Genomic DNA, 115343 nt, shown 5'->3' with positions numbered 1-115343 from the left:
TTCACGGCCATCGGGTGAGCGGTCCCGTCCTCCAGGCGCTTGGTCACCACGCGGATCTCGTCGTCCGTCCACTCGGTGAGGAGCTGGAGGTACGGCTCGGTCAGGTGGTCGGGGATGGACATCAGCCGACCGTAGACATCATCGGGCGTTGCTGTCAGGCCCACGTAGTTGCCCTTGCTCTTGCTCATCTTGGAGCCCGTGCCGTCGGTCCCTTCGATGAGCGGAGTGGTGATGACGACCTCGGGCGTCTGCTCCGAGATCTCCATGACCTTGCGGCACATCTGAAGATTCAGCAGCTGGTCGACTCCACCCAGTTCAACGTCGGCAGTGATGGCGACCGAGTCCATCGCCATAACGACGGAGTAGACGAACTCGGCGATGGACAGGCCCTGTCCCTCTGCGAGCCGCGTGCGGAAGTCCTCACGCTGCAACGACATGGAGACGGGTACTCGGGCGAGGATCTCGACGAGCTGCGGGAGACTTACCTTGTTGAGCCACTCACCGTTGAAGCGCAGGTCGGCACGCTCAAAGTCGATGAACGGTGTGACCTGCTGCTGGTACGTGCTCAGGTTGCGGGCGATGTCCTCGTCGGTGAGAGCCGGTCGTTCCGAGGAGCGTCCCGAGGGGTCACCGATCTTCGCCGTCACGTCGCCGATGATGAAGACGACGTGGTGACCCATGCGCTGCAGCCGGCTGGCGATGATGATCGGCACCGCATGGCCGAGGTGGACGTCGGGCGAGGTCGGGTCGATGCCGTACTTGATGACGAACTGGCGCCCCTCAGACCGTGCGGCTTCGATCTTCTCGGCGAGTACCGCAGCCGAGGGGATCAGGTTGATGGCGCGCCCCTCTACCAGCGCGGCTTGCTCCTGGGGGGAGAGGTCGGAGAGGTCCAGAGAGCGCCGGGCTGTTGTCTCGTCGAGCAGCTGCGAGACCGTATAGTCCGCGCCCAGGTCCGCTCCATCGAGGATGTGCATGACACTGGTGACGGACTCACTCAAACGGCTCATGGCGCGTATACGCTCCTGCGTCGGACAACTGGCCTGGCCAGTAGGGATGGGAAGCGGCGATTTTATCACCGCCGCTCTGGGCCTGCGGCTGAAATGATCAAGAATGTGTCGACTGCCCTTGGCCCGTCGTGAGCCGAACGTGCGGCCGCCCCGCGATGGCACTGCAAAGCGACCGGAACCACGGGATTATCGGGTCCCGCGCCCAGATCGTTTCATTGAGCATCCCTGGGATAATAAGCAGGGCGGAAAGCCGTTCCCCTCGCTGCAGGGAGGATTCCACTCTGTGCCCTGAAGCGAGGGCCCGAAAATGCTGCGAGATCCTTGCGAGCCGACGGGTGGTGGTCCATGGGGGAGGATTTCCACACATCGCTTGGAGCCGGTCGGCAAGCGCGATGCACACCTCAGCCCGATAGTCCTGCGATACCCCTGGCGTGCTCCGGTCAGTCATGCTGCGTGGGTGGACCCTGTAGAAGGTCACTGGATCCTGGAGAGCGAGACCTTGGCCTGCCTCGCGAAGCGCGTGGAAGAAGATCTCGTTGCTCACCGGCAGGAGGCTGAGGGCCGCCTCGCGGTGAACAAGGAGAGTGCTCGTGTTGCCGCCCGGGTGCGGCTCGTTCAGCTTCGGGCGACCGAGGGCGTCGACGACGTTCTCCCAGTGCTCGATGAACAGGGTTTCCCTTGTCATCGCCTCCGCGCACGTGCGCAGCTTCGCCGGGTGAAACCAGTCGTCGGCGTCGAGCAGAGCCACCCAGTCACCGCTGCCGAGGAGAATGGCGTCGGTTAGGGTCCGCCCGAATCCCTGGCGATTTCTCCGGATTATTCTGATTTCGCTTTTGCGGCGACAGCAGACTTCCTCGGTTTCATCGGTGGATCCATCGTCGATGACCACTACTTCGTGAAGAACGTATGGCCCGGGTTCCTGTTCCAGGCAGCTAGTTATGGCCTGGTCGAGATACCTGCCGTAGTTGTGGCACAAGATCACGCACGAAATCCGCGGCAGCGAATTCACTGGCCGCTCCCATACACATGCGCGTAGTCATCCAGGATCGTCGCGTGCTCGTGAGCGCGGTACTCCAGGAAGCCACGGTCGAGAGGGCGCTTGCCGGAACCAAGGCGAGCTGTCGCGTGCTCCAGAGCCGCCAGGAACTTCTCGCCGAAGAGGTTCGGGTGCCCGTGCGACCAGTCGAACCATTCGGGTTCCTCAACCATGCCCTTGTGCTGCTGATACTGCTCGGGCAAGTGTCCGGTGAGGGAGCAGACCGGAAGCAGGTTCAGGTCGAAGGCCAGCTCCAGTTGCCCGGAATGACTCCCCCAGAGGTAGGGGAGGAGGAGGGCGTCCGCTGCCAGCCCGGCTTTGGTCACCTCCTCGTCCGTTGGATAGGGGCGCATGGTCAGCCGGATTCGAGGATCGCGTCGGGCAGTCTCCAGGAGTAGCGGAGCGCGGCCTCCCTCAGCAAAGTCGGCGGGGCTGAAGGCGCGGAGCAAGAGGTGGAGAGTTCCGCGCGGGTCCGTTGTCCCGAGGCTCCAGTTCGCCATGGTGGACAGCTGGTCGCGGCTGGCTCGCGAGGCTCCGAACATGAGGTATCGGCCTGCCGAGCTGGAAGGCTCCCGCTCCAGGTCAACCAGCGACTCCGGGGCCGCAACATACCCATGGGGGATAACGGCGGCGTCCACACGCTCGCCAATCAGTTCCGACAGCTTCTTGACAGATCCCTCTGTCAGGCACACCCAACCGATATCGGCCGAGTGAAGCATCCGCAGTCGCGCGTTGAACCCGTTGGCGCCGCCGACCATGGGGTGCGTGTCGTGGGCCGTGAATACCACTCTGACCCCCTCCTCCAGGCACGCATCGAGTAGGCGTTCCAAAGTTGGGAGGTCCTCGAAATCGATGTGGTGCAGGTGCAGGACATCGAGCCATGTGAGCGGGCGGTGTTCGAGGAGCCACGCGGCACCGACTGCCGCCGGCACCCTCTCACCTCCTGGTATCTCCGTCTCATTCAATATGTGGAAGTCCTGGCCCTGCAGCTTCCACGCATACGGGGTCCGGGCCGGTAGGTGCACGACTCGCATGCCCCTGAGGCGGGTAGGTACCGTCACGGTCGTCCCCCCTCTTCTCCTTCCGCGCCGACGAGAAGCAGCTGGGTGGACAGCCCGTTGGAGAAGTCGTCGCTTCGGGTGAGGCCAGCGTGGTGGATCTTGAACCCGGACGTATGAAGCAGCGCCTGGAACTCGTCGCTCGCCCACTCACGCACATGGCTGCGGTTACGGGGCGGGCCGGGAGTGTCGTAACCGCTACGGCACTCGCGAGCCGGCGTGGACAGTACGGCTTCGGCGCTGCCTTCGTGGAGCAGGCCACGGATCAAAGACAGAACGGGCATCGGATTCACCAGATGCTCGACCACGTCGGAGCAGACCACTAGGGATCGTCGTACGAGTGAGGGGGCGATGGGCAGCCCCTCGGTCGACTCGAGGTCCGCCTCGACCCACTGCCCGAAGGAGTGGTTGTCGCGGCACCAGAGGAGGTTGTCTCCGAAGTCCACTCCGATGAAGGTCCATGCCGGGTACTCACTGGCTAACGACGCCAGCTTGCCCGCCCTCCCGCAACCGATGTCGATCAGAACGTCGCGGCCGAGTTCCTTCGCCCGGGCGGCGGCGTAGGGGTAGACGTCGGGCTGCCAGGTAATAGCGTCGTCCGCCTCGTCCAGGAAGTACTCCACCTGGTTCCGACTGCGGTAGCCACTCCGGATGAAGAAGGAATCAGCGCCCCCGAGGGGCTGGCGGGAGATCGCGGTGTCAGCGTGCATGGGAAGGCTCCTTGCTTACTTGGGCCAGTGGGAGAACAGGTGGAACATCCGCTCGACGAGCTGCTCACGTACGGAGTGCCACTGGGTGCCTCCGGAGCGGCGCGCGGTTGAGGCCCTGTCGTACGCCCGTCCGTCGACCTCGGGCAGGCAGGCGTACATCTGGAGCAGCGCCGAGCCGTCGTCGGTGGGCGCGCCGTCGGTGTCCGCCTCAAGCAGTGCCCGGATGTCCTCGACATACATAGAGGCGTCGATTCCGGATCCGGGGATGCTTTTGCTCATCTTCGGGAGGCCGCCGAGGCCGGGGATCATCTTGGTGTAGATGCCGGACAGCCGTTCTGCGGGAAGACCCCAGCGCTCCGCCCCACGCCGGGCGAGGGCCACGTACTTGTGCTCGTCGACGCCGAGGGAGACCAGGACGTGGCGCCCGTCGCGGAGGAGCTGCACGAAGTCCGCGGCCATGAGCAGCGTGGCCTGCTTCATGCCGTAGTTGAGGTGGTCGAAGACACCGTGGTTGCGGTAGAGCCCTGCGAGGTCCTCCTCCGCCCAGTGGAAGTCGTCGTCCTCCAGATAGCGCGCCAGCAGGAAGGCGGTCGCCAGGACGTCGGTCTCGCCCTCCTGCCTGCGGAGAACACCGCGCCCGGCGTCGAACCCGAGGCGCAGGACGAACTCCTCGTACTGGTCGGCGAGTCGCCGCACGGAGTCCAGGGGTTTGCGTCGCGCGTTGAAGGAGTCGAGATCCCCCAGCACGATCTGTACGTCGAGTCCGCACTGCTGCAGTTTCACCGCGCGCAGCAGCTGGAAGAGGGTGCCGGCGTGGGGCGGTCCCCCAAGTCCGATCCCGGTGGTGACGATGGCGGGTTGGCCGGCCGCGACCGCCTCAGCGAACTGGCGCGCTCCGGTGTGGCACACCCATTTCGTCTGCAGGTCGTCAGGGCTCATCCCTGCGAGAGGGAAGTCGATGGCTCCGAGGCCCAGCCGTTCGTAGTGGTGCTGGTCGATGACGTTCTCGTAGTACGCGGCATCGAACTTCATGCGATTCCTTCCAACTGTGACTGCTCCCGGAGGTCGAAGGCCCGACGGACCAAGGGTTCGAAGCCGTCGACCAGAAGGTTCCCGAGCGCCGCGTTGCGCGGCGCGGACACGCTGCCGAGGTCCGCTGTGACCGTTCCGTCCGCGAGGACCCAGACCCTGAATGGGTAGGGGTCCAGCGGAGCTCGCGTCGGCTGGGCGTAGATCGCCACGCCTTCGACGACGTCACGCACGCCCTCCACAGCCCGAACGAAGTCGTCTCGCTCGTAGCCATAGACCTCCGCCTTGCGTGTGCTGGCGCGGCCGATGGGGCGGTACTGGGAGATGAGCCAGTACTCGACCTCGGTCCGGTGGGCCACTCCAGCGATTAGCTGCGCGAGGCGGGGCAGTTCCTGGATCGAGCCGGCCGTGGTGAAGGTGTTGAACGCGAGCCGGCGCTGGTCGGCGGTGAGGAACTCGACATTGGACTGGAACCGCTCGAAGTAGCCCTTCCCGCGGAACCAGTCGGCCGTCTCCGGGTCCGGACCGTCGACCGCCAGGGAGTAGACGGTCACGTGGTCACGAACACCGGCGTAGCGGTCGCCCAGGAGCAGCCCATTGGTGTGGAGGTTCGTCTCGAAGCCGACCTCCCGGGCCTGCTGGAGGGCGACCTCCAGGTGGTTGTCGTACGGCATCACGGGATCGCCGCCGGTGAATACGCATCGATGGGCCTCGGACTCGGAACGGACTCGCTCGATAACGCGGCGGACGGTGTCCTCGTCGGTCCTGACCCGGTTGCGCTCGCGGTAACAGAATCTGCACACGCCCGGCGAGGCACTCGTCGGTTCAAGGTCCCAGGCGTTGCAGTCGGTGTTGAGAACCAGGTGGATGATCGCGAGCTCGCCGTGCGTCAGCATGGCGCCTTCTCCCTCTTCCCGGGGCTGACCAGAACGGCGGCCGGAGCGGCCGAGTGCATGAGTGCACGCAGCCTGTGCGGGGCGCCGCCCGTGAGGCGTACGAACTGCCGAAGCGTGTCCAGTCCCGCGCCGGCGTCGATGAGGTCGAGGGCCTTGTCGATGCCGGACTGGATGGTGGGAGACGCCTCGGACATCACCAGGAGCAGTGCCGCGTTGAGGGCGACCGCGTTGCGCGCCTGGCTTCTGTCCTGCCCAGCCAGGACGCGTATGGCAGCGGCGACGTTCTCCCGCGGGTCCTCGTGCTGGGCGACGGACGTCAGGTCCTGCGGCATCGAGGCAGCGCCTCTGCGCACGTCATCGTTGAGCATCAGGTCCTCTTGGCCGGAGTTGATCCGACAGGCCCGCACCTGGCTCCCAGGGAGCAGTTCGTCGACCTGGGCCGCCTTACCGAGGCTGGAGTTCATGACCGTCACGTCGGGCAATCCGAGCTTGGAGAGCAACCGGGCGGAGGCACCGACCGCAGGGTACGAGAGGCCGTACACGTAGGCGGGACAGGTGACCGGGCTGAGGAGCGCGGGAAACGCCAGACTCAGGGCGTGTACCGCCTGGAACCTGCCTCCGTAGCAGCGGTCGAACTCGGGTACACGGTTCTCGATGGAGAAGAACCCGAAGCCGATCTCCGCAGTGATGTCGACCATCTCCCGGTGCGACACCGTGTCACTCGTCGCGCCGATCTGGTCGATGAAGTCACGCGACCCGGTCTTCGACGACGCGCTGCGAGATCCGAGTTTCGCGATGTGTGCTCCCCCGGCAGCCGCCACCAGTGCGGCGGCGGTACTGAGGTTGATCGTCTTGAAGGTCTTCTTTCCGCTGCCGGTGTAGCCGACGAACCGCACGCCAGACGGCGGATGGTGGAAGTCCCACCCCTTCCGGTCCAGGTCTGTCGCGGCCTGGACCGCGGCCTCCACCTCCTCCAGCCGCGGCCCCCGCAGGAGCAGCCCAGTCAGGACGCTTCCCAGCATCACATCGCGCGTCGGGCCTCCCGGTAACGCGAGGATGCGGGTGATCCCCTCGTGGACGTCCTGGGGTGCGATATCGGCCGGTGAGTTGATCTGGTGGGCCAGCAAGGGCGCTGTGACCGCCACGGCGTGGGCTCCTTTCATCAGATACCGGATGTGAACAGGACCTTGAACGGGCGATGGCGCGATCCATCTCGCAGGGCCGCAAGCCCCTGGGGCAGTTCACCGAGGGGGTACCGGTCCCGGGTCAGTAGGGCCGCCCAGTCGCCGCCCTTGGCGATGACGTCGATGGCGTCCCTGAAGTCGTCGCGGCCGTCCGCGCGGCAGTACGAGAAGGAGCCGCGCAGGGTGATCGAGCGACGGAAGACGTCCCGAAGTGGGACGGAGAGAACGACGCGCGGGGCGTACGCGTTCTGTACGAGGATCGTCCCGCCGTCACGGACGGTGTTCAGTGCCTGACGTATTGGGGAGTCGCTGTGACCGGACGCGGCGTCCACGACGGCGTCGCACTGCGGGAGGCCGGCGGTGTGGAGGGTTATGCGCGGGTCGAGAGTGTGCCGCAGGTGATATGCCCGCGAGGGCTCCCTGACCATCATGTGGACGTCCCACCCCGCCTCGGCCGCACAGATGGCCGTGCACACGCCCACGACGCCGCCCCCGATGACGCCAAGCCGCCCCACGGGCGTACGAAGCCCGCAACGGACTCCGTGCAGGGCCACCGCCATCGGGTCAGCAAGGACTCCGTGTGCGGGATCGCGCAGATCGGGAAGCGGGACAACACTGTCGCGCGGCACTCTCACGGTATCCGCGAGGCCACCCGGAAGATCCCATCCGATACGTCGAAGCCTCGGGCAGAGGTGGGCATGGCCGCGGTCGCAGTAGTGGCATGAGAGACAGGGCACCAGCGGGTCGACCGCGGCCCAGTTCCCGGTCTCCGTATCGACCCCGACGATCTCGTGCCCGGGGTACCAGGGTTCGGGTAACGGTCCCGGCCAAGGGTGATTGAGCTTTGCGACGTCGCTCCCGCACAGCCCGGCATAACGGGTCTCGATGATCGTCGTGCCGCAGGCGTGAGACCTGACATCGGGGGTGGGTAACTGTCGGAGGGAGCCCTTCTCAACGCCCCACGCGTACGTGTCACTCATCGCTCTACCCACCAGTCGAGTAGGGAGGGGAGGACTTCCACAGCGGGAATCGTCCTGCCGGACCAGGGAGCCTCGCCGAACGCCAGACCGGCCGGTCCGCCCCGGCGCGCCACACGTAACACACGCATCCCGGCTCGTTCCGCGCCGGCCAGCTCGTCACCGCCGCCGTCTCCGCAGTACAGAACCTGACCGGCTTCGACACCGAGCTTCCCGAGCACCCCCTGGAAAAGCCGACGATCAGGCTTCACCGCGCCGGCGCGGCAGCTGAACACGACCGCGTCGAAGTGCGGCGCGAGCTCACTGCGGTCCCACGCCTCGGCGATGTCAGGAGAGGCATCGCTGAGGACGGCCAGTCTGATTCCTCCCGGGCGGAGCTCCTTAAGGGCCTGTAGGAGAGTCCTGTCGGCCAGCAACCTCTGGTTTGCCAGCCGAGCCAGGACCGCTTCGACTTCATTCGTGCAGGCTGCGGAAGCGCCACAGCGTTCAATGAGGTGCGTTGCAACGGCGGTACTGGATCGCAGCTGCCCGTCGTGTCGCGGTTGCCAGCTACCGCGCAAAGCGGCCTCCGCGATCGCCATTGGCAAGCGCATAGCCCAGGCCAACTGGGCTGCGGCAGCGCTCCGTTCTGACGAGTCAGGGGCCGAGACGAGCGTGCCGAAGAGATCAAGAATCACGGCAGTCGGACGCGATTCCACCGCTGCCGGGGCCCAGGGCGGGCAAGCGTCGGGCACGGCGTCGCATGCTGCTCCGGTGCCGGGCGTGAGCACACTCGTCGCCAGGTCAGTGCTCGTCGGCGGACAGCGCATGTCAGAGCTCCATCAGTAGGACGGCGATCCTGTGGATCCGAACTTTCTGGCCGAGCGGGCATCCACCCCCGGACGACCTCCTGGTCGTCGCGCAAACAGGGAGCAGGGTGGCTCTTTGCGGAACTGGGCCCCGAGTGGGGTGCGTTGTGTACGAACAATCGCAGCGAGGGGGACCGGGGAGCGGACAGACTGTCCTGGCTTTCTCACGCATAAGCCTTGACCAGTCGCATGGGTATAGGTAATGAGCAGACCCCGTACGCAGCTCTGCCAAGCAGGTGCATAAGTGCTCTTCATGGTGGTCTCTCCACTTTTGGCGACTCAGGCACCTTGATGTCCGACCCCTCACCTGCTGGCGGCGAGGCCGTTAACAGTTGGCGAGCGCATCCGCGAGGCTGGACATTGTCCGTACGCTGAACTGAGTGCTCCGTCGCGAAGGGATCGATCCACCGATGAGTGAAAACCTGACGCTGGGAGACCGCCTCCGTATCGCCCGCCGGACACGGAAGCTGTCTGCCGCCCAACTGGCACAAAAAGTCGCGATATCGCCCAGCTACGTCCAGAAGCTCGAGTCCGGCGCCCGCAAGGCTTCTCCATCGCTGGCTCTGGCGCTCGCCAAAGCGCTCCATTTCGGTCCCGAGGTTCTGACCGGCCAGCCGTACTACGGTGAGCCGGAGGCCGAGGACGGAGTGCACGCCGTCGTGCCCGAACTCCGCAGGATCATGCTGTGCTACGACCTCCCGGACGAACTTGAGATCACCCCGCGAGCACTGCCCGTACTTGCCTCCGAGGTCGACCAGATCGCAGCTCTACGCCGAGATGCGCGCTACGCACCCATGGGACCGCTCCTTCCGTCGATCATCACGGAACTGACGCATCTCGCCCTCGGTGGCCGCAATGGTGATCAGGCCCAGGCGTTCTGGCATCTCGCGCGTGCCTACCGAGCTGTTAACTCACTGGCCCACAAGATGGGGCACCACGATCTGTCCAACACCGCTTTGGAACGCGTGCGATGGGCCGCAGAGCGGTCGGGCGATCCGCTGATGAACTTCACCGCGGGATACCTGGTCGCCGGCGCAATGCTCCGCCAGGGCGCCTACGCCTCGTCACGCCGCAAGCTCCACGGCCTGCGCCAGGAACTGGAACGACTCCAGCCTGAGCGCTCTTTCACCAACGACGCCCTCGCGGTCGATGGCGCGCTACTACTCAAGCTCGCCGTCCTGGAAGCCCGGGAGAACAACCCGGGCCGGGCAGACGACTATCTGCGCGAGGCTGAGGCCGTGGCCGCGATGGCCGGCAACCGTGACTCCCTCGCCTACGAGATGTCCTTCGGGCCTACGAACATTCGTATCCACGAAGTGCACGCCATGATCGACACGGGAGACACGGAGCAGGCACTGGCGCGCCTCACGGAGTGGTCCGACGTGCCGGGCCAGGAGTGGATGCCCCCGGCGGCAACTGTGGGCGAGAGGTCGAGCCACCACTTCATCGATGTCGCATCCGCGAAGCTGGCGATGGCGGACAGGACAGGTGCGTTCGCGGACCTTCGCCGCGCCCGGAAGGTCGCTCCGAACCACACGAGGTTCCACCCGTCCGCCCGCGAGACGACGGCCGCGCTCCTGCGTGCGGGCACCCACCCTTCCAATGAGCTCTCCGCTTTTGGCAGTTGGGCTGGAGTTATCACAAGCTGAGACTCCGTCAAGGGTGTTCACGAGAGAATTCCACGGACAATCTGTCCGCTCGCGGCGTCAACTGAATGGAATGGTCTCCTCACTGATGGTTGCGAGGAGGCCCTTCTCATGTCCGATGCCAGCCCACGTTTTCCTGCCCTGCCGCCTCGATGGATGCCCATAGGCGAGGGGCCCGAGCTGTGCTCGGCGGGCCAGTGGTGGGACGCAGTACGCGCCACTGAGGTCATCGGCCGACGCGCGATCGAGCTCCTCCACGACGGCGGTGTACCGGTCGGCCCGGTCGTCCTTGATCCTGGAGGCCCAGAGCCCCGCTTGTACTTCCTAGTGCCGCCCGGCACGGCCGACGACTGGGAGGAACCGGGAACGGTACCGCTGGGGCAGAAGTGCCACGTCGTCGTTCCGCCATCCAGGGCCACGAAGCCACCTGGGTTGCACTGGCATGTGTTCCCACGAGGGCCGAGATCGCTGACACAACCCGATCCGCTGCGTAAGGCACTCGCCCAAGCGCGCCAAGAGCTGCACGGACCCGAACAAGCCTCGGATTCCGGATGTCTCTAAGAATGTCCCTCGTTCTGCTTCTCGGGATCGTCCTGCTCCGAGGTGCCTCCCTGAAGGGCGGCCCCGCAGCTGTATGCGTGCTCTTCGGGTTCTTCCTGGCCAGCACCTTCGTGGCGCCGGACATCACCGGTTCGTCATCGGCGTCGCGGACATGATCGGCCAGATTCGGTTCTAGCGGGCTGGCCGGCTTGCGCCGGCACCCTCAGCCCGAGGCGAACCAATTGCCCAGCGCTCATCGCGCCACGAAGTCTCACAACCCCTTTTCGTGCCCCACCCACGAACGGATCGTGCACTAGCGCAGCCCTGCCACCGCATCGCCCGCCGACCCAGCACAAGGCCCGCTGCCAGAGGACACGGACGCCCCACACGGACACACCCCTCCTCGAGTCCGGAGGCCGTCACCCACGACCCAGCAGCCGCAGGTGGAAGTCAACTCAGCAGCCCACCAATGGCATTGGCGAGCGACTCGCCTCCTTGCTGTACCGCAGTGCCCAGCACCAACGCGGGCAATGCCGTCGCGATCCCGCGCAGTGTGCCGATCTCCGGCGCGTCGGGGGACACGAGCGAGGCGTCAACGGTGTCCGCCATCGCGCGCAGCACTGTGACGTTCTGCAGATCCGCCGCGTTGTGGTCCACGTCCTCACGGAAGGCGGCGAGGAGGCCGCGCACAGCGTCGATGCCGACCGCACTGTGCACCGAGGCGGACTGGTGGATGTGGGAGATGTCCTGCCCCACGACGTTCTGCAGGGGTGCGCTGTTGTTACCACCGATGCTGATGCCCGAGCCATGGCCCGGGTCAGGTTCGGGGCGACGCCGTCCCACAACCATTACTTGCCTCCCTGATTCTTGTTGTCCTGGCCGACGCCACTGATGCCGTTGCCGACGACGTTCTGGATGGGGGCGTTGTTGTCCCCATAGATGAGGATGTTGTTGGTCACGGTCGCGACCTGCCGTTCGTACGCTGCCAGGTCGATTCCCTGCTCATCGAGGAACTCGGCGACGGTGCGGAAGACGCAGGACTGGATCAGGACCACGTGGCGCTTGGCGTCGTCGCTCTGGTGCATGTCGGTGACTTCCTGGGTGGAGTACCGGTCGCGCAGGCTCACTGGCTCTTCTTCCTCCCCGCGCCCCTCGGTCTTCTCGCCGAGGCGTGTGACCAGGCGCCACACAGCCAACGGGCCCATGAGTGTGTCCAGGAGCGACTGCGAGCCAAGCCACCCGAGCAGGTGTGCTCCGCGCATCCGGGCGGGTGTGGCGGTGGCCCGCAGTTCGTTGTGGAGCGGTGTCATCACGTGCGGGCGAATAGTCAGCCGCAGCTCGCCGGCCTCCAGCGCGGCATGCACGAACACGCTCACCACGATCTGTCCGTCCCAGCTGATGCACTGGGCTCGCAGGTACAGCCGGTCTGGCACCCCGGAAGGGGATCTACGTCCCAGGCCGCTCAGGTCGGCCAGTTCCACCTTCGTCTCACGGGTGCGCTGCAGCCATCGGGCAGCCGGAAGGCCGAGTATGCGCTCCATCGAGAACCCAGGAAGCGGATCTGTGATCTCCCGCGCGCCGCGGCCCAGTTCGTTGAGGGCGGTACCTACCCGTCGGAGCAGTTCCGCCTCCCCGAACGGTCTGACCGACTCCTCAGTGCCCTTGGGCTTGAGAGGGATGCTAATGCGAGCGGGACCCCAGACATCGCGCCCGGCACCAACGAACTGCTCCGAGGCGTCGTAGGGCAGCGCCAACTGCGACTGGTCCTTGCTGATGTCCGAAATCCTGCGCGCAGCCTTGGCAGCCACCCACGGCAGATCATCGGACGACACCTCCTCCCGCACTAAAGCACCCAGCGCAGCCCGTGCCACAAGCCGGTCGCCCACGTACGCCAATGCGACAACAGCCGCCAGCCCGAGGGGAAGTAGGGCCAGTTCAAGGCGCAGTTCGACCAAGTCGCCGCCAACGGGCCTGTACGGCAGTAGCGCGAGCAGCCACGGCGTGGGCAGCACGGCATACGCCAGACGCCGCGAAGGCGCCCACCGCGTCCGGCCGGACCTGCGGATCGCGCGGAAAGCAGCCCACCGTAGGAGCAAAGCGGCGACCACGGCAACCGCCCAGATTGCGAAAGCCCACGGCACCGCGTAGGCGACCAGCCCACACAGGACCAGGATGCATGCGCGCCGAATCCACCGGCGCCGTCGGGCACGAAGGCCGTGTGCCATCACCGGAACAAGATCGAAGCCGTACGACGGCACAGGCAGCGGCGGGCCGTTCAGCACATGGTCTGCAATCCATTGCGCAGTCGCTTCGCCCAGGGGCGGGCAGTCATCGCTGCCTTCCAGGTAGATCGGCCGCCTAGTGCTGCGCCTGGGCTTCTTGGCCTTTCCCGTCTTGCCCCGGATTCTGCGCCACCACGCCTTGACGGCCTTCACTCGATCAGGCCGCGCGTAGACCGCCTGACACAGCAACCGCGTCACTTCGGACGACGTGGGGTCCACCTCCGCCGGGCGGCTGGCCCCGGAAGCGACAGGGTTCGTCTGAATCGGGACAGCGGGCCACTCAACCGCTTCCGTGCCCGCTCTCCCCCGAGCACGCACGCCCCTGACCGCCATCCCGCTCCCCCGATCATCTGCAGGCGGGAATCTTTACGGCGGATACCGATAGCCGCCAGACCACAAACGCGACAATGCGCACAACCTTGCTGGGCGGCCAGGGATTGGCCGAAACTGGCACCGTTTTGCCCGGCATTCAGGCCGCCCCGGCGCTACCCGGAGATCTGGGACCTGAGCGTCTCGCCGCACCCCCTAGTGACGACGTGCAGCCTTCGGGCCTTCGGAGTAGCCGACTGCGTGAATCGGTTCCCCAGCAGCGACTACTGCCCTGACCGGTGGTAATGGCGGCCTCGGCATAGCAGCTTGCGCGCCGCCTTCACACGATGTCAGTTGGGCCTGGCCGATGCTGCCTGGCGTACGACCTTCTCAATTCGAGCGCAGGCAACCACGGGATCCTCGTGCTCCCAGACGCGGACGACGGTCCACCCCGCCTCGCCAAGCAACCGATCGGTCTCGGCGTCCCGAGCGCGGTTGCCCTCGATCTTGCTGTGCCAGAACTCGGCGTTCTTACGTGACTCCCGAAGGTGCTCCGGGCATCCGTGCCAGTAACAGCCATCAACGAAGACCGCGACCTTCGGCTTGGGGAAGAGTACGTCGGCGGTTCGCCGTAGTTCGGGCAGCGGCCGCGCGGCGACGCGATAGCGGAGGCCCTGCTTGTGCAGCAAAGACCGGAGCCGTAGCTCGGGTTGAGTGTCTTTATTCCGGTTGCCCCGCATCACGGCGCGTACCGCTGGCGAGGAAGCCCACGAGCCTTCCGCCGGCGGTTCCTCAGCGAGGAGGCCCTTCCCCCATGCCACTTTCCAGCCCTCAGCGAGGTTCGCGGTTCGAGTGTCGTGCTCGACCTGTCCAAGGTACCGGGCGGGAGACTTCCCCCTGTCGGACCAACGCAGGTACGCGCGAATGCGTCGTGTGTCGGGAAGTACTTTCAATTCCACTGAGGCCCGGGCGAATCGACCCTCACCGAGGTCCACGGAGCGTCGGTGACGACCTCCGGCGGCCCGGTCCTGTTCGGCCGCGACAGCAGTCCGGGTCCTGCCGGGTCGCCCCTTCCACGCCCGGTCTGGCGGCGAACCGTGCTTCCAGCCACTCTGCGCCCCGCTGGTGGGCCCGGTCACTTCTGACGCTCCTCCGCCTCGTCCAGGACGGCAGCGACAGCCTTCGCGAAGACCTCGCCGAGGGCGACGGGTACGGCGTTGCCCAGCTGACGCATCTTCTCGCCTCGCGGGCCCCTGAGTTCCCAGTCATCGGGGAACGTCATGACACGGGCGGTTTCGCGAACCGTCATGTATCGGTGCTTGTACTTGAAGCCGCTCGGAGCGGTCTTGTCGGCCACCAACTCATCGAGGAGCATGACGGACTCGCCGCCGGGGACACCGTGAACGCCCGCCTTGACGGTCTTCGCCGGGCGGTCGAGCTCGTTGGGGGTATGCCCGTCATAGATCCGGGCCCCAGGCCAACCGATGTGCTCCGTAAACCCGCCAAGGAAGTGTTCGTCGCGGTCCAGCCACTCGTCCGGGACATCCGGCAGCGGCTTGTTATCGCCGATCCCGGCGAGCGCGTCGCGCAGGGTGCGCCAAGGCAGTAGCCCGTCATCCATCGGCATAGTCTTCGGGAGACGAGCCAAGACCAGTTCCTTGACATGGGCAGGCACGTCGGGGTGCCGCTCCCAGTACTCGCCGCCCTCCTCCAAGGATCGGAAGAGGGCAGTCTCGGAGTGCGTCTGCTTCACGAGGTCCTTGAACAGATCGAAGTCGACGTCCAAGTCGCGGCGGAACGCAACGATGATCACGCGGTTGCGGATCTGGGGCACCCCGTAGTCGGCGGCGTTTACCGGCACCATGACGACGTCGTACCGCTTCTTCGGATCGTCCGGCTCCTTCTCGCGCCGCTCCAGCAAGTACTCGTAGTGCTGCTGCCAGTCGGCGCCTTCGGCTCGTTCCTCGAAGGGAAGCTCCAGCTCGCGCTGGATGTACTCGAAGTAGGGCTTGAAAGAGGGCCTGAGCAAGCCTCGTACGTTCTCGCAGATCACGGCCTTCGGCTGAATCTGACGCACCGCCTTGAACATCTGCGGAAACATATTCCGCTTGTCCTCGTCACCCTTGGCGACACCGCCAAGACTGAAGGGCTGGCAGGGGGGACCGCCAGCGAGCACGTCCACCTTGCCCGCCAAGTAGTCCATGTCGAGCTCTTGGACATCGCCCGCAACGAGGGGGACCTTGTCGTTGGCCTTGGGGGCTCGGATCGGCTTCTGGCCATCGGGCAGTCGCTGAGCCCCGTTCGCCGCCAGGGTCTCGCAGGCTCGCTTGGCGAACTCGTTGAAGAGGAGGGGGCGGAACCCGGCACGGTGGACAGCCATGGCCAGGCCGCCAGCGCCAGCGAAGAGCTCAACACCCGTGCGGTCCTTCTTTGATCCTTCTTGCAGTTCAGCCATTCCAAAAGCATACCGCGGAGTTGGAGATCTTCAAGTCATTCTGGAGTGAACGTTCGTCCGCGTGTACAGGTCGCCGATAGGGTTCCTCCGGGAGTATGGCGAGCGAGGGAGTGGAACGGATGGCGCCGGTGGTGGGCTCCGACGACGGGACGCGGTATCACAGGGACTTCACCCTGAGCATCACGAAAGCGCTCGGTGACCAGCTGGCGGCCGCACTCGATGGACTGGACAGGGCCCCGCTGGCCGAGGAGAGCATCGCGCGGCTCAAGGAGAAGTCCGGGGTCTACCAGCTGTATCTGAACGGCGAGTTCGTCTACGTTGGCAAGGCTGAAAAGTCCTTGCCGGCCCGTCTGCGCAATCACCTCCGAAAGATCTCGGGGCGCCGCGAGATCGCGCTGGACGAAATGACCTTCTCGTGTCTTTACGTAGCGGAAGACTTCTCCGCTCTCGCCCCCGAACAACTGCTCATCAGCCATCACAAGGGGATGGGCAACATCCCTTGGAACAACAATGGCTTCGGCAACAAGGACCCCGGTCGCCAGCGCGACCATACGATTCCGAACCGCTTCGATGTGAAGTTCCCCATCGACCTCGATCGACCGGTCGAAGCCCTCGAATCCGGAGATTCCACCCTGCTTGACCTGCTGGAGAAGGTGAAGGCTGGCCTTCCGTACAACTTCAGGTACGGACGGCCTACCTCATTCCAGGACCACGTCGTCAGGGTGCCCGAGGGCCAGGTGACCGCTGACGAGATCTTCCAACTGATCTCGGCGGAAATACCCGACAAGTGGCAGATCACCGCCCTCGTGGGTTACGTGATCATGTACGACGACAGCCCCAGTAGCTACAAGAGCGCGTGGCGGTACTACCGCGGCGGTCAAAGCATCGACGTCGTGGCCGAAGCGGAGCCAGCGGAGGACGCCGATGCCGATCCGGCCGAGGCAGATGCCTGAACAGACCAACACCTGGTCGCCGAAGGCCGCAGCCCGCTAGCCAGACAATAGGTAACGGCGATCGGAACCTGCTCACTCCCGTGCTCTGAGCGGGCCTCGCGTGCTCGAAGCGCGAGTCTTGGTCACAACCGATGACCTACGAATCCATGTAGAAGCGGAGAGCCCACCCGTGGCCGCACAAGTCCCGCCGGACGACATCGCAGACGAGCCGTCGAAGTTTGGTGCGGAGAAGATCTACGACCCGCTGAGGCGGGAGAACCTAGGGCGCAGTGTGCTCTGGGCGCTCACCTCTGGTGATCCCGTTCGAATGGACCAGGTCCAGTCCTTTAAAGGCTGCGGGATCTATGCGATGTATTACACGGGTGATCATGAGCTGTACGCGCCGATCTCAGGATCGTTCGAGGTTCCCATCTATGTCGGCAAGTCTGACCCACCCGGTGGCCGCAAAGGCGTCACGGTCGCGGAAGCATGGGAAGGGACACCGCTCTGGGAACGGGTTTCCGTCCATAGGCGAAAGCTCACCAAGGCGGCTGACCTCAGGCTTGAGGACTTCCACATCCGTTACCTCACCGCCGATGACCTCTTCACGCCCATGGCCGAGCGTCTGATGATCAGAGATCTCCGCCCCGTTTGGAACGTGATACTCGAGGGTTTCGGCGTAAACCAGCAGGGCGGCCCACGCGAGGCCGAGCAGATGCGGCCGAAGTGGCACGAGGTCCACGTCGGTGTGCCGTGGGCGGATAAGATGCGACCCCAACCGCATGGGCCCGAGCCCTTGAGGGAGGCCGTTCAAGCGCATCTGGCTCTGCATGCGAAGCCTCCGACGAGCGCGGCAGGGCGTCCGCCGGGAGTGATCTGAGCTCAGGCCCTCTCATTGGATCCCGCCGATAGTGAGAGCGCCATCAGGTGGTGTCACACTGACGGAATGATCAGGGACCCAGCCGAGACGATCGTGACCGCAGCCGGCACTGTCGAGATCCCCTTGGGGCTGCTCGCGGAGGCCGGGCTGTCTCCAGGAGCCGCAGTCGTCGTGTACAGCGACGGGGACGGGCGGATCGTTGTGCGTCGGCAGGATGACGCGATCCGCGACCTGCTGGAGAACGGCAACCTGTGACCCAGCTGTACGCCTGAGCGGCGAGCAGCCTGGCCATGTTCTATCAGGACGCCTTCGCGACAGCCGTGAAACGGCCCGCACATCTTGACCCAGTTTCTACCAGTTCTCTCAGCCTGCTCCGTATCCAAGCCTGTGCGCCTCAGGCCCGTTCGGGCTCCAACCATTCAGGTAGGGCTTCAGTTCCTCCAGCTTAGGTTCGCGAGCTGCGGGCATCACGGGAAGCTGGGTCAGCGGGTCGCGGCTTCGAACGTAGCGGCGCGCCCAAGTCAGCCATTGCTGCGCTGAGGCAACTTCGGCCTCGTCCCTGTCCGTCGCAGCCTTCAGTCGGCGATCCAGAGCATCGCAATACGCGTTCAGTGCCGTCGCTTCCTGCCAATCGCGAGTCTCCGCGCGGAGAATCTCAGCGAACCTGGCCTGACCGGCCTGCTCTTTCGCCTGCTCCATCGCAGTTCGCCAGCGGATCTCGCGGTCGACCTTCGCCCGCTCCTCGTCCGCCTTCCGTTGAGCGTCCTCCATAGCTCGGACTTCGAGCTCTTGAAGAACGGCCCCAAGGATGCCCTCCAGCCTCCAGCGTTTGCGGTCGGCCCAGCGGAACTGCCGGTTGAGGCGGCTGTAGCCGAGTTCGACTACGAGCCTTCCGGCGCGCTCTGGATCGGTGGACTGCGGCGCCTCTTGCTGGATTGTGACGGTGTAGTCGAAGCCACTGACGCACACCGTCAGTTCGCCCTCGCGGCGCGAGTACCGCGAGGGATGATGTCGGCCCTCGTGTGTGTAAGCGTGGCTTCGATAGCGGTCGGCGACACGATGTCCCTTCACCTCGTGACCGCGACTCAGCGCCTCGGCGGTCAGACCTTGGAGCAACAGCAGTGATCGACGGCGGAGTGCGGCAGGCATGACGAGCCGGCCTTCGTCGTCTCGCAGTGCAGCCACGACTGGATGGGGAGAGCGCAATTGAGTGGGGACACGGACGGGTGGCACATCATGCGGTGACGGTCTGAGGGAGTTGAGGTGGGGCCCATCAACAAGGGAAATCTGTAGGTCGCGATTCCACATGCGGAGCCTCTCGATGCGTTTACCCTTCGGGACGAGGGCGTGTCGCTTCGCGTAGTCGATCGCGCGCCGCCATTCCGTCACCGCAGGCTCATCGGGCTGAGTGATGGTGACACGCTTCTCGGCAATGAGCCGCTGGACGAGCTCGGTCGCCTTCGTGCGACGGGCGCGGGCAACTGGCCTGTCGCCGTAGGTCGCGGATGGCCTGCCGCCCCTGCTCTCTTCCTTGGTGATCTTCCTTCCCTCGGCATGTGCAGGGTCGTCGGGATGGTGTCCGTTTTGCGTGTAGAAGGTGCCCGCCTCGGTGACCTGCGCATGCACCTCACCACCGCTTCGCTTGATCGTGATCAGTCCGCGGTCGCGCAGGGCATAGGCCGAGCGCCACTCACCGGGGTCCCAAGCGGCGTTGGGTTCTTCGCTGCCGGCCAGCTGGCCGAGCAGGGTGAGCTGTCGTTCGTTCAAGGGAGACCAGCGATGCATGGCAACAGCTCACTCCGAGACCGGGCCAGGAGCAATAACTCGTACGGGTGGTCGTCCCCGGAGGGTCAGGAAGGACGCGGTGCCTTGTGTGCAGCGGGCGGGGCGACACAGCGTGAATCTGATGCACCACTCCGATCAAGACAGCACGCCTGTGATCAGGAAAAAGTGGGATTGGGTGGCACCCCCCAACACCTCCTGGGAAAACGTTGGGGGCCCTTTTGTCGATTGGTCGTGGGATCGAGGGCTCGTGCGCCACGAAGGAGCGACGCCGCCTGCCTGGCTGGGAGCCATATGGGAGCCGACTCGTTCCCCAAGCCCCTGCGACGCCGCCCCAGACCAACGCATACCAATGGCTTGACCTGCACAAACGTAATACGACCAGGTGTCGATCGCGCCCGACCCTCATTCGGGACGAAGAGGTCGTGGGTTCAAATCCCGCCACCCCGACAGCCGTAAGACCAGGTCAGGGGCCTGATCCACTAAGTGGATCAGGCCCCTGAGTGGTTTCCGGGGGCGTCTTGGGAGCGGCGTGGATGAAGATCTTGGTCGGCTTCTCCAGGCCGCCTGCGGATCCTGACCGGCTCCGTCTTGACCGCCCTTCCCGTCACCCTGCGCAGACGTACGGCGAAGGCCGGGCAAGCGTTTTGAGAATGCCGAGCTCGATGTCGATCGCGGCCTGTTCCGTCACCGCCCAGTCGGGCCGTGGTTCCGACGCGGCGGAGGTTGTCCCGCTTTCGGCGCCGGGCCGCCAGGGCGAGTGATGCGACACGTCCGTGAGACTGCCGAATCGCGGCAGGTCGGAGTGGAGCCTTACGTCATGGATCGCTAGGCCCTGCACATATGAAACGCCGACGCCGGGAAGACCGGGCGGCCGCGCCGGGAACAGCCGGTCGGGCCCGCACGGTTGCATCGACCGAGGGGTCGGCACCGCACGGCGGGGAAAACGGAGATCACAAGGTCATCCGCCCTGCCAGGATCCGGCCCCCGGTGTCGCGGTACGCCCGCCGCGCACTCGGACCAAGACGCATTTTCTGCAGGAGGACTGCTTCATGACTGACCGGCCCTTGACGCTCATGGCAGTACACGCCCACCCCGACGACGAGGCCACGGGAACCGGAGGGGTCCTCGCGCGGTACGCGGCGGAAGGCATCCGCACGGTTCTGGTGACATGTACCGACGGCGGTTGCGGTGACGGGCCGGGGGGCGTCAAACCGGGCGAGCCCGGGCACGATCCGGCGGCTGTCGCCGTGATACGCCGCCAGGAACTCGAAGCGAGCTGTGACGTCCTCAAGGTCAGCGATCTGGAGATGCTGGACTACGCCGACTCCGGGATGGTGGGCTGGCCGAGCAACGACGCCCCCGACTCCTTCTGGCAGACCCCCGTCGAGGAGAGCGCGGCCCGGCTTGCGGAGCTCATGCGGCACTACCGGCCCGATGTCGTCGTCACCTACGACGAGAACGGCTTCTACGGCCACCCCGACCACATCCAGGCCCACCGCATCACGATGGCGGCGCTGGAGATGACCGCGCTGACACCGAAGGTGTACTGGACGACGATGCCCCGGTCGATGATGCAGCGGTTCGGGGAGACCATGCGCGAGTTCCAGGAGGACATGCCGGAGCCTGATCCCGCCGAGGCCGCCGCGATGGCCGAGATCGGCCTCCCCGACGACGAGATCACCACGTGGGTGGACACCACCGCGTTCAGCGGTCAGAAGTTCGATGCGCTGGCCGCGCACGCCAGTCAGGGCGAGAACATCTTCTTCCTCAAGATGGGCAAGGAGAGGTTCGGCGAGCTGATGGGCGTGGAGACCTTCGTACGCGTCAAGGACGCCACCGCCGTGGCCGTACCCGAGAACGATCTCTTCGCCGGACTGCGCTGACCGATCATCCCGGACGCCGGAAGGCACTGCGTCGGCCGGATCATTCGGGTGCCGGAAGGCGCTGAGCGGTCGGCCTCTCCGCCCGGTCTGCGAGCTCACCGCCACCGAGCGCGCCGGCCTGAACCGGCGCTCCACACCATCCTTCGTGCCGGGGAGAACCTGCCCGGCCGACCGGCTCCCGGCCCGGCCTGCCTCCGATGCGGACAGCCCGCCCGGTCCTCATGCGTGAGGCGGGCTCCGCCGGGCCGAGTCCGCGAGCCGTTCCGCGAGGGCTTCGACGAGGCCTCGGAGTTCATCCGGGCGTTCGATGACGAAGGGCCGGTCCAGCGAGGCGAGCACGGCGGGCAGCCAGTCGAGCCGCTCCACGCGCAGGTCGACGCGGGACCAGCGCCCGGTCTCCGGTCCTGCGTCGTCCGAGGGCGACAGCTCCTCCACGATCGCGATGCCGGCGGGAAGCCGGGTGTGGATCTCCTCGGCCGTCCCCTGCACCCGCAGGGTCACCTCATGCCGGTACGGAGCCGTGGCGAGCCCGGTCAGTACGCGCTTCGCCGGGTCCAGCCCTGCGCGCGGCTCGAACGAGCCGGGCAGGGTCCTCACGCCGCTGATGCGGTCCAGCCGGAACGTCCGGTCCTCGCCGGCCGCGGGGTCCGCAGCCGTGACGTACCACCTCCCCGAGTGGGCGACGATCCCGTACGGGTGCAGGATGCGTTCACTGCGCCGGCCGTCGACGGCGGTGTACCGGACCGATACCGGCCGGTGGCGGGTCACCGCGTCGGCGAGCGGGAGCAGCACCGCGGAGTCCGGGGGGTCAGCCTCGCCGGGCGGAGCCGTGAACGCGAGGGCCCCGAGCACGGCGTCGAGTGCGAGCCGCAGCCGTTCGGGCAGCACGCGCCGGATCTTGGCCGCCGCCGTCTCTCCCGCCGTGCCCATCGCCGTCGTCAGGCCGGAGCGGCGGCCCGCGACCAGGCCGAGCATCACGGCGAGCGCTTCGTCGTCGTTCAGCATGAGCGGGGGCATGCGGTAGCCGGGGGTGAGCCGGTAGCCACCGTAGCGGCCTCGTACCGACTCGACGGGCACGTCGAGGTCGATGAGGTGCCCCGCGTAGCGCCGCACGGTGCGTTCGTCGACGTCGAGCCGGTCGGCGAGTTCGGCCACGGTGCGGAGGCCACCCGACTGAAGGAGTTCCAGCAGGGTGAGGACACGGGCGATGGGGCGGGGCATGCGCAGAAGTCTCCTCCTCATACCGGGCGGGTTCCGCCCGGTATTGCTATTAGCGTGCGTTCAGAAGCACCGGCCGACCAGGAGAGAACCATGGATTTCGTCTCTGTCCGCATCATCACGGGCGACGTCGCCCGCCTCGTCACCTTCTACGAGCGCGCCACCGGCGTATCCGCCCACTGGTCCACCGAGGACTTCGCCGAGCTCAGGACCTCCTCGGCCACCCTCGCGATCGGCAGCACCCGCACGGTTCCGCTCTTCGCGCCCGGCTCGGCCCGTCCGGCCGACAACCACAGCGTCATCCTCGAGTTCCTCGTCGACGACGTGGACGGCGTGTACGAGAACCTGAACGGCTTCGTGGAGGACTTCATCAACGAACCCACCACGATGCCCTGGGGAAACCGCGCGCTCCTGTTCCGCGACCCCGACGGCAATCTCGTCAACTTCTTCACCCCCGTCACGCAGTCCGCCGTCGAAAAATTCTCCCGATGAGGAGTTCACCCGACGAGGAGTTCCCCCGATGATGCGCGCCCCTCGTCGGCCGGACGACGCGGCGACATTACTAAACCTTGACCTGAACTAAACCGTTTACTAGACAACGTTGTCACCACCCGTCAGAGTGTGCTCCGGAGCGAAGGGAACCCGCTTCCTTCACGAAAGGTGTGGTGACGTGACGGTGTACGGAGCACTGGACATCGGCGGCACGAAGATCGCCGGAGCGCTCGTGGACGACGCGGGCGCTCTGCTCGTACGCGCACAGAGGCCCACTCCCGCGCAGAAGTCCGCCGTCGAGCTCATGGCGGCGGTGACATCGGTGCTCGACGAGCTGGCCGTACACCCGATGTGGGACGAGCTGGCCTGCCTCGGTATCGCCAGCGCGGGTCCGGTCGACACCGCCGCGGGCACGGTCAGCCCGGTCAACATTCCCGCGTGGCGGCGCTTCCCGCTGACCGAGCAGGTGGCGGCGCACCCCCGGCTGCCCGCAGGGCTGCGGCCCGTGCTGGTCGGGGACGCGGTGGCCATGACGGCCGCGGAGCACTGGCGGGGCGCGGCGCGGGGGTTCGAGAACGCGCTGTGCATGGTGGTGTCCACGGGAGTGGGTGGCGGCCTGGTCCTCGACGGCCGGCTCCACACCGGCAGGACGGGGAACGCGGGTCACATCGGGCACATCACCGTCGACCTGGACGGTTCGGTGTGCCCGTGCGGGGCTCCCGGCTGCGTCGAGGGGTTCGCCAGCGGGACCGCAATCGCAGCGCAGGCGCAGGCGGCCGGGTGGTCCGCACCGGCCGGGACGACTCCGACGGCGGCGGCGGTCGCGGAAGCGGCGCGGGCCGGGGATCCGAGGGCGCTGGGGGCCTACGAGCGGGCCGCCCAGGCGCTCGCGGCAGCCATCTCCGCGACGGCTGCTCTCGTCGAGCTCGACCTCGTGGTCATCGGCGGCGGCGTGGCGCAGGCCGGCGAGACGCTCTTCGCTCCCCTGCGACGGCACATGGCCGACTACGCCGTGCTCGATTTCACCCGTGGCCTGCCCGTCGTGCCGGCTCTTCTCGCCCTGGACGCCGGCCTCATCGGTGCAGCCGCCGTCGCCTCCTCGAAACTCGGCGCCCCCTCGAAGCCCGGCGCCCCCTCCAAGCTCGGCGCCCCCGCGCTGGCGGCCGGGCAGCGCCCGTAACCCGTCCCCGCATTCCGTAATGCGTGGCCCACAGATCCGAGGGGCCGCGCCACGACCGCGGGGTTCGGCCGGTGGTGGCCCTGAAAGGGGACCACCGCGTGCACCGCCTGAACAACACCATCCGTCACTACAACCCTCCCGTCGAGGCGCTCTCGCCTATTAAACCGGAACTAAACTTAACCGGTTTGGTTCCAACGGTTGTTTCGCCGTTCGCGTGCCCCTAATCTCTCTTCCAGTCGCCTGAGCACAAGGTGAACTGCCCACGCTCACCACCCATTTGAGCAAGCGCCAACTGGGCGTTCCACGGCGATCAATACCCTCGTCGGTCGGGCGAGAGCCGCAATGATTACCCGGCCGGCGAGGAACTCACTCGCCCCGACAGCACTCCTTTCGCATGCAATACATCTCGGAAGACGCACGTTCGCCGCGCTTTCCGGGGCACGGATCGGGGCGGAAACCGCCACTCACCGCAGAGCGTGACGCGCCGGACGGGAATGCGTCCCGGTCCGGCGGGCACGCCACCACATCGGGAGCGACATATGAGAAGGATGCTGGCCACCGCCGCGGGAGCGCTGCTAGCCGTCACCGCCGCCGTGCTCACCGCACCCCACGCGGCCCAGGCCGCGGAGGCGTCCACGGGGTTCCACGTAAGCGACGGCCGACTGCTCGACGCCAACGGGGAAGACTTCGTCCTGCGCGGGGTCAACCACGCGCACGCCTGGTACACGGCCAAGACGCCGCAAGCACTCAAGGACATCAAGGCCCTCGGCGCCAACTCGGCCCGCGTGGTGCTGAGCACCGGCGACCAGTGGACCAGGAACGACACCGCCGACGTCGCGGCCATCGTCGAACAGTGCAAGGCCAGCCGCCTGGTCTGCGTCCTCGAGGCCCATGACACCACGGGTTACGGCGAGGCCGGCGCAGCCGTCCCGCTCTCCCGCGCGGTGGACTACTGGAAGGGCATCAAGAGCGCGGTCGAAGGGCAGGAGAAGTACATCATCCTGAACCTCGGCAACGAGCCGTACGGAAACACCGGTTACGAGAACTGGACGTCCGGCACCACGGACGCCATCAAGAGCATGCGCGCCGCGGGATTCAAGCACACCATCATGGTGGACGCCCCGAACTGGGGACAGGACTGGTCCTTCACCATGCGGGACAATGCGGCAGGGGTATTCGCCGCCGACCCCGACAAGAACACCGTCTTCTCGATCCACATGTACGGCGTCTACGACACAGCAGCCGAAGTTCAGGATTACCTGAACCGGTTTGTGTCACAGAAACTGCCGATCGTCGTCGGTGAGTTCGGGGACGCACATTCGGACGGCAACCCGGACGAGGACGCGATCATGGCGACGGCCCAGCAGCTGGGCCTCGGTTACATGGGATGGTCCTGGAGCGGCAACGGCGGCGGGGTCGAGTACCTCGACATGGCCACCGGCTTCGATGCCGGTCAGCTGACCACATGGGGTCAGCGCATCTTCAACGGCACGAACGGGATCAAGGCGACCGCGCACGAGGCCGGCGTGTACGGAAGCGGAGGCACCGGCGGCGGTGACGGCGGCACCAGCACCGGTGCCTGCCAGGTGACCTACAAGCTCAGCGACTGGGGCAGCACCTTCAACGCGGACGTCACCATCCGCAACACGGGCACCACCGCGGTCAAGGGCTGGAAGCTCCAGTTCCCCTTCCCAGGTGACCAGCGGGTCAACTCCGCCTGGAACGCCAAGGTGAGCCAGCAGGGGGCGGCGGTCACCGCCACTCACGAGTCCTGGACCGAGACCATTCCGGCAGGCGGTTCGGTGAGCTTCGGCCTCAACGGTTCCTCCGCCTCGGCCAACAGCATCCCCAGCACCTTCGCGCTCAACAGCGCGTCCTGCACCAAGGTCTGACGCGCTCGGCATGCTCCGGTTCCGTAAACGCTGTGGCCTCTCCGTCCAGTTGGGCGGAGAGGCCACAGCGCCGATCTCAACTCCGGGCGGGCGCCTGCGCGGTGGAGCCGCGCGGGGTGAGGGACGGGGTCGGCACCTGCACCGAACCGCTGTGCTGACCCTCTATGACGGCGAACAGCGTGCGGGCCACCTGGGCCCCGAAACTGTGTACGTCGTGGCTCATCGCCGACAGCGTGGGATGAGTGATCCGGCACAGCTGCGAGTCGTCCCAGGCGAGCAGCGACACGTCGTCGGGGACCACGAAGCCCATCTCGGCGGCGACCCCCGCTCCCGCCACGGCCATGATGTCGTTGTCGTACACGATGGCCGTCGGACGGTCGGCCGACATCAGGAGAGAGCGGGTGGCCCTCGCCCCCTCGCTCCCGTCGAAGCCGGTCGCTATCTGACGGCCCTCGTCCAGCCCCAGTTCCCGCATCGTGGCCGCGAAGGCGGCGGCCCGGATGGCGCTGTGCCCGAGCCCGACCGGACCGCCGACACGGGCGATGCGCCGGTGCCCGAGCGCCGCCAGATAGCGGACGGCCTCGGCGGCCGCGGTGGCGTCATCGGTCCACACCGCGGGAAACGAACCGGTGAGGGAGGGATGCCCGACGGCCACCGCCGGCAGCCCGATGGACTGCAGCGACGGGACCCTCGGATCGTCCTCGTGGAAGTCGACCAGGATGGCACCGGCGATCGTCTGGCTGCGCCACCAGGACCTGTACTGCTCGATCTCCTCGTCGAGATCCCGCACCAGCCTCAGGAGCAAGGAGTACGACCGTTCGGCCAGGACGCTCTCGATGCCGGAGATGAAGTCCATGTAGAACGGTTCGAGCCCGAGCAGCCTGGCGGGACGGCACAGGGCCAGGCCGATGATGTCGACCTTCTGGCTGGAGAGGCTGCGTGCGGTGAGGTTCGGCGCCCAGCCCAGCTCCTTCGCGGCCTCGAAGATCCTCTGCCGGGTGGCGTCCGAGACGCCCGGCTTCTGGTTGAACGCCAGCGAGACGGCCCCCTTGGACACGCCTGCGCGGGCGGCGACGTCCTTGATCGTGATACGTGCGGGACTGTTCACCTCGCGCCCGCGCAGAAGAGGGCCGCCCGCGCCCTCTTCGCGTCCACGGAACCGCAGCCCGTCACACGGAACCGGGCCTGCTCACCGGGCAGCAGCGTCCGCAGCCCCTGATCGGCCGCGGCGTGCGGGTCGAGGCGGTCGGCTTGAAGGAGGAGGTCTCTCAGCAGAGTGTGCGCACTTACCACGACGTCGACTGTATCGTCCCTGCCCCCCACTGGTTCCACGCTGACGTCGTACTCCGGCCGCGGAGAGGCGAAGTCCTTGTCCGGTACGGGGAAGTGGAGGGCCCGCAGGCCGTCGGCGTCGGCGACGAGGAACTCCTTCGCGGACTCCTCCCCGGGCACCAGCTCCCCGGGGACCGGAAACCGGAGGACCGAGCGGGCACCGGCCGTCACCTCGTGGACGCCTCGGTGCACGGTGCTGCCGTCGGCCTCCAGGCGTCGCAGGGTCACCGAGGTGCGCCACTCGGTGGCGGACTGGTTGATCACCGCCAGCACGAGGCCCCCGTCAGCGGGCTGGAGGGTCAGCAGCCGGTCCGCGTACACGCGGCGCAGCTCGTGGTGGAGCGGCTTGAGCCGGCCGTCGCCGTCGATGGCCGACCAGGAACTGACCGGCCAGCAGTCGTTCAGCTGCCAGACGACCGTGCCGGCGCAGACGGGCCAGTGCGAGCGCCAGTGCTCGATGCCTGCGGCGACGGCGCGGGCCTGGACGACCTGGGTGAGGTAGTGCCAGCGGTCGAAGTCGTTCTCGGGAAGGTCGAAGTGCCGTGCGACACCCCGGTTCAGCTTGCCATTGCCGTCCTCCGCCTTCTGGTGGTGCAGCATCCCCGGAGAGTCGGGGGCCAGTTCCTCGCCGGGCAGCGCCCGCCGGAGCGTCGCCATGGCGGGCGGCGCCTGCCAGCCGAACTCCGCGACGAACCGCGGCACGTTGGAGCGGTACTCGGCGTAGTCCTGGCGGTTCCAGACCTCCCAGGAGTGGTGGGTGCCGTGCGCGGGGTCGTTGGGGTGGTGGTCCCAGGACCCGGACCACGGGCTGCCCGCGGCGTAGGGGCGGGTGGGGTCGAGCTCCGCGACCAGCCGGGGCAGCAGGCCGAGGTAGTAGCCCTCGCCCCAGGAGTCGCCGGCCAGCTCGGGCTCCCACTTCCAGTCACGGAAGCCCCACAGGTTCTCGTTGTTGCCGTTCCAGAGCACGAGGCTGGGGTGCGGCATCAATCGGACAACGTTGTCACGCGCCTCGGCCTCGACCTCGCCGCGCAGCGGCTGCTCCTCGGGATAGGCGGAGCAAGCGAAGAGGAAGTCCTGCCAGACCATCAGGCCGAGTTCGTCGCAGGCCCCGTAGAAGGCGTCGTCCTCGTAGATCCCGCCGCCCCAGACCCTGACGAGGTCGACGTTCGCGTCGGCGGCCTGCTGGAGCCGGGTGCGGTAGCGCTCGGGAGTGATCCGCGAGGGGAAGGCGTCGTCGGGGATCCAGTTGACGCCGCGGGCGAAGATCCGCACACCGTTCACCACCAGTGTGAACCCGGAGCCGTGCTCGTCGGCCGAGCGGTCGAGCTCCACGGTTCGGAAGCCGACCCTGCGCTCCCACGTGTCGAGTACCCCGTGCTCGTCGCGCAGTTCGACGTCCAGCCGGTAGAGGGGCTGCTCACCGTAGCCGCGCGGCCACCACAGACGGGGGGCCTCGACGTCCAGCCGCAGGACCGCCTCGTCGCCCTCGAAGGCGACTTCGGTGCGCACGCCGTCCACTGTCGCGACGGCCACCAGACCGCGCTCCCGGCCGCCCGCGGTCCGCTCCACCAGGAGACGCGCCTCGACCCGGCCGGTGCCGCCTTCGACGGTCACGAGGGGGCGCACGGAGGCGATGCGCGCTGTGGACCAGTGCTCCAGCCGGACCGGCCGCCAGATGCCGGCGGTCACCAGCGTGGGACCCCAGTCCCAGCCGAAGTTGCACGCCATCTTGCGGATGTACTGGGAGGGCTCCGGGTAGACGTTGGGCCGGCTCCCGGTCAGTGCGCGGACCGACTCGGCCTCGTCGTAGGCGGAGGCGAAGTCGACCTCCAGCACACCGTTCACGCCGGTGACGTCGAACCGATGACCGCGGTGCATGTTGCGCGTACTGCCCAGCGTCCGGCCGCCCAGGGTGATCGTCGCCGCGGTGTCCAGGCCCTCGAAGACCAGATCCGTGCGCTCGTGGCCGCTGTCGGACGCCAGATCCCTGACGTAACTCCAGGAGCGCCGGCCCACCCAGGCCACCTCGGTCTCGTTGAGGCCGAGGTAGGGGTCCGGGATGATCCCGGCGGCGTGCAGGTCGGTGTGCACACAGCCGGGAACCGACGCGGGGATCCGTGCCTCGTCATGGCGCAGGGTCCAGCCGTCGGTGAGCTGGGTGACGTCCTTCATGGGTGCGGCTCCAATCGCCTGACTCAGGCCGGTAGATGTACGACGCCGATAACCTAACCCGCCCATCACCCCCTGTCTATAAACCGGTCTAGTACCACTTTCATAACCCTGCGCACACAGTGCGCAGACCAAAGGGGGCAAAATCGGCCTCGTGGTAACGATTGAGCATCACGATCGAAATTGATGCTTTACCGGTTCACCACCTGGCTGTCATAGTGCCGCTATCCCACCGCAGACCTTGAGCCGCCATCTTGAAGGAGTTGGGCACATGGGGAAGACCAAGACCCTCGCCGGTGCGTTGCTGGCCGTTGCGACGCTGACCGTGACGGGCTGCAGCGGCGGAGGGGCGGGCTCCACGGAGACGGCTTCGGCGCCCACGGACGCGAAGAAGGTGAGCGGGACCATCACCGTCCTGACCCAGCGCACCGACCTCGTCAAGAGCGGCGCGATGGACACCTACGCGGAGCAGTTCCGGAAGATCTACCCCAACGTCAAGGTGAAGTTCGAAGGCCTCACGGACTACGAGGGCGAGGCCCGGATCCGTATGAACACCAAGCACTACGGCGACGTCCTCATGATCCCCGGCGCCGTGGCGAAGAACGACTACCCGCGGTTCTTCGCTCCGCTGGGCTCCACCGACGAGCTGAGCAAGAAGTACCGCTTCAGCGACAAGGCGGCGGTCGGCGGCAAGGTCTACGGCGTCGCACAGTTCGGCACGGCCAACGGTTTCGTCTACAACAAGGCCGTGTGGAAGAAGGCCGGCATCACCGCCTGGCCGAAGACGACCCAGGAGTTCCTCGCGGCGCTCGGCGCCATCAAGGACAGGACGGGCGCCGTCCCGTACTACACCAACTTCGGCGACGGCTGGCCGCTGGTGCAGTGGACCAGCAACGTCGGCTCGGTCACCTGCGACAAGGACGCCAGCAACAAGCTCGCCGGGGCGGTCTCACCCTGGAAGGCCGGCAGCGAGCTCAACGTGAGCGACACCCTGCTCCACGACATCGTCAAGGGCGGGCTGTCCGAGAAGGACCCCAACACCACCAACTGGGAGGAGTCCAAGACCCTCGTCGCCAAGGGCAGGATCGGCGCGATGATGCTCGGCTCCTGGTCGATCACGCAGATGCAGCAGGCCGCCGAGGCGGCGGGCGGCAGCAAGGCCGACATCGGCTTCATGCCCTTCCCCGCCCAGAAGGACGGGAAGTTCTGCGCCACGCTGGTCTCCGACTACCAGCAGGCGGTCAACATCCACTCCGAGCACAAGGACGCGGCCCGGGCATGGATCGACTGGTTCACCGAGAAGTCCGGCTACTCCGCCAAGGAGGGAGCCGTCCCCACGGTGAAGTCGGCGGACATGCCCAGCACCCTGAAGGACTTCGTTGACAACGATGTCACCTTCTCTGAGCGCTCCGAGAAGGACACCGCGAAGGTCAACGAGATCGACAAGGCGTCCGAGATCGGGCTCAACACCCCCGACTACCGGCAGAAGCTGATCGACATCGCCCGCGGCGCGGAGGACGGCACCCTCAAGGACTTCTTCGCTGACCTCGACAAGAGGTGGGACGAGGCAGCGAAGACCGCCGGTTCCTGACAACGGCGGAGGCAGGCCCCGGCCGCGCGGCAGCGGCCGGGGCCGGGGCCGACAGCCTGACGCGCAAGCGGATGAGAGAAGACCCCTGACATGACCGAAACCACCGACCTGGCCCCGGTGAAACCGCCGCGCGCCACGGCCCGCCGCACCACCGCCGGCAGCCGCCGGCGCCCGCCGGGACGGGCCGCACGCGGACGGCTGCTGCGCCGCCTGACCCCCTGGATGTTCCTCGTCGCACCGCTCGCCCTGCTGATCACGTTCACCTACGTGCCCGTGGCCAACATGGTCTATTACAGCTTCACCGACTGGGACGGCATCAGCCCGGAACGCAATTTCACGGGGACGGACAACTACGTCCAGATCTTCACCCGGCCCGAGCTCTTCCGGGTGTTCTTCGTCAGCTTCTACTACCTGGCCGCATCCGTGGTGCAGATCTCGATCGCGCTGTTCTTCGCGACCGTGCTCAGCTTCGACCTCAGGTTCCGCAACCTGTTCAAGGGGATCCTCTTCTTCCCCTACCTGGTCAACGGCGTGGCCATCGGCTTCATCTTCCTCTACTTCTTCAAGGACGGCGGAACCCTCGACTCGGTACTGTCCTGGGCCGGCATGGCTTCCGATCGCGCCTGGCTCGGCGATCCCTCCTCCGCGAACACCTCGCTGGCCGGTGTCTCGATCTGGCGCTACACGGGCCTGAACTTCGTTCTCTTCCTCGGCGCGATCCAGTCCATTCCGGGCGAGCTGTACGAGGCCGCCCAGCTCGACGGTGCGACACGGTGGCAGCAGTTCCGGCACATCATCGCCCCGAGCATCCGGCCCGTACTGAGCCTGAGCATCATCCTGGCGATCTCCGGGTCGCTCTCGGTCTTCGAGATTCCGTGGATCATGACCGGCGGCTCGACCGGTACCTCGACGTTCGTCATCCAGACCGTCAAGCTCGCGTTCCAGTTCAACAAGACCGGGCTGGCCTCGGCCGCCGCGGTGGTGCTGTTGCTGATCATTCTGCTGATCACCTGGATCCAGCGCCGTCTCGTGCCCGATGAGAAGGTGGATCTCGTATGACCACGGCCCGACAGACCGCAGAAGCAGCCCGGACACGCGGCCTCATCGGCCGGACGATCGTCTACCTGACCCTGGTGCTCGCCTCCCTGGCCATCCTCGTACCGCTGGCCGTGGTCTTCCTGACCTCGCTGAAAACCTCGGACGAGATGGCCGGCAGCGGACCGCTGTCCCTCCCCGCGAACTGGTTCAACTTCGCCAACTACGCGACCGCGTTCACCGACGGCAAGATGGTCACCGCCTTCGGCAACACCGCTTTCATCCTGCTGTTCTCCATCACCGGCACCGTGATCATCGGCTCCATGACGGCGTATGCCATCGACCGCTTCCACTTCCCGGCCAGGAAGCTCGTCATGGGGCTGTTCCTGGTCGCCACCCTGGTCCCGGCGGTGACCACTCAGGTGGCCACCTTCCAAGTGGTCAACAGCTTCGGCCTGTTCGACACCCGGTGGGCCCCGATCCTGCTGTACATGGGGACCGACATCGTCTCCATCTACATCTTCCTGCAGTTCATCCGGGGCATCCCGGTCTCGCTGGACGAAGCGGCCCGCCTGGACGGTGCCAACTCGTTCACCGTCTACCGGAAGGTCATCTTCCCGCTGCTCAAGCCGGCCATCGCCACGGTGGTCATCATCAAGGGGATCACCGTCTACAACGACTTCTACATCCCCTTCCTCTACATGCCGTCGGAGGACCTGGGCACCGTCTCCACCGCCCTCTTCCGGTTCAAGGGCCCGTTCGGCGCCCACTGGGAGAACATCTCGGCGGGAGCTATCCTCGTCATCCTCCCGACGCTGGTCATCTTTCTGTTCCTCCAGCGCTACATCTACAACGGCTTCGCCCAGGGCGCGACCAAGTAGCGGCGGCGCAACGGAAGACGTTGGCCTCGGGTGCCTGTCCGGGAAAGCGGATCAGGCACCCGGCCCCTGCTCAGGAGTCAGTCCGTCATGGCCGCGAACGCGCCCGGCTCGTACGAACCCCCCGAGTTGTGCACGATCACGTTCATCCGGGTGGCCGCGTTGATCAGGGCGACCAGGCAGACCAGCGCACCGACCTGGTCGTCGTCGTAATGCTTGCGCACCCCGGCCCAGGTCTCGTCGGACACGCCGTGGTCGCCGAGCCGGGTGCCCTCCTCGGCGAGCGCCAGCGCGGCCCGCTCGGCCTCGGTGAACACGGTGCTGTGGCGCCAGACCGCGACCAGGTTGAGCCGGAGCGCGGTCTCACCGGCGGCCGCCGCCTCCTTGGCGTGCGCGTCGACGCAGAGACCGCAGCCGTTGAGCTGACCGACTCGCAACTGCACCAGTTCCCTTACGGACTTCGGCAGCGTCGACTGCTCCAGGACCAGCGAAGTGCTGTAGAACCGCTTGGCGACCTTCGTGGAGGTCGGGCTCTCGAAGAGGTTGAAACGAGATTCCATGGCTGCGTCCTCACTCGTGTGGTTGCGTGCCGCGGCACTGAACGAACACAAGATGCCGAGAGCCCGGTTCCTGTGACGGTGTGGACTTGTGACGTGTCCCACCGGCCGGGGGTGTCACAGAGCGGTGGCCGCCGGCGTCTCGGCCGAGGCGCGTCGACGGGGGCTCATCACCGGGCGGTGCGCCGGATCGGTGCGACGCGGGGGTAGTGGCCGGCGGCATCACCCGGAGGCGGCTGCCGCGGGCGAAGCCCTCGCCCTGTCGGTGGCTTCCGCCAACACGGCCTCGCGGCGCTTACGTTGCGCCAGATACGCAGCGTGTACTCCTCGCCAAGCCCTCCCGCCGTCACCTGTGAAGTGATGAGCGGTTGGTCGTAAAACCCTTGCTTCAGGGCGAGTTGCAGGTTTATCTACGCGCGGAGCTACGGCTACCGAACGATCATTCGGGCAAATCCGGCACGTTCCCGCCTGGCTATTACCGGCGGGTACCGGAAGCTGCTACAACAGGGGACGCCTCACCAACCCCCCACCCACCCCCCACACTTCGGAGGGCTGACAGCTATGTCAGTACGGAGATTCTGGGCTTCCGCATCCACTCTGCTCCTCGCCGCCGCGGCTGCTCTCGGCATGGCTCAGCCGGCCTCGGCCGCAGCCGGCGGGTACGTCGCCCTGGGCGACTCGTACTCGTCCGGCGTCGGCGCCGGGAGTTATCTGTCCGACAGCGGTGACTGCCGCCGCAGCACCAATTCCTACCCCTACCTCTGGGCGGCGGCGAACTCCCCTTCGTCGTTCGCCTTCGTCGCCTGTTCGGGCGCCACCACAAGCTCGGTGGCGAGTGGCCAGCTCGGCTCACTGAGCTCGTCCACCTCGCTGGTCAGCGTCACGGCGGGTGGCAATGACGTCGGGTTCGCCGACGTCATGCAGGACTGCGTGCTGTCCAGCGAGGCCACCTGCGTCGCCAGCGTCAACGCCGCTGTCGGTCAGATGAACAGCGTGCTGCCGTCCCGGCTGGGTTCGCTCTACACATCGATCCACTCCAGGGCCCCGCAGGCACACGTCGTGGTGCTGGGCTACCCGCGCTTCTACAAGATCGGCGGCAGCTGCATCGCCGGCCTCACGGAGACGGAACGCACCGCCATCAACAACGCGTCCAACGTGCTGAACGGCGTCATCGCCAAGCAGGCGGCGAATGCCGGATTCACCTTCTCCAGCGTCGTCGACGAGTTCACCGGACACGAGCTGTGCTCGGGAGACGCATGGCTCCACAGCGTCTCGATCCCGATCTACAACTCGTACCACCCGAAGGCCGTGGGGCAGTCGAACGGCTATCTGCCCGCCTTCCGTTCGGTCGCGTAGGGCATGGAAGCAGGCGCCTGAAAGCAGGCTGCGGCGCGGCATCGCCTCGGAGTTACCGTCTCCGGAGCGGTGCCGCGCCGCTGTCACGCTCAAGTAGGGCCGTCGGCTGCGCGCCGGTGCAGCGCGAGGGCGGTCGCTGCCGCCAGTACGGCGGTGGCGGCAGCCACCCACCAGCCGCGGCGGAACGCCTCCAGGGCGAGTGCCGGGGTGCTCGGGGCGCCCAGCAGGGTGACCATCAGGGCGACGCCCAGGACGGAACCGGTCTGGCGGGCCATCGTGGTGACCGCCGAGCCGGTGGCGAACCGCGTCGGCGGGAGAGCCGCCGCGGCCGCACCGACGAGGGTGGGGAGCGCCAGGCCGACACCGAGGCCGGTGATCATCATTCCGGGCAGCAGGCCCACCGCGTAGTGCGGAGCCGGATCGAGCGCGACGGCCCACCAGGCCAGGCCCGCCGCGAACAGCAGGCAGCCCAGGGCGGCGGTGCGGCCCGCGCCGAGACGGCGGACGACCGGGCCGGAGGACACCGCCAGCAGCGGGACGACCAACGGCCCCGGGGCGATGGCCAGTCCGGTCCGGATCGCCGAATACCCCCACACCTGCTGGCACCAGAGCACCGAGGTCAGCAGCATCGACGCGAACGCCACGGTGAAGAGCAGCGCGGCGAGCGTCGCGGCGACGAAGGACGGCGCACGCAGCAGGGACGGTTCGACGACCGGGGCGGGATGCCGGGCCGACCGGAGCCAGAAGGCGCCGGTGAGCAGCACCGCGGCAGCCAGCGAAGCGAGTACCCGCGCCGAGCCCCAGCCCCAGGCGTCGGCCTTGACCAGGCCGAGCGCCAGGGCCCCGATGGCAAGGGTGAGCAGGGCGGCTCCGGCCAGATCGGGGAAGGGGCCTTCACGGTGCGGGCGGACGTCAGGCAGCAGCCGAACACCCGCGATCAAGCCGATCACGCCGACCGGAACGTTGACGAGGAACACCCAGCGCCAGTCCGCCTCCACGAGCGCTCCGCCGACCACGGGCCCGAGTCCGGCGGCTATCCCGCCGATCGCGGCCCAGCTGCGGATGGCCCGGGGGCGGCGATCGGGTGGGGTGTTGACGAGCAGCAGGGCGAGCGAGGTCGGCATGAGCGCGGCGGCCCCGACGGCCTGGAGGGCGCGGGCGGCGACCAGCCAGCCGACGCCGGGGGCGAGCGCGCAGAGCGCGGAGGCGACGGTGAAGAGCCCGAGACCGAGCAGGAAGCCCCGCCGGTGACCGTAGCGGTCGGCGAGCCGGCCCGCGACGACGAGCAGGGCGGCGAAGACGATCGCGTACGCGTTGAGGACCCAGGACAGCGAGGCGAGGGAGCTGCCGTCGAAGGCGTCGCCGAGTGCGGGGACCGCGACGTTGACGATGAACAGGTCGAGATTCACGACGAAGACGCCGGCCGAGATGATCCACACGGTGGCGCGCGAGGTGGTGGGAGTGCCGGGGACCGCAGCCGCTCCGGGGGCCCCCGGCAGGAGTGAGTTTGATTTCCCAACTGTCATGGCGGCAAGGTAGCGCCAGTGAGTTTGAGATGGCAACCTTGTAGAGATGAGTGCCGCACGTGATTCCGACGCCCCCGCAGACCCGACCGCCGTCCTTGCCGCCCCGCTGCCGGGCCGGCCCTGCTCCGCAGCGGCCGCCCTGCATGTCGTGGGCGAGAAGTGGGCGCTGCTGGCGGTGCGGGAGATCTTCTTCGGCAACCACCGGTTCGAGGCGATCGCACGCAACACGGGCGCACCGCGCGACCGGCTGGCCGCGCGGCTGCGCTCACTGGAACAGGCGGGCGTGGTCGAACGCCGGCCGTACAACGAGCGGCCGCCGCGCTACGAGTACCACCTCACCGAGTCGGGGCGCGATCTCGCTCCGGTGATCCGGGCACTGCTGGACTGGGGTGACCGGTGGGTGCTGGAGGAGCGGCCGGTGGTGATGGTGCATGAACCGGACGCCGGCGACGACCGTACGGACGCGGGCCACGGAGAACGGCACGCGCACGAGCTCGACGCGTCGTGGGTGTGCCGGACGTGCGGCGAGGAGATCGCGATGAACACGCTCAGCGTGGACGTGCGCGCCCCGGGGTGGGACAGGGCGGGACCGGTGCCGCCCGCCTGAGCATCGGGCCAGGACACGACCGCCTCTCGGCACCGCCCGGCTCAGCACGCCCTCCCCGCTCAGCACCCCGTCCCCACTCGGTACCGCTCGGCTCAGCGCCTGCCCCTACCGGCTCCGTTCGGCTCAGTACCGCTCGACGAGGTGCTCCCGACCTGCCGGGGGCTCGTACGGTTCGGGCCAGAAGTCGGTGATCTCGCTGATCCGCCCCTGCGCGTCGAACGTGAAGAAGTGGACGGCGTGCGACTCGTGCCCGCCGTCCGTGAACAGCGTCCGCACGGCGACCTGCCGCCCGCCCGGGTCGGCCACGATCCGCTCGACGCGCACCCGCCAGTCCCCCGGGTACTCCCGGTTGAACGCCATGTACCGCTCCTTGCCGCGAATGCGCTCGCGGGTCTGCGGCAGGTCGTACAGCACCTCGTCGGCGAGCGTCGCCGCGAAGGTGTCCCATTCACGGAGATCGGCCGCGGTCCAGTAGCGCTCGACCGTGGCACGCAGATCAGCAGTCGAATCAGCAGTCTTGCTCATGTTCCGAGTCTGGACCCCACCACTGACAATCGGTCCCGACCTGGGCGAACACCCGCGCCCGGCGGCCCCGTTGCGCTACCGGCCGCTGTCCGGACCGCCCGGCCGGGACGCCTTGACCGAGTACATCAGCGGAATCCGCGGCCGCTCCGCCGGGAAGCGGTAGAAACCGTCCGACTCGCGCTCCAGCACCGGGAAGCGGGCGAAGAGCGAGGCGTCGTGCTCGTGCAGGAACTCGATCCGCAGACCGGCCGCGGCAAGAGCGGAGACCACACTCCCCACCGGGTGCTGCCATTCGACGCTGCGGTTGTGGACAGTCGGCGCGTCGAAGTCCGCGTAGGTGCCCGGCGTCTCGTCCACCCACGCATCGCGGCTGAAGTAGTCGTGGACGATTCTTGAACCGGTCGCGTCGTCGAGGCAGTCGGTGAGCGGGTGGAACTCGGCCAGGTAGAGGAACCCGCCGGGCGCGACGAGCGACGCCGCCGTCTCGGCCCAGCGGTCGATGTCAGGCAGCCAGTTCAGCGCGCCGATGCCCGTGTAGACGATGTCGTACGAGGAGTCCGGCACGGCCTCGGCCGCGTCGTGGACGTCCGCGGCGACGAACGCCGCCCGGTCCGGACCCAGGCCCAGCTCCTGGGCGAGCCCGCGGGCGGTCTCGACGGCCGCTTCGGAGAAGTCGAGGCCGACGACCTGCGCCGCACCGTGCCGGGCCCAGGAAAGGGTGTCGACCCCGATGTGGCACTGCAGGTGCAGCAGCGTCCGGCCGGTCACGTCCCCGACCTCCGCCAGCTCGAAGTCCCGCAGGGCGTCCTTGCCCGCGCGGAAGGAGTCGAGGTCGTAGAAGTCGCTCTCGGCGTGTATGGGCACACGCTCATCCCACATCGCGCGGTTGGCCTCGCGCCAGTCGGCAGGTATCGGAAGAGGCATGCCGGCGAGGTTATCCACAGGCTGCGGACGACGCGAACGGTTTGTCGGCCGTCCGGCGCAGAATGGGGGGCATGACTGAGACCACTGGTTCGACGAACGATTCCGTCCCGGCGTGGGAACAGCGCTTCCGGGCCCCCCGGGTGTCGCTGCCCGACTGGGCGGAGGATGCTCCGGACCGCGCCCTGTTCGTTTCCAATGCGACGGGGACGTACGAGCTCTACGCATGGGACCGGTCGACGGGCGAGCAGCGCCAGGTGACGGACCGGCCGAACGGGACGACGGACGGCGTACTGACACCGGACGGCGAGGCCGTGTGGTGGTTCAGCGACACCGACGGGGACGAGTTCGGGGTGTGGATGCGCCAGCCGTTCCGTGCCGACAGTGAGGGCGCGGAGGACAAGCCGGCCGCCCCCGGTCTTGAGCCGTCCTATCCGGCCGGGCTCGCGATCGGCCGCGACGGGACCGCGGTGATCGGCCGTTCGACGGACGAGGACGGCACGACGGTCCACGTCGTACGGTCCGGGGCGGCGCCCGTGGAGATCTACCGCCACCGCGAATCGGCGGGGGTCGGCGACCTGTCGCACGACGGCTCGCTGATCGCGCTGGAGCACACGGAGCACGGCGACGCGATGCACTCCGCCCTGCGTGTGGTGCGCCCCGACGGCAGCACGGTCGCGGAGCTGGACGACACCGAGGGGGGCACGAAGGAGCTCGGCCTCGCGGTCCTCGGCTTCGCACCGGTCGCCGGGGACACCCGGCTGCTGGTCGGGCACCAGCGGCGCGGCCGCTGGGAGCCGATGATCTGGGACCCGGTGGCGGGCACGGAGACGGACCTCGCCATCGACCTGCCCGGCGATGTGGGTGCCGAGTGGTATCCGGACGGCTCCGCGCTGCTGGTCGAGCACGGCTTCGAGGCCCGCAGCGAGCTCTGGCGGTACGAGCCGGCCGCGGCCGGCGGGGCCCTGGTGCGGGTGGAGACGCCCGCCGGTTCGGTCTCGGGTGCCACGGCCCGGCCGGACGGCACGGTGGAATACCTGTGGTCGTCGGCGGCGGAGCCGCCCGTCGTCCGCTCCACGACCGGTGCGGTGGTGCTCGATCCGCCCGGCGCGAAGGCGCCGGTGTCCGTCCCGGTCGAGGACGTGTGGGTGGACGGGCCCGGGGGCCGCATCCATGCGCTCGTCCAGCGGCCGGCCGGCCCGGCCCAGGGACCGTTCCCGACCGTGTTCGAGATCCACGGCGGACCGACCTGGCACGACAGCGACGCCTTCGCGGCGGGTCCCGCCGCCTGGGTGGACCATGGCTATGCGGTCGTCCGGGTCAACTACCGCGGCTCGACGGGCTACGGGCGGGCGTGGACGGACGCGCTCAAGCACCGGGTCGGCCTGATCGAGCTGGAGGACATCGCGGCGGTGCGGGAGTGGGCGGTGAAGTCCGGCCTCGCGGATCCGGCGAAGCTGGTCCTGGCCGGCGGCTCCTGGGGCGGCTATCTGACCCTGCTCGGCCTCGGCACGCAGCCGGACGACTGGTCCGTGGGCCTGGCCGCGGTTCCGGTCGCGGACTACGTCACGGCGTACCACGACGAGATGGAGGCTCTGAAGGCGATGGACCGCACCCTGCTGGGCGGGACGCCGGAGGAGGTGCCCGAGCGGTTCGAGGCCTCGTCACCCCTCACCTACGTCGACACCGTGCGGGCGCCCGTCTACATCTCGGCGGGCGTCAACGACCCGCGCTGCCCGATCCGCCAGGTGGAGAACTACGTCGACCGGCTGAAGGACCGCGACGCCGTGCACGAGGTCTACCGGTACGACGCGGGCCACGGCTCACTCGTCGTGGAGGAGCGGATCAAGCAGGTGCGGCTGGAACTCGACTTCGCCCGCCGCCACCTGGGAGATGCGGAGGACGGCGCGTAGAGCCGGGCCGGGGCTGCGCCGGACCGCTGCGCGCGCGACGGCCGGCGGGCCGGGACGGCTGCCGGGCACTGCGTAGAGCTGCGTAGAGCTGCGTAGAGCTGCGTAGAGCTGCGTAGAGCTGCGTAGAGCTGCGCAAGTCTGCTCAGGGCTGCGTAAATCGGCGTCAGTCTGCGTCAGTCGGCGTCAGTCGGCGTAGGGGCCGGATAAAAGGTGGCTTCTCGGGTGCCCCCGCTCCGGCGGGCAGGAGCGGGGACCGTACCGTGGAGGGGTGTACCGGTTCCTGCTGACCCCGCGATGGTGGGGGATCAACCTCTTCGTCGTGCTGGCCATCCCGTTCTGCGTGTTCATGGGCACCTGGCAGCTCGGCCGCTTCGAGGACCGCGTGCAGACGCACGAGGCCGCCGAGAAGCAGCCCGCTCCGGGCACGATGGCCGCCGAACCGCTGGACGAGCTGCTGCCCGTCGACACGGTGACCTCCGGCCGTCCCGCCACCGCGAGCGGCCGGTACGCCGATCAGTTCCTGGTGCCCGGCCGGAAGCTGGAGGACCGCAGCGGCTTCTACGTCCTGGACATGCTGCGCACCGACAGCGGCAAGGCCCTGCCGGTGGTGCGCGGCTGGCTGCCCGGGAAGGCCGGACACACCCCGGTACCGGCCGCGCCGACCGGCCGGGTCACCGTGACCGGCGACCTCCAGGCATCGGAGAACACGGGCACGGACGGGGTCGACGCGAAGGGCGGCCTCCCCGACGGGCAGGTCGGCATGATCAGCGCCGCGTCCCTGGTCAACCTCGTGCCGTACGACGTCTACGACGCCTGGGTGACGCTCCAGGAGACCGACGCCCGCACCGGTGCCTCCGGGACCGGCGTGTCCGGGACCACCGACACCGTCCTCACCGACACCCCGGGCAAGGGCGGCGGTGGCCTGCGTCCTGTACCGGCTGCCGCGCCCCAAGGCAGCGGGCTCGACCTGAAGGCGTTCCAGAACCTCGGCTACACGGGTGAGTGGTTCGTCTTCGCCGCGTTCGTGGTCTTCATGTGGTTCCGCCTGCTGAGGCGCGAGGCCGAAGCAGCCCGGGATCTGAAGCTCGGTCTGATCGCCGACGAGGACACCCCCACAAGCTGACCGTCCGCGGTCCCGGAAGTGCGCGGCGGCCGGGAACGGGCCCGTCGGCGTTCCCCGCACCGGGCCCTGTCCCGCCTCGCCCCGCCCGCCCTCACGACGTGGCTTCGAGCACGCCCGTCCGGTAGATCGTGCCCGCGCAGGCGTTGGCGATCGTCGTCTCGGCGACCGGCGCCCCTGGTTCCGGCGTGTGCTGCACGGACACGGTGCCCGGTGCCGTGCCGTCGCCGTCCTCGCTGCCGAACTGCGTCTCCGTACCCGCTTCGCTGTCCGTGGTTCCGCTGCCCGTCGTGGACCCGGCCGCGACTCCTGTACTGCCGGCCGCGCCGTCCGTGGGACTCGGGGAGGGTGAACTGCCGGTGGTCGGACAGGTCTCCTGGGGCACCCAGGCGAACATCACCTCGTAGGCCATGTCCGGCTTCAGAAGCACCGTCGCCTCCTCCTGCGCAGGATCGGGCAGCCCGGACGCCGGGTCCCCCTGGATGTGCCGGACGACCACGATCTTGGCCGGGTCGGCCGCACCCGTCGCCGCGAAGCCCACCGTGCCGCTGCTGCTCACCGAGCAGTTCTTACCGGACACGTTGGCGATGCGGAAGCTTCCGTACACCGTGCCGTCGGCACCGGCCGTGCTGGTGCTCGCCGAGGCGACTCCGAGCTGGTCGGGGGCGCAGGCCGGCATGTCCGCCTGCGCACTGGCGGCCGGGTCGTCCGAGGGACCGCCGGCCACCTTCTCGTCCGTACCCTGGCCGCTGCTGTCGGACGGGGAGACCGTGCTGTCCGGGAGGCCCTGAGCGCCGCTCTGCTGCCCGTCGCCGCCGGTGCCGCCCCCGTTGCCGGATTCCGCGCCGGGTTCCTCGCCGTTGCCGCCCTGCGCCTGCTCGCCGTGCCCGGCGATGGCGGGACTGGCGGTGCTGGAACTCTCGGAGTTGGCGACATGGACGAAGGCTGGGACCGCGGTGCCGATGAGCAGCGCGGCCGCAGCCACCCCGACAAGGGCCTGCCGACGACGCGCACGCCGGGCGGGCACCGCGCGGAACAGATGGTCGAGGGTGCCGTCGCTCGGTTCGAGACTCTGCACGGCACCGTGCATCATCCGGCGCAGCGCGGCCTCGTCGAGGGAATCACCGCCGAGGGGACCGGAACCCTGACCCCAGAGACCGGACGGACCTCCGAATCCCCGAGTGTCCGCGTCCACACCGGACCGGACGGACCCACTGGACTCCCTGGACCGGCCGGACCCACTGGCCCCACTGGAAGAGGCGGCGCCGACGGTGCCGGGGTGCGCGCCCTCACCCGCGTCGCGGTCCGTGTGCGAGGTGTTCTCCGGCCCGTGGTTCACAATTCCGTTTCCAGTCCGGTCATTCCGATGTCCGCGAGCAGGCCTGCGCCGGATTCCGTTCCCGTCCTCGCGCCCGTGATCGTCGTCGTGGCGCCGGCTCATGCCTGCGCCTCCATCACCACGCGCAGCGCCGCGATACCGCGGGAGCCGTACGCCTTCACCGAGCCCAGAGATATCCCCAGCGTCTCGGCGACCTGCGCCTCGGTCATGTCCGCGAAGTAGCGCAGCACCAGCACCTCCCGCTGGCGCCGTTGCAGCCCCCGCATCGCCTTGATCAGCGCGTCCCGCTCCAGCTGGTCGTACGCCCCCTCTTCCGCGCTCGCCATGTCCGGCATGGGCTTGGAGAGCAGCTTCAGCCCGAGGATGCGGCGGCGCAGCGCTGAGCGGGAGAGGTTGACGACGGTCTGACGCAGGTACGCGAGTGTCTTCTCCGGCTCGCGTACCCGGTTGCGCGCCGAATGAACGCGGATGAACGCCTCCTGCACGACGTCCTCACAGGAGGCCGTGTCGTCCAGCAGCAGGGCGGCGAGGCCGAGCAGCGAACGGTAGTGGGCGCGGTAGGTCTCGGTGAGATGGTCGACGGTGGTTCCGGCTGCCACGCTCTCCTCAGCGCCCTCGCGCTGCGACGGCAGCCCCGCAGGCCGCGCTGCGGGCATGGGCGCGATCACCGGCATACCACCGGACGCGCGGGGCCGTCTGAGCGGTCGCACCGAAGCGCCGCGCAGGGGGCCCACCACTGTGATATCGAGAACCTCTGCCACGCCAGTTGGACACGTTTCCCCCCGTCAGGGTTGTACGCATACGGCACCGCGTTTGACTCCGTGCGATATGCCTTCATACGACCCGTTCTTCCCCGAATGCCCCGAATATGCGCCCCGCCGCGCAGGAAGTGACCACTGAGACGCCTGCCACCCGGCCGGCGGTTGCGACGGGCCGAAAGGTCATCGTCGGCCACCGCGATACCCCAGCTCAAGAGGTTCAGACCAGCAACTTGCTCACAGGGCGTTCACAGAGCGTACAAAACAGGTTCGATCAGGACCGGGGAAATTCGGCAGCCACCGCTTCGGCGATCTGCGCGACGTTCAGTGCCGCCCCCTTGCGGAGGTTGTCGCCGCAGAGGAAGAGCTCGAGCGCGCGGGGGTCGTCCAGCGAACGGCGGACCCGGCCGACCCACGTCGGGTCGGTGCCCACCACATCGGACGGGGTGGGGAAATCTCCGGCTCCCGGGTTGTCGTACAGCACGACACCCGGTGCGGTTGCCAGGATCTCGTGGGCCCGGTCGACCGCGACCTCGTTCTCGAAGCGGGCGTGGACGGACATCGAGTGCGTGGCGATCACGGGTACGTACACACAGGTCGCCGAGACCTTCAGGGCGGGCAGATCAAGGATCTTGCGGCACTCGTCGCGGATCGCCAGCTCCTCGGACGACCAGCCGTCGCCCGCGTCCGTGCCGGCCCACGGCACGACGTTGAGGGCGACGGGTGCGGCGAACGGGCCGTCGTCCGTGTCGCCCACCACACGGCGTACGTCGCCGGGCTTCGTACCGAGTTCGGTGCCGGCCACGATCGACAGCTGTTCGCGCAGTACGGCGACGCCGTCGCGCCCGGCCCCGCTCACCGCCTGGTACGAGGAGACGACGAGCTCCCGCAGCCCGAACTCGGCGTGCAGGGCGCCGACCGCTACGATCAGCGAAAGCGTCGTGCAGGTCGGGCTGGCGACGATGCCGCGCGGCCTGATCCGTACGGCATGGGGATTGATCTCGGGGACGACGAGCGGCACGTCCCCGTCCTTCCGGAAGGCGGCGGAGTCGTCGATGACGACGGCGCCCTTGGACGCGGCGAGCGGCGCCCAGCGCGCGGAGACCTCGTCGGGCACCAGGAAGAGCGCCACGTCGACGTCGTCGAAGACGTCCTCGGTGAGCCCGAGGACCTCGGCCTCCTCACCGCGCACGACCAGCTTGCGGCCGACGAGACGCGGTGAGGCGATCAGTTTCACCTCGCCCCAGACATCCGCGTGTTCCGTGAGGATCTGGAGCATGACGCCGCCGATCGCGCCGGTCGCGCCGACGACCGCGAGCGAAGGGCGGCGTGCGGTCATCGGCCGGTGCCCCCGTACACGACTGCCTCGTCGGAGTCGCTGTCGAGACCGAAGGCGGTGTGCACGGCGCGCACCGCCTCGTTGACGTCGTCGGCGCGGGTGACCACCGAGATGCGGATCTCGGAGGTCGAGATCAGCTCGATGTTCACACCGACGTCGGACAGCGCCTCGAAGAAGCCCGCGGTGACGCCCGGGTTGGTCTTCATACCCGCGCCGACCAGGGAGATCTTCGCGATCTGGTCGTCGTAACGCAGCGACTCGAAGCCGATGCCGGCCCGGCTGCGCTCCAGGGCGTCGATGGCCTTGCGGCCCTCCGCCTTGGGGAGCGTGAACGTGATGTCCGTCAGACCCGTCGACGCGGCGGAGACGTTCTGCACCACCATGTCCATGTTGATCTCGGCGTCCGCGATGGCACGGAAGATCGCGGCTGCCTCGCCCGGCTTGTCGGGCACGCCGACGACCGTGACCTTGGCCTCGGAGACGTCGTGGGCGACTCCGGAGATGATGGCGTGCTCCACCTGCTGGTCCCCTTGCGGCTCGTTGCTGACCCAGGTTCCGCGCAGTCCCGAGAAGGACGAGCGGACGTGGATCGGAATGTTGTAGCGGCGTGCGTACTCCACACAGCGGTGCAGCAGCACCTTGGAACCGGACGCTGCCAGCTCCAGCATGTCCTCGAAGGAGATCCAGTCGATCTTCTGGGCCTTCTTCACGACCCGCGGGTCGGCGGTGAAGACACCGTCCACATCGGTGTAGATCTCACAGACCTCGGCGTCCAGCGCCGCCGCGAGCGCCACCGCGGTGGTGTCGGACCCGCCGCGGCCGAGGGTCGTGATGTTCTTGCCCTCCTGGCTGACGCCCTGGAACCCGGCGACGATGGCGATGTTGCCCTCGTCGATCGAGGTCCGGATGCGGCCCGGCGTGACATCGATGATGCGCGCTTTGTTGTGGACCGAGTCGGTGATGACACCGGCCTGGCTGCCCGTGAACGACTGGGCCTCGTGGCCCAGGTTTTTGATCGCCATCGCCAAAAGGGCCATGGAGATCCGCTCTCCGGCGGTCAGCAGCATGTCGAACTCACGCCCGGCCGGCATCGGAGATACCTGCTCGGCGAGATCGATCAACTCGTCCGTCGTGTCGCCCATCGCTGACACCACGACAACCACCTGGTTGCCATTCTTCTTGGCGTCGACGACTCGCTTGGCGACCCGCTTGATGCCTTCGGCATCGGCTACGGAGGAGCCTCCGTACTTCTGCACGACAAGGCCCACGTGCGCTCCTCGCTCAATCCATTATCGCGGTCGGCTCAGTTTAACGAGCAGTCCGGAAACGCCCCGCCGATATCGCATGCTGAGATGTCCCGCTCACCACGTGATCATCGGCGTGTCGCACCGAACTGCTCGTACGGGGCTGCTGCCCGCCGATCGCCCGCCCACTCCCCTATGTGGCCCAGCCCACACGGGGAGCGCTGGGCCGCATAGGGGCTGTGATCAGCAGTTGAGGCAGGACTCCGCGCCGTGCCCGAGGTGGTGGACGGCGGTATCGGAGAACGCCTGCACCTCGTCGACCGATCCGTGCAGGTACTCGCCCCAGCCGTCAGCCGTGTGGCCATGCCCTACCTCGAGGCCGCCGGTGCTTGTCCATGCGGAACGGAAGGCGGCGTCGGCGGTCGCCAGGCCGTCCGCTACCGGGCGACTCCCCGCACCTCTCGCGGGCCCGAACCCTGAGCGGCCGAGCCCGGCCACTCCGCGCGCAGCATCGCGAACAGCACGGTGTCGTACCGCTTGCCCGCCACCAGCACGGTCTCCCGGCGCCGGCCCTCCTCCCGGAAGCCCGCCTTGGTGAAGGCGCGGACGGCCCGCTCGTTGCCGCTCCAGGTGTCGAGCTCGATCCGGTGCAGGCCGAAGGCCCCGAACAGGTGCCCCACCAGAAGACTCAACGCCTCCGAGCCGTACCCGCCGCCCCAGTGGTCCCGGCTGCCGATGGTGACGCCCACCGTGACCAGCCCGGCGAAGGGGTCCAGGTCCCGGTAGTCCACCATCCCGATCACCGCGCCGTCGGTCAGATCCTCGACCGTGAAGACGGCTGAGTCCCTCGGGCTCAACCGGAGCATCGTCTCGAAGGCGTTCCCGATGGCCTCCGCCGTGACCGGCCCGAATAGCGGGTCACCACCCGCGGCCCAGTGGACCACCTCCGGGTCGTTGCGCCACCGGACGTGATGTTCCGCGTCCTCCGCGCGCAGCGCGCGGAGCCTTACCGTCGTACCTTCGATCATCCGGTGATCGTAGATCTTGAGAGGTCCTGCGGCGATCTTGTTTCGAACCACCCGGACCGAGGTCCTGCGGGGACCTACTTCACCGGCCGCAGCCCCAGCGGGCCCGCGATCTCCTCGACCATGACGCGGCCGGCCTCCTCGGCCAGGTCCTCGTCGCCGGCGTCCTGGTCGGTGTCCAGGCCGTCGAGCTCCTGGAGGGGCTGGTTCAGCCGGATGTGGGCGATGAGGGACTGGAGCGCGCGCAGGGCGGCGGAGGCGGTGGAGCCCCAGTTGGAGAAGTAGGAGAACTGCCACCACCACAGGGCCTCCGTGGTGCGGTCCTCCTCGTAGTGGGCCAGGCCGTGGCGCAGGTCCGTGACCAGGTCGGCCAGGTCGTCGGAGATGCGTGCCGGGACCGGGGCCTTGCGGGGCTCGTACGGGTCGAAGACCTCGGAGTAGACGTCGATCGGCTCCAGCAGGGCCGCGAAACGCTCGCGCAGGCCGTCCGCGTCCGGCTCGGCACCCAGGTCGGGCTCGTAGCGCTCGTCGGGAAGGATGTCCTCGTACGCGCCCAGCCGGCCTCCGGCCAGCAGGAGCTGGGAGACCTGGAGGAGCAGGACCGGGACGGCCTCCTCGGGCTCCTCGACCATGGACACCTCGGTGACCGCGACGATGAACGTCTTGATCTGGTCGGCGATCTGGACCGCGAAGTCGTCGGGGTCCTGCGTGACAGTGTTCAGCGTGGCGTCAGACATCGAGGAGACCTCCCGTGGGCACGGTCGCAGACGGTGAGTAGAAGATAGCTGCGCTGAACGTAAAGCCGCCGTGAGACCGCCGATCGACGGCCGGAAGACAATCAGACATCGAGCAGGCGCCTCCCCTCGAAGGCGCGGCCGAGAGTGACCTCGTCCGCGTACTCCAGGTCGCCGCCCACCGGCAGGCCGCTGGCCAGCCGGGTGACGCGCAGACCCATCGGCTTGACCATCCGCGCCAGGTACGTCGCGGTGGCCTCGCCCTCCAGGTTGGGGTCGGTCGCCAGGATCAGTTCGGTGATGGAGCCGTCGGCGAGACGGGCCAGCAGCTCACGGATGCGCAGATCGTCCGGGCCGACGCCCTCGATGGGGCTGATCGCCCCGCCCAGGACGTGGTAGCGGCCGCGGAACTCACGGGTCCGCTCGATCGCCACGACGTCCTTCGGCTCCTCGACCACGCAGATGACCGTCCGGTCGCGGCGCGGGTCCCGGCAGATCCCGCACTCCTCCTGCTGGGCCACGTTGCCGCACACGGCGCAGAAGCGGACCTTGTCCTTGACCTCCAGCAGCGCATGGGCGAGACGGCGCACATCCGTGGGCTCGGCCTGCAGGATGTGGAAGGCGATCCGCTGCGCGCTCTTGGGACCGACGCCGGGCAGCCTGCCCAACTCGTCGATGAGGTCCTGAACCACGCCTTCGTACAACGGAACGCCTTTCGGGCCGGGTCGGCTGCGTCGTGGTACGTACCGTAGGGGGTACGTACGGTCTTGGGTACGCCCGCGGACGTATGCGGTACGTCTGCGGTCAGAAGGGGAGGCCGGGCATGCCGCCCAGGCCCTGGGTCAGCGGACCCAGCTTCTGCTGCTGGATCTGCTGGGCGTTCTCGTTCGCCGCCTGGACCGCCGCCACGACGAGGTCCGCGAGCGTCTCGGTGTCCTCAGGGTCCACCGCCTTCGGGTCGATCACGAGGCCGCGCAGCTCGCCGGAGCCGGTGACCGTCGCCTTCACGAGGCCACCGCCCGCCTGACCCTCGACCTCGGTCCTGGCCAGTTCCTCCTGCGCCTCGGAAAGGTCCTGCTGCATCTTCTGAGCCTGCTGCAGCAGCTGCTGCATGTTGGGCTGACCACCACCGGGAATCACGGTCACTCCAGGCATTTCGACGACAAATGTTTCGGTAAGCCGAGCCTACGTGGTCCCTGGGCGGCGCGCCCCACCCACTGGCGAGCAACTCTTTCGAGTGAGTTCGGGCAGACCGTGGCAGGACTCCTATACCTGACCAGAGGCCCTGTGCACCCGGGAATACCGCGATTTCGACCCCACGGCCCACCATTCGGCGGTAGGAAGGGGTGCGTCCCGGCACACGCACGCACATCTCTCGTCACGCAAGGTTACGCACGAGGAACTGCGGGTCGCACCGGGCCAGTGAGCAGCGAGTGCACAGAGGGCAGAGATCCGCCCATCGTCGAGTACGCGGTCGAGAACACGCGTCGTTATCCAGCATGCAGAGGAGTACCCCGGTGAGTCAGCCGGAGATGCAGCCCGAAGGGCCGCCCCGCAACGAACCCGGTGTGCCCGGTCCGGCCGATTCCTCCGGTGCTGGCTCCGGCACTCGGAGCCGTGAAGCACAGGGCAGGGATCTGACCGGGACGCCCTTCCCACTCGGTGACTGGGGCGAACCCGCCCAGCGGCTGGACGAGCTGTACCGCTGGGTCGAGGCCGATGCGCTGCGCACCGCCGGCTGGTATCTGGGCGACCGGGTGTGGAAGCGGCGCGGTGCCAGGGCGCTGCGGCTGGGGACCGCGGCCGGGGCGGTGGCGGGCGCCGCGCTGCCGCTGCTCGACCTGACGGGCGCGCTGCACGGCGCGGCCGGCTGGGGGTACCTGTCGCTGCTGCTGGGCGCCGCGTCCATGGCGTGCGACCGGTACTTCGGGCTGACCTCGGGCTGGATAAGGAATCTCGCCACGGCGCAAGCTGTGCAGCGGCGGCTCCAGGTGCTCCAGTTCGACTGGGCGTCGGAGTGCGTGCGCGAGGTGCTCGGCCCGACCGAGGGGACGGCGAGCGAGGCGGCCGAGCGGTGCCTGGGGGTGCTGCGGCGCTTCTCGGAGGACATCACGGAGCTCGTACGGTCGGAGACCGCGGACTGGATGGTGGAGTTCCGGGCCGGTCCCGCGCCGATGGGGATGCAGGCGCTGGTCTCCGGCGGCGCGGGCGGTGGGCGCACGGAGCCGGGGGCTCAGCAGGGAAGGTTCCCGCTGCAGTCGATGAGCCGGCCGAACATGCCGCGGCAGCGGCCGCCGGAGTCCCCGCGGTGACCGGTCACCGGTGAGCACCGCGGGGAGCGGCGGGTTCCGCGCCCGACAGCCCCTCAGCTGAAAATGATCATCGAGCCCTGGGCGAGGCTGCGGGTGACCGCCGCATGGAGGCCGAGCCAGACATGGCGTTCCCGGGCGAACGGGTTGTCGTCGTACGGGATCGGCAACGCCGGTTCCTCAAGCGCGGTGGGCGCGGCGGGCGGCAGCGGGGCGGGTGGCGGGTTGGCCGGATCGATACCGATGGACGGGGCGACGAACTGGAGCTCCCGCAGCAGCCCGTGCCCCGAACCGAGCGGACCGCCGCCCTCCAGCAGGGCATCGGTGGACAGCGGCCCGGCAAAGTCCACGGGGACGTAAGCGCCCGCGTGGTCGTAGTGCCACACCAGGTGCGACTGCTGGGCGGCCGGCTCGAACATCTCCAGCAACTGCTCGTAGTCCCCGCCCAGTTCGTCGACGGGGGTGACGGCAAGGCCGCTGAGGTGGAGGAGATAGGCGCGGCGCAGGAAGTGCAACGCGTCGTAGTCGAAGCCCGCGACCGGGGCCACGTCACCGGTCAGTCCGGGCATGTACGCGTAGACGGGCACGGGCGGCAGCCCTGCGTCGACGAGCGCTTTGTCGTAGACGGCTATCTCTTCGGCGAAGGGGTTGTCGGGGCTGTGGCACAGCACATCGACGAGGGGGACCAGCCACAGGTCACAGGCCACGAAGTCTCGCTCTCATGCGGGGATGCGTGCGGTGGTGCGATGGTCGGGACAGCGTAATGCGGCCGGGACGTCGCGGACAGTGGTCCCTCACGACCGACTCCGCCGGCCCACCCGGCTGTCGGTCTGCCCGGCCGTCTGTCGGTCAGCCCGGCCGCCTGTCTGTCTGCCCGGCGTCTGTCCGTCTGCCCGGCCGTCTGTCCGTCCGGACCGGTCAGGTGCTCGGACGCCGCTTGGCGGCGGGCCCGTCCTTGTCGTCCGGCCGCGGTGCGTGTCCCGGATGAGCCGGGTCTCCGGCCGCCAGCCGGTCCGCCCAGCTCAGGGCGTGGCTGTTGTAGTCCTCGACGGCCCTGCGCAGAGCGTCGCGGTCGCGGTGCGAGATCGCGGCGACGAGTTCGGGGTGCCCGTTCCACAGCCAGTCCCGCACATCGGCGTCGCCGCGCAGGTACGGCACGGCGAAGACCCAGGCCTGGACGCGCAGCCGGTGGAGGAAGTCGGTGATGTAGCTGTTGCCGACGAGCGCGCCCACCTCGCGCCAGAAGCGCAGGTCGTAGCCGATGAGGATGTCCAGGTCACCGCCGCGCGCCGCGCGGGAGGCCTCCTCGGCCCGACGGCGTACGGAGACGAGCGCGTCCCGGTAGGCGGCCTGCTCAGGCGGCGAGGGGAGCGCCCCCGTGAAGACGTCCCGGATGACCCCGTCCATGACCAGGGCGCGGGCCTCCACCATCGCGCGGTAGTCCGCGACGGTGAACTCGTGGACCCGGAATCCGCGGTGCTGGTCGGATTCGAGCAGGCCCTGCGCGGAGAGATCGAAGAGTGCCTCGCGGACGGGCGTCGCGGAGACGCCGTACTGCTCGGCGATCTGCTTGACGGTGAACTCCCGTCCCGGCTGCAAACGCCCGGCCAGCACCTCGTCACGCAGCGCGTCCGCGATCTGCTGGCGCAGCGTACTGCGGGTGACCGCTCCGCTCGCGCGCATGGCGCCCCTCCCCATTTCGGCCTCGGGTCACCTTAGACGAGGGAAAGGGGAGGGGCGCGGGTCGCCGGCGCCCAGGGGCGGCGTTACGCGGTGTGCTCGTCGGCCACCGACAGCGCGGCGTCGAGAGCGGCCAAGCCCTCCTTGGCCTCGGCCTCGGTGACGTTGCACGCAGGAACGGCGTGGGTGCGGTTCATGTTGATGAAGGGCCACAGGCCGTTCTTCTTCGCCGCAGCGCCGAAGGCCGCCATCGGCGCGTTGGCCTCGCCCGTCGCGTTGTACGGGACCAGCGGCTCGCGGGTCTCCTTGTTACGGACCAGCTCCAGCGCCCAGAACGCGCCGAGGCCGCGGACCTCGCCGACCGACGGGTGGTTCTCGGCGAGCTCGCGCAGACCCGGGCCCAGGACCGTCTCACCGATGTGGGCGGCGTTCTCGATGACCTTCTCCTCCTCCATCACATGGATGGTGGCGACGGCGGCCGCGCAGGCCAGCGGGTGGCCGGAGTAGGTGAGGCCGCCCGGGTAGGGGCGGGTCTCGAAGGTGGCGGCGATCTCGGCGGAGATGGCGACGCCGCCGAGCGGTACGTAACCGGAGTTGACGCCCTTGGCGAAGGTCATCAGGTCGGGGGTGACGTCGAAGTGGTCGGCGGCGAACCACTTGCCGGTGCGCCCGAAGCCGGCCATGACCTCGTCGAGGACGAAGACGATGCCGTACCGGTCGCAGATCTCGCGGACACCGGCGAGATAGCCGGGCGGCGGCGTCATGATGCCGGCCGTGCCCGGGATGGTCTCCAGGATGATCGCGGCGATGGTCGAAGGACCCTCGTAGGCGAGGGTGTCCTCCAGATGCTGGAGCGCGCGGGCGCACTCCTCCGCCTCGGTCTCGGCGTAGAACGGCGAACGGTAGAGGAACGGGGCCCAGAACCGTACGACGCCCGCGGAGCCGTTGTCGGACGCCCAGCGGCGCGGGTCGCCGGTCAGGTTGATCGCGGTGGAGGTGGCGCCGTGGTAGGAGCGGTAGGCGGACAGCACCTTCGTGCGGCCGGTGTGCAGCCGGGCCATCCGGACGGCGTTCTCGACGGCCTCGGCGCCGCCGTTGGTGAAGAAGATCTTGTCCAGGTCGCCGGGGGTGCGCTCGGCGATGAGGCGTGCGGCCTCGGAGCGCGGCTCGATCGCGAAGGCGGGCGCGAAGGTCGTCATCTTCGCCGCCTGCTCCTGGATCGCGGCGACGACGGTGGGGTGCTGGTAACCGATGTTGGTGTAGACGAGGCCGCTGGTGAAGTCGAGGTAGCGGTTGCCGTCGTAGTCCCAGAAGTACGACCCCTCGGCGCCGGCGACGGCGAGCGGGTCGATCAGGCCCTGGGCGGACCAGGAGTGGAACACGTGCGCGCGGTCGGCGGCCTTGACGGCCGCGCCGGCGGCGGAGTCGACAGGGGGATGAGGGGTCATGCGAGGAGCGTAGGCGGCGGCGGGCGGCGGCGGCATGGCCACCTTGTATGGCGTGGGCCGCCTGGTTCGGCAGGGTGTCGGGTCCGTCGCAAACCCCGAAGTCATTGACAACATATTGTCGATGCGACAGCATGTTGTCATAAGTGTTCTTCCCGCCGAGGAGGCCGTCATGACCCGCAGGACGAGGACCGCACACCTGGCCGTGTACGACACCTACGCCGACTGGGAGACCGGGCACACGACCGCCCACCTCGCCCAGAACGGCTTCACCGTCCGGACCGTCGGCCCCACCACCGCTCCCGTCACCAGCATGGGCGGGCTGAGCGTGCGCCCCGATCTCGCGCTCGCGGAGCTGCGCCCCGAGGACAGCGCACTGCTGATCCTGCCGGGCGCCTCGCTGTGGGACTCCGGCGACGCGCTCGCCCCCTTCGCCCGTACCGCACGCGCCTTCCTGGACGCGGGCGTGCCGGTCGCCGCGATCTGCGGGGCGACGGCGGGGCTGGCCCGCGAGGGGCTGCTCGACGAGCGGGCGCACACGAGCGCGGTCTCCTTCTATCTGGCGGCCACCGGTTACGCGGGCGGCGCGCACTACACCGACGCCGATGCCGTCACCGACGGCGACCTGATCACGGCAGGACCCACCGAACCGGTCGCGTTCGCCCGCGAGGTCTTCGCCCGCCTCGGGGTGTACGACGAGAAGAAGCTCGACGCCTGGTTCCGGCTCTTCCACGATTCGGACTCCAGCGCGTACGAGGTGCTGCAGGGATGAGCGACGCGGACCAGGACCGGCTGAGCGACGCGGACCGGAACCGGCCGAGCGACGCGGACCAGGACCGGCTGAGCCGGACCGCACTCGGCGTCTTCCACCTCAACGGCCGGTTCCTCTCCGTGGCGGAGAAGCTGGCCGCTCCGGCCGGACTGACCGCCGCGTGGTGGCAGGTGCTCGGCGCGGTGATCACCGAGCCGCTGCCGGTCTCCGGAATCGCCCGGTCGATGGGCATCACCCGGCAGGCCGTGCAGCGCATCGCCGACCTGCTGGTGGGCAAGGGTCTCGCGGAGTACCTCCCCAACCCGGCCCACCGCCGCGCGAAGCTGCTCCGCCCGACGCAGGAGGGCCGCACCGCGATGTCCCGGATCAACCCGGGCCACGCGGAGTTCGCGGCGCGCCTCGCGCAGGAGCTGGGGGACGAGGGCTTCACGGAGACGGTACGGGTCCTGGAGCGCCTGACCCGGGTCATGCGGACGCTGGCCGGTCCCGACACCCCCGGCCCGTCCGACTCCCCCGGCCCTTCCGGCGGTTGAGGGAACGGCCCGAGCACGGACCGGCACCGCGACCCCGCCACCGCACACCCGCGCCGCTATTCTCGACCCGTCCGGTGTGTCGCCGTACGGGGGAGGACTGCACACCATGGAGAAGCTCGGGGCCACCGATCCGCAACGCATCGGCGCCTACCGCCTGCTGGGCCGGCTCGGCGCAGGCGGCATGGGCCAGGTGTACCTGGCCCGCTCGGACCGCGGACGCGTGGTCGCGCTCAAGCTGGTCCGCGAGGAACTCGCCGAACAGCAGGAGTTCCGCGACCGGTTCCGGAAGGAGGTGCAGGCCGCCCGCCGGGTCGGCTCCACCTGGACCGCCCCCGTACTGGACGCCGACACCGAGGCCGCCGTTCCGTGGGTCGCCACCGGATACGTCGCCGGCCCCTCCCTCCAGGCCACCGTCTCGGGGCGCGCGAGCACCTCGGCGGGCCCGGCCCCGGGGGCGTACGGCCCGCTGCCCGACCGCTCCGTTCACATCCTGGGCACCGGCCTCGCCCACGCCCTCCGGGCCATCCACTCCGCGGGGCTCATCCACCGCGACCTCAAGCCGTCCAACATCCTGCTGACGATCGACGGCCCGCGCGTCATCGACTTCGGCATAGCCCGGGCCCTCGACACCCTCACCGACGGCGGCCTCACCCGCACCGGCGCCCTGGTCGGCTCGCCCGGCTTCATGTCGCCCGAGCAGGTGCGCGGCGAGCGCGTGACCATGGCGTGCGACGTGTTCTGCCTGGGGTCGGTGCTGGCGTACGCATCGACCGGGCGGCTTCCGTTCGGTGCGGCGGCCAGCGGGGTGCACGCACTGCTGTTCCGGATCGCGCAGGAGGACCCGGACCTGACCGGGGTGCCGGTCGACCTCGTGGAACTGGTCCAGGACTGCCTCCGCAAGGACCCCGAAGCCCGTCCGTCCACGGACGAGATCCTGGAGCGGCTGGACGAGGGCGACACCGCGGAACCCTGGCTGCCGGGCGCGCTCATCGCCCAACTCGGCCGTCATGCGGTGGGGTTGCTGGACTCGGAAGACCCGACGGGCACGGTCCCGGCGAACGCGGTACCGGCGGATACCTCCCCTGCGAACGCGGTACCGACGAACGCGGCCCCGGCGGACGCCGCCCCCACTGACACCTCGCTGCCCGGGAACACACCCCAGCCCCCCGTCGGCCCGGCACCGGCGGAAGCCACGACACCGGCACCACCGACACCACCCGCGCCCGGCAGCGTCCAGGGGCTCCCCACCATGATCGGAAGTCCCACGCCCGCCGCACCGCCCACCACACCGCCACCGTCCGGGACGCCCTCGCCCCCGTACGGCTACCCGCAGCTGCCCGCCCAGCCGCACCCGGGCCAGGGGTACGGATATCCGCACCAGCAGAACCCCAACCAGGGCTACGCGTACGGCTATCCGCAGCAGCCGCGCTTCGGCCCCACGCCCCCGTACGGCCCGCCCCACCCGACCGGCATCCAGCCGCCCGTACCCGCGCCCGCACGCCGGAGCGCAGGCTCGACTGTCGCCCTCGTCGCCATCGCCGTGCTCGTCGCCATCGGGGCTGGCGGGTCCGTCTACGCGTTCATGAGCGACCGCGACGCGACCACCACCGCCTCCCCCACCGACCCATCTCCGTCAGGCGGTTCCTCCGACTCGCCCTCCCCCGACGACCCGCAGAACCCGTCGGCCGGCGACGACGGGCAGAACGGCGACGACGGGCAGGGCGACGACGACGAGGGAGACGTACCGGAGGGATATCTGGGCACCTGGGCCGGCAGCATCGACAACGTCACCGGCCACTCCACCCGCGAACTGGTCATCCAGCAGGGGGCGGTGGGCGAGGCCGTCCTGACCCTCACCGCGGAGGGACCGCTGGACAACGGAGGCACCTACACCTGCGTCTTCGAGGCGGACCTGGCAGCCCGACCGTCCGACGGCGGACCGGTCAGCGTCGGCCCGTCCACGGTGACGCAGGGCGAACCGATGACGTCCTGCACCCCGGGCAGCCCCACCACCCTCACCCTGCTCCCGGACGGCACCCTGAGCCGGGTGAACACGGACTCCGGCGAGAAGCTCACGTACACGAAGTCCGGCTGAGCCGGACAACCCGGATACATGTGTGCCGCCGGCACCGAATATGTGCACGCGCTGTGAAGGTCATGCCATACCCTTCGACCCTGGGCCGTACCCCGTTCACATCTCCGGGTGCCACGCGGCCCACATTCACCGTGGGGGTTGACGTCATCATCATGCGCACTCGAAGAATCTCCACCGCGACCTCGCTCGCGGTCCTCTTCAGCTCAGTAGTGCTGGTCGGGGGTGCGGCGAACCCGGCCGCCGCCGACTCCAGCAAGATTCTTCCTGCCGCGTCCGTCGGCGACATCGTCACCGACGGCGTGCACAAGCGCGTCTTCATCAGCGACCCGACCGGCGGCAAGGTCCTCGTCACCGACTACAACGGTGCGCTCGTCGCGACGATCCCGTCGCTTCCCGGGGTGACCGGCCTCGACCTGTCCGCCGACTCCGGCACGCTCTTCGCCGCCGTGGCGGGCGCCGACGCCATCGTCACGATCGACACGGCGGCGCTCACGGAATCCGCCCGGTACGACACCGGCAGCGGCACGTTCCCGAAGTACCCGGCGCTCGCGGGCGGCAAGCTCTGGTTCGGGTACGGCCCGACCGGCGCCGGCCACATCGGTTCGCTCGACCTGACCGGCGCCGAGCCGGTCGTGAACCTGGACCAGGAGACGGCCGGCACCTGGTACCTGGCGCCGACCCTGGCCTCCACCCCCGGCGCACCCGGCGTGCTGGCGGCCGGTGTCGAGAGCCAGAGCCCGACGGAGCTGGCCACGTACGACGTGGCGTCCGGTACGGCCACGCGCACCGCGTACACGTCCACCGGGGCCAATCTGCGCGATCTCGCGCTGAGCCCGGACGGCACGCAGGTCGTGGTGGCCAGCGGCTCTCCGTACAACCACCAGGCCTACCGGACCTCGGACCTCACGCCCGACATCTCGTACCCCTCCGACGCGTACCCCAACGCCGTCGACATCGCCCCGGACGGGACGGTCGCCGCCGGCATCGACGGCTGGTACGAGCCGGATGTCTACGTGTACAAGCAGGGCGTCACCGCCAAGCCGGTCCGGACGTACGACTTCCCCAACACCGGGAACTCCAGCGGTTCGGACACCCTGGATCCGGCCGGACTGGCCTGGGCACCGGACACCAGCCGGCTGTTCGCCGTCACCGTGAACAGCCTCGGTGTCCGCTCGCTGCGGGTGCTCACCGACCCCTCCAGGTCCGTGACCACGGTCACGGTCACCGCCCCGGCGAAGGCGACGCGCGCCAAGAAGCTCACGGTCACCGGCAAGGCGACGTCGAACGCGGCGTTCACCGCTGGCGCCAAGGCCACGGTGACGCGTACCGACATCGAGTCGCCCAAGGGCAAGGCCCTGCCCGCGGTGGTCCTGAAGTCGAACGGCACGTTCTCCTTCACCGACACCCCGCCCGCCGGCGGCACGGTCACGTACAAGGTGTCGTACGCGGGTGACGCCACCCACTCCCCGGGGTCGGGCAGCGACAAGGTCGCCGTCTCCCGCGCGGCCACCTCGCTGACCCTGAACCGCAACAAGGCGCTGTACGCGTACGGCACCGATGTGTCGTTCACCGCGCACCTCGGCACGACGTACAAGAACCGCACCGTCGAGCTGTGGGTGGACCCGTTCGGCACGGACAAGCCCAAGAAGCTGGTGAAGACCGGCAAGGTCAACTCCAAGGGCAATCTGTCCACCACGGTCGACATGACCCGGGACACCACCGTCACCGCCGTCTTCAAGGGCGACGCCCGCTACGCGCCCAAGACGGTCACGTCCACGGCGTACGCCAAGGTGGCGGTCTCGACCACCGTCTCCAAGCAGTACAAGACGGTCAAGATCGGCTCCGCTTCGTACGCGTACTTCCACAAGAAGACCAACCCGGTCTTCACCACGAAGATGACGTACTTCAAGAACCGCAAGCTCCTGCTCTCGCTGGAGCTCTACTACGGGGGCAAGTGGTACGCGGCGGGCTCGCAGTACTTCCAGCTCGGCCCCAAGGGCACGGCCGTGACGCTGACCGGTACGCATGAGACGGGCTACCGCATGCGTGTCCGCGCCTCGTACGTGAACAACACGTCGGGCGACAACGTGAACTCGACCACCCACGGCGCCTGGAAGTACTTCTACTTCACCAAGTGACCGGGCAGATATGCCGGACGGCTGCGGGGCCGGGCGCAAGCAGCCCGGCCCCGCAGCCGTGTCCGTTCGCCGGACGGAAGCCGGGCGGAAGCCGGGCGGAACTCCGAACGGAACTCCGAACGGAACCCAAGCGGGCCCCGAACGGAACCCACGCGGAACCTCGACGGAAGCGCCCTACATCAGCGGCTTGACCGACATGAGCAGGTGCTGGTGGGACGGCTCCGCCGTGCCCGCCGCCTCCTCCCGGTCCGCATGCCCGGTGACCATGGCGCGCTGACCGGGGCCCATCAGCTGGAACCGGACGACCGGGGTGTCGAACGAGGACAGCGCGTCCATCAGGTACGAGGGGTTGAACGCGACCGCCAGCTCATGGGTCCCCGCCAGCTCGGCAGGCAGCCGCTGGGATGCCACGTCGTCCTCGTATCCGGCCTGGAGAAGCACCGAGTCGGCGCTGAAGGCGAGTTGGAGCGGGCTGTCTCCGTCCGCCACCACCGAGACCCGCTTCACGGCCTCGACCAGGGCTTCGCGTCCGGTCACCGCCGTGACCGGGTCGGACAGCATGAACAACTTGTCGTGGCGCGGGAGTCGGCCGTCCAGGAGCCGGACCGTCGTCCGCATCCCGTCCAGCTCGAACCCGGCAGAACCCCTGTCCAGCGCGAGGCTGACCGTGCCCGTCCGGCCGAAGGAGCGGGCGATCTCGGAGAGTCGGCGCGACGGGACGATGACATCGGCCGAGACGTCCGCCGCCGCGGGCTTCCACGCCAGCCTGCGGACCGCGAAGCGGTACCGGTCCGTGGCCGCCAGGGTCATCCGGTCCCCGTCGAGCCCCAGCCGGATCCCGGTGAGCGTCGGCAGGGTGTCGTCCCGGCCCGCGGCCACCGACACATCGGCGACGGCATCCGCGAACTCATGGCCGTCCACCGCCCCGAGTACCTCGGGCAGCGGCGGCAGAGCCGGATAGTCGTCGAGCGGCAGCACCGCCAGACCGAACCCCGCACCGCTGCCCGTCACGGTGAAGCGGGACCCCTCGACCGCGCACTCCACCGCCCCCTCGGGCAGCACCCGGCACACATCCAGCAGCCGGCGGCCCATGACCAGCACCTTGCCTGCCCGTGCGGTCTCGGCCGGCACCTCGATGCGGGCGGACGCCTCGTAGTCGAGGCCGGAGATGCAGAGCCTGCCGTCGGCCGCCTCCAGCAGGAGACCGCCCAGCACGGGAACGGGCGACCTCGTCGGCAGCACCCGGGCCGCCCAGGCCACCGCGTCCGCGAGTTCGCCGCGTTCGATCCGGAACTCCATGGTGGTGACCTCTTCCTCGCGCGCCGACCGTCTCCGGTCTCCGACGCTAAGGGGCACCACTGACAACGCGGCGCAGAGGCGGCTGCGGCCGACGACAGCGGCCACCCCCGTGAGCCGATGCCGTCGTCCCCCGCGCCTCTCCCCCGAAAGGCCCGCAACCGCGTTCGGACTCTAGGTTGCGGGGCAGGAGAGGGAAAGATTCAGTTCGCACGGTGTGGTCGGGCAGAGGTATCAGTTCGCACAGCCGAACCGGTACGCTGCACTCCGGTTTTTGGCGGGCCCAGGGACCAGAGGTCTGGGACCAGAGGCTGGACGCCAGAGGCCAGGGACCGGCGAGCAGAGGACGGGGGCGGCGGCAAAGTGCACGCGCGGATGCGGGCGGACGACGTCATACGGATGCACGGCCTGGCCCGGTCGGGCGGCACACAGGAACTGCTGCGCTGGGTGTCGGGGCGTGCGGAAGGCTGGGCGGGGCTGCTCGGTGGCGACGGCACCGTTCTGCACGGCGTCGCCCGGGTCCCCGATTCCACGGGCGTCGGATCGGCCGCCCTCGCGACCGAGTGCGCCAGGGAGCTGACCGCGCTGGGCGCCCGCTCCTTCTCCTTCGACAAGGGCACGCACACCGCGCTGTTGTACTCCCTGGACGTGCCGCCGGACGTTCCCGCGCCGGTGCTCGCCGTGGTCGGCCGACGTCCGCTGCCCGACGGGCTGTCCACACTCCTTGCCGACGCGACCCTTCCGCTGGCCCTGTGCTGGGCGGCCGAGACCGTCGAACGCAAGCGCCGTCGCGTCGACCTGGCGGAGTCCCGCGGCCGGGAAGCGGTGCTGCATCTGCTGATGACCGGCCAGCTGTCGATCGCGCACCAGGTCGCGGGCGCCCTGAAGCCCAGCCTGCCGGACCCGGTCCGGGTCTGCGTCGTCGAGTGCTCGGGCCGTGACCGGGACGAGGTGGCCCGCATCTGCGCGGACCTGTCCGGGGGGCGGTCCTGGATCGTGCGGTGCCCCGTGTACGCAAGCCACCTGATCCTCATCGTGCCCGCGAAACCCGGGCAGGCGGACGGGCGTCTCGGATCGCAGGTCGCCTCGGTGGTGGACGACTGCTTCGTCGGCATCAGCGAGGACGTGACGCTGACCGACACGGCGACCGCGTACCGCCAGGCGTTCCACGCGCTCGCCGTGGCCCGCGGGCTTCCGGAGCGACACGCCCGCTTCGGCTCCGCTCCCGAACTCGCCCTGGTGGCAGGTGCCGAGGGCGCCCGGTGGGCGGACGCGCTGCTGGCCCCGCTGCTCGCCCATCTGCCGCGGCGCGGCCAGGACCCGGGCAGCCAGGAGCTCGCGGCGACGCTCACCTCCTGGCTCGCGTTCTCCTCGCACGCGACCGACCACCTGAAGATCCACCGCAACACCCTGGCAGCGCGACTGCGGCTGATCGGGGAGCTGCTGGAGCTGGACCTGCACAAGGTCGCCGACCAGTCCGCGATCGACCTGGCCCTGCGCATCCGCGCCACGCCCGCTCTGCCCCGGCCCGCCCGGCCGGGACGTACTCCGTCGGAGCCCGTGCGCTCGCCGGACGAGATCCTGCGCGTACCGGCGGTCCGTTCCTGGGCGATGCAGCAGCTGCGGCCGCTCGGCGACCCGGGGGCTGCCGGCAGCACCGCGGACCCGTACACCACGCTCCGCACCTGGCTGGCGTGCGAGGCCCAACTAGGGCCGTGCGCCCTGGCACTGGGCATCTCCGTGCCCGGGGTGCGCAAGCGGCTGAGCCGGCTGGAGACCGTACTCCAGCGCTCGCTGCTGCGGACGCCCAGCGCCCGCTACGACCTGTGGCTGGCGTTCCGGTCCCTGGACCTCGCCGACGCTGGATGACGGCGACGGGGGGCGCGCCGGGCCGTCCGGCCTGACACACCCCCCGTTCCAAGGGAGTTCAGCCGTCAGCAGCTGAGGTTCGATCCGGCCGTCGTTCCGAGGATCTGCACGAAGGCCTGGTACTTGTCGATCCGGCTCTGGACCTGGGCGGGGTTGCCGCCGTTGCACTCCAGGGAACCGTTGATGGAGCGGATCGTCTCGCCGAATCCGGCGCCGTTCACCATGGCGTTGTGGGCCGTCATGGTGCCGGGGCCGTTCTGGGTGTTCCAGTACCAGAGGCCGGTCTTCCAGGCCACGGACGCATCCTGCTCGACCAGGTAGGGGTTGGCCAGCAGGTTGATGCCGAGCGCGTCACCGGCTGCCTTGTAGTTGAAGTTCCAGCTGAGCTGGATCGGCCCGCGGCCGTAGTACGCGGCCTGGCCCGCGGGACAGCCGTAGGACTGGCTGGTGTCGCAGTAGTGCGGGTAGTTGGCCGTGTTCTGCTCGACCACGTACACCAGGCCGCCCGTCTCATGACTGACGTTGGCGAGGAAGGCCGCGGCCTCCTGCTTCTTCACCGTGTCGCTGCCGGTGTTGGAAAAGCCCGGGTAGGCGCTCAGGGCGGCGGTCAGACCGCTGTAGGTGTAGAAGGAATTGCGGCCCGGGAACATCTGGTTGAACTGCGCCTCGCTGACGACGAACCCGTCGGACGAGCCCGGGTCACCGGGGTCCGTACCGCCGCCTCCGCAGCTGCCCTGGTCGGCCCAGACGTCGGAACTGCCGGGGGTCTCGTTCTGGGTCCACCACTTGGCGGTCCAGTTGTGCCCGTTGTACGAGGCGGCGCCGCCGCCCGTGTAGACGGAGGAGGAGTTCCAGGCAGCCGCGCACTCGGCCGCCGAGGCGGTGGTGGCGGGGAGGATGACGAGCGTCGCGACGACCGCGCCCAGCGCGGCGAGCAGGCCCATGATGCGTCTGATCATGTGAGCACTCCTTCGGCGCGGCGCACCGAGCTCGTCGGCGCGCCGCCATGGGGGGTGCCGCCACTCAAGCGCTGCTGGTCTGAACCTGTCAAGGTCTAGACCAACACGAGGAGTCCCGCCCGATGCCGCCCCCTCAACGCCCGGTACCAGCAGTCCGGTTCAGGAAGGGCTCCTCAACAGGCCTGATCCGGAAGGAGTCCGTCCAGAACGACACGGGTCCCGACGACGGGTCCGAGGACAAAAAAACCTTCGGACCCGTCCAGCATGCGGGACACGGACCGCCCGGTCGTTCGGTCCCGCGACGGCGCTCTCATCAACAGGTAAGGCGCGCGCCGGGGTTCGTGCCGATGATTCCGGTGATCCGCTCATACTTCGCGACCCGAGCCCGCACCGATGCGGGGTTGCCCCCGTCGCACTCCAGGGACCCGTTGAGCGACCGGATCGTCTCGCCGAAGCCCGCGCCGCCGACCATGGCGTCGTGGGAGGTCATGGTCCCGGGGCCGTTCTGGGTGTTCCAGTACCAGAGCGCGGTCTGCCAGGCGACCGAGGGATCCTGCTCCACCAGCCACGGGTTGTTCAGCAGATCGAGGTCGAGCGCGTCGCCCGCCGCCTTGTAGTTGAAGTTCCAGCTGAACATGATCGGGCCGCGCCCGTAGTACGCGGACTGCCCGGCCGGGCAGCCGAACGACTGGCTGTAGTCGCACTTGATCCAGTAGTTGGCCTCGTTGATCTCCTTCACGTACTGCAGGCCGACCGACTCGAAGTCGGCGTGCGTCAGGAACGCCGCGGCCTCCCGGCTCCTGGTCGCCTCGGTTCCGGTGTTCGCGAAGCGCGGGTAGGCGTGCAGGGCGTCGATCAGGCCCTGGTACGTGTAGAAGGGGTCGCGGTCCGGGAAGATCTCGTCGAACTCCGCCTCACTGATGACGAAGTCGGAGACCCCGCCCGCACAGGCGCCGCGGTCGGACCAGACGGTGGTGGCGCCCGGGTTCTCGTTCCGCGTCCACCACTTCGCCGTCCAGTTGCGGCCGTGATGCGCGACGGTGCCGCCGGCCGCGTAGGCGGTCGAGGAGTTCCAGAGAGGTGCGCACGCGGCCGAGGTGGCGGGTACGGCGTTCGCGGTGGCGGCACTCGCAGCGGCGGCTCCCGCAGTGGCTGGGAGAAAGGCCGCCGTCGCGATGACGGCGCTCAGTACGGTCAGAACACTCTTGATGCGGTTCAGCGCTGCTCACTCCTTCGGCAGGGCACCCCGAACAGGCTCCGGCATGCCGTCGGGCATCCCGACACCCAACCCCGATTGGTCTGGACCTGTCAAGGTCCAGACCAATCGCCCGCTGCCCGAACGGCGGGCGAACACCTGGCGACGGAAACCGGTACTCGCCACCACCCGCACGCCCTGCTGCATACGGTGACCCGCACTCGTACAGACGTCCGGCAGCCGAGGGGGAACGGGCCGTGGAGTGGTTCAGCGCCGAGAACATCGTGGCCGTACTCACCGCAGTGCTGGGCGTTCTCGCCTCCGTGGGCGTGCTCTGGTACGAACGACGCGTGCCCCGCCGCAAGCGCATCGGCTACCGCGTACAGATGGACACGCCGATCGGCAGCGACGTCAGCCAGGCGCGGGCCAACGTGCGGCTCGGCCTCTTCGACGAGACCCCGGACATGGCGGACGCCACTCTCGTCCTGCTCCGCATCGAGAACGACGGCTCGCAGTCCGTCGACCGCGGCGACTACACCGGACCGGACGGACAACTCCACGGACTGGTGGTCGAGTTCACCGAACGCCGGGTACGCGGCATCGCCGTCACCCACTCCCCGGGCGCCGACCACCTCATGGACCACTTCAGCCCGTCCGGGGGGCTCCGCGGCAGCGGGTCGCTGATCCGCCTGCCGCGTGTCCCGCTCAACCGGGGCGAGCACTTCAAACTCCTGGTCCTGCTCACCGGTTCACACGTGGGCAGCCCCATCCGCATCACCGGCGGCATCCGGGACGGCGAGGTACGGCCGAACACCGCAGCCCGCCCGGACGAGAAGCCCCCGCTGTTCGGCCGGGCCGCCCGGTTCATCACCGTGGCCCTGACCGTCTGCGTGATCACGCTTGCCTCCATCATCCTGGTCCGGGACGACACCCCGCCCCCGATCGGCTGCGCCCGCGGCGAGCTGACCGTGACCGGCTCCACCGCCTTCGAACCGGTCCTGCGGGAACTGGCGGAGAAGTACGGAAAGGCCTGCGAGGGCGCCACGATCACCGTGGACCCGCACGGCAGCACCGCCGGAATCAGAGAACTGGCCGAACGGGGAGCCCGGGCCGGGAAGTCCGGCTCGCCCGCCCTCGTGGCCCTCTCCGACGGACCGAAGCCGAGCGGCTTCCCGCAACTGCGCGAGAACCGCGTCGCCGTCTCGCTCTTCCGCCTGGTCGTCAACGACAAGGTCCCACTGAAGAACCTCACCCGTGACACCATCCGCGGCGTCTACCGGGGCGACATCCGCAACTGGAAGCAGCTCGGCGGCCCCGACCTGCCCGTCCTCCTCGTCAGCCGGGACGCCAACTCCGGCACCCGCGAGGTGTTCCAGCGCCGGGTCCTGGGCCGCAACGAACCCGCCCAGTCCTCCCGCGACTGCACCACGAAGGACGACCCCCGGGCCCCGGTCATCCGCTGCGAACTCGACTCCACCGACCAGGTCCTGGCCGAGGTCGGCCGGCTCGACGGCGCGATCGGCTACAGCGAACTGCGCACGGGCACCAAACCGGCCGGGGCGCACCAAGTCGCCATCGACGGCGCCGCCCCGTCCGTCGACACGATCGGCACCGGCAGCTACCCGTACCGGGAGATCGAGTACGCGTACACGTACGGCAGCCCGCCCGCCGACTCGCTGGCCTCCAGCTTTCTCTCCTACCTCAGCCGGGGCAGCGGCCAGGACGTCATCCGCACCCACGGCCACCTGCCGTGCGCGACACCGGAGGGTCTGCGGATCTGCGGCGAGGACTGAGGGCGGATACGTGAGAGGGCTGAGGGCGGATCTGCGGCGAGGTCCGAGGGCGGTTGTGTGAGGGGATGAGGGCGGATACGCGGGGGCCCGAGGGCGCATACGCGAGAAGCCTGAGGGCAGGTACGCGGGAGGGCCGGGACGATTGCGCCGCCCCGGCCCTCCTTCCGCTCCCTTGTGACTACAGGAACGAGTTGATCTCGATGGTCTCGGTACGGCCGGGGCCGACACCGATCGCGGAGATCGGGGCGCCGGACATCTCCTCCAGCGCCTTCACGTACGCCTGCGCGTTCTTCGGCAGGTCTCCGAAGGTCTTCGCCTTCGTGATGTCCTCGGACCAGCCCGGCAGCATCTCGTAGATCGGCTTCGCGTGGTGGAAGTCGGTCTGGTTGTACGGGAGCTCCTCGACGCGCTTGCCGTCGATCTCGTACGCCACGCACACCGGGATCTGCTCCCAGCCGGTCAGCACGTCGAGCTTGGTGAGGAAGAAGTCGGTCAGGCCGTTGACCCGGGTCGCGTACCGCGCGATCGGGGCGTCGAACCAGCCGCAGCGGCGGTCACGGCCGGTGGTGACACCGCGCTCGCCACCGATCCTGCGCAGCGCCTCGCCGTCCTCGTCGAGCAGTTCCGTGGGGAACGGACCGGCGCCGACGCGCGTCGTATAGGCCTTGAGGATGCCGATGACCCGGCTGATCTTCGTCGGTCCCACGCCGGAACCGGTGCAGGCGCCGCCCGCGGTCGGGTTCGACGAGGTGACGAAGGGGTACGTGCCGTGGTCGACGTCGAGCAGCGTGCCCTGACCGCCCTCGAAGAGGACGACCTTGCCCTCGTCGATGGCGTTGTTCAGGATCAGCGTCGTGTCGGCGACGTAGGGCCTGATCTGCTCCGCGTACTGGAGCATGTCCTCGACGACCTTGTCGGCCTCGATGGCGCGCCGGTTGAAGACCTTGGCCAGAAGCTGGTTCTTCTGCTCCAGGGCCGCCTCGACCTTCTGCACGAGGATCGACTCGTCGTAGAGGTCCTGGACGCGGATGCCGACCCGGTTGATCTTGTCGGCGTACGTCGGGCCGATGCCGCGCCCGGTCGTACCGATCTTGCGCTTGCCGAGGAAGCGTTCCGTCACCTTGTCGACCGTGACGTTGTACGGGGTGATCAAATGAGCGTTACCGCTGATCAGCAGCTTGGACGTGTCCACGCCGCGGTCGTTCAGCCCACTCAGCTCGGAGAGCAGGACCGCCGGGTCGACGACGACACCGTTACCGATGACCGGGGTACACCCCGGTGAAAGGATTCCGGAGGGGAGGAGATGAAGTGCGTACTTCTGGTCACCGACGACCACCGTGTGGCCGGCATTGTTGCCGCCTTGGTAGCGCACCACATAGTCCACGGATCCACCGAGGAGGTCGGTGGCCTTTCCCTTGCCCTCGTCACCCCACTGAGCACCGAGCAGCACAAGTGCGGGCACAGGCGTACACCCCTTCCGGGCGGGGCATGTCCAAGGTCAGGGGGCGTACGTAAACGCCGTACATGCCGTACGACGTTGTACGACAAGGCCTGAACCGTCGAACCGGGTGCCCCGGAATAGACGAAGCCCCTGGCGCAATAGCGCAAGGGGCTCTTGCACCAAGATGCTACCCGAGGAAGGACCGAGGTGTCGGCTGCCCAGCCCCCCGGTAACGGTGCGCCCCATCTGCTGGTGGTGATCGATCCGGTCGCCCGCCGGACGGACGGCGAGTCCGTCCGGATCGCAAAGGACGTGTTGAGCGCAGGTTCGCACGTCAAGATCTGTCTCCCGGACAGGCCCGAGGAGTTCGCCCGGGCCCTCTCCCGCCGGGGTACCCGAAGGCTGGTGGTGATAGGCGACGACCGGGCGCTGCGGCGTGCGGTGGCCCTGCTCCACCGGGAGCGAGAACCAGCCATGAGCGCCCTTGCCCTCGTCCCGGTGGGGACTGCGGCAGCGCTGGAACTCGCGCATTCGCTCGGCGTGCCGAAGGGCGCGGTGGCGGCGGCGCGCACGGCGCTGGACGGGGCGGTGCGCCGGCTGGACCTGCTGGTCGACGACAGTGACGGCGTCGTCCTGGGCGCGCTGCGCATCCCGCCCCTGAGCGGCGCCCCGGGCACGCGGTCGGCCCATACGGGCGTCACCGCGGTCTGGGACACCTGCCGCTCCCTGGTCCGCACCCTGGTGCGCCCCGCGCCCCCGGATTCGCCCGCCGCTCCGGCCACGCACCGGCTGCGCGTCGAGGCGGACGGCGTCGTGCTGAACGATCTGGGCCGCCCGGTCGAATCGGTGACGGTGACCTCCGGCTGCGGCGACGGCGGCCTCGCCGAGGTGACGATCCACGCGCCGGACGGCGCCCCGGTGACCACGGAGGCCAAGGCCGTCACGGTCTCCGGCGCGGACTTCCGCTACCGGGCGGACATACAGGTCGGCGGACCGGTGCGGACCCGGACATGGACGGTGCGGGCGGGCGCCTGGGGGCTGATGCTGCCGGTGACGGTGACGGTGACGGTGGAGGGTAGCGGGGTAGCGGGGTAGCGGGGACGGCCGGGTCCGGGGCGGGGGCCGGGTCCGGGGCGGGCGGCCCTTCCCGACCGCAGGCAGCCCCTCCCGGCCGCAGGGCGGCCCGTTCCGCCGTCGTCAGGCGCCTCGCGGGCCCTCGGCCGCCGGAAGGTCGAGGGTCTTCCTGTGGGCCTCCCAGCGGTCCATCATGGCGCCCAGCTCCGACTGCATGAACTCGAAGAATGCCGCCGTCTCGGCGATCCGGGCGCCCGCCGGCGTGTGCTCCCCCAGCGTGCGCGCGCCCTCCCTGAGGGTCTGCTCCCAGCGGGTGAGTACCCGGTCACGGCTCGCGAAGGTGGTGTACCAGATCTCGTTGTGCAGCCGGTAGCGGTCGCGGCGCGAGCCCGGGTCGCGCTCACGGCCCACCATGCTGACCTGCGTGAGGTAGTTGATCGCGCCGGACACGGCGGCGGGGCTGATCTGCAGGGCGAGGGCGAGCTCGGCCGAGGTCATGGAGGCGTCGTCGTCGGCGAGGAGCGCGGCGAAGACGCGGGACGCCATCCGTTGCATTCCCGCTTCGGTCATCTCGGACGCGAACCGCTCGACGAACCGCGAGACCGCCTCCGCGTCCCGTGCTTCTCTCTCCTCACGCGCCTCGCGTACCTCGCGCTCCTCTCGCGCCGCACGCCCTTCTCTCCCCTTGCGCGCCTGCACCACACCCTGCCCTTCGCGTGCGCCTTGCCCTTCGGCCGCGCCCTCTGCGGATTCGCTGCTCATCGGCCCCTCGTCCTCCGTGCATCCCAGGCGTGCATCCCCGCCGCGGATCCGCGGCATGGATCCCCGCTCCCGCTCCTGTCACTCGTCCGAGTTTATACACTTCCTTAACTTCACAAGTTTGTGAAAGTAGCGTACGTTCAGAATCATGACGAAGGCAATCACCGTGGCTGGACTGCACAAGTCGTTCGGCCGGACGCACGCACTGGACGGGCTCGACCTCACCGTCGAGTCCGGTGAGGTCCACGGCTTCCTCGGGCCGAACGGATCGGGGAAGTCCACCACCATCCGGGTCCTGCTGGGCCTGTTGCGGGCCGATTCCGGCGCCGCCCAGCTCCTCGGCCGCGACCCCTGGCGCGATGCGGTCGAGCTGCACCGGCGCGTGGCGTACGTGCCGGGCGACGTCACCCTGTGGCGCAACCTCTCCGGCGGTGAGGTGATCGATCTGTACGGGCGGCTGCGCGGCGGTCTCGACGACGCCAGGCGCGCCGACCTCGTCGACCGGTTCGAGCTCGACCCGACCAAGAAGGGGCGGACGTACTCGAAGGGCAACCGCCAGAAAGTGGCCCTGGTCGCCGCGTTCGCCTCCGATGTCGACCTGCTGATCCTGGACGAGCCGACCAGCGGGCTGGACCCGCTGATGGAGGAGGTCTTCCAGAGCTGCGTCGCCGAGGAGCGCGACCGCGGGCGGACTGTCCTGCTCTCCAGCCACATCCTCAGCGAGGTCGAGTCGCTCTGCGACCGGGTCAGCATCATCCGGCAGGGCCGGACGGTGGAGACCGGTTCGCTTGCCGGTATGCGCCACCTGACGCGTACGAACATCAGCGCCGAGCTGGTGGCCGCCCCCGCCGGCCTGGCGCAGCTGCCCGGGGTCCACGACCTCGACATACGGGGCCGGCAGGTCTCGCTCCAGGTCGACACGGACAAGCTGGACGCCGTCCTGAAGTCGCTCTCCGCCTCCGGGGTCCGGTCACTGACCAGTGCGCCGCCCACGCTGGAAGAACTCTTCCTGCGGCACTACACGACGGGCGCGGAGCAGGAAGCGGAGCGGGGCGCGGGGGTGGCGGCGCGATGACTGCCGTGACCATGACCGCCACGGCCCGCGCGGGGAGCCGGGCCGGGACCAGGCAGCTCGCGGGCACCTGGGACCTGTTGAGGCTCGCCCTGCGGCGCGACCGGATCATCATGCCGGTCTGGGTGATCGTGCTCGGCGGGTCGTTCTCCTCCGTCGGACAGTCCATCGCCTCGCTCTACGCCACAGCCCCGCAGCGGGCCGAGCTCGCCGCGTCGATGAACGGCAACAGCTCGGTGAGGGCGATGTACGGGCCCGTGTTCGGCGACTCCGTGGGCGGCCTCGTCAGCTGGCGCATGATCGCCTTCGGCGCCGCCTTGGCCGCGGTGATGAGCCTGGTCGTCGTCGTCCGCCACACCCGGGAGGAAGAGGAGACCGGCCGTCAGGAGATGCTCTCCTCCGCCATGGTGGGACGCAGGGCCCCGCTCACCGCGGCCCTCCTCGCCGCACTGATCGCCAACGTCGCACTGGGCCTGGTGATCGTGGCGGGGATGGCCGGATCGGGTGCGGGCGGGTCCGGGGCGGTGGCGCTCGCGTCGGCCGTCGCCGGGGTCGGTGCGCTGTTCGCCTGCAGCGCCGCGATCGCCGCGCAGTTCACCGAGAGCGCGCGCCTCGCGAAGGGGCTGACGGCGGCGGTGATCGGCGCCGCGTTCGTCCTGAAGGCGGCGGGCGACTCCGCGGCGGACGACGGCTCGTCCGTCTTGACCTGGCTCTCCCCCCTCGGCTGGGCGGAGAACGTCCGGCCGTACGCGGACGAGCGGTGGTGGGTGCTGCTCGTGATCGCCGGCGCCGTGGTCGTCCAGTGCGCCGCGGCGTACGTGCTGACCGGGCGCCGCGATGTCGGCATGAGCTTCCTGGCGACGCGGCCGGGGCCCGCCCGGGGCCGGATCTCCACCGCCTTCGGCCTCGCGGTGCGCCTCCAGCGCGGTGCGCTCCTTGGATGGACGCTGTCGTTCGCCGCGGTCGGCGTCGTCTTCGGCGGGCTGACCGGCGGCGCGGCCGATCTCGTCGGGGACAACGAGAAGACCAAGGAGATCTTCGAGCGGATGGGCGGACAGTCCGGTCTGACCGACGCGTTCCTCGCCTCGATGGTCTCCGTGCTCGGCACGGTGGCGGCGCTGTACATCGCCTCCTCGGTGCTGCGGCTGCACGGCGAGGAGACCGCCGGGCGCGCGGAACCGGTGCTCGCGGGCGGGATCGGCCGCATCGGCTGGGCGGCCGGCCACCTGCTCATCGCCTTCGGCGGCGCGGCCCTGATCATGACGGTCGGCGGCCTCGGCCTTGCGGTGGGTTACGGACACGAACTCCCCGCCGTGCTCGGCGCCTCGCTGGTACAGCTGCCCGCCATCTGGCTGCTGGGAGGGGTGACGGTGCTGCTGTACGGGGCGCTGCCGAAGGCCGCCGCTGCGGGCTGGGGCCTGGTGGGGCTCTGCCTGGCCCTGGGCTGGATCGGCCCTGCCCTGGATCTGCCACAGCCGGTGATGGACATATCGCCGTTCACACACCTGCCGAAGCTTCCGGGGGCGGCGGGCATGGAGTGGGGGCCGGTGGTGCTGCTCACCACCGTCGCGGGGGTCCTGGTGACCGGCGGCCTGGCGGCGCTGCGGCGGCGCGACATGCTGACCTGAGGCGCCGGCCGGGAGGGGAAACGGCGAGGGAGCGGGAGAGGAAAGGGGGGCGGCCCGCAAGCCGCCCCGCCCTCTCCGCATCAGAGCTCGACGCGCAGTTCCTTCACGCCCCTGATCACATAGCCCGGGTTCCACTCCGGTTCGGCCACCAGTCGCATGCCGGGCGCCTTGCGCAACAACTCGCCGAAGGAGGAGGCCAGTTCCACGCGGGCCAGCGGCGCCCCCAGGCAGAAGTGGATGCCCGCACCGAAGGTGATGTGCGGGTTCTCCTGCCGGGAGAGGTCCAGTGTGTCCGGGTCGGTGAAGCGGGCCGGGTCGCGGTTGGCCGAACCGAAGAGCAGGGCCACCTCCGAGCCACGCGGAATGACCGTGCCGCCGATCTCGATGTCGTCGAGCACCCAGCGCTCGAACATCTGCAACGGGGTGTCGTACCGCATCAGCTCCTCTACCGCGGTGGGCAGCAGCCCATGGTCCGCCCGCAGCGCGGCCAGCTGTTCCGGGTGGCGCAGCAGCGTCCACCAGCCGTTCACGGTGGTGTTGACGGTCGCCTCGTGTCCCGCGTTCAGCAGGAGCACGCACGTGGAGACCATCTCCTGCTCGGTCAGCCGCTCGCCCTCGTCATGAGCGGCGATGAGCGCGGAGATCAGATCCGTACCCGGGTTCCCTCGCCGTTCGGCGATGAGCTCGCGCAGATACGCGGAGAAGTCGAGGGAGGCGCGGACGGCGGCGCGCGCCGTCTCCTCGGACGGGTTGAGCTCGAACATTCCGCAGATCGCTGCCGACCAGGGCCGCAACGGCGCACGGTCGGACTCCGGGATGCCCAGCATCTCGGCGATCACGGCGACCGGCAGCGGCTCCGCGACCGCCGTCAGCAGGTCGCCGCCGCCCTGCGCGACGAAGTCGTCGACGAGTCCGGCGGCCAGTCGCCGGACGGTCGGGAGGAGCTGTTCGACGGTGCGCGGGGTGAACGCCTTGGAGACGAGCCGGCGGATCCTCGTGTGGTCGGGCGGCTCCAGGTCCAGCAACCCCTGCCCGTTGAGCGTCTCGAACGGCTCGTGCGCCGCGGGCGGCGGCGTCCGGCCGAACTCCTCGTGCGTGAACCGGTGCAGATATGTCCGGCCCAGCCGCCGGTCGCGCAGCAGGGCCGAAACGTCGGCGTAGTGCGGGACGAGCCACTGGCCGGTCGGCTCGAACCAGTGCGCCCGGCCAGTGGCGCGCAGTTCGGCATAGGCGGGGTACGGGTCGGCGACGAACGCCGCCGACCAGGGATCGAACGGGGCGTCGGGGCTGGCGGCGGGGGGCGTGGGCTGGTCCATGGACCGACGCTAACCGGCCACCCGCGCCCCGGCCAGCCCTGCCCCTGGCAGTGCCCCTTCCTCTGCCCCTGCCCCTTCGCACAGGCACGGCCCGACTCACAACCGCACGGCCCCGACTCACCACATACGTTCCGACTCGCAATCCGCACGGCCGGCCGACTCACAACCGCACGGCATGCCTCACCACGTACCGGGCCGGCTCACAACCGCACGGGCAGCCTCACAAGCCGCACGGCCCGCCTCACGACGGCGTGACCAGCCGGGCCTCGTAGGCGAAGACGGCCGCCTGGGTGCGGTCGCGCAGGCCAAGCTTCACCAGGATCCGGCTCACATGGGTCTTGATGGTGGACTCGGCGACCACCAGATGCGAGGCGATCTCGGCGTTCGACAGCCCCTGGGCGATCAGGACGAGCACCTCTGTCTCGCGCTCCGTGAGATCACCGATCTGGGCGAGGGCGGGCGGCCGCGGGGCCGCCGCGAGCTTGGAGAACTCCGTGATCAGACGTCGGGTGACGGTGGGGGCCAGAAGCGCCTCGCCGGAGGCCACCACTCTCACACCGTCCGCGAGTTGCCGTGCCGAGGCGTCCTTGAGGAGGAAGCCGGACGCACCGGCACGCAACGCCTGGTAGACGTACTCGTCGAGGTCGAAGGTGGTGAGCACCAGCACCTTCGCGTCCGCGTCGGCGGCGACGATCTCACGGGTCGCCTCGATGCCGTTGAGCTCCGGCATCCGGATGTCCATCAGCACCACGTCGGGCCGCAGCGCCGCGACCTGGGCGACGGCCTGGCGCCCGTTGACCGCCTCGCCGACGACCTCGATGCCCGGCATCGCGTTGAGGAGGACCGAGAAGCCCTCGCGGACCATCATCTGGTCGTCGACGATCAGCACCCGGATCGGCGCGGCGGCGGGGGCCGTCATGACTGCTCCTTGGAGGTGGAGGAGGGCGCGTCGGACGGCGCGGCCTGCACGGGGATGAAAGCGGTGACCTCGTAACCGCCCTCCGTGGTCGCCTCCGCCGTCATCTCACCGTTCAGCATCGCCACCCGCTCCCGCATGCCCGTGATCCCGTGCCCGGCACCGGGCGAGGGCTTCACCGGACCGGTCGGCGGACCGTTGACGACCCGCAGACCGAGCCCGCCCAGCACATAGCCGATCTCGACCTTGGCGGTGGCACCCGGTGCGTGCCGCAGGCTGTTGCTGAGGGCTTCCTGAATGATCCGGTACGCCGACAGCTCGACGCCCTGAGGCAGTTCGCGCACCGCACCGGTCACGGTCTTCTCCGTCGGCAGCCCTGCCTCGCCGACATTGGCCAGGAGCCCGTCCAGCTCGGCCAGGGTGGGCTGGGGGGCGTCCGGCGCCTCGTAGTCCTCGGCCCGTACGACGCCGAGCACCCGGCGCAGTTCGGTGAGGGCCGCGACGGCGTTCTCCCGGATCGTGACGAAGGCCTGTTCCAGCTCGGGCGGCGGGTTCTCCACCCGGTAGGGGGCGGCCTCGGCCTGGATCGCGACGACCGACATGTGGTGGGCGACCACGTCGTGCAGTTCGCGGGCGATGGTGGTGCGCTCCTCCAGCAGCGTGCGCCGGTCGCGCTCGACGGCGGTGACGGTGCGCTGCACGGTGACCTCACGCTCCGCCTCCCGGCGGACCTGCACGACGGTGACCAGGAGCAGTGCGAATGCGGAGGCCACCGCCATGGCCGCCGTGGACGGCGCGGAGTCCCATCCCGCGGCGTTCTCCAGGAGCGTGCCGACCAGCACGGTCAGGCCCCACATCCAGGCCGCGGTGCGCGGCCGGGTCCTCGCCGCGACGACGACCAGCACCACCAGGTGCGCGAAGAAGCTGCTCGGCGCCCACGGCCCGTCGACGCCGCCGACGACCATGGTCACCGGGATGAGCGCCATCGACATCCAGAACGCCCCCACCGGCCGGATCAGGGTCATTCCGATGCAGGCGGCTGGCAGCAGCCCCGACACGAGGACTCCGGCGTTGCCGGTGATGGAGAACCCCATCATGAAGGCGAACAGCGCGGCCGCCAGGACCACCGCGTGCGGAGTCCACTCGGCACGCGCCCGGAGCCGCTCCGGCAGCCTCCGGGTCAGCGCCCCGTCGGTCCGCATCGGCGGCAGTGGGCGGTAGGCGAACGCGTCGTGGATGAGGTCCTGGCGCAGGCCGCCTATCGCCCCTGCGGCCACCCGGAGCTCCGGGCTTCTGGTCTTGGTCTTGGTCACGCTTCCACGGTAGGGGGCGCGGCGTCCCGGGTCGTCAGCACCGATACGGATCCTGAACCGTCCGTCGCAAGTACTACCCGGGTCCGCCTCGCCGCCACGGCGCAGGCCTACCAGGCCAGCTGGGCCTACCAGGCGAGCTGGGCGAGCTCCTCGGCGACCACCGCGCACGCGTCGGCCGCCGGATCGATCAGCGGAAAGTGCCCGACGCCCGGCAGCAGCGTCAGCCCCACCGTCTCGCCCTCCTTCGCCGCCGCGTCGACGAACGCCTCCGAGACGGCCTGCGGCACGGTGAGGTCGGTGCTGCCCTGCACCACCGCGGTCGCGATGCCCGTGGGCAGCAGCAGGGCCGGGTCCGCGTGCGCGCTCCGCTCGGCGAAGTCCTCCTCCCGCCCCAGGAACTGCCCGATGGCGCCGGAACACACGTCCAGCTCGATCGCCGCGGTGAAGTCCGCGATCGGGGCGAGCGCCACCACGCCGCGCAGCGCGGGCGGGCGCGGCAGCCGCCACGGCGAACCCTCCGGCAGAACGTGCCGGGCGGCGGCCCACAGGGCCAGTTGCCCGCCTGCGGAGTGCCCGGTGACGACGATCCGCCGGGCATCCGCCGCGGGCAGTTCCCGCGCCAGCAGGTCCGGCAGCGCGTCCATCGCGGCCGCGACGTCGTCGAAGGTCTCCGGCCAGCGGCCGGCGACGGGGCCGGAGCCACGCTGCTGCGGGAGCTCGCTGCCGCGCCGGTACTCGACGCTGGCGACGGCGAAGCCGCGCCGGGCCAGGAAGTCCGCGAACGGTGACAGGTGGAGCCGGTCGTACGGGGCCCGCCATGCCCCGCCGTGCAGGACGACCACGACGGGGGCACCGGCGCGCCCGTCGCGCGGGGCGTAGAAGTCGATCACCTGGTCCGGGTGGCTGCCGTAGGCGGCGGAGACATCGGGGGCGACCACCGGATGCGAGAACGCCGACTCGGTCTCGGCTGCGTCCTGATCGCGCGCGGCAGAATCCGACATGCTGCTCCAACCGTCCCTGTGACATGCCCAACTGGCTTGACCTGCGGGGACGGTATCAGTATGGAGCCCTACTCTTCCCGGTGGCGGGCAGTTGGGCCTCAGACCCGGCCGGGCCGGGCGTAGTACGTGCTGTACAGCCCGTCCCGGAGATCACCGAAGAAGTAGGCCCAGGGGCTCTCCCTGGACTCCTCCTCGGAGAAGGCCACCGGGTCGACACGTGCGAACTCGTCCTGGATCCCTCCGGCGAAGCGGGCGAGCTCGGCGTACGGCTCGCTCTGGTCGCCGCCGGTCCACTCGCGGTCCACCTTCACCACCCGCCGGTGCAGCAGTTCCAGCAAGTGCCTGAGTGAGGAGAGGTCCGTGTGGACCGGACGCAGGTCCCCGTCGAAGAGCTCCATCTCGCCGGGGAGGGCGTGCACCGTGCCGTCATCGAGGCCGAGGAAGAGGTACCAGCCCTGGACCGCGCCGAAGAGCAGGATGTTGCCGAACTCCTCCTCGATGATCACCACCTCGTCATCGAGGTCCACGATGGGGCGGCCCCCCTCGACCGCACAGCCGTCCGCGGCAAGGACCGGGGCCAGCCAGAAGGGGCGCTGCGGAAAGCCGATGTCGCACAGTGCGCGGAGATCCTCCGGGCGGTGCACCACATCGGCGAGGACCTCACGCGAGGCCCGTATGTAACCGGAGCGGTCGCTCCCGTCCTCGCCCTCACCGTCGATATCGAAGAGCATCAGGTGCAACTCCCTGGCCGTCGGCTGTCGTCGGCGAACCCCATTCTGCTGCCCTCACGGCAGCACCGGGACCCGTCCGGCGACCGGGGCGAGCCGGTCGCCGGACTGATCCGGCAGCCTACGCGGCCGTACCGGCCAGCACGTCCGCGAGCGCCCGCGCCGCACGTTCCGCGTCGGCGAACCCCACGTACAGCGGTGTGAAGCCGAACCGCAGCACGTCCGGCCGCCGCAGGTCGCCGACGACGCCGCGCGCGATGAGCGCGCTCATCACGGGCTCGGCGTCCTCGCACCGCAGCGCCACCTGGCTGCCGCGTTCCGTGTGGGCGGCAGGGGTGGCCGAGGTGACCCGGCCCTCGGGGGCGTACGCGTCGACGCACTCCAGGAAGAAGTCCGTCAGCGCCAGGGACTTGGCCCGCACCGCCTCGATCCCGACCCCGTCCCAGACGTCGAGGGACGCCTCCAGGGCCAGCATGGACAGGATGTCGGGCGTCCCGACCCGGCCCCGTACCGCGCCGTCGGCGGGCGCGTAGCCGGGCGTCATCGCGAACGGGTCGGCGTGCGACGTCCACCCCGGAAGGGGCGAGTCGAAGGCCGCCTGATGACGCTCGGCGACGTACAGGTACGCAGGCGAACCGGGGCCGCCGTTGAGGTACTTGTACGTGCAGCCGACCGCCAGATCCACCCCGTGGGCGTCCAGTCCGACGGGCAGCGCGCCCGCGCTGTGGCACAGGTCCCAGACGGCGATCGCGCCCGCGGCGTGCACCGCGGCGGTGAGGCCGGGCAGGTCGTGGAGCCGGCCGGAGCGGTAGTCGACGTGGTTGAGCAGCACGGCGGCGGTACGCGGCCCGAGGGCGCCCGGTACGTCGGCGGGGGCGACCGGGACGATCCGGTGGCCGGTCATCCGGGCCGCCGAGGTGGCGATGTATCCGTCGGTGGGGAACGTGGAGGCGTCGACCAGGATCTCGTCGCGGCCCTGTGACGCCAGCCGGCTCGCGGCGACGACGGCCTTGAAGACGTTCACACTCGTCGAGTCGCCGACGACGATCTGTCCCGGGGCCGCCCCGACGATCGGGGCGATGCGGTCGCCGATCCTCTCCGGCGCGGTCCACCAGCCGCTCTCGTCCCAGGACCGGATGCGCAGCTCGCCCCACTCGCGGGTGAGGACCTCCTGCAGCCGGGCCGGCACATGGCGGGGCAGCGCACCCAGCGAGTTGCCGTCCAGATAGACGGTGTCGTCGAGCGTGAACAGCTTGCGCAGAGGTGCCAGTTCATCGGCGGTGTCGAGCGCCTGTGCGCGCTCCTGCAGGTCAGACATGGCTGCGGGCCGTCCAGAGCTCCGGGAACACGTTCTTCGTCGCGCGCTTCTCCAGCCAGGCGACTCCGGCCGAGCCGCCGGTGCCGGTCTTGGAACCCATGGCCCGCCGGGTGGCGACGAGGTGGTCGTTGCGCCATCGCCACACCAGCTCGCCGACGTCGGTGAGCGCCTCGCCGAGCCGGACCAGCTCGTCGTACTGGTCAGGGTGGGCGTATATCTCCGCCCAGACGGCCTCGACCTCGGGCGACGGCTCGTACTTCTGCGTGAGGTCGCGGCCGAGGACGGCCGCCGGGATCGCGTGTCCGCGCCGGGCCAGCAGGGCGAGCGTCTCGTCGTACAGACCCGGCTCGCCGAGCGCCTTCTCCAGCTCGGCATGGACGCGGGGCGCGCCCCGGTGCGGCACGAGCATGGACGCGGACTTGTCGCCGAGCAGGAACTCCATCCGCCGGTACATCGCCGACTGGAATCCGGAGCCCTCGCCGAGCGCGGACCGGTAGGAGTTGAACTGGGCGGGGGTGAGCTGGGCGAGCGGCGTCCAGGAGGCGTTCAGCGCCTCCAGCTCCCGCACGGACCGCTTCAGCGCGTCGCGTGCGACGCTCAGCCGGTCCTGGCGCAGGGCGTGCGCAGCGGTCTCCCACTCATGGACGATGACGGTGAACCACAGCTCCATGACCTGGGTGGTGACCAGGAAGACCATCTCGCCGGGGTCGTCCGAGCGGAGGTGCTGGAGGTGGGTGAGAACATCCGCCTGGACATAGTCCTCGTACGGAGTCGTTCCCGCGAAGTCGAGGTGCGGGGTCTGCGCACCGGTGGCTTCGGGGCCGGGGGGAATCGTCGACATTGCTGTCTCCTCGACACGAGCTTCCGGGTAGCGGTCCGCCCCCACCGGTGAGGTGGTGGAGCTCCGGTCCCCTGCCCGCATCCTAAGCGGAGATCCGGGCGCCCCGACAGCGCAGAGGCCCCGCGGACGGTGATCGTCCGCGGGGCCCGGCAGGTGGGCGCGCCGGCTAGCCGAGCGTCTGGGCGGCGGTCGGCGAGGAGTCGCGGAGGAACGTCGAGCAGCGCTCGTACTCCTCCTGCTCACCGATCGACTGCGCGGCGCGTGCGAGGGCGTGCAGGGCGCGCAGGAAGCCGCGGTTCGGCTCGTGCTCGAACGGTACGGGGCCGTGGCCCTTCCAGCCGGCCCGGCGCAGGGCGTCCAGGCCGCGGTGGTAGCCGGTGCGGGCGTAGGCGTACGACTCGATGACCCGGCCGCCCTCGAACGCCTCGTCGGCGAGCTGTGCCCAGGCCAGCGAGGAAGTCGGGTACTTCGCCGCGACATCGGCGGGCGCGGTGCCGGCGGCCAGCATCTCGCGCGGCTCCGGGTCGTCGGGCAGGTGGGTCGGGGCAGGGCCCCCGAGCAGGTTCTCGTGGATCGACATGGGTTCAAGTGTGCCTGTCACCGGGGCCGGGCGGGCACTCGGTGCGCACAATGGCCGCGCAGAAGCCGACGCTACCGACCGGTTTCCGGTGCGGGTTCGAGCGGGGGACTCGTGACACCGCAGTTCACCGTGCACTCCGGCTGCGCGGTCTCCTTCACCGCGGCCGGCGGGGTACGGACGGTCGCCCAGGCGATGAGGGCGCCGAGCACCAGCAGCCCGGCGCACATCGGCATGGCCCGCCGGAAGGTCTCGGCGAACTCCCCGGCGTCCCGGTAGGCCTCCGGCCCCATCCCGGCGAGGAGGGGCAGGGCGGCCACCGCGATCAGCCCGGCGGCTCGGGCCGCGGCGTTGTTGATCCCGCTGGCGAGGCCGGCCCGGGCGGTGTCCACGGAGGCCAGGACGGTCGCGGTGAGGGGGGCCACGAGGGTGACGAGGCCGACACCCAGGACGGCGACGGCGGGGAACACGTCGGTCAGGTATCCGGTCACGGAGTCGGACCCCGGCCCCACGCGCAGCATCAGCAGCATTCCGGCGGCGGCGATCAGCGGACCGGCGGTGAGCGGGATGCGGGGACCGATGCGCCGGCCCAGTTCGCCGGACCAGGCCGAGAACAGCAGCATCAGGACGGTGGTCGGCAGCAGGGCCGTGCCCGCGCCGAGCGCGGAGTACCCCGCCACGACCTGGAGCTGGATGGCGGAGAGGAAGAAGTAGCCGCCCAGCGCCGCGTACACGCAGAGGGTGACGATGTTGACGGCGGTGAACTGCCGGGACGCGAACACCGACGGCGGCAGCATGGGGTCCGGCCGCCGCCGCTCGACCTGGACGAACACGGCGCCGAGCAGCACCCCGCCCACCGCCGCACCGATCACCGCGGGGGACGCGCCGTGCCCCGGCGCCTCGATCAGCGCGTACGTCACCAGCGCGAGCGAGAGGGCACCGAGGACCGCCCCCAGGACGTCGAAGCGGCCGTGCTCGTACGGGTTCCGGGACTCCGGTACGTGGCGCAGGGCGACGGGCACACAGATCGCGGCGAGCGGCAGGTTGAGCAGGAACACCCACCGCCAGCCGGGCCCGTCGACGAGCCACCCGCCGACGAACGGTCCGACGGCGGCGCCGACCCCGCCGAGCCCCGACCACAGCCCGACCGCGCGGGCCCGGTCGTCCGGGTGGAAGCTCGCCTGGATCAGCGCCAGCGAGCCGGGCGTGAGTAGGGCGCCGCCGACACCCTGGAGTGCACGAGCGGCGATGAGCACGTCGGCGTCGGGCGCGATACCGCAGAGCAGCGAGGCGGCGGCGAACCACACGACGCCGACGACGAAGACCCGCCGCCGTCCGTACCGGTCACCGAGCGCTCCCCCGAGGAGGATCAGCCCGGCCAGGGTCAGCATGTAGGCGTTGACGGTCCACTGGAGGGCGGCCAGGCCGGTGCCGAAGTCCTCGCCGATGCGGGGCAGGGCGACGTTGATGACGGTGGAGTCGAGCATGGCCATGCTCGACCCGAGCACGGTCGTGAGGACGACCCAGCGGCCGGTGGGAGAGGCGACACGAATACCGCTGGGGTCTGCTGCTTGCTCCGCCATGGCCTCAGCATCGCAAAGTCGAGCCTCCCCGGCGATTGAGGAGCGGGGGTCCGGGGGCAGCGCCCCCGGAACGGCCCGCACCCCACAATCCCGGGCCGCACCACCGAACCGCCGCTACGCGGCGCCCCGCACCGTCTCCACCCCCCGGATCAACGCCTCCACCCCTGCCGCCACCTTGCTCCGTGCGCACCCCACGTTCAGCCGTACGAAGCCCTCCGCCCCGTACACGCTCCCCGGCATCACGGCGACCCGCTCCCGCTCGACCAGCACGCGCTGAAGCGCCTCGTCGTCCTTGACGCCCGCCCGTCGCAGGTCGATCCAGGCGAGGTACCCGGCCTGCGGCGGCTCCCACCCGAGCTCGGGAAACGCGGCGTTCAGCCGCTCCGCGACAAAAGCCAGGTTCCCGGCGGCATACGCGCGCACGGCGTCCAGCCACGCGGCACCGTCCCGGTACGCGGCGATGTGAGCGGTCAGCGAGAGCACCGCCGGCGAGGCGAGGCCCTCAGCGGTCTCCATCCGGCGCAGGAACTCCGTACGGTCCTCCGCGCGGCCGATGAGCCCGTACGAACCCGACAGTGCCGGGAAGTTGAACGCCTTCGAGGCCGAGGTGATGAGCGCCCAGCGCCCGTCACCCCCCACCCGCGTCCACGGCACGTGCGGACGCCCGTCGTGCACGAAGTCCGCGTGGATCTCGTCGCTGATCACGGCGACCCCGTGCCGTGCCGCGAGGGAGGCCATCTCCACGAGCTCCGCCTCCGTCCACACCCTCCCCGTCGGGTTGTGCGGCGAGCAGACCACGAGGACCTTGCTGTCCTCCCGCGCGAGCTCCCGCTCCAGCGCGGCCGTGTCTCCGAGGCCCACGCCCCGCAGTTCACGGCCGAGCCCGGTGATCGCCTTGCGGAAGCCGTCGTACGTCGGGGTGTGGACGACCACGCCGTCCCCCGCGTCCGTCCACATCTGGAGCAGCTGCGACAACTGGCTGAGCACGGACGGCCCGTACACCAGCCGGCCGGTGTCGATCGTGGTGTCGTACCGGGTCGCGTACCAGTGGGCGATCGCCGAGCGGAAGTCTTCCTGCCACCAGTCCGTGTAGCCGAACACGCCGTGGTCGAGCCGGTCCCGCAGGGCGGCCAGCACCTCGGGGGCCGTCTCGAAGTCCATGTCCGAGATGGTGAACGGCAGCAGTCCGTCCACACCGAACCGGTCCGCGACCCCGTCCCACTGGACGCACCAGGTGCCGCGGCGGTCGATCACGGTGTCGAAGTCATAGGAAGCGCTCACAGGTGTTTCCCTCACATCGTTCCAGCCGGGTGCGGACATGCAGTGGGCCCGGCATCCCAAGGGATACCGGGCCCACGCAGACATCTGTACTGAATTACTTCAGCTTGGTGCCGGTGGACCGCAGGTTGGCGCAGGCCTCCGTGACGCGCTTGGCCATGCCGCCCTCGGCGGACTTGCCCCAGCTGCGCGGGTCGTAGACCTTCTTGTTGCCGACCTCGCCGTCGACCTTCAGGACGCCGTCGTAGTTGCGGAACACGTGGTCCACGATCGGGCGGGTGAAGGCGTACTGGGTGTCGGTGTCGAGGTTCATCTTCACGACGCCGTTCTCCAGCGCGGTGGCGATCTCCTCGGCGGTGGAGCCGGAGCCGCCGTGGAAGACGAAGTCGAACGGGGACGTCTTGCCGTACTTGGCGCCGACGCCCTCCTGGAGGTCCTTGAGGAGCTCGGGACGCAGGACGACGTTGCCCGGCTTGTAGACGCCGTGCACGTTGCCGAAGGACGCAGCCAGCAGGTAGCGGCCCTTCTCGCCCAGGCCGAGCGCCTCTGCGGTGCGCAGCGCGTCGTCGACGGTCGTGTAGAGCTCGTCGTTGATCTCGTGGGTGACGCCGTCCTCCTCGCCACCGGTCGGGGTGATCTCGACCTCGAGGATGATCTTGGCAGCGGCTGCCTTGGCCAGCAGCTCCTGGCCGATGGCCAGGTTGTCGGCCAGCGTCTCGGCCGAGCCGTCCCACATGTGGGACTGGAACAGCGGGTTCAGACCCTTGGCGACACGCTCCGCGGAGACCTCGATCAGCGGACGGACGTACGTGTCCAGCTTGTCCTTGGGGCAGTGGTCGGTGTGCAGCGCGACCGTGATGTCGTACTTGGCGGCGACGATGTGCGCGAACTCGGCGAGGGCAACGGCGCCCGTGACCATGTCCTTGTTGTACTGGCCGCCCAGGAACTCCGCCCCACCGGTGGAGATCTGGACGATGCCGTCGCTCTCGGCCTCGGCGAAACCGCGCAGCGCAGCGTGCAGGGTCTGCGTCGACGTCACATTGATGGCCGGGTAGGCGAACTTGCCTGCCTTCGCCCGGTCGAGCATCTCGGCGTAGACCTCGGGGGTTGCGATGGGCATCTGTCCGCTCCTTGGGATGTGCGGGTGTGCGTTGCTGGTTCCCTGACCTGGGGGCGACGTCATCGTCGCCCCCATCTTCCCAGACTCTCGTCCCGGCTCCACCCGGTGTACTCCCCCAGCGTTCCCGGGCTCCCGCTGCAGAGATACGACAAGGGGGGTCGGTTTCACGTGAAACCGACCCCCCTTGAGGGAATCCGCAGGTCAGACAGGGCAGACAGGTCAGGACAGGTCGAGGTCCGGCACCGAGTAGACGTGGACGTACGGGAGGCCCGCCTCGGCGATGGCCGAAGCGGCGCCCCTCTCCACGATCACGGCGACGGCGACGACCTCGCCACCCGCCTCACGCACCGCCTCGACGGCGGTCAGCGGCGAACCGCCGGTCGTCGAGGTGTCCTCGACGACCAGGCAGCGGCGGCCCTTGACGTCCGTGCCCTCGATCCGGCGCTGCATGCCGTGGGCCTTCTGCGCCTTGCGCACCACGAACGCGTCCAGCTCCTGCCCGCGGGCGGCGGCGGCGTGCAGCATCGAGGTGGCGACCGGGTCGGCACCCAGCGTCAGCCCGCCCACGCAGTCGTAGTCCAGCTCCGCGGTGGCGTCGAGCATGACCTGACCGACCATCGGAGCGGCCTTGCCGTCCAGCGTGATGCGGCGCAGATCGATGTACCAGTCGGCCTCGAGACCGGAGGAGAGCGTCACCTTGCCGTGAACCACGGCCTTGTCCTTGATCTGCTGCAACAACTCAGCGCGTACGTCAGTCATGGTTACGAGGATAAGGGCGCCCGGTAGCGGCCCGTACGCAGAACCTGCCCCCGGCGCCGGTTCACGCCCGTACTCAGAACGCGCGCCGGCGCCGGTTCACGCCCGAACCCGGAGCCTGCGCCCGGCAACGGGTCGCGCCCGCACCCAGAACGCGCGTCGGCTCCGGTTCACGCCTGCGCTCAGAGCCTGCGCCAGCTCCAGGTCGTCGCGATCTCCAGGGGCTCGATCGGGGTGACATAGCGGGGCGTGGTGTTCAGCCCGTTCGGCGGGCCCGACTGCGGCTCCACGCAGACCGCCTCGTCCTGCTCGTCGTAGACCACGACCCACTCGGTCCGGCTTTTCACCGTGAGCTCCAGCTGCTCCGGCCAGGTGAGGGTCACATCGACGCCGTCGGGCATGCCGAAGCAGTCGTCCCACGGTCCGGCCAGGGGAGGGATCCGGCGGCCGGTCGGCAGATGGTTCTCGCCCCGCTCCTCCTGCCACGCGGCATCGAAGTCGATCCGGACGTCCTCGCCGCTGCCGAGGTTGCGCCGGAACCACGGATGCCAGCCGGCCTGCGCCGGGAAGGAGTCCCCGTACGTCTCGATGCCGAACGCCAACGTCAGTGAGGTCTCGGTCAGTTCGAAGGTCTGCGTCACGCGGCCCGGGTACGGCCAGGGATCGGTCAGGTCGTAGTAGAAGGCGGCTTCCGTCCCGCTCGCCCGCGCGGTGCGCCAGGCCGTGTCACGGCCCGTGCCGTGGATGGCGTGCGGCGGAGCGGTCAGCGGCAGCTGATGCAGCACTCCGCCGTTGTGGAACTGCCCGTTCTCGGTGCGCCCGCACCACGGGACCATCGGGAAACAGCCGTACCGCTCCCCCTGGCGCAGCAGTTCGGTACCGCCGATCCGCAGGCTGCTGATACGGCAGCCGTTGGCGGGGTTCACGGTCAACTCTGCGTCGCCGACGGACAGCCGGACGTCCTTCTCGCTGCTGCTCACACGACGACCCTACTGGCGCGGCTACCTCCGTCGCCGCAGCGCCCGGCTCACCACCACCGCGGAGGCGAGAGCGAGCGCGGCAGCAGGTGCCACCCAGCGGAGCGTGGCGCCCGCACCGGCCGAATCGGGTGACGGCACGGGGGCGTACCGGCCGCGCGGCGGAGCGTGGTCGACCTCCTCCGCACTGCGGCCGATCATGGTGCGCCGGGCATGTGCCGCCTCGGCCGGCGGCCCGTCCGGGACGGTGAACTCGATCCCGGCCACCGGATCCAGCGACGACGGCGGCACCGGGGTATCGAAGACGGAGGCCTGGTCCGACGACTGCTCCCCCGCCGGCTCGTCGTCCGCGGCCGCCTCGTGCCGGGGTGCGGCCTCATCGGCCCCCGGGACGTCCGCCTCCTCGGCGGCCTCCTCGATGGCCTGCTCCACCGCTTCCCCGACGGCCTGCTCCTCGGCGGCGACGGCGGCACCGGCCCCCTCGTCATCCGTAGCCTCGTCCGCAGCACCTGCGGGCCCGCCCGCAGCACCGCCAGTGGCCTCGTCCGCCGCACCGCCCGTGGCCTCGTCCGCCGCACCTGCGGGCCCGCCCGCAGCATCACCGGTCGGCCCGCCCGCAGCACCCGTGGTGTCCCCCGCCCCCGCATACCCGGCGAGGGACTCCGTCACCAGCTGCTGCGCGAACCGGTCCAGCAGACGGTGGGCCGCCGACAGCGCGGCCGCCGGGTCCAGCTCCAGCAGGCGGCCGTCACCGCTCACCGTGCCTTCGAAGGCGATCGCCGTACCGCCGTCGCGTTCGGTGAGACGGACGGTCAGGGCCAGCCTCGCCGAACCGCTGCCCCGCGCCTCCGCGCCCTCACCCGCCACGGAGAGGCCGTGGCCCACGTCCCCCGCCGGGGGTGCCGTCAGCGGATTGAGCCGCAGCGCTCCCCGGTAGGTGATGGTGTGGCCGCCGACCCGGACCTTGAACCGGCCTGTCAGCGGACCCGCGGACGCGTCGGCGTCCTGTTGAAGCCCCGGCACGCAGCGCGCGACCCGGGCAGGATCGCCCAGCGTCCGCCGAAGGGCCGGGACCGGAACCGGAACGAACACCTCATGCTCCATGGAAACCGAGCCTACTCAGCCCCGGCCACCTCGTCAGCGCTTCGGCGCCCCCGGAAGGCCGCCGCCACAGGCCCGGCACGCCCCGCTCACCGCTCCTCCCAGTACCGCGGGTGCACGAGCGTCGAGGGTGCCTGGCCCCGCAGCCGCCCGGACTCCGCCCGCCGGCCCGCGTCCCGCAGCGCCGGGCCCGTCAGGGACCGCAGCCGCGGCGCCCCGGAGTCCAGGCCGAGGGCGGGCGCCACCACGGGGCCGGCCAGCACGAATCCCCAGCCGTACACCGCGGCCGTGCTGCCCGTGGACCGGTCGGGGCCGACCGCGAATCCCGCGTACCGCCCGCTGATCCGATAGGGGCGGGTGTGCAGCCCCGCCGCCCGCATCGACGCGTCGACCGTCCAGTACGTACGCGGCCTGCTCACCGCCGGCCCCGCGTGCACCACCAGCCGGCCACCCGGCGTCAGGACCTCGGCAGCCAGTCCGTAGAACTCCGCCGAATAGAGCTTTGTGCTCGCCGAGATCCCCGGGTCCGGCAGGTCCGCGATCACCACGTCGTAGCGGTCGTGCGCCGCCCGCAGCCAGCTGAACGCGTCCCCGGTCACGGCGGTCAGCCGCGGGTCCCGGTAGGCGTGCGCGTTCAGCGCGGACAGCGCGTGGTCCGTACGGGCCAACCGGGTGACGCCGGGGTCCAGCTCCACCAGGGTCACGCCCCGCACGTCCGGGTAGCGCAGCACCTCACGGGCGGCAAGGCCGTCGCCGCCGCCCAGGATCAGCACCCGCCCGTGCGGCCCGTTCATCGCCGGGTGCACCAGCGCCTCGTGATAGCGGTACTCGTCGCGGGAGCTGACCCGCAGGCGCCCGTCCAGATAGAGGTCGAGGGAGCCCCGGTCCCGGCCGGTCAGCACGACCTCCTGGACCTCGGTCTGCACCGCGACGCGCACCTGGTCCCCGTACACCGCCCGCCGCGCCGCCCGCTCGAAGTCGTCGGCCAGCACCGCGGCCGAGGCGAGCACGGCGATCACCGTCACATTCGCGGCGATCAGCAGCCACCGGGAGCGGGCCGTGAGATCCCGCCGGAACACCCACAGGACCAGCGCACCGCCCGCCGCCGCGTTGACCGCCCCGGTGAACAGCGCACCCGTGAGCTGCCCGAGCATCGGCAGCAGCAGGAACGGGAACGCCAGCCCCCCGACCAGCGCGCCCACGTAGTCGGCGGCGAAGAGGTCGGCCACGGCCCCGCCCGCGTCCTGCCGGTCCACCCGCTGGATCAGCGTCATCAGCAGCGGGATCTCCGCGCCGATCAGAATCCCGATCGCCAGCGAGAACCCGACCAGCGCGTACCGCGACTCCCCGATCCAGGCGAACGACGCGTAGAGCACCAGCGCGGAGAAGCCGCCCACCAGGGCGAGGGCAGCCTCGATCAGCCCGAAGCCGACCGCGGCGTGGCTGCGTAAACGTTTCGCGAGCAGTGAGCCGATGCCCATGGCGAACACCATCACGGACAGCACGACGGACGCCTGGGTGACCGAGTCACCGATCAAGTAGGAGGCGAGTGCCACCAGTTCGAGCTCGTACACCAGCCCGCAGGCGGCGCAGATGAAGACAGCGGCCAGCACGAGGCACCTGCCGGTCCTCGGTCGTACGGGAAGCCGCGCCGCGCCCCCTCGCAGCGGCACCTGCTGGTCGATCATGCCGCGAACGCTACGTCACTGAAACGTCGCCGCTTGTCACCCACAAGGGTGTAATCGGCGCAATCCCAACGGAGTTGGCGCCGGTCACAGCGCCGCCGCCGGCATCCGCACCCCCACCCGGGTCCGCGTCACCACCAGCCGGCCCTCCTGCGGGTACGCGTGCCAGGTGCGCCACCGCACCTGGCCCTCGGTCCGCTGGGCGAGCATGGCGGTGAAGGCGTGCGGGCTCCCCGGGAACGTCCCGGCCAGTCCGTGGGGATGATCGGCGACGAGCGCCAGCAGCTCCTGCGCGCGACCCGCGAAGGAGCCCGCACCGAGGGTCTCGACCCGCGCCGCGAACTCGTACTCCCAGTCACCCAGCCGCTTGGAGACGCCTAAGGGCAGCGGGGTGCTGCTGCCCGGGATGCAGGCGACGGTTTCGGAACAGCTGCCGCGCTCCTCCTCGAGAAGCACCTGGTGAGAGGCTCCGAGCAGGCGCAACTGCAGTTGCGCCCCGCCGAGTCGGAGATCGAGGGTGGCCAGCGCCGGGAGCGGTTCACGCCCCAGCGCCCAGGCCAGATCGGCGGCACGGGTGTCGGAATAGGCCGTATGAAGGGTCGTGAGCATGGGTCGGCTCCGCAAACACACATGGACACGCGGACATGGGGCGCCCCGACGTGGTGCACGTGGGAGGTGGGAAGCGCCCGATCAGGTCCAACTGGGGTCCGAGGGCTGGATGTTCTCTCAACCGAGGGAATCACGAACTACGCCGCACTCGCAGCGTTTTTACCCAACTTGGCGTGGTTTCCATCCCCTGGGGGGCCTGCCGGTTCAGGTGTTCACCAGGGACGCGCCGCACAGCCCAACGAAAAGATGTCCGGCGGGACTTAGATCGGGAGCTTCCCCCTGAGTCCCGCCGGACACCGGCCGGCCGTTCTGCCCGGCCGCGGACCAGCTGCCCCGTGTCAGCTGCCTCCGCCGCATCCGCCCCCGCCGCCGCACGAAGAACCGCCGCCGCACGAGGAGCCTCCGCCGCACGAGTGGCCGCCGGAGTGCCCGCCCGAGTCGCCGCCCCCGGCCCACGCACTGCCGCCGGCGTCACCGCCACCCGCACCGCCCGGCCTGCGCCGCCCGGGCGGCCGCCTGCGGTGGCTCGCGATGTTCCCCCGCACCAGAACGGCGATCGCGACCGCCACGACCACGGTCAACGCTATGCCCACGTCCACGGACCTCACGTCCTTCCGTCCCCCGAAGCGAGGCCCCCCGCTCCGCACCGATTCCTGCGTGCCAGGGGGATGCCCCCGCTCCCGCACGGCCAAAGCAGACTTGAGCAACTCCAGAGGTTCCGCGCAGGATGGCGGTCATGACACAGGGACGACCGCTGCTCAACCGCCGCCTCGCCGAGTTCGGCACGACGATCTTCGCGGAGATGTCCGCGCTGGCCGCCCGCACCGGCGCCATCAACCTCGGCCAGGGCTTCCCCGACACCGACGGCCCCGAGGAGGTCCGCGAGGCCGCGGTCCGCGCCCTGCGCGCCGGGCACGGCAACCAGTACCCGCCGGGGCCCGGCGTCCCCGAGCTGCGTAACGCGATCGCCGCCCACCAGCAGCGCCGCTACGCCCTGACGTACGACCCCGACACCGAGGTCCTGGTCACCGCAGGCGCCACCGAGGCCATCGCGGCCACCCTGCTGGCGCTCCTGGAGCCCGGCGACGAGGTCATCGCGCTGGAGCCGTACTACGACTCGTACGCCGCCTGCATCGCGATGGCGGGCGCCACCCGCGTCCCCGTGACGCTGCACCCCGAACCGTCCACAGGCACCTACCGGCTGGACCTCGACGAACTGCGCGCGGCCGTCACCCCCCGCACCCGGCTGCTCCTGCTCAACACCCCGCACAACCCCACGGGCACCGTCCTGACCCGCGAGGAACTCGCCGCGATCGCCGGCCTCGCGTGCGAGCGCGATCTCCTCGTCGTCACCGACGAGGTCTACGAGCACCTGGTCTTCGAGGGCGAGCACCTGCCGCTGGCCGGCTTCCCCGGCATGCGCGAGCGCACGGTCACCATCAGCTCGGCCGGCAAGACGTTCTCCTTCACAGGGTGGAAGGTCGGCTGGATCACCGCGAGCCCCGAGCTGGTGACGGCCGTCCGCTCGGCCAAGCAGTTCCTGACCTACGTCTCCGCGGGGCCGTTCCAGTACGCGGTCGCCGAGGCGCTGAACCTGCCCGCCGGCTACTTCGAGACACTGCGCGCGGATCTGCGGGCCAAGCGGGACCTGCTGAGCACAGGCCTCGCGGAGGCCGGTTTCGAGGTCTACCGCCCGGCGGGCACGTACTTCGTCACCACCGACATCCGCCCGCTGGACGACAGCGGCGACGGCTTCGCGTTCTGCCGCTCGCTGCCGGAGCGGTGCGGGGTCGTGGCGGTGCCAAACGCGGTCTTCTACGACCACCGGGAGCAGGGCGCGCCGTTCGTGCGCTTCGCCTTCTGCAAGCGCACCGAGGTGCTGGAGGAGGCCGTCTCCCGGCTGAAGGGCCTGTAACAGAGCCCGGCGCGGGGAACGGGTCCGATCGGACCGTCCCCCGCGCCGGGCTCGCGTGAGGCGGATGAGGCTCAGGCCTCGGGAGCGTCCTGCTCCGCGCCGTCCGCCTTCTCCTCGGCCGGGGCCAGACCGAGGTGCTCCAGCAGCCACTTGTCGAACTCGATGGAGGCGCGCACCCAGCTCACCGTCGAGGAGACGAAGTGCTCCAGGGCGACGCCGGTGCCGATGAGCATCTGCGCCTCACCGATCAGCCGGACCGAGGTGCCGGTGTCCTCGGAGCCCTCCTCGGGCTCGTGGGTGTGCGTGTAGACCTTGGGCCACAGGGTGCGGCGGTTCCAGTCGTCGATCGCGTCGAGGAGGACCGGGCGCTGGTCCGCGTCGTGCGGGCGGTCGTAGAACGTACGGACCGAGAAGACCTGCTGCTCGCCCTCGCCACGGAACATGAAGTACGTGCGGAATTCTTCCCACGGCGCCGCGAGGTCGCCCTCGTCGTCGACGACGTACTTCAGCTCCATCTGCTCCAGGAGCTGCTTGACGAGGTCCTGGTCAGGGACGACGGGGCCCTCCGGTCCTGCCGCCTGCGGTTCGGGCTGGCCCCCGAAGTTAGGAATCGAGGACGGATCGATGCTCACCGTAATTTCCCTTCGTGCGGTTGGCTGCCATCCTCTCCCATGCCGGGCGGGGCGTGTAAAGCCCGGACGGCCCCGATCCGCCACAAGCTGATATCCAGCCGGTGGGGAGCGGGGCCGCCGGTTACGCCACACGTGCTCCGGTCAGGTCGCGGGGCCGACGGTCAGGCCGCCGCCCCGACCGTCAGGCCGTCGCCCTCCCTGTCGACGCGGACCGTGGCGCCATCCGTGATCTCGCCCGCGATGATCTTCTTCGCGAGCCTGTCGCCGATCGCCGTCTGGATGAGGCGGCGCAGCGGCCGGGCGCCGTAGGCCGGGTCGTTGCCCTCCTCGGCCAGCCAGGCCAGGGCGGCCGGGGTGACGTCGAGGGTGAGCTGCCGGTCGGCGAGCCGCTTGGCGAGCCGGTCGATCTGCAGCCCCGCGATGTGGGCGAGCTCGTCGCCGGACAGGGCGGAGAAGACGACCAGGTCGTCGAGCCGGTTGAGGAACTCCGGCTTGAACGATGCCCGCACGACCTCCAGGACCTGCTTCTTCTTCTCCTCGGGCTTGGTCAGGGGGTCGACCAGGTACTGGCTGCCGAGGTTGGACGTCAGGATCAGGATGGTGTTGCGGAAATCCACCGTCCGGCCCTGTCCGTCGGTGAGCCGGCCGTCGTCGAGGACCTGGAGCAGGATGTCGAAGACCTCGGGGTGGGCCTTCTCCACCTCGTCCAGCAGGACGACGCTGTACGGGCGGCGGCGGACCGCCTCCGTGAGCTGGCCGCCCTCCTCGTAGCCGACGTACCCGGGCGGGGCGCCGACCAGCCGGGCCACGCTGTGCTTCTCGCTGTACTCGCTCATGTCGATGCGGACCATGGCCCGCTCGTCGTCGAAGAGGAAGTCCGCGAGGGCCTTCGCCAGCTCGGTCTTGCCGACACCGGTGGGGCCGAGGAAGAGGAACGATCCGGTGGGCCGGTCGGGGTCGGCGATACCGGCCCGGGTGCGGCGTACCGCGTCCGAGACGGCCTGCACGGCCTCGGTCTGCCCGATGAGGCGCCGGCCCAGCTCCTCCTCCATGCGCAGCAGCTTCTGCGTCTCGCCCTCCAGGAGGCGGCCGGCCGGGATACCGGTCCAGGCGCCGACGACATCGGCGATGTCGTCCGGGCCGACCTCTTCCTTGACCAGGGTCTCCTTGGGCTCCTTCGCCGCTTCCTGCTCGGCCTCGGCGGCCTCTGCCAGCTCCCGCTCCAGGCCGGGGATCTCCCCGTACAGCAGCTTGGAAGCGGTGTCGAAGTCGCCGTCGCGCTGGGCGCGTTCGGCCTGTCCGTGCAGGTCGTCGAGGCGCTTCTTGAGGTCGCCGACGCGGTTGAGGCCCTGCTTCTCCTTCTCCCAGCGGGCGTTGAGTCCGCGCAGTTCCTCCTGCTTGTCGGCGAGGTCGCGGCGGAGCTTCTCCAGCCGCTGCTTGGACGCCTGGTCCGTCTCGTTCTGCAGCGCCAGCTCCTCCATGAGCAACCGGTCGACGGCGCGCTGGAGTTCGTCGATCTCGACGGGCGAGGAGTCGATCTCCATGCGCAGCCGGGAGGCCGCCTCGTCGACGAGGTCGATGGCCTTGTCGGGAAGGAAGCGGGAGGTGATGTAGCGGTCGGAGAGCGTGGCGGCGGCGACCAGGGAGGCGTCCGCGATCTGCACCTTGTGGTGGGCCTCGTAGCGGCCCTTGAGCCCGCGCAGGATCGCGATGGTGTCCTCGACGGACGGCTCCGCCACCAGCACCTGCTGGAAGCGGCGCTCCAGGGCGGGGTCCTTCTCGATCCGCTCGCGGTACTCGTCGAGCGTGGTGGCGCCGACCATCCGCAGCTCGCCGCGGGCCAGCATGGGCTTGAGCATGTTGCCCGCGTCCATGGCGGAGTCGCCTCCGGCGCCCGCGCCGACGACGGTGTGGAGCTCGTCGATGAACGTGATGATCTGGCCGTTGCTCTCCTTGATCTCGGAGAGGACGGTCTTCAGGCGCTCCTCGAACTCGCCGCGGTACTTCGCGCCCGCGACCATGGCGCCCAGGTCGAGCGAGACGAGCCGCTTGTTCTTCAGGGACTCGGGGACGTCGCCCTTGACGATGCGCTGGGCGAGCCCCTCGACGACGGCGGTCTTGCCGACGCCGGGCTCACCGATGAGCACCGGGTTGTTCTTGGTACGTCGCGAGAGCACCTGGACGACGCGGCGGATCTCCTGGTCGCGCCCGATGACCGGGTCGAGCTTGCCGTCGCGTGCGGCGGCGGTGAAGTCCGTGCCGAATTTCTCCAGGGCCTTGTACTGACCCTCCGGGTCGGGTGTGGTCACCCGGCGCCCTCCCCTGCTCTTCTCGAACGCGTCCAGCAGCCTCTTCGCACTGGCGCCCTGCCCGTCGAGGATCTCACCGGCACGGCCACCCTTGGCGGCGATGCCGATGAGCAGGTGCTCGGTGGAGATGTAGTCGTCGCCGAGCTCCTTGGCCCGCTGGGCGGCGTCGGAGATGACGGCGAGCAGCTCACGGTTGGGCTGGGGCGGCGCTACGGTCGAGCCGGTGACGCTGGGCTGCGCGCCCAGGAGCCGCTCGGTCTCGGTGCGTACGGCGATCTGGTCCGCCTCGACGGCAGCCAGCAGATCGATGATGTTCTCGTTGTCCTCACCCGCGAGCAGCGCGAGCAGCAGATGCCCCGGGGTCAGATCGGGGTGCCCGTCCTTCACGGCCCTGCTGGTGGCCGCGTTGATGGCGTCCCGGCTCCTGTTGGTCAGCTCGGCGTCCACGTGCGCTCTCTCCTCCTTGCGGTGACTGGTCCGTCTCACTACTGACACGATCAACGTGCACAAAGTTGAGTCTATTCCACTCAAGGCAAAAACGGACCACTTCCGGCCCCCGCCTCCGCTCCGAGTGAACCGGCCGTTCCGGCCGCCCGCCACCGCGGCACAGCCACTGCCTACGCTGGCCCCATGGCAGTCGACGTACGCAACCCCGGCCCGGAGTACCTCGCGTTCTGGCGCGAGTCCCACATCTGCACCCTCACCACACCCCGCCCCGACGGCACCCCGCACGTGGTGCCCGTGTGCGTGACGTACGACCCCGAGGCCGGCCTCGCCCGCATCATCACCAACAAGAACAGCCGCAAGGTCGCCCACATCCTGGCCGCGGGCCCGGACGGCGCCCGGGTCGCGGCCTGCCAGGTGCACCGACGCCGCTGGGCGACGCTGGAGGGCGTCGCCAGGGTGCGTACGGAGCAGGACAGGGTCGACGAGGCGGTACGCCGCCACACGGAGCGCTACGAGCGCACGCCGTCGCCCAACCCGGACCGGGTCGTCATCGAGATCAGCCTGAACCGGGCGCTCGGCCGGGGCTGACCGCAGCCGCCCCAGGCGCATCGCACGCCGTCAGCTGCCGCCCGACGCCCAGGGCCGGCGGCGCGGCACGGGCGGCGGCGCCATCGGCGCGGGCGCCTGCGCCTGGACCGGAAGGGGCGCCGCGGCCTCGCCCTCCTCCTCGATCGGCGGGAGGCCGTGCGGGAAGACCGGTTCGGGAGCGACCACGCGTCCGTCGACGGCGGCGTACAGCCCTTCCCGGGCGGCGGCGTGCAGGGCCTCCCGCATGGCGCGCGGCGGCTCGGTGCGCATCGCGGCCTTCTCCATGTCGGCACCGCCGAAGCCCCGGACGAAGTCGGAGAGGAACTGCCCGACGAGTTCGGTGCCGCGCCGGTCGCGCCACATCACCCAGCCCAGATAGAGGCCGGTGCCGTAGGCGAACACCGAGAGGTACGCGACGTAACTCCCGTCCCGGAGCACCATCCGGTGGGTCACGAGGGGGTGCTCACCCCCGGTACGGATGCGGCGGAACACCGGCACGACCGGCAGCCTGCGCTCCTGCACGACCCTGGCGATCTCGGTGTACGCCGATTCGGCGCGCACCCCCTGGTCGGCAACCAGGACCCGCCACTCACCGACCGGCTCGGCGATCCTCGACGTCAGGAAGACGGCGGCGAAGGCGATCATGGCGATCTGCGCACCGATCCCCATGATCCCGAGGCCGCTCTCCGGATCACCGGCCAGGGTGATGAGCCCGACGAAGCCGAAGAGGAGAAGCACGGCGAACGCCACGGCGGCGGCCCGCAGCCATACCGCCAGAAACACCTTCCAGTTCACCGTGTCGTCGAAGGAGACCTCCACCTCGCGGTGGAGCAACGTCCTGTCGAGGTATGCGGCGTCGCCGTCACTCCCGCACCGGCCCGGCAGTTTTTCGACCTCGTGTCCGCTCATGAATGACCCTTGGGATGGAAGGGCGGAGCATGGAGGACCGTGTCCCCACCCACGCAGCCGGTGCGTTTTGACACCTTCTGCTTGCTCCGACCGGAATGTCTCCGGGAGAAGCACAACGGCGCCACCGTGTTCAGGTCACGGTGGCGCCGTTGTGTGGGGGAGTGTCTGAGCGACGTGGAACGACGGGGGATCGCTCAGGCACTGCGGGGGGTGGCGGAAATGGCTTCGGTTTCGAACAGCTGGTGATCACGCTGCGCGAGGTTCACAAAAATCATGTCGTACCGAATGGCGCAGCGCACGGGCTGCGGCGCTCCGCGCGGCTTGCGGAGGCACCGGTAGGCGCGGAGTTCCCCGTCGTCCTCACGGGCGACAACGACCGGGTCACCGAACAGAGTGACCATCAACGAATCACCACGGTGGGGAAGTGCCGTGACGAGGTCGATGAAATGCCACCCTGAGCGGTAGGCGGTTGCCATCTCTCGCCGGAAGGTCCGGTCGTCCGGCGGGGTGGTCATGTCAGGCACCCACGCGGTCATGGCCGGGCGACCAACTGATCTCACCGGGCCCGGTCGACGCCGGCGCGAACCAGCTGATCTCGCCGGGTGAGCTCGCAGCCTCGATGCTCCAGCTGATCTCACCGGGCCCGGCAGCCGCCTCGGCACTCCAACTGATCTCACCGCTGCTGCCCAGAACGGCGAGGCCCAGGACTGCGATGAATGAGACGGCAAGCGCCGAGCGAAGCATTCGCTTATACATGGTCGGCTTCGTCCTCACTTGTGGATTCTTCTCCCCCGCACCTAAGACGATGTCTCACCTGGGCACACGAACACCACCGAGTCGATGCATCATGTTCCTGCATGTTCAGGAACCTGGGGGGTGTAGATATGGGCACAGATAACGCAAAAGAGACACATCATCACGGGATCACCGAACTCTGCGCCGACGGAGCACATCTCTACGCCAGCGCACTGCGCTCGGGACGCATACCCCGAGCCGAAGTAGCTCCCGCACCCTGTTTGATGGACTTCGCCCTGCTGCACCCGGATCCCGACGACCCCGACTGGCTGCGCCCGCTTCCGCCTTCCGCGGCACTCGCCCAGCGACTGCACCCCATAGAGCGCGAGATCCAGGAACGCCGACGCCTGTCCCTCGAACTGGCCGAGTCGTTCGAACCGTTCATGGACATCAGCGCACAGGATCCGCCGATCACCCACGCCATCACCGTGCTGGAGGGAAAGCACCGGATCAACGCGGCCCTGGACCTGGCCACCGCCGAATGCCGCACCGAGGTCCTCACCGTGCAGCCCGGAGGAGACCGCGGCGAGGACCGCCTGCGAGAGGGCCTGGAGCGAGGCCTGCTGGTGGTCCACCGGGGGGTCAGCATGCGCACCCTGTACCAGCACACCGTCCGGCACAGCCAGGGCACACTCGCCTACGCGGAACGCATGGCGGAGGGCAAGATGGCCGAGGGCAAGGTGGAGATCCGCACGCTCGAGGAGCTCATCGCGCGGCTGATCGTGTTCGATCGGACCGTCGCCTTCATCCCCGCCAGCAACGACGACCAGGTCGCTCTGGAACTGCGCCATCCCGGACTGGTCGACTACTTGATCAAAGTGTTCGAGCAGCTCTGGAAGCGCGCGTCACCCCTGCTGGGCGAGCTGCCGTACGACCCGGCGCCCAAGGGCATCAGCGGTGTCCAGCGCTCCATCGCCCAGCTCCTCGTCGAGGGGCATGTCGACGATTCGATAGCCCGCCGCCTCGGCATGAACGTCCGCACCTGCCGGGCGCACGTGGCCAAGCTGTCTGCCGTACTGGGCAGCACCAGCCGCGCCCAACTCGGTTACCTGATCGCCCAGTCAGGAATCCTCGATCAGGATTCCTGACCGGGCCGGCCCTCGGAAGGATCCCCACCCCCGGGCCGGGCAGGCGCGGCCACGCAACGGGGGAGAGGCATGGCCACGCCCCTTTGTTCAGCCGGGGGAGTTCCCGGCTCCCCCGACACGCCCACACTGACCCGAGGACTACTCTTCCACCACCGTCATCTTGCTGCACTGCCAAAAGTGGGGGGTCACGAATGGGCAGGGATGGGGACACACCGATACACGCGCACGGAGACCGCGAGCTGTGCGACACGGCGGTCAGGATCTACACAGAGGCGCTGAGCGCAGGACGGATACCCCGCTCCTCCCTGGAACCCGCGCCCTGCCTAACCGAGTTGGCGCTGGTGCACCCCGACCCCCAGGACGACGCCTGGGTGCGTCCGGTACCCCCCTCCGCGGCCCTCGCCCACCTGCTGCAGCCCGTCATACGTGAGATCCACGAGCGCATCAGACTCTCCGCCGCACTCGCGGACTCGCTGGCTCCGCTGGCCTCCGTCGCCAGCGCGGACCCCAACCTCGCCATCACCGTCCTCGAAGGCATCCCGCTGATCGAGGGGACCATTCAGAGCGCCCTGGACAGTGCGCAGGAAGAGATCCTGACCCTGCAGCCGGGCAGCAGCCGCCCGGTGGACCAGCTCAAGAAGGCGCTGGAACGCGCCCTGTCCACGGTCGAGCGAGGCGCCACCCTGCGCCACATCTATCAGCATCCGGCCCGCTACAGCCCCGCCATCAAGACCTATCTGGACGAGGTGCCACCCGGTCACATCCAGGTCCGCACCATCGAGCAGACGGTCGAGCGGCTGTTCATCTTCGACGGCACCGTGGCCTTCATCCCCGCCAACGCCAAACGTGACGTGGCCCTGGAGATCCGCCATCCGGCGCTCGTCCGCTACCTGATCCAGGTGTACGAGGTCCTGTGGGCACAGGCCACTCCCCTCACGGAACCCCTGCAGACTCCTCCGTCGAGCGCCTCCGTCACCGCCGTCCAGCTCAGCATCGCGCGGCTCCTTGTCGACGGCCACGTCGACCAGGTCGTGGCCCGCAAGCTGGGAATCAGCGTCCGCACGTGCCGCGCCCACATCTCCAAACTCATGCAGACCGTCAACGCCACCAGCCGCACCCAACTCGGCGCACTGCTCGTCCAGTCCGGCATCGTGGAACGCGGCGGGCCATGACAGTGCCACGCCACCACGCCCACAGCGACCGCGATCTGTGCGACGAGGCCGTCGGTCTCTACACCGACGCACTGGCCAAGGGCCGCATCGCCCGGTCAGCTGTCAGCACCGCGCCCTGCCTCATCGACACGGCTCTCCTGCTGCCCGACCCGCTCGACAGCCGGCTCCTGCGCCCCGTACCGCCGTCTGCGGCCCTCGCACATCTGCTGCACCCCATCGCCCAGGGACTCCTGGACCAGGTGCGGATCTCCGACCGCCTGGCCCAGGCGCTGGTGCCTCTGACCTTCCTCGACCACGGCACCCCCCACCTCGCCATCACCGTGCTCAAGGGGCGCTCGACGGTCCAGGCGTCCATCAACGAATCCGCGCAGGAAGTGACCGAGGAGATCCTCACGCTCCAGCCCGGCAGCACGCGGCCCCAGGAGGATCTGCGACAGGCCCTGTCGGGCACGCTGCCCACGGTTGAGCGGGGCGTTCAGGTGCGACACATCTACCAGCATTCGGCGCGCTACAGCCCGGCTCTCAAGGCGTACGTGAGCCAGCTGCCGAGGAGCCTCCTCCAGGTCCGCACCATGGAACAGGCGATCGAAGTCCTCATGATCTTCGACCGCAAGGTCGCCTACGTCCCCGCCGAACCCGACCGCAGCGTCGCCCTGGAGATCCGCCACCCCGCGCTCGTCGCCTTCCTGGCCGAGATGTACGAGACGCTCTGGGCCCTGGCCACCCCGTTCACCCAGCAACTCCCCACAACCGTCCCCGGCGCCCCCGTCACCGCCGTCCAGCAGAGCATCGCGCGCCTGTTGATGGAGGGAAACCAGGACGAGGCCGTCGCCCACAAGCTCGGCATCAGCGTCCGCACCTGCCGCGCCCACATCTCCAAACTCATGCAGACCCTCGACGCCACCAGCCGCACCCAACTCGGCGCCCTCCTCGTCCGCTCCGGCATCGCCGAGCCCGTACCGCCGCGCACAGCAGAGGAGCCCGTCACCCCCGACGTTGCGGGGTGACGGGCTCCTTGCACGGGAAACGGTCCCCGTTCAGTCCTTCGGCCTCTTCGGCCGCCAGACCACCAGGGCACTGGTCTGCTGCACATCCTGATACGGCACCAGGTCGCGCCGGTACGACGCATGCACCTGCGCCTCGCGCTGCTGCATGGCCACCGCCGCCCCGTCGACGGCCGCCGAGAGCTCGGCGACACGTTGCTGAAGGGCCGCGACCTGGTGCTCCAGTTCGATGATGCGTTTGATGCCGGCCAGGTTGATGCCCTCGTCCTGCGACAGCTGCTGCACGGTGCGCAGCAGCTCGATGTCGCGGGCCGAGTAGCGCCGTCCGCGCCCGGCCGTGCGGTCGGGCGAGACCAGGCCGAGGCGGTCGTACTGGCGCAGCGTCTGAGGATGCAGGCCCGAGAGCTGGGCCGCGATCGAGATCACGTACACCGGGGATTCATCGGTGAGTTCGTACGGATTACGTCGTCGGCCGTCCACCTCAAGCTCCCTTCGCTGCCTGGAACAGCTCCGCCCGCGGGTCCTGGTCCGCGGTCGCCTTTCGGTAGGCCTCCAGGGCGTCCCGGGCCTCAGGGCCCAGGTCCGTGGGGACCGTCACCTCGACGGTGACCAGCAGGTCGCCGCGGGTGCCGTCCTTGCGGACCGCGCCCTTGCCCCTGGCCCGCATGGTGCGCCCGTTGGGCGTGCCGGCCGGAAGCTTCAGGGTGACCGGCGGTCCGCCGAGCGTGGGGACCTTCACCTCGCCGCCGAGCGCCGCCTCCGTGAAGGTGACGGGCACGGTGACCGTGAGGTTGTCGCCCTTGCGGCCGAAGACCGGGTGGGCGTCGACGTGGACGACGACATAGAGGTCGCCGGCCGGTCCGCCGCGCTCACCCGGGGCGCCCTTGCCGCGCAGCCGGATCCGCTGGCCGTCGAGGACGCCCGCCGGAATCCTGACCTGCATGGTGCGGGACGACTTCGCCCGGCCGCTGCCCTTGCAGACCTCGCAGGGGTCCTGGGCGATGAGGCCCCGGCCCTTGCAGTCCACGCAGGGATCGGTGAGCGAGAAACCGCCGCCGCTGCCGCGCGAGACCTGGCCGGTGCCGACGCAGGTCGGGCAGACCCTGGGGGTGCCGTTCTTGTCGCCGGTGCCGGAGCACGCCTTGCAGGGCGCCTGGCTGGACATCCGCAGCGGGACCGTGGCCCCGTCGACCGCCTCGGTGAAGCTGAGCGTCACCTCGGACTCGATGTCCTGGCCGCGGCGCGGCTGCACCCGTGTGCCGGTACCGCCGCCGCCCCGGTTGAACAGGCCGCCGAAGACGTCTCCCAGGCCGCCGCCACCGCCGCCGAACCCGCCGGCGCCGCCCTGGCCCCCGCCTGGGGCACCTCCGAAGAGGTCCCCCAGGTCGAAGTTGAAGTTGCCCTGGGCTCCGCCGGGTCCGGGGCGGAAGCCGCCGTTGCCGAAGAGGGCGCGTGCCTCGTCGTACTCCTTGCGCTTCTTGGTGTCACCGAGGATGTCGTTCGCCTCGGAGATCTCCTTGAAGCGCTCCTCCGCCTTGTCGTCGCCCTTGTTGGCGTCCGGGTGGAACTCGCGGGCGAGCTTCCGGTACGCCTTCTTGATCTCGGCGTCGGTGGCGTCCTTCGGGACGCCGAGAACCTTGTAGTAGTCCTTCTCGACGAAGTCCTTCGTACTCATCGACGTCCCTCCTTCCGGACGACCGGCCACATGGCCGGGCGGGTGGGCGAGCGGTGTGCTGCCAGATGGTCGGACGGAATGTCAGACCTCCTCGCCGCCACCGCTCTCCTCGTCGTCAGTCTTCTCTTCCTTCGCGGCCGCGGGCGTGGCCCCCGGCTGGGGTTCGGCCACCGCCACCCGCGCGGGGCGGATGGTGCGCTCGCCGATCCGGTACCCCGGCTGCAGGATCGCCACGCAGGTCGTCTCGGTGACGTCCGGCGCGTACGAGTGCATCAGGGCCTCGTGGATCGTCGGGTCGAAGGGCTCGCCCTCCTTGCCGAACTGCTGCAGTCCGAGCTTGGCGACGACCGTCTCCAGCGATTCGGCCACCGACTTGAACCCGCCCACGAGCTCACCGTGCTCGCGGGCCCGGCCGACGTCGTCGAGCACGGGCAGGAGCTCGGACAGGAGACCCGCGACTGCGATCTCCTTGACCGTGACCCGGTCCCGCTCCACACGGCGGCGGTAGTTCTGGTACTCGGCCTGGAGCCGCTGGAGGTCGCCCGTGCGCTCGGAGAGCGCGGTGCGGACCTGGTCCAGCTGAGCCGTCAGACCGGCTGTCTGGTTCGCGTCCCCGGCCGGGGCCGCCGCCTCCTCCGAAGAGGGGGTGGCGGCCTTCGGCTCGGCGTCGTCAGGGGTGGCGCCGGAGGGGACGTCGGGCTTCTCCTCGAAGCCCGGAGTCTCCTCGGTCACGCCGCACCGCCCTTCGAGTCCTTCTCGTCGTCGACGATCTCGGCGTCGACGACATCGTCCTGGGCGTCGTGGGGCTGCTCGGCACCCGGCTGCGCGTCGGCCTGCGGGCCGCCCTCGGCCTGGGCGTTGGCGTACATCGCCTGGCCCAGCTTCTGGGAGACAGCCGCGACCTTCTCGGTGGCCGTACGGATCTCGGCGGTGTCCTCGCCCTTGAGCTTCTCCTTCAGCTCGGTGAGCGCGGCCTCCACCTCCGTCTTCACGTCACCGGGGACCTTGTCCTCGTTGTCCTTGAGGAACTTCTCCGTCTGGTAGACGAGCTGCTCGCCCTGGTTACGGGACTCGGCGGCCTCGCGACGGCGGTGGTCCTCGTCCGCGTACTGCTCGGCCTCTTCACGCATCCGGTTGACCTCGTCCTTCGGCAGCGAGGAGCCACCGGTGACGGTCATCTTCTGCTCCTTGCCGGTGCCGAGGTCCTTGGCAGCGACGTGCATGATGCCGTTGGCGTCGATGTCGAACGCGACCTCGATCTGCGGCACGCCACGCGGGGCCGGCGGCAGACCGGTCAGCTCGAACATTCCGAGCTTCTTGTTGTACGCCGCGATCTCGCGCTCGCCCTGGTAGACCTGGATCTGCACGGACGGCTGGTTGTCCTCGGCCGTCGTGAAGATCTCGGAACGCTTGGTCGGGATCGTGGTGTTGCGCTCGATGAGCTTGGTCATGATCCCTCCCTTGGTCTCGATACCGAGGGACAGCGGGGTGACGTCGAGGAGCAGGACGTCCTTGACCTCGCCCTTGAGGACACCGGCCTGGAGCGAGGCGCCGATGGCGACGACCTCGTCCGGGTTCACACCCTTGTTGGCGTCCTGGCCGCCCGTGAGCTCCTTGACGAGCTCGGCGACGGCCGGCATACGGGTCGAGCCACCGACGAGAACGACGTGGTCGATCTCGGAGAGCTGGATGCCCGCGTCCTTGATGACGTTCTGGAACGGGTTCTTGCAGCGGTCCAGGAGGTCAGCGGTGAGCTGCTGGAACTGCGAGCGCGTGAGCTTCTCGTCCAGGTGCAGCGGGCCCTCGGCCGACGCCGTGATGTACGGCAGGTTGATCGAGGTCTCCGTCGAGGACGACAGCTCGATCTTCGCCTTCTCCGCAGCCTCGCGCAGACGCTGGAGAGCCATCTTGTCCTTGGACAGGTCCACGCCGTGCCCGTTGGCGAACTGCTTCACCAGGTAGTCGACGACACGCTGGTCCCAGTCGTCACCACCGAGGTGGTTGTCGCCGTTGGTGGCCTTCACCTCGACGACGCCGTCGCCGATCTCCAGGAGGGACACGTCGAAGGTGCCGCCACCGAGGTCGAAGACGAGGATCGTCTGGTCGTCCTTGTCGAGCCCGTACGCCAGCGCGGCGGCCGTCGGCTCGTTGACGATACGCAGGACGTTCAGGCCCGCGATCTCGCCGGCCTCCTTCGTCGCCTGACGCTCGGAGTCGTTGAAGTACGCCGGGACGGTGATGACCGCGTCGGCCACCTTCTCGCCCAGGTACGCCTCGGCGTCACGCTTGAGCTTCTGCAGGATGAAGGCGCTCATCTGCTGCGGATTGAAGCCCTTGCCGTCGATCTCGATCTTCCAGTCAGTGCCCATGTGGCGCTTGACCGAACGGATCGTCCTGTCGACGTTCGTCACTGCCTGGCGCTTGGCTACCTCGCCGACCAGAACCTCGCCGTTCTTCGCGAAGGCGACGACGGACGGCGTGGTCCTGGCGCCTTCGGCGTTGGTGATGACGGTGGGCTCGCCGCCTTCGAGAACGCTGACGACGGAGTTAGTCGTGCCCAGGTCGATGCCGACCGCACGTGCCATTTCAATTCCTCCAACTGACTACTTGAGTGGATCTGACTCAAGGATGCATGACACCCGCCCCAGTGTCAACAGACCTGAGTCGAGTCGGCTCAACTATCGTGCACACACCCCACGCCACCAGGCAGAACACCGCGATGCGCGACGGTGGACACACGTCGCATACAGGCAATCAGCGGCAAATCCTGCCCGCGTACGGGCGACACCCGCCCATCCCCACGGGCCACACGCCCCTCCTCATCATCGCCTCATGGGATCGTTCTGTCACAAAATGCCGTGAGCCGCGCAATCCCGGCACACGGTCCGCCGACTCCAGTCAGCCGACCAGGCAGGTACGCACCATGCAGACGCAGAGGCGAGGGCAGAGGCACGGGCCACGGCAGCGGCGGAGACCGGCCGCCACCCCCTGGCGGCCACCGCGGCCCTCCCGCCTCGCGGCCGCCCGCACGGCCCTGAGGGCTCTGGCGCCGGCAACACCGCCCCGCCCCACCGCGAAGCGCGCCCTGGACCTGACCCTCGGCTCGGCCCTCCTGATCCTGGCCACCCCGCTGCTCGCCGCGGCCGCACTGACCCTTGCCGTGCAGCGCGGCTCCGGGGGCGTAGTGGCGCGCTCGACCCGGGTGGGAGCGGACGGCAGACCCTTCGTCCTGCGGTCACTGCGCACCCGGCGGCTGCGCCTGCACGTGATCTCCCGGCTGCCTCATGTCGTACGGGGCGAGCTCTCCCTCGTCGGCCCTGCCCCACTCACGCCGGGCCGCGTGCACGCGTGGCCGGCCGGTACGCGAGACTGGCGACTGGAGCTGAAGCCCGGCCTGACCGGCCTGGCCCAGGTCCGCCACCGCTCGACGATGCCGTGGGACGAGCCGGATCTCCTCGACCAGCACTACGCCGAGCACCATCGGCTGGGTCTGGACCTGGCGATCCTCGCGGAAGCCGTCGGCACACCCCTGCGCGAGGCGGCCCGCGGTCTCGCCCGGCGCGGCAAGGCAGACCTGAGCGACACAGATCACCGCCTGCCCGGCTACAGGACGGCGGGATAAGTGGATAGTGTCAGCACAGACTGATTAAGTTACCGCTTAGTAAGCAGTATTCATCGCTGGATCCCACCCTCGCAGGCCCGAGGAGCCCCCAAATGCAACTCGCCGCGATCATCGTGTCGCTGGTCATCACGGTGGTGGCCGTGGCGCTTTTCGGCCGCGCCATCGCGCAGATCTACCGTTACGTGCGCCTCGGTCAGCCCGTGCCCGCGGGCACCCGCACAGGTGACCCCAAGCAGCGCACCATCACGCTGGCCAAGGAGTTCCTCGGCCACACCCGTATGAACCGCTGGGGCATCGTCGGCTTCGCGCACTGGTTCGTGGCGGTGGGCTTCTTCTCGCTGCTGCTCACGATCGTCAACGCCTTCGGCCAGCTCTTCCAGGCCGACTGGCTGATCCCGATCATCGGCGACTGGCTGCCGTACGAGATCTTCGTCGAGTTCCTCGGCCTGATGACGGTTCTCGGCATCGTGACCCTGATCGTGATCCGGCAGCTGAGCAGGCCGGGCAACGCGGGCCGCAAGTCCCGCTTCACGGGATCGAAGACCGGCCAGGCGTACTTCGTCGAGGCCGTCATCCTCATCGTCGGCCTCTGCATCATGACGCTGCGCGGCCTCGAGGGTGCCCAGCACCACGTGACCAGCTGGGAGCCCGGCTTCTTCGCCTCGTACCCGCTGGTCTCCGCCCTCGACGGGCTCAGCCTCGGCACGCTCCAGAACATCACCTACGCCGTCGCGGCGCTCAAGATCGTCACGTCCTTCACCTGGATGATCACGGTCGCGCTCAACACGAACATGGGTGTCGCCTGGCACCGCTTCCTCGGCTTCCCGAACATCTGGTTCAAGCGGAACGCCGACGGCGCGGTCGCACTGGGCGCGCTCCAGCCGATGACCTCGGGCGGCCAGGAGATCGACTGGGAAGACCCGGCGGAGGACGCCGTCTTCGGTGTCTCGCAGGTCGAGCAGTTCTCCTGGAAGGGCATCCTCGACTTCTCCACGTGCACCGAGTGCGGCCGCTGCCAGTCCCAGTGCCCCGCCTGGAACACCGGCAAGCCGCTCTCCCCGAAGCTCCTGATCATGTCCCTGCGCGACCACGCGCACGCCAAGGCCCCGTATCTGCTGGCCGGTGGCGGCAAGGACATGGAGGGCAACGAGAAGGCGACCGCCGAGCAGCTCAAGGACGTTCCCGCCGCCGCCCTCGCGGAGGCCGAGCGCCCGCTGATCGGCACGGTCGAGGAGAACGGCGTCATCGACCCGGACGTGCTCTGGTCCTGCACCACCTGCGGTGCGTGCGTGGAGCAGTGCCCGGTCGACATCGAGCACGTCGACCACATCGTCGACATGCGCCGCTACCAGGTGATGATCGAGTCCGCGTTCCCGTCCGAGGCGGGCACGATGCTCAAGAACCTGGAGAAGAAGGGCAACCCCTGGGGGCTCGCCAAGAAGCAGCGCGTCGAGTGGACCAAGGAGGTCGACTTCGAGGTCCCGATCGTCGGCAAGGACGTCGAGGACCTCTCGGAGATCGACTACCTCTACTGGGTCGGCTGCGCCGGCGCCCTGGAGGACCGGGCGAAGAAGACCACGAAGGCCTTCGCGGAGCTCCTCCACATCGCGGGCGTCAAGTTCGCGATCATGGGCGGCGACGAGAAGTGCACGGGTGACTCGGCCCGCCGCCTCGGCAACGAGCCGCTGTTCCAGCAGCTCGGCCAGGAGAACGTCGCGATGCTGAACATGGCGTTCGGCGAGGACGACGAGGACGACTCGACCAAGAAGGCCAAGTCGTCGAAGAAGATCGTCGCGACCTGTCCGCACTGCTTCAACACCATCGCGAACGAGTACCCGCAGCTCGGCGGCGAGTACGAGGTCATCCACCACACGCAGCTGCTCCAGCACCTGGTGGACGAGGGCAAGCTCGTCCCGGTGACGCCGGTCGAGGGTCTGATCACGTACCACGACCCCTGCTACCTGGGCCGTCACAACAAGATCTACACGCCCCCGCGCGAGATCATCGCGAAGGTCCCGGGTCTGCGGAACGAGGAGATGCACCGCCACAAGGAGCGCGGCTTCTGCTGCGGCGCCGGTGGCGCTCGGATGTGGATGGAGGAGCGGATCGGCAAGCGCATCAACAACGAGCGCGTCGACGAGGCCCTCTCCCTCAACCCGGACATCGTCTCCACCGCCTGCCCGTTCTGCCTCGTCATGCTGACCGACTCGGTCAACGGCAAGAAGAACGACGGCAAGGCGAAGGAGTCGATCCAGGTGGTCGACGTGTCGCAGCTGCTGCTCGACTCCGTGAGGACCCCGGCCGACCCCGCGGGCGAGCCGGAAGCGGCGGACGCGCCGGAGCCCGAACCGGTGAAGTAACCGGAACCGCGCCACCGCGTTGCACAAGCGGCCGGACCTGCCTCGGGGGCAGGACCGGCCGCTTCTGCTTTGCCACCCCGGTGACGCATCATGTGGGGCGGCTGTGAGGCGCATGCGCGGCGGCGGACGGCCCGGGACCCACGAGACGTACGAGGTATTCCTGCGGGGATACGTACCGGAGGTATCCGTGCGGATACGCAGGACAACGACGAGGACAGGGACGAGGGCGCGGACAAGGGCGAGGTCGACAGCAGCAGCGACAGCTACAGCCGGAGCGCGAACCGGCGGAACGGCCGGCACAACGGCCGCCACCGCAGCGACCACCGCGGCGATCGGCTGCGCCTGCGTACTCCTGCTGACCGCCTGCACGGGCACCTCCGCCTCCCCGGCCCCCAAGAACGGCGACACCCCGCCCGCCGCCCTCTCCGGCCTGGCCGGCGCCGAGCGCCACGCCGTCCCGCACGGCACCGGCAGCCACACCCCCGACGACTTCAACGGCGACGGCCACCGCGACCTCGTCCTCGACGACCTGGTGAAGCCGGCGGCCGACCGCCACGGCGACGACGCCGGGATCGGCATCGTGTACGGCTCCGCCACCCGCGGCCTCGACCCGTCGGTACGCCAGTTGCTCAGCGCGCACACGAACGCCGCCAAGGTCGGCGACACCCTCCCCTCGGCGTTCGACGCCGAGGCGTCGTGCGACCTGGACCGGGACGGCTTCACCGATCTGATCGTGGCCACCGACCCCCCGTACAACGGCATCGGCCGCCCGCCCGTGCCGCTGCAGATCCTGTTCGGCTCCCCCGCGGGCCTCACCGGCAAGGCGGTCACCCTGCGGATCCCGGACCGGGCCCGCTTCGGCAACGCCTGGCCGGACCACCCCGTCTGCGGCGACTTCGACGGCGACGGGAAGGAGGACCTGGCCGTGACGGCGAGCTCGGGCCGGTTCAGCTTCCTGCGCGGCCCCTTCACCCGCGACGGCCGCCCGCACACCGCCGGCGGCACCGTTCCGGGAGCCGGCCCCGCCCTGTCCGCCCCCGAGCCCCGGACGGACACGAACGCCGACGGCTACGACGACCTGGTGTACACCGCCCTCCCCCACGAACCCGGCACCGCCGGCAAGGGCACGCTGCTGCTCGGCAGCCCGGACGGACCGGGCCGCCCGGGCGGCGCGTACCGCTTCGGGGCTCCTGCCGCAGGCCTCCCGACGGCGCCCCTGCGCAGGGCCCCGGGCAGCCCCGCCGCGGCGGGTGCGGAAACGACCCTCCTCCAGCGGTACGCGGACTTCGACGGCGACAGGAAGCCCGACACGGTGGTCCGTACGCACCGGGGCGAGACGGCGGACCTGATCGCGCTGTACCCGGCGACCACACCGGACCGCCCGCTGATCACGTTCACCAGCGCCCTGTTCACGGCGGGCTGAGGACAGCCCCCCAGGGTTCCCCTAGGGGATGTCACAGCTAGGCGGCAAAGGCGGCCCAGTTCCCCCGCCCCGCCCACCCGACCCGCACGGACCAGGTACGTTCGATGACGTGGCTGGATTCAGGATCGGACGCGGCCGGGACAACCGCACCCCGCAGCAAGCGCAACAGCAACCGCGGCAGCAGCCGTACGGCACTCAGGCACCACCGCCGTACGGGCAGCAGCAATGGCCGCCGACGGGAGGCAGCGGCGCCCCGCCCCAAGGCGGCGGCTACAACAACGCCCCCGGCTACAACAGCGGTGGCTACAACGCAGGCGGCTACAACGGCGGCGGGGCCGACGAGCCCGAGTACTTCGCCGACCCGTACCCGCAGCCCCACCACCCCCAGCACCCCCACCAGGGCGACCCGTACGCGAACAGCCCCGGTCACACCCAGGCCTTCAGCATCAACGAGGACCCCTACGGCGACGGCAACACCTACCGCGCCGGCCAGGCCCCCGCCCAGCCCGCAGGCCCGCGCCTGCACTGGAAGCAGCTCCTGAGCGGCATCGTGACGCGCCCCGGCCCGACGTTCTGGCAGATGCGCGACTACCCCGTCTGGGGCCCGGCGCTCGTCGTCACGTTCCTCTACGGTCTGCTGGCGCTGTTCGGCTTCGACCAGGCCCGCGACGACGCGATCAACGCACCGGTCGGCAACGCCATCCCCTACGTCGTCATCACAGGCATCGGCTTCGTGCTCGGCGGTCTGGTGCTCGGCGCGGTCACCCACACCCTCGCCCGCCAGCTCGGCGGCGACGGCGCGTGGCAGCCGACCGTGGGCCTCTCCATGCTGATCATGTCGATCACGGACGTCCCGCGCCTGGTCTTCGCGCTCTTCCTGGGCGGCGAGAACTCCCTGGTCCAGATCCTCGGCTGGCTCACCTGGCTGGCGGCCGCGGCCCTGCTCACCTCGATGGTGAGCAAGTCCCACGACCTGCCGTGGCCGAAGGCACTGGGCGCGTCGGCGATCCAGCTGCTCGCCCTGGTCTCGATCCTCAAACTGGGCACGATCTAGAACCGGGCACGATCCAGAAAAACAGAACCCCCGCGGCCACCAAAGGCCCGGGGGTTCTGTTCTGATCCGTTCCGATCCGTTCTGTTCCGTTCTGTGCCGTGGCGCTGCCCTGCCCTGCCCTGCCACCCGCACTCCGCCTGTCAGGCGTCGAGAACCTGCCCGCTTCGCCGCACGACGGGCTTCTCCACGCTCCACGGGAAGTTGATCCAGCGATCGGTCTTCTTCCACACGTACTCGCACTTCACGAGCGAATGCGACTTCTCGTAGATGACGGCGGAACGCACCTCGGCGACATGGTCGACACAGAAGTCGCGCACCAGCTTCAGCGTCTTCCCGGTATCGGCCACATCGTCGGCGATGAGGACCTTCTTGTCCGAGAAGTCGATGGCGTTGGGCACGGGCGCCAGCATGACGGGCATGTCCAGCGTGGTGCCCACACCCGTGTAGAACTCCACGTTCACCAGGTGAATGTTCTTGCAGTCCAGCGCGTACGCGAGACCACCGGCGACGAACACCCCGCCGCGCGCGATGCTCAGCACCACATCCGGCTCGTACCCGTCATCGGCCACGGCCTGCGCCAGCTCCCGCACGGCATGCCCGAAGCCGTCGTACGTCAGGTTCTCCCGCACGTCATCGCTCACGGGGCATCACACCTGCGTCCGGTGGAAGTTCATGAAGGACCGCGAAGCGGTCGGCCCGCGCTGCCCCTGGTACCGCGACCCGTACCGCTCGGAGCCGTACGGGAACTCCGACGGCGAACTCAGCCGGAACATGCACAGCTGACCGATCTTCATCCCGGGCCAGAGCTTGATCGGCAGCGTCGCCAGGTTCGACAGCTCCAGGGTCACGTGCCCGGAGAACCCCGGGTCGATGAACCCGGCCGTCGAATGCGTCACCAGCCCGAGCCGGCCGAGCGAACTCTTGCCCTCCAGCCGCGACGCGAGATCGTCGGGCAGCGAGATGACCTCGTACGTCGAGGCGAGCACGAACTCACCGGGATGCAGGATGAACGCCTCGTCCCCGTCGGGCTCGACGGTACGGGTCAGATCGGCCTGTTCGACGGCCGGATCGATATGCGGATAACGGTGGTTCTCGAACACCCGGAAATAGCGGTCGAGCCTCACATCGATGCTCGACGGCTGCACCATCGACGCATCGAAAGGATCAATACGTACGCGTCCGGCGTCGATCTCGGCCCGGATGTCCTTGTCTGAGAGAAGCACCCACCGAGGATACGCAGAACGCGCGGGTCCGCCCCCATCGGGCCGCCCGCGCGCCTGTCGCTCGCTCTCCCGCCGCTCTTCTACCGCTCCTCGAACCCCACAGGCACGGCATGCCGCAACCGCGCACAACGAGGACAGCGGATAAGCCGCCCTGGACCGATCCGCCCGGGCCCGAGCTGCTGCATCGGGAACGAGGCGGTAGCGAAAACGTGCCCTTCGGCACAGCGGACGACGGTGCGCTCCATGGAGTCCATCAAGTCCCTTCCCCATCAAGCCGTGGACGAGAAAGCCACATTAGGGGATGAACAGGACGCCACCGCACGCGGCACTCCGACCACCCACGCTACGCCCCCAACTCCCGCCCGGGACACCCGCATCCACCCCCCGCCCACCCCACCCAACCCCCACCACGCCTCACACCCGGGCTCACGCCTCGGGGGGTCTGCGATGGGGTACAGTGTGTGACGATGCGCCGCTGGTCAGCCAGTGCGTTACGCGGGTGTAGTTTAATGGTAGAACATGAGCTTCCCAAGCTCAGAGCGCGAGTTCGATTCTCGTCACCCGCTCTTTTATGAAGGCCCTGGTCAACGACCGGGGCCTTTCTTGTTGTCTAGACCTTTTGGAGGGCGGCATGCCCTCCGCGTGCCCCAAGTTACCCAGATCGATCCGCAGCCGAAAAGGCAGATGGCGGGCTAGATCACCGCGACAACTCAGCGTCGGATCCTGAGGCCCCTCGACACGGTCTGCACCACCAGGATGAACAGGACGCTCGGCGAGTACGCAGTTGCCTCGCTGCACTCCTTCCTCACCTGGGCCGCCACCAGCCGGCCCCTTCGATTGCGACAAGCCAGGCCGTCGCCGCCGGTGAAGAAAACCGCCGAGCGTTCGCACTACCACCCACGCCAGCCATGCGGGTCGGAAACGCAACAATTCGGTTCATAGAAGTGCTGCAACAGTGACGATGTCTCCTGCTAACAAATGGTTAACAGGAGAGGCGCGTCCATGGTCTACGTACGCACCAGCACACTCGACTCGATCGAAGCTGCCGTGGACAGCAACAATGGTTCTGTCGTCATCCGCAACGCTTGGGTGCGTGACCGGGAAGGGATGGATCGTCTGCGGATCACGCGCCTGCAGGCTGTCCGCACGTCGATCGTGCGCCGAGGTCTGCGCACGTTCCCAGAGCGACTGCTGTACTCCGACGAGCGCTGGTCCTTTGTCGTTTACAGGCCCGAACTCCTCGTCCTTGACGTCGGGGTGCTCGCTTCCGACACTGAAAAGCGTGCGGCTCTCGACTACGTCATGGACGCGCTCAGCAAGGGGCCCCACGGACAGTTTCAAACCAATGAGAATCGGTTCCAGAACATGCTCCGTAGGCTCGCGCTGGCCCGCCCCGAGGTCCACTGGGAGTTTAAGCGACCGACCAAAGCCGCATAGGGTTCAGGTTCTCACTCATGGTGGCGTCTGCGGCTCGGCCTGACCACTCAGCGAAACGGAACCGTTCCCTCCAAGGCGCCACCCATTTCTTTCAACCCATCTCGCTTCATCACGCGGGGCGCGGGCGGTGCGGCAGCGCGCCGCACCGCCACTGTCAGATCCCCTCAGACTTCATGCACCTGTGATGCCTCAACTGCCGTCTTCTTCCTGACGGTACAAACCTTGGCATCAATACCTTTCGCGACCTCCTGCTGCCACTCGCTATCAGAGTGCTGGTAGATCAGTGCCGCCCTCTCCGACGCGACTGCCGGCCGGACGTATCAGCGTCTACGCGCTTGCGGCATCGAGCCGGCGTTAAGCCAGTAGCGCGTACGGACGCCATCAGCCCGGCTCATCTCAGAGTCGGGCTGATGGCGTGCTGACGTACTCGAAAGCTCAGAGTGACGCCTCGAATCCGAGGCTTCCCGCACTGATGGCTCCCCGTAGGACGTGGGCGATCTCCTCGGGCTTGAGGTCGATGCCGTCGAGCCCCTCCATGGCCAGCGGAATTTCCTCCAGCGCGTATTCACCGCGGCCTTCGGCGCTGAACTCGGGACCGGTGCGGTCGTCGAAGGACCAGGTCGCGATGCGGGCGAGGTAGAAGAGCTGACGCTCGTCGTCGGACTCCATCGTGTGGAGGAGCCGGATGATGTCGGCCTTCCCTGCGATCTCCTCGTGAATCTCCCGGTGGAGGGCCGCCTCCCGGGACGCGTCGCTGGGTTCGACGCCGCCGCCGGGCAGAACCCAGTACTCGGGGATGCCGGGCCGGGTGCGGCGGATGACCAGCATCGTGTCGGCTGCCGTGACGAGGACGGCGCGGACTCGTTCCATCATTTCGGTCTGTCTCCTTGCTTGTTGGTGGTCTCAGTGCAGCAGCCAGCCGCCGTCGACGTGGACGGACTGCCCCGTGATGAACGAGGCGGAGGGGCCCACGAGAAACGCCACCAAGGCGGCGACATCCTCGGGCCGGCCACGGCGCGGGACACACTGGCGCTTGATCTGATCCTCCGGCCGCGCACGGTGCTGGGCGGGAAGACTGGTCTCGGCCTCGACCTGGATGGCCCCGGGCCTGACCGTGTTGACGCAGATCCCGTACGGGCCCAGTTCGCGGGCGAGGGAACGGGTCAGTCCCAGCAGCCCTGCCTTCGCGGTGCTGTACGCGACGAGGTTCGTCCGGCCGGCGCGGGCGTTGACACTGCCGATATTCACGATCCGGGGGGCACCAGTCGCACGAGGACCGGCACGAGGCGGCCTGACCCACCTCCATACCAAGGAGCCCGAACCATGCCCGCCCATGCACTCCACTTCGATGGGTACGAGGGAGAACCCCTGCGGTTGCCGCCCATGCCCGAACGCACGCCCCAAGCACTCCGGTTGGCCATTCAGGAACACACTCCGCACCTCCTCCCGGACTTTGAGGCTCACTGGAAGCGCGTCATCGGCGACGCCTTCAACATCACCCCCGTTCCGGCCTTCATGCGCCTGTGGTGGACGCAGTACGCCATCGCGCGAAATCCCGTCCTCGACTCACACCTTCGTGACCTCGAAGCCCGCGCCGCCAAGTCCGAAGACCCCGAGGAGTCCACCCGGCTTCTGGAGGAGTACAGCCGCCTTCGGCACGAAGCCAGCCGCCGAGAGGAAGCCCGGAGAGTGATCGACGAACCACCCCGGCCGCCTTGGCAGATGGACTGGACGAAGCAGGCGCAGCACGACTTCCAGAACATGCCCGCCGAAGGCAGTGACCTGGTCATGAGCGCCCGAGCGGAACTGGTCACCGCCGAAGACCCGTACTTCCGGGGAATCGACGCCGACGCCTCGCTCCCGCACTGGATGACCGTCCGACCACTGGCCTCCACGAGCCCCGGTGGCCCCCACATCGTGGACTGACCTGCCGTCGACGTGCCCCTTTCGTGCCCTTCGGAGCGGACAGCAGCGGTCAGGTACAGCTCCCACAGACCGTGACCATCCACACCGGCTGACGTGAAAGCGCAGCTCAGCACCTCTTCGTGACCCAAGGACCGTAGATTCCCAAGCTCAGACCGCGAGTTCGGTTCTCGTCACCCGCTCCATGAGAAGCCCCAGGCCAACGGCCGGGGCTCTTTTGCTGGCCGGGCCACGCTACGTCTTCCGCACCAGGTCTGTTCGGCCTGATCAGGGTCGATGCACGCGGTACCGCCCCTGCCTCGCGTCGCGGGTCACCGGTCGGCGGAACCGCTGGTTCGTGCCGAGCGTGGTGTCCTGCGGCGTTCGTGCCGGGGGCCGG

Annotated in this window: 101 protein-coding genes, 1 tRNA gene and 2 pseudogenes (1 of these 104 running past the window's edge); 38 read left to right on the top strand and 66 right to left on the bottom strand. The window is 69.3% G+C overall.

Annotated features, from left to right (window positions below; translation table 11 throughout):
- The 9 genes from tyrS to ACIOEW_RS16390 all read right to left on the bottom strand — a co-directional run.
- Nucleotides 1-1010: the 5' portion of a tyrosine--tRNA ligase gene (gene tyrS / locus ACIOEW_RS16430; RefSeq protein ID WP_401964372.1), read on the bottom strand. Its footprint begins 394 nt before the window's first position; the window shows 1010 of its 1404 coding nt (coding positions 1-1010); its start codon is at nt 1008-1010; its stop codon lies beyond the left edge, outside the window.
- A gap of 97 nt (nt 1011-1107) precedes the next feature.
- Nucleotides 1108-2019, bottom strand: a complete 912-nt coding sequence (locus tag ACIOEW_RS16425; protein WP_388337146.1) for a glycosyltransferase family 2 protein — start codon at nt 2017-2019, stop codon at nt 1108-1110.
- The gene (locus ACIOEW_RS16420; protein ID WP_388337148.1) at nt 2016-3011 is read right to left on the bottom strand and encodes a hypothetical protein; all 996 of its coding nucleotides are present in this window, start codon (nt 3009-3011) and stop codon (nt 2016-2018) included. The genes ACIOEW_RS16425 and ACIOEW_RS16420 overlap by 4 nt, the downstream gene beginning before the upstream one ends.
- Nucleotides 3012-3103: 92 nt before the next feature.
- Nucleotides 3104-3814, bottom strand: a complete 711-nt coding sequence (locus ACIOEW_RS16415; RefSeq protein ID WP_361711389.1) for a methyltransferase domain-containing protein — start codon at nt 3812-3814, stop codon at nt 3104-3106.
- Between the two features lie 15 nt (nt 3815-3829).
- Nucleotides 3830-4846, bottom strand: coding sequence for a hypothetical protein (locus ACIOEW_RS16410; RefSeq protein WP_401964371.1), 1017 nt, complete (start codon nt 4844-4846; stop codon nt 3830-3832).
- Nucleotides 4843-5739 (bottom strand): radical SAM protein, encoded by an 897-nt coding sequence (locus ACIOEW_RS16405; RefSeq protein WP_401964370.1) that lies wholly within the window; start codon nt 5737-5739, stop codon nt 4843-4845. Before ACIOEW_RS16405 ends, ACIOEW_RS16410 begins: the two co-directional genes overlap by 4 nt.
- Nucleotides 5733-6884 (bottom strand): hypothetical protein, encoded by a 1152-nt coding sequence (locus tag ACIOEW_RS16400; protein ID WP_401964369.1) that lies wholly within the window; start codon nt 6882-6884, stop codon nt 5733-5735. Before ACIOEW_RS16400 ends, ACIOEW_RS16405 begins: the two co-directional genes overlap by 7 nt.
- 17 nt (nt 6885-6901) lie before the next feature.
- Nucleotides 6902-7903: a zinc-binding dehydrogenase gene (locus ACIOEW_RS16395; RefSeq protein ID WP_401964368.1), complete on the bottom strand. Its 1002-nt coding sequence runs from the start codon at nt 7901-7903 to the stop codon at nt 6902-6904.
- Nucleotides 7900-8709, bottom strand: coding sequence for an HAD family hydrolase (locus ACIOEW_RS16390; protein ID WP_401964367.1), 810 nt, complete (start codon nt 8707-8709; stop codon nt 7900-7902). The genes ACIOEW_RS16395 and ACIOEW_RS16390 overlap by 4 nt, the downstream gene beginning before the upstream one ends.
- Before the next feature lie 449 nt (nt 8710-9158).
- Here ACIOEW_RS16390 and ACIOEW_RS16385 point away from each other — a divergent pair, with 449 nt between their 5' ends.
- Nucleotides 9159-10397 (top strand): helix-turn-helix domain-containing protein, encoded by a 1239-nt coding sequence (locus ACIOEW_RS16385; RefSeq protein ID WP_401964366.1) that lies wholly within the window; start codon nt 9159-9161, stop codon nt 10395-10397.
- Between the two features lie 548 nt (nt 10398-10945).
- A pseudogene (locus ACIOEW_RS16380) lies at nt 10946-11130 on the top strand (hypothetical protein).
- A gap of 254 nt (nt 11131-11384) precedes the next feature.
- Here the strand turns inward: ACIOEW_RS16380 and ACIOEW_RS16375 are convergent.
- From ACIOEW_RS16375 to ACIOEW_RS16360, 4 genes are all read right to left on the bottom strand, one after another.
- Nucleotides 11385-11783, bottom strand: coding sequence for a hypothetical protein (locus ACIOEW_RS16375; protein ID WP_401964365.1), 399 nt, complete (start codon nt 11781-11783; stop codon nt 11385-11387).
- Entirely contained in the window at nt 11783-13369 is a 1587-nt protein-coding gene (locus tag ACIOEW_RS16370) for a hypothetical protein (protein ID WP_401964364.1), read from the bottom strand. Before ACIOEW_RS16370 ends, ACIOEW_RS16375 begins: the two co-directional genes overlap by 1 nt.
- Before the next feature lie 506 nt (nt 13370-13875).
- Nucleotides 13876-14265, bottom strand: a complete 390-nt coding sequence (locus tag ACIOEW_RS16365) for a very short patch repair endonuclease (protein WP_401964464.1) — start codon at nt 14263-14265, stop codon at nt 13876-13878.
- A 395-nt stretch (nt 14266-14660) separates the two neighbouring features.
- Entirely contained in the window at nt 14661-15980 is a 1320-nt protein-coding gene (locus ACIOEW_RS16360; RefSeq protein WP_401964363.1) for a DNA cytosine methyltransferase, read from the bottom strand.
- 119 nt (nt 15981-16099) lie between these two features.
- Here ACIOEW_RS16360 and ACIOEW_RS16355 point away from each other — a divergent pair, with 119 nt between their 5' ends.
- The 3 genes from ACIOEW_RS16355 to ACIOEW_RS16345 all read left to right on the top strand — a co-directional run bounded on the left by ACIOEW_RS16355 (nt 16100) and on the right by ACIOEW_RS16345 (nt 18047).
- Nucleotides 16100-16933 carry a GIY-YIG nuclease family protein gene (locus ACIOEW_RS16355; RefSeq protein ID WP_401964362.1) on the top strand — a complete coding sequence of 278 codons (834 nt, stop codon included), beginning with the start codon at nt 16100-16102 and terminating at the stop codon, nt 16931-16933.
- Between the two features lie 169 nt (nt 16934-17102).
- Entirely contained in the window at nt 17103-17792 is a 690-nt protein-coding gene (locus ACIOEW_RS16350) for an Eco29kI family restriction endonuclease (protein ID WP_401964361.1), read from the top strand.
- A gap of 66 nt (nt 17793-17858) precedes the next feature.
- Nucleotides 17859-18047 (top strand): hypothetical protein, encoded by a 189-nt coding sequence (locus tag ACIOEW_RS16345; RefSeq protein ID WP_401964360.1) that lies wholly within the window; start codon nt 17859-17861, stop codon nt 18045-18047.
- A gap of 108 nt (nt 18048-18155) precedes the next feature.
- On the opposite strand, the gene ACIOEW_RS16340 is transcribed toward ACIOEW_RS16345, so the two are convergent.
- A complete protein-coding gene (locus ACIOEW_RS16340; RefSeq protein ID WP_401964359.1) occupies nt 18156-19559 on the bottom strand; it encodes a hypothetical protein in 1404 nt (467 codons plus the stop codon).
- A 1067-nt stretch (nt 19560-20626) separates the two neighbouring features.
- Here ACIOEW_RS16340 and ACIOEW_RS16335 point away from each other — a divergent pair.
- On the top strand, nt 20627-21460 hold the full coding sequence (locus ACIOEW_RS16335) for a PIG-L family deacetylase (protein WP_362539177.1): 834 nt from the start codon (nt 20627-20629) through the stop codon (nt 21458-21460).
- Nucleotides 21461-21679: 219 nt separating this feature from the next.
- On the opposite strand, the gene ACIOEW_RS16330 is transcribed toward ACIOEW_RS16335, so the two are convergent.
- Nucleotides 21680-22681 carry a helix-turn-helix transcriptional regulator gene (locus ACIOEW_RS16330; protein ID WP_401964358.1) on the bottom strand — a complete coding sequence of 334 codons (1002 nt, stop codon included), beginning with the start codon at nt 22679-22681 and terminating at the stop codon, nt 21680-21682.
- Nucleotides 22682-22771: 90 nt separating this feature from the next.
- On the opposite strand from ACIOEW_RS16330, the gene ACIOEW_RS16325 reads away from it, so the two are divergent.
- The 3 genes from ACIOEW_RS16325 (at nt 22772) to ACIOEW_RS16315 (ending at nt 26242) form a co-directional block, all read left to right on the top strand.
- Complete coding sequence (locus ACIOEW_RS16325; protein WP_401964357.1) at nt 22772-23170, top strand: VOC family protein; 399 nt, start codon at nt 22772-22774, stop codon at nt 23168-23170.
- Between the two features lie 178 nt (nt 23171-23348).
- On the top strand, nt 23349-24350 hold the full coding sequence (locus ACIOEW_RS16320; protein WP_401964356.1) for an ROK family protein: 1002 nt from the start codon (nt 23349-23351) through the stop codon (nt 24348-24350).
- A gap of 539 nt (nt 24351-24889) precedes the next feature.
- Nucleotides 24890-26242, top strand: a complete 1353-nt coding sequence (locus ACIOEW_RS16315; protein ID WP_401964355.1) for a cellulase family glycosylhydrolase — start codon at nt 24890-24892, stop codon at nt 26240-26242.
- 76 nt (nt 26243-26318) lie between these two features.
- Here ACIOEW_RS16315 and ACIOEW_RS16310 read toward each other — a convergent pair whose 3' ends face one another.
- Both ACIOEW_RS16310 and ACIOEW_RS16305 read right to left on the bottom strand, forming a co-directional pair.
- Nucleotides 26319-27350: a LacI family DNA-binding transcriptional regulator gene (locus ACIOEW_RS16310; protein WP_362539189.1), complete on the bottom strand. Its 1032-nt coding sequence runs from the start codon at nt 27348-27350 to the stop codon at nt 26319-26321.
- On the bottom strand, nt 27347-29746 hold the full coding sequence (locus tag ACIOEW_RS16305; RefSeq protein ID WP_401964354.1) for a glycoside hydrolase family 2 protein: 2400 nt from the start codon (nt 29744-29746) through the stop codon (nt 27347-27349). The genes ACIOEW_RS16310 and ACIOEW_RS16305 overlap by 4 nt, the downstream gene beginning before the upstream one ends.
- Before the next feature lie 268 nt (nt 29747-30014).
- On the opposite strand from ACIOEW_RS16305, the gene ACIOEW_RS16300 reads away from it, so the two are divergent.
- From ACIOEW_RS16300 to ACIOEW_RS16290, 3 genes are all read left to right on the top strand, one after another.
- On the top strand, nt 30015-31334 hold the full coding sequence (locus tag ACIOEW_RS16300; RefSeq protein WP_362539195.1) for an ABC transporter substrate-binding protein: 1320 nt from the start codon (nt 30015-30017) through the stop codon (nt 31332-31334).
- Between the two features lie 90 nt (nt 31335-31424).
- Entirely contained in the window at nt 31425-32393 is a 969-nt protein-coding gene (locus ACIOEW_RS16295) for a carbohydrate ABC transporter permease (RefSeq protein ID WP_401964353.1), read from the top strand.
- Nucleotides 32390-33250, top strand: coding sequence for a carbohydrate ABC transporter permease (locus ACIOEW_RS16290; protein WP_401964352.1), 861 nt, complete (start codon nt 32390-32392; stop codon nt 33248-33250). The genes ACIOEW_RS16295 and ACIOEW_RS16290 overlap by 4 nt, the downstream gene beginning before the upstream one ends.
- Before the next feature lie 77 nt (nt 33251-33327).
- Here the strand turns inward: ACIOEW_RS16290 and ACIOEW_RS16285 are convergent, their stop codons facing one another.
- On the bottom strand, nt 33328-33807 hold the full coding sequence (locus ACIOEW_RS16285) for a carboxymuconolactone decarboxylase family protein (protein WP_362539204.1): 480 nt from the start codon (nt 33805-33807) through the stop codon (nt 33328-33330).
- A gap of 558 nt (nt 33808-34365) precedes the next feature.
- On the opposite strand from ACIOEW_RS16285, the gene ACIOEW_RS16280 reads away from it, so the two are divergent.
- On the top strand, nt 34366-35160 hold the full coding sequence (locus tag ACIOEW_RS16280) for an SGNH/GDSL hydrolase family protein (protein WP_362539207.1): 795 nt from the start codon (nt 34366-34368) through the stop codon (nt 35158-35160).
- Between the two features lie 89 nt (nt 35161-35249).
- Here ACIOEW_RS16280 and ACIOEW_RS16275 read toward each other — a convergent pair whose 3' ends face one another.
- Complete coding sequence (locus ACIOEW_RS16275) at nt 35250-36686, bottom strand: MFS transporter (protein WP_401964351.1); 1437 nt, start codon at nt 36684-36686, stop codon at nt 35250-35252.
- Between the two features lie 46 nt (nt 36687-36732).
- Between ACIOEW_RS16275 and ACIOEW_RS16270 the strand changes: the two genes are divergently transcribed.
- Entirely contained in the window at nt 36733-37293 is a 561-nt protein-coding gene (locus tag ACIOEW_RS16270; protein WP_401964350.1) for a winged helix-turn-helix transcriptional regulator, read from the top strand.
- 123 nt (nt 37294-37416) lie between these two features.
- Here ACIOEW_RS16270 and ACIOEW_RS16265 read toward each other — a convergent pair whose 3' ends face one another.
- Together ACIOEW_RS16265 and ACIOEW_RS16260 are read right to left on the bottom strand one after the other, a co-directional pair.
- Complete coding sequence (locus ACIOEW_RS16265) at nt 37417-37818, bottom strand: nuclear transport factor 2 family protein (RefSeq protein WP_401964349.1); 402 nt, start codon at nt 37816-37818, stop codon at nt 37417-37419.
- 75 nt (nt 37819-37893) lie between these two features.
- Nucleotides 37894-38742: a methyltransferase domain-containing protein gene (locus tag ACIOEW_RS16260; protein WP_362539215.1), complete on the bottom strand. Its 849-nt coding sequence runs from the start codon at nt 38740-38742 to the stop codon at nt 37894-37896.
- Between the two features lie 71 nt (nt 38743-38813).
- On the opposite strand from ACIOEW_RS16260, the gene ACIOEW_RS16255 reads away from it, so the two are divergent.
- Both ACIOEW_RS16255 and ACIOEW_RS16250 read left to right on the top strand, forming a co-directional pair.
- Complete coding sequence (locus ACIOEW_RS16255) at nt 38814-40652, top strand: S9 family peptidase (protein WP_401964348.1); 1839 nt, start codon at nt 38814-38816, stop codon at nt 40650-40652.
- A gap of 268 nt (nt 40653-40920) precedes the next feature.
- Entirely contained in the window at nt 40921-41775 is an 855-nt protein-coding gene (locus ACIOEW_RS16250) for an SURF1 family protein (RefSeq protein ID WP_401964347.1), read from the top strand.
- A gap of 91 nt (nt 41776-41866) precedes the next feature.
- Here ACIOEW_RS16250 and ACIOEW_RS16245 read toward each other — a convergent pair whose 3' ends face one another.
- The 8 genes from ACIOEW_RS16245 to ACIOEW_RS16210 form a co-directional block, all read right to left on the bottom strand.
- On the bottom strand, nt 41867-43111 hold the full coding sequence (locus tag ACIOEW_RS16245) for a hypothetical protein (protein WP_401964346.1): 1245 nt from the start codon (nt 43109-43111) through the stop codon (nt 41867-41869).
- 98 nt (nt 43112-43209) lie between these two features.
- Nucleotides 43210-43785 carry a SigE family RNA polymerase sigma factor gene (locus ACIOEW_RS16240; RefSeq protein ID WP_323178042.1) on the bottom strand — a complete coding sequence of 192 codons (576 nt, stop codon included), beginning with the start codon at nt 43783-43785 and terminating at the stop codon, nt 43210-43212.
- Nucleotides 43786-44143: 358 nt separating this feature from the next.
- Nucleotides 44144-45208 (bottom strand): aspartate-semialdehyde dehydrogenase, encoded by a 1065-nt coding sequence (locus ACIOEW_RS16235; RefSeq protein ID WP_401964345.1) that lies wholly within the window; start codon nt 45206-45208, stop codon nt 44144-44146.
- A complete protein-coding gene (locus ACIOEW_RS16230) occupies nt 45205-46476 on the bottom strand; it encodes an aspartate kinase (protein WP_326660415.1) in 1272 nt (423 codons plus the stop codon). Before ACIOEW_RS16230 ends, ACIOEW_RS16235 begins: the two co-directional genes overlap by 4 nt.
- Nucleotides 46477-46889: 413 nt before the next feature.
- A complete protein-coding gene (locus tag ACIOEW_RS16225; protein ID WP_401964344.1) occupies nt 46890-47480 on the bottom strand; it encodes a GNAT family N-acetyltransferase in 591 nt (196 codons plus the stop codon).
- A gap of 74 nt (nt 47481-47554) precedes the next feature.
- Entirely contained in the window at nt 47555-48214 is a 660-nt protein-coding gene (locus ACIOEW_RS16220; protein WP_350994827.1) for a DUF5063 domain-containing protein, read from the bottom strand.
- Nucleotides 48215-48315: 101 nt separating this feature from the next.
- Nucleotides 48316-48915: a recombination mediator RecR gene (gene recR / locus ACIOEW_RS16215; RefSeq protein ID WP_266780167.1), complete on the bottom strand. Its 600-nt coding sequence runs from the start codon at nt 48913-48915 to the stop codon at nt 48316-48318.
- Nucleotides 48916-49015: 100 nt separating this feature from the next.
- The gene (locus tag ACIOEW_RS16210; protein WP_362540532.1) at nt 49016-49351 is read right to left on the bottom strand and encodes a YbaB/EbfC family nucleoid-associated protein; all 336 of its coding nucleotides are present in this window, start codon (nt 49349-49351) and stop codon (nt 49016-49018) included.
- A gap of 377 nt (nt 49352-49728) precedes the next feature.
- On the opposite strand from ACIOEW_RS16210, the gene ACIOEW_RS16205 reads away from it, so the two are divergent.
- Nucleotides 49729-50523, top strand: coding sequence for an SLATT domain-containing protein (locus tag ACIOEW_RS16205; RefSeq protein ID WP_401964343.1), 795 nt, complete (start codon nt 49729-49731; stop codon nt 50521-50523).
- A gap of 53 nt (nt 50524-50576) precedes the next feature.
- Here the strand turns inward: ACIOEW_RS16205 and ACIOEW_RS16200 are convergent, their stop codons facing one another.
- The 3 genes from ACIOEW_RS16200 to ACIOEW_RS16190 form a co-directional block, all read right to left on the bottom strand.
- Nucleotides 50577-51227, bottom strand: coding sequence for a hypothetical protein (locus ACIOEW_RS16200; RefSeq protein ID WP_362539237.1), 651 nt, complete (start codon nt 51225-51227; stop codon nt 50577-50579).
- Nucleotides 51228-51438: 211 nt separating this feature from the next.
- Nucleotides 51439-52203 carry a GntR family transcriptional regulator gene (locus tag ACIOEW_RS16195; protein ID WP_401964342.1) on the bottom strand — a complete coding sequence of 255 codons (765 nt, stop codon included), beginning with the start codon at nt 52201-52203 and terminating at the stop codon, nt 51439-51441.
- Between the two features lie 83 nt (nt 52204-52286).
- On the bottom strand, nt 52287-53648 hold the full coding sequence (locus tag ACIOEW_RS16190) for an aspartate aminotransferase family protein (protein ID WP_401964341.1): 1362 nt from the start codon (nt 53646-53648) through the stop codon (nt 52287-52289).
- Between the two features lie 169 nt (nt 53649-53817).
- On the opposite strand from ACIOEW_RS16190, the gene ACIOEW_RS16185 reads away from it, so the two are divergent.
- The 4 genes from ACIOEW_RS16185 to ACIOEW_RS16170 all read left to right on the top strand — a co-directional run bounded on the left by ACIOEW_RS16185 (nt 53818) and on the right by ACIOEW_RS16170 (nt 59183).
- Nucleotides 53818-54417, top strand: coding sequence for a type 1 glutamine amidotransferase family protein (locus tag ACIOEW_RS16185; RefSeq protein WP_401964340.1), 600 nt, complete (start codon nt 53818-53820; stop codon nt 54415-54417).
- On the top strand, nt 54414-54950 hold the full coding sequence (locus ACIOEW_RS16180; protein ID WP_362539249.1) for a MarR family transcriptional regulator: 537 nt from the start codon (nt 54414-54416) through the stop codon (nt 54948-54950). The genes ACIOEW_RS16185 and ACIOEW_RS16180 overlap by 4 nt, the downstream gene beginning before the upstream one ends.
- A 106-nt stretch (nt 54951-55056) precedes the next feature.
- Complete coding sequence (locus ACIOEW_RS16175; protein WP_401964339.1) at nt 55057-57045, top strand: serine/threonine-protein kinase; 1989 nt, start codon at nt 55057-55059, stop codon at nt 57043-57045.
- 152 nt (nt 57046-57197) lie between these two features.
- A complete protein-coding gene (locus ACIOEW_RS16170; RefSeq protein ID WP_401964338.1) occupies nt 57198-59183 on the top strand; it encodes an Ig-like domain repeat protein in 1986 nt (661 codons plus the stop codon).
- Nucleotides 59184-59357: 174 nt separating this feature from the next.
- Here ACIOEW_RS16170 and dnaN read toward each other — a convergent pair whose 3' ends face one another.
- The gene (dnaN, locus tag ACIOEW_RS16165; RefSeq protein ID WP_401964337.1) at nt 59358-60482 is read right to left on the bottom strand and encodes a DNA polymerase III subunit beta; all 1125 of its coding nucleotides are present in this window, start codon (nt 60480-60482) and stop codon (nt 59358-59360) included.
- A 396-nt stretch (nt 60483-60878) separates the two neighbouring features.
- Here dnaN and ACIOEW_RS16160 point away from each other — a divergent pair, with 396 nt between their 5' ends.
- Nucleotides 60879-62348, top strand: a complete 1470-nt coding sequence (locus tag ACIOEW_RS16160) for a helix-turn-helix domain-containing protein (protein WP_401964463.1) — start codon at nt 60879-60881, stop codon at nt 62346-62348.
- A gap of 65 nt (nt 62349-62413) precedes the next feature.
- Here the strand turns inward: ACIOEW_RS16160 and ACIOEW_RS16155 are convergent, their stop codons facing one another.
- Both ACIOEW_RS16155 and ACIOEW_RS16150 read right to left on the bottom strand, forming a co-directional pair.
- Nucleotides 62414-63307: a glycoside hydrolase family 19 protein gene (locus ACIOEW_RS16155; RefSeq protein WP_362539259.1), complete on the bottom strand. Its 894-nt coding sequence runs from the start codon at nt 63305-63307 to the stop codon at nt 62414-62416.
- A gap of 313 nt (nt 63308-63620) precedes the next feature.
- The gene (locus ACIOEW_RS16150) at nt 63621-64526 is read right to left on the bottom strand and encodes a glycoside hydrolase family 19 protein (protein WP_401964462.1); all 906 of its coding nucleotides are present in this window, start codon (nt 64524-64526) and stop codon (nt 63621-63623) included.
- 233 nt (nt 64527-64759) lie between these two features.
- On the opposite strand from ACIOEW_RS16150, the gene ACIOEW_RS16145 reads away from it, so the two are divergent.
- Nucleotides 64760-66295: a substrate-binding domain-containing protein gene (locus tag ACIOEW_RS16145; protein WP_401964336.1), complete on the top strand. Its 1536-nt coding sequence runs from the start codon at nt 64760-64762 to the stop codon at nt 66293-66295.
- Nucleotides 66296-66473: 178 nt separating this feature from the next.
- Here ACIOEW_RS16145 and ACIOEW_RS16140 read toward each other — a convergent pair whose 3' ends face one another.
- Nucleotides 66474-67757, bottom strand: a complete 1284-nt coding sequence (locus tag ACIOEW_RS16140; RefSeq protein WP_362539265.1) for an adenylosuccinate synthase — start codon at nt 67755-67757, stop codon at nt 66474-66476.
- Between the two features lie 186 nt (nt 67758-67943).
- On the opposite strand from ACIOEW_RS16140, the gene ACIOEW_RS16135 reads away from it, so the two are divergent.
- Nucleotides 67944-68831: a diacylglycerol kinase family protein gene (locus ACIOEW_RS16135; protein ID WP_401964335.1), complete on the top strand. Its 888-nt coding sequence runs from the start codon at nt 67944-67946 to the stop codon at nt 68829-68831.
- Nucleotides 68832-68933: 102 nt separating this feature from the next.
- Here ACIOEW_RS16135 and ACIOEW_RS16130 read toward each other — a convergent pair whose 3' ends face one another.
- Nucleotides 68934-69572, bottom strand: coding sequence for a GbsR/MarR family transcriptional regulator (locus ACIOEW_RS16130; protein WP_401964334.1), 639 nt, complete (start codon nt 69570-69572; stop codon nt 68934-68936).
- Between the two features lie 145 nt (nt 69573-69717).
- Between ACIOEW_RS16130 and ACIOEW_RS16125 the strand changes: the two genes are divergently transcribed.
- Together ACIOEW_RS16125 and ACIOEW_RS16120 are read left to right on the top strand one after the other, a co-directional pair.
- Nucleotides 69718-70644, top strand: coding sequence for an ABC transporter ATP-binding protein (locus tag ACIOEW_RS16125; RefSeq protein WP_362539270.1), 927 nt, complete (start codon nt 69718-69720; stop codon nt 70642-70644).
- Nucleotides 70641-72269: an ABC transporter permease gene (locus ACIOEW_RS16120; RefSeq protein WP_401964333.1), complete on the top strand. Its 1629-nt coding sequence runs from the start codon at nt 70641-70643 to the stop codon at nt 72267-72269. Before ACIOEW_RS16125 ends, ACIOEW_RS16120 begins: the two co-directional genes overlap by 4 nt.
- An 80-nt stretch (nt 72270-72349) precedes the next feature.
- On the opposite strand, the gene ACIOEW_RS16115 is transcribed toward ACIOEW_RS16120, so the two are convergent.
- The 16 genes from ACIOEW_RS16115 to ACIOEW_RS16040 form a co-directional block, all read right to left on the bottom strand.
- Nucleotides 72350-73585, bottom strand: coding sequence for a cytochrome P450 (locus ACIOEW_RS16115; RefSeq protein WP_401964332.1), 1236 nt, complete (start codon nt 73583-73585; stop codon nt 72350-72352).
- Between the two features lie 241 nt (nt 73586-73826).
- A complete protein-coding gene (locus ACIOEW_RS16110) occupies nt 73827-74504 on the bottom strand; it encodes a response regulator transcription factor (RefSeq protein ID WP_362539279.1) in 678 nt (225 codons plus the stop codon).
- Complete coding sequence (locus ACIOEW_RS16105; protein ID WP_401964331.1) at nt 74501-75814, bottom strand: sensor histidine kinase; 1314 nt, start codon at nt 75812-75814, stop codon at nt 74501-74503. The genes ACIOEW_RS16110 and ACIOEW_RS16105 overlap by 4 nt, the downstream gene beginning before the upstream one ends.
- 125 nt (nt 75815-75939) lie before the next feature.
- Entirely contained in the window at nt 75940-76815 is an 876-nt protein-coding gene (locus ACIOEW_RS16100) for an alpha/beta hydrolase (RefSeq protein ID WP_362539285.1), read from the bottom strand.
- 98 nt (nt 76816-76913) lie between these two features.
- A complete protein-coding gene (locus ACIOEW_RS16095) occupies nt 76914-77546 on the bottom strand; it encodes an SUKH-4 family immunity protein (protein WP_401964330.1) in 633 nt (210 codons plus the stop codon).
- Between the two features lie 118 nt (nt 77547-77664).
- Nucleotides 77665-78861, bottom strand: a complete 1197-nt coding sequence (gene kynU / locus ACIOEW_RS16090; RefSeq protein WP_401964329.1) for a kynureninase — start codon at nt 78859-78861, stop codon at nt 77665-77667.
- A complete protein-coding gene (locus ACIOEW_RS16085; RefSeq protein WP_362539293.1) occupies nt 78854-79702 on the bottom strand; it encodes a tryptophan 2,3-dioxygenase family protein in 849 nt (282 codons plus the stop codon). The genes kynU and ACIOEW_RS16085 overlap by 8 nt, the downstream gene beginning before the upstream one ends.
- 166 nt (nt 79703-79868) lie before the next feature.
- The gene (locus tag ACIOEW_RS16080) at nt 79869-80282 is read right to left on the bottom strand and encodes a DUF3151 domain-containing protein (protein WP_350994768.1); all 414 of its coding nucleotides are present in this window, start codon (nt 80280-80282) and stop codon (nt 79869-79871) included.
- Between the two features lie 71 nt (nt 80283-80353).
- Nucleotides 80354-81862, bottom strand: coding sequence for a DHA2 family efflux MFS transporter permease subunit (locus tag ACIOEW_RS16075; protein ID WP_401964328.1), 1509 nt, complete (start codon nt 81860-81862; stop codon nt 80354-80356).
- Nucleotides 81863-81976: 114 nt separating this feature from the next.
- Entirely contained in the window at nt 81977-83143 is a 1167-nt protein-coding gene (locus ACIOEW_RS16070; RefSeq protein ID WP_401964327.1) for a MalY/PatB family protein, read from the bottom strand.
- A 94-nt stretch (nt 83144-83237) separates the two neighbouring features.
- Entirely contained in the window at nt 83238-84260 is a 1023-nt protein-coding gene (gene fbaA, locus ACIOEW_RS16065) for a class II fructose-bisphosphate aldolase (RefSeq protein WP_362539302.1), read from the bottom strand.
- A gap of 219 nt (nt 84261-84479) precedes the next feature.
- Nucleotides 84480-85019 (bottom strand): orotate phosphoribosyltransferase, encoded by a 540-nt coding sequence (gene pyrE / locus ACIOEW_RS16060; RefSeq protein WP_362539305.1) that lies wholly within the window; start codon nt 85017-85019, stop codon nt 84480-84482.
- 179 nt (nt 85020-85198) lie between these two features.
- On the bottom strand, nt 85199-85996 hold the full coding sequence (locus ACIOEW_RS16055; protein ID WP_362539308.1) for an aldose 1-epimerase: 798 nt from the start codon (nt 85994-85996) through the stop codon (nt 85199-85201).
- 21 nt (nt 85997-86017) lie between these two features.
- On the bottom strand, nt 86018-87097 hold the full coding sequence (locus ACIOEW_RS16050) for an SRPBCC domain-containing protein (RefSeq protein ID WP_401964326.1): 1080 nt from the start codon (nt 87095-87097) through the stop codon (nt 86018-86020).
- An 86-nt stretch (nt 87098-87183) separates the two neighbouring features.
- Nucleotides 87184-88782: a polyamine aminopropyltransferase gene (locus ACIOEW_RS16045; protein ID WP_401964325.1), complete on the bottom strand. Its 1599-nt coding sequence runs from the start codon at nt 88780-88782 to the stop codon at nt 87184-87186.
- An 84-nt stretch (nt 88783-88866) separates the two neighbouring features.
- Complete coding sequence (locus tag ACIOEW_RS16040; RefSeq protein WP_401964324.1) at nt 88867-89388, bottom strand: DUF2617 family protein; 522 nt, start codon at nt 89386-89388, stop codon at nt 88867-88869.
- Nucleotides 89389-90124: 736 nt separating this feature from the next.
- Here ACIOEW_RS16040 and ACIOEW_RS16035 point away from each other — a divergent pair.
- Nucleotides 90125-91303, top strand: a complete 1179-nt coding sequence (locus ACIOEW_RS16035) for a pyridoxal phosphate-dependent aminotransferase (protein WP_401964323.1) — start codon at nt 90125-90127, stop codon at nt 91301-91303.
- Between the two features lie 71 nt (nt 91304-91374).
- Here ACIOEW_RS16035 and ACIOEW_RS16030 read toward each other — a convergent pair whose 3' ends face one another.
- Nucleotides 91375-91935, bottom strand: a complete 561-nt coding sequence (locus ACIOEW_RS16030; protein ID WP_362539321.1) for a YbjN domain-containing protein — start codon at nt 91933-91935, stop codon at nt 91375-91377.
- 161 nt (nt 91936-92096) lie between these two features.
- Entirely contained in the window at nt 92097-94691 is a 2595-nt protein-coding gene (gene clpB, locus ACIOEW_RS16025) for an ATP-dependent chaperone ClpB (RefSeq protein WP_401964322.1), read from the bottom strand.
- A 183-nt stretch (nt 94692-94874) separates the two neighbouring features.
- Here clpB and ACIOEW_RS16020 point away from each other — a divergent pair, with 183 nt between their 5' ends.
- Nucleotides 94875-95279, top strand: coding sequence for a pyridoxamine 5'-phosphate oxidase family protein (locus tag ACIOEW_RS16020; protein WP_362539327.1), 405 nt, complete (start codon nt 94875-94877; stop codon nt 95277-95279).
- Between the two features lie 30 nt (nt 95280-95309).
- Here the strand turns inward: ACIOEW_RS16020 and ACIOEW_RS16015 are convergent, their stop codons facing one another.
- The 3 genes from ACIOEW_RS16015 to ACIOEW_RS16005 form a co-directional block, all read right to left on the bottom strand.
- Nucleotides 95310-96188, bottom strand: coding sequence for a hypothetical protein (locus ACIOEW_RS16015; protein WP_401964321.1), 879 nt, complete (start codon nt 96186-96188; stop codon nt 95310-95312).
- 194 nt (nt 96189-96382) lie between these two features.
- Entirely contained in the window at nt 96383-96703 is a 321-nt protein-coding gene (locus tag ACIOEW_RS16010) for a (2Fe-2S)-binding protein (protein ID WP_350994739.1), read from the bottom strand.
- Nucleotide 96704: 1 nt separating this feature from the next.
- Nucleotides 96705-96944 (bottom strand): hypothetical protein, encoded by a 240-nt coding sequence (locus ACIOEW_RS16005; RefSeq protein WP_350994737.1) that lies wholly within the window; start codon nt 96942-96944, stop codon nt 96705-96707.
- A 101-nt stretch (nt 96945-97045) separates the two neighbouring features.
- Between ACIOEW_RS16005 and ACIOEW_RS16000 the strand changes: the two genes are divergently transcribed.
- The 3 genes from ACIOEW_RS16000 (at nt 97046) to ACIOEW_RS15990 (ending at nt 100250) form a co-directional block, all read left to right on the top strand.
- Nucleotides 97046-98071, top strand: coding sequence for a helix-turn-helix transcriptional regulator (locus ACIOEW_RS16000; protein ID WP_362539333.1), 1026 nt, complete (start codon nt 97046-97048; stop codon nt 98069-98071).
- A 191-nt stretch (nt 98072-98262) separates the two neighbouring features.
- Entirely contained in the window at nt 98263-99243 is a 981-nt protein-coding gene (locus tag ACIOEW_RS15995; RefSeq protein ID WP_401964320.1) for a LuxR C-terminal-related transcriptional regulator, read from the top strand.
- On the top strand, nt 99240-100250 hold the full coding sequence (locus tag ACIOEW_RS15990) for a LuxR C-terminal-related transcriptional regulator (protein WP_401964319.1): 1011 nt from the start codon (nt 99240-99242) through the stop codon (nt 100248-100250). Before ACIOEW_RS15995 ends, ACIOEW_RS15990 begins: the two co-directional genes overlap by 4 nt.
- 30 nt (nt 100251-100280) lie before the next feature.
- Here the strand turns inward: ACIOEW_RS15990 and ACIOEW_RS15985 are convergent, their stop codons facing one another.
- From ACIOEW_RS15985 to dnaK, 4 genes are all read right to left on the bottom strand, one after another.
- Nucleotides 100281-100727 carry a heat shock protein transcriptional repressor HspR gene (locus ACIOEW_RS15985; RefSeq protein ID WP_362539341.1) on the bottom strand — a complete coding sequence of 149 codons (447 nt, stop codon included), beginning with the start codon at nt 100725-100727 and terminating at the stop codon, nt 100281-100283.
- Nucleotide 100728: 1 nt separating this feature from the next.
- Entirely contained in the window at nt 100729-101922 is a 1194-nt protein-coding gene (gene dnaJ / locus ACIOEW_RS15980) for a molecular chaperone DnaJ (protein ID WP_362539344.1), read from the bottom strand.
- Nucleotides 101923-102003: 81 nt separating this feature from the next.
- A complete protein-coding gene (gene grpE, locus ACIOEW_RS15975) occupies nt 102004-102654 on the bottom strand; it encodes a nucleotide exchange factor GrpE (RefSeq protein ID WP_350994727.1) in 651 nt (216 codons plus the stop codon).
- Nucleotides 102651-104507: a molecular chaperone DnaK gene (gene dnaK, locus ACIOEW_RS15970; RefSeq protein ID WP_401964318.1), complete on the bottom strand. Its 1857-nt coding sequence runs from the start codon at nt 104505-104507 to the stop codon at nt 102651-102653. The genes grpE and dnaK overlap by 4 nt, the downstream gene beginning before the upstream one ends.
- A 338-nt stretch (nt 104508-104845) precedes the next feature.
- On the opposite strand from dnaK, the gene ACIOEW_RS15965 reads away from it, so the two are divergent.
- From ACIOEW_RS15965 to ACIOEW_RS15950, 4 genes are all read left to right on the top strand, one after another.
- On the top strand, nt 104846-105544 hold the full coding sequence (locus ACIOEW_RS15965; protein WP_401964317.1) for a sugar transferase: 699 nt from the start codon (nt 104846-104848) through the stop codon (nt 105542-105544).
- A gap of 92 nt (nt 105545-105636) precedes the next feature.
- Nucleotides 105637-107904 (top strand): (Fe-S)-binding protein, encoded by a 2268-nt coding sequence (locus ACIOEW_RS15960; RefSeq protein WP_362539353.1) that lies wholly within the window; start codon nt 105637-105639, stop codon nt 107902-107904.
- Nucleotides 107905-108007: 103 nt separating this feature from the next.
- Nucleotides 108008-109327 (top strand): FG-GAP repeat domain-containing protein, encoded by a 1320-nt coding sequence (locus ACIOEW_RS15955; protein ID WP_401964316.1) that lies wholly within the window; start codon nt 108008-108010, stop codon nt 109325-109327.
- A gap of 109 nt (nt 109328-109436) precedes the next feature.
- Nucleotides 109437-110381, top strand: a complete 945-nt coding sequence (locus ACIOEW_RS15950) for a Yip1 family protein (RefSeq protein WP_401964315.1) — start codon at nt 109437-109439, stop codon at nt 110379-110381.
- A 140-nt stretch (nt 110382-110521) separates the two neighbouring features.
- Here ACIOEW_RS15950 and ACIOEW_RS15945 read toward each other — a convergent pair whose 3' ends face one another.
- Both ACIOEW_RS15945 and dcd read right to left on the bottom strand, forming a co-directional pair.
- On the bottom strand, nt 110522-111022 hold the full coding sequence (locus ACIOEW_RS15945) for a phosphoribosyltransferase (RefSeq protein WP_362539362.1): 501 nt from the start codon (nt 111020-111022) through the stop codon (nt 110522-110524).
- 6 nt (nt 111023-111028) lie between these two features.
- Nucleotides 111029-111604: a dCTP deaminase gene (gene dcd / locus ACIOEW_RS15940; protein ID WP_136326616.1), complete on the bottom strand. Its 576-nt coding sequence runs from the start codon at nt 111602-111604 to the stop codon at nt 111029-111031.
- 495 nt (nt 111605-112099) lie between these two features.
- Here dcd and ACIOEW_RS15935 point away from each other — a divergent pair.
- Both ACIOEW_RS15935 and ACIOEW_RS15930 read left to right on the top strand, forming a co-directional pair.
- A tRNA-Gly gene (locus ACIOEW_RS15935) sits at nt 112100-112170 on the top strand.
- Between the two features lie 436 nt (nt 112171-112606).
- Entirely contained in the window at nt 112607-113041 is a 435-nt protein-coding gene (locus ACIOEW_RS15930) for a hypothetical protein (RefSeq protein ID WP_362539422.1), read from the top strand.
- A gap of 435 nt (nt 113042-113476) precedes the next feature.
- Here the strand turns inward: ACIOEW_RS15930 and ACIOEW_RS15925 are convergent, their stop codons facing one another.
- Together ACIOEW_RS15925 and ACIOEW_RS15920 are read right to left on the bottom strand one after the other, a co-directional pair.
- Nucleotides 113477-113914: an NUDIX domain-containing protein gene (locus ACIOEW_RS15925; protein ID WP_401964314.1), complete on the bottom strand. Its 438-nt coding sequence runs from the start codon at nt 113912-113914 to the stop codon at nt 113477-113479.
- Between the two features lie 30 nt (nt 113915-113944).
- The gene (locus tag ACIOEW_RS15920; protein WP_401964313.1) at nt 113945-114376 is read right to left on the bottom strand and encodes an SDR family oxidoreductase; all 432 of its coding nucleotides are present in this window, start codon (nt 114374-114376) and stop codon (nt 113945-113947) included.
- On the opposite strand from ACIOEW_RS15920, the pseudogene ACIOEW_RS15915 reads away from it, so the two are divergent.
- A pseudogene (locus ACIOEW_RS15915) lies at nt 114365-114718 on the top strand (hypothetical protein); the annotation flags it as partial. The gene ACIOEW_RS15920 and the pseudogene ACIOEW_RS15915 sit on opposite strands and share 12 nt — an antisense overlap.
- Nucleotides 114719-115343: the final 625 nt, after the last annotated feature.

It is taken from the genome of Streptomyces sp. NPDC087901 (assembly GCF_044742205.1).
Lineage (GTDB): Bacteria > Actinomycetota > Actinomycetes > Streptomycetales > Streptomycetaceae > Streptomyces.
This window is presented reverse-complemented; position numbering and strand designations above follow the sequence as displayed.

Coding starts and splice junctions, on each gene's coding strand:
- ACIOEW_RS16345 (WP_401964360.1), top strand. CDS start 17,859: ATGATCAGGGACCCAGCCGAGACGATCGTGACCGCAGCCGGCACTGTC.
- ACIOEW_RS16195 (WP_401964342.1), bottom strand. CDS start 52,203: ATGCGCGCGAGCGGAGCGGTCACCCGCAGTACGCTGCGCCAGCAGATC.
- ACIOEW_RS16125 (WP_362539270.1), top strand. CDS start 69,718: ATGACGAAGGCAATCACCGTGGCTGGACTGCACAAGTCGTTCGGCCGG.
- ACIOEW_RS15990 (WP_401964319.1), top strand. CDS start 99,240: ATGACAGTGCCACGCCACCACGCCCACAGCGACCGCGATCTGTGCGAC.
- ACIOEW_RS16085 (WP_362539293.1), bottom strand. CDS start 79,702: ATGTCGACGATTCCCCCCGGCCCCGAAGCCACCGGTGCGCAGACCCCG.
- ACIOEW_RS16270 (WP_401964350.1), top strand. CDS start 36,733: ATGAGTGCCGCACGTGATTCCGACGCCCCCGCAGACCCGACCGCCGTC.
- ACIOEW_RS16315 (WP_401964355.1), top strand. CDS start 24,890: ATGAGAAGGATGCTGGCCACCGCCGCGGGAGCGCTGCTAGCCGTCACC.
- ACIOEW_RS16405 (WP_401964370.1), bottom strand. CDS start 5,739: ATGCTGACGCACGGCGAGCTCGCGATCATCCACCTGGTTCTCAACACC.
- ACIOEW_RS16180 (WP_362539249.1), top strand. CDS start 54,414: ATGAGCGACGCGGACCAGGACCGGCTGAGCGACGCGGACCGGAACCGG.
- ACIOEW_RS16360 (WP_401964363.1), bottom strand. CDS start 15,980: ATGGCTGAACTGCAAGAAGGATCAAAGAAGGACCGCACGGGTGTTGAG.
- ACIOEW_RS16410 (WP_401964371.1), bottom strand. CDS start 4,846: ATGAAGTTCGATGCCGCGTACTACGAGAACGTCATCGACCAGCACCAC.
- ACIOEW_RS16005 (WP_350994737.1), bottom strand. CDS start 96,944: ATGTATAAGCGAATGCTTCGCTCGGCGCTTGCCGTCTCATTCATCGCA.
- ACIOEW_RS16160 (WP_401964463.1), top strand. CDS start 60,879: ATGCACGGCCTGGCCCGGTCGGGCGGCACACAGGAACTGCTGCGCTGG.
- ACIOEW_RS16385 (WP_401964366.1), top strand. CDS start 9,159: ATGAGTGAAAACCTGACGCTGGGAGACCGCCTCCGTATCGCCCGCCGG.
- ACIOEW_RS16260 (WP_362539215.1), bottom strand. CDS start 38,742: ATGCCTCTTCCGATACCTGCCGACTGGCGCGAGGCCAACCGCGCGATG.
- ACIOEW_RS16080 (WP_350994768.1), bottom strand. CDS start 80,282: ATGTCGATCCACGAGAACCTGCTCGGGGGCCCTGCCCCGACCCACCTG.
- ACIOEW_RS16040 (WP_401964324.1), bottom strand. CDS start 89,388: ATGCTCACGACCCTTCATACGGCCTATTCCGACACCCGTGCCGCCGAT.
- ACIOEW_RS16100 (WP_362539285.1), bottom strand. CDS start 76,815: ATGTCGGATTCTGCCGCGCGCGATCAGGACGCAGCCGAGACCGAGTCG.
- ACIOEW_RS16305 (WP_401964354.1), bottom strand. CDS start 29,746: ATGAAGGACGTCACCCAGCTCACCGACGGCTGGACCCTGCGCCATGAC.
- pyrE (WP_362539305.1), bottom strand. CDS start 85,019: ATGACTGACGTACGCGCTGAGTTGTTGCAGCAGATCAAGGACAAGGCC.
- ACIOEW_RS15960 (WP_362539353.1), top strand. CDS start 105,637: ATGCAACTCGCCGCGATCATCGTGTCGCTGGTCATCACGGTGGTGGCC.
- ACIOEW_RS16010 (WP_350994739.1), bottom strand. CDS start 96,703: ATGACCACCCCGCCGGACGACCGGACCTTCCGGCGAGAGATGGCAACC.
- kynU (WP_401964329.1), bottom strand. CDS start 78,861: ATGTCTGACCTGCAGGAGCGCGCACAGGCGCTCGACACCGCCGATGAA.
- fbaA (WP_362539302.1), bottom strand. CDS start 84,260: ATGCCCATCGCAACCCCCGAGGTCTACGCCGAGATGCTCGACCGGGCG.
- ACIOEW_RS15920 (WP_401964313.1), bottom strand. CDS start 114,376: ATGGGCGGGCATGGTTCGGGCTCCTTGGTATGGAGGTGGGTCAGGCCG.
- ACIOEW_RS16075 (WP_401964328.1), bottom strand. CDS start 81,862: ATGGCGGAGCAAGCAGCAGACCCCAGCGGTATTCGTGTCGCCTCTCCC.
- ACIOEW_RS16185 (WP_401964340.1), top strand. CDS start 53,818: ATGACCCGCAGGACGAGGACCGCACACCTGGCCGTGTACGACACCTAC.
- dnaN (WP_401964337.1), bottom strand. CDS start 60,482: ATGGAGTTCCGGATCGAACGCGGCGAACTCGCGGACGCGGTGGCCTGG.
- ACIOEW_RS16375 (WP_401964365.1), bottom strand. CDS start 11,783: ATGGTTGTGGGACGGCGTCGCCCCGAACCTGACCCGGGCCATGGCTCG.
- ACIOEW_RS16155 (WP_362539259.1), bottom strand. CDS start 63,307: ATGATCAGACGCATCATGGGCCTGCTCGCCGCGCTGGGCGCGGTCGTC.
- ACIOEW_RS16045 (WP_401964325.1), bottom strand. CDS start 88,782: ATGATCGACCAGCAGGTGCCGCTGCGAGGGGGCGCGGCGCGGCTTCCC.
- ACIOEW_RS16220 (WP_350994827.1), bottom strand. CDS start 48,214: ATGTCTGACGCCACGCTGAACACTGTCACGCAGGACCCCGACGACTTC.
- ACIOEW_RS16000 (WP_362539333.1), top strand. CDS start 97,046: ATGTTCAGGAACCTGGGGGGTGTAGATATGGGCACAGATAACGCAAAA.
- ACIOEW_RS16225 (WP_401964344.1), bottom strand. CDS start 47,480: ATGATCGAAGGTACGACGGTAAGGCTCCGCGCGCTGCGCGCGGAGGAC.
- ACIOEW_RS16120 (WP_401964333.1), top strand. CDS start 70,641: ATGACTGCCGTGACCATGACCGCCACGGCCCGCGCGGGGAGCCGGGCC.
- ACIOEW_RS16050 (WP_401964326.1), bottom strand. CDS start 87,097: ATGGAGCATGAGGTGTTCGTTCCGGTTCCGGTCCCGGCCCTTCGGCGG.
- ACIOEW_RS16290 (WP_401964352.1), top strand. CDS start 32,390: ATGACCACGGCCCGACAGACCGCAGAAGCAGCCCGGACACGCGGCCTC.
- dnaK (WP_401964318.1), bottom strand. CDS start 104,507: ATGGCACGTGCGGTCGGCATCGACCTGGGCACGACTAACTCCGTCGTC.
- ACIOEW_RS15930 (WP_362539422.1), top strand. CDS start 112,607: ATGGTCTACGTACGCACCAGCACACTCGACTCGATCGAAGCTGCCGTG.
- ACIOEW_RS16295 (WP_401964353.1), top strand. CDS start 31,425: ATGACCGAAACCACCGACCTGGCCCCGGTGAAACCGCCGCGCGCCACG.
- ACIOEW_RS16130 (WP_401964334.1), bottom strand. CDS start 69,572: ATGAGCAGCGAATCCGCAGAGGGCGCGGCCGAAGGGCAAGGCGCACGC.
- ACIOEW_RS16415 (WP_361711389.1), bottom strand. CDS start 3,814: ATGCACGCTGACACCGCGATCTCCCGCCAGCCCCTCGGGGGCGCTGAT.
- ACIOEW_RS16265 (WP_401964349.1), bottom strand. CDS start 37,818: ATGAGCAAGACTGCTGATTCGACTGCTGATCTGCGTGCCACGGTCGAG.
- dnaJ (WP_362539344.1), bottom strand. CDS start 101,922: ATGAGTACGAAGGACTTCGTCGAGAAGGACTACTACAAGGTTCTCGGC.
- ACIOEW_RS16020 (WP_362539327.1), top strand. CDS start 94,875: ATGGCAGTCGACGTACGCAACCCCGGCCCGGAGTACCTCGCGTTCTGG.
- ACIOEW_RS16235 (WP_401964345.1), bottom strand. CDS start 45,208: ATGACCGCACGCCGCCCTTCGCTCGCGGTCGTCGGCGCGACCGGCGCG.
- ACIOEW_RS15965 (WP_401964317.1), top strand. CDS start 104,846: ATGCAGACGCAGAGGCGAGGGCAGAGGCACGGGCCACGGCAGCGGCGG.
- ACIOEW_RS15995 (WP_401964320.1), top strand. CDS start 98,263: ATGGGCAGGGATGGGGACACACCGATACACGCGCACGGAGACCGCGAG.
- ACIOEW_RS16335 (WP_362539177.1), top strand. CDS start 20,627: ATGACTGACCGGCCCTTGACGCTCATGGCAGTACACGCCCACCCCGAC.
- ACIOEW_RS16390 (WP_401964367.1), bottom strand. CDS start 8,709: ATGCGCTGTCCGCCGACGAGCACTGACCTGGCGACGAGTGTGCTCACG.
- ACIOEW_RS16190 (WP_401964341.1), bottom strand. CDS start 53,648: ATGACCCCTCATCCCCCTGTCGACTCCGCCGCCGGCGCGGCCGTCAAG.
- ACIOEW_RS16115 (WP_401964332.1), bottom strand. CDS start 73,585: ATGGACCAGCCCACGCCCCCCGCCGCCAGCCCCGACGCCCCGTTCGAT.
- ACIOEW_RS16255 (WP_401964348.1), top strand. CDS start 38,814: ATGACTGAGACCACTGGTTCGACGAACGATTCCGTCCCGGCGTGGGAA.
- ACIOEW_RS16355 (WP_401964362.1), top strand. CDS start 16,100: ATGGCGCCGGTGGTGGGCTCCGACGACGGGACGCGGTATCACAGGGAC.
- ACIOEW_RS16395 (WP_401964368.1), bottom strand. CDS start 7,903: ATGAGTGACACGTACGCGTGGGGCGTTGAGAAGGGCTCCCTCCGACAG.
- ACIOEW_RS16325 (WP_401964357.1), top strand. CDS start 22,772: ATGGATTTCGTCTCTGTCCGCATCATCACGGGCGACGTCGCCCGCCTC.
- ACIOEW_RS16110 (WP_362539279.1), bottom strand. CDS start 74,504: ATGACGGCCCCCGCCGCCGCGCCGATCCGGGTGCTGATCGTCGACGAC.
- ACIOEW_RS16240 (WP_323178042.1), bottom strand. CDS start 43,785: ATGCCGGTGATCGCGCCCATGCCCGCAGCGCGGCCTGCGGGGCTGCCG.
- ACIOEW_RS16300 (WP_362539195.1), top strand. CDS start 30,015: ATGGGGAAGACCAAGACCCTCGCCGGTGCGTTGCTGGCCGTTGCGACG.
- ACIOEW_RS16035 (WP_401964323.1), top strand. CDS start 90,125: ATGACACAGGGACGACCGCTGCTCAACCGCCGCCTCGCCGAGTTCGGC.
- ACIOEW_RS16095 (WP_401964330.1), bottom strand. CDS start 77,546: ATGCTCTTCGATATCGACGGTGAGGGCGAGGACGGGAGCGACCGCTCC.
- ACIOEW_RS16330 (WP_401964358.1), bottom strand. CDS start 22,681: ATGCCCCGCCCCATCGCCCGTGTCCTCACCCTGCTGGAACTCCTTCAG.
- ACIOEW_RS16280 (WP_362539207.1), top strand. CDS start 34,366: ATGTCAGTACGGAGATTCTGGGCTTCCGCATCCACTCTGCTCCTCGCC.
- ACIOEW_RS15925 (WP_401964314.1), bottom strand. CDS start 113,914: ATGATGGAACGAGTCCGCGCCGTCCTCGTCACGGCAGCCGACACGATG.
- ACIOEW_RS16170 (WP_401964338.1), top strand. CDS start 57,198: ATGCGCACTCGAAGAATCTCCACCGCGACCTCGCTCGCGGTCCTCTTC.
- ACIOEW_RS16175 (WP_401964339.1), top strand. CDS start 55,057: ATGGAGAAGCTCGGGGCCACCGATCCGCAACGCATCGGCGCCTACCGC.
- ACIOEW_RS16275 (WP_401964351.1), bottom strand. CDS start 36,686: ATGACAGTTGGGAAATCAAACTCACTCCTGCCGGGGGCCCCCGGAGCG.
- ACIOEW_RS16015 (WP_401964321.1), bottom strand. CDS start 96,188: ATGAGCGGACACGAGGTCGAAAAACTGCCGGGCCGGTGCGGGAGTGAC.
- ACIOEW_RS16285 (WP_362539204.1), bottom strand. CDS start 33,807: ATGGAATCTCGTTTCAACCTCTTCGAGAGCCCGACCTCCACGAAGGTC.
- ACIOEW_RS16365 (WP_401964464.1), bottom strand. CDS start 14,265: ATGCGGGGCAACCGGAATAAAGACACTCAACCCGAGCTACGGCTCCGG.